The organism is Bradyrhizobium sp. Y36 (genome assembly GCF_002531575.1).
Lineage (GTDB): Bacteria > Pseudomonadota > Alphaproteobacteria > Rhizobiales > Xanthobacteraceae > Bradyrhizobium.
Genome location: NZ_NWTI01000017.1, coordinates 57,672 through 169,727, shown reverse-complemented (window position 1 = coordinate 169,727; position 112,056 = coordinate 57,672). Strand labels below are relative to the sequence as shown.

The 112,056-nt window shown below is 62.5% G+C and carries 110 protein-coding genes, 3 tRNA genes and 1 pseudogene (2 of these 114 running past the window's edge); 59 read left to right on the top strand and 55 right to left on the bottom strand.

Features of this window, described 5'->3' with window-relative positions:
* Together CO669_RS25540 and efp are read right to left on the bottom strand one after the other, a co-directional pair.
* Positions 1–519: the 5' portion of a peptidase M23 gene (locus CO669_RS25540; RefSeq protein ID WP_097662693.1), read on the bottom strand. 1,104 nt of this gene lie to the left of the window's left edge; 519 of the gene's 1,623 nt are visible here — the first part of the coding sequence; the start codon lies at positions 517–519; its stop codon lies off the left edge, out of view.
* Positions 520–543: 24 nt separating this feature from the next.
* Positions 544–1,110: an elongation factor P gene (gene efp / locus CO669_RS25535; RefSeq protein WP_097662692.1), complete on the bottom strand. Its 567-nt coding sequence runs from the start codon at positions 1,108–1,110 to the stop codon at positions 544–546.
* 162 nt (positions 1,111–1,272) lie between these two features.
* Here efp and epmA point away from each other — a divergent pair, with 162 nt between their 5' ends.
* The 3 genes from epmA to CO669_RS25520 are packed head-to-tail and all read left to right on the top strand — an operon-like array spanning position 1,273 to position 3,706.
* Positions 1,273–2,325, top strand: coding sequence for an EF-P lysine aminoacylase EpmA (gene epmA, locus CO669_RS25530; RefSeq protein ID WP_097662691.1), 1,053 nt, complete (start codon positions 1,273–1,275; stop codon positions 2,323–2,325).
* Positions 2,322–3,416: a lysine-2,3-aminomutase-like protein gene (locus tag CO669_RS25525; protein WP_097662690.1), complete on the top strand. Its 1,095-nt coding sequence runs from the start codon at positions 2,322–2,324 to the stop codon at positions 3,414–3,416. The genes epmA and CO669_RS25525 overlap by 4 nt, the downstream gene beginning before the upstream one ends.
* A gap of 38 nt (positions 3,417–3,454) precedes the next feature.
* On the top strand, positions 3,455–3,706 hold the full coding sequence (locus CO669_RS25520; protein ID WP_097662689.1) for a hypothetical protein: 252 nt from the start codon (positions 3,455–3,457) through the stop codon (positions 3,704–3,706).
* A gap of 54 nt (positions 3,707–3,760) precedes the next feature.
* On the opposite strand, the gene CO669_RS25515 is transcribed toward CO669_RS25520, so the two are convergent.
* The 8 genes from CO669_RS25515 to CO669_RS25480 form a co-directional block, all read right to left on the bottom strand.
* A complete protein-coding gene (locus CO669_RS25515; protein WP_097662688.1) occupies positions 3,761–4,846 on the bottom strand; it encodes a 3-deoxy-7-phosphoheptulonate synthase in 1,086 nt (361 codons plus the stop codon).
* Positions 4,847–5,079: 233 nt separating this feature from the next.
* A complete protein-coding gene (locus CO669_RS25510; protein ID WP_097662687.1) occupies positions 5,080–5,658 on the bottom strand; it encodes an HdeD family acid-resistance protein in 579 nt (192 codons plus the stop codon).
* Between the two features lie 70 nt (positions 5,659–5,728).
* On the bottom strand, positions 5,729–6,769 hold the full coding sequence (locus CO669_RS25505; protein ID WP_097662686.1) for a PrsW family glutamic-type intramembrane protease: 1,041 nt from the start codon (positions 6,767–6,769) through the stop codon (positions 5,729–5,731).
* Between the two features lie 515 nt (positions 6,770–7,284).
* Positions 7,285–7,518, bottom strand: coding sequence for a hypothetical protein (locus CO669_RS25500; protein WP_097662685.1), 234 nt, complete (start codon positions 7,516–7,518; stop codon positions 7,285–7,287).
* Positions 7,519–7,654: 136 nt separating this feature from the next.
* Complete coding sequence (locus CO669_RS25495; RefSeq protein ID WP_097662684.1) at positions 7,655–8,662, bottom strand: acyl-CoA desaturase; 1,008 nt, start codon at positions 8,660–8,662, stop codon at positions 7,655–7,657.
* A gap of 120 nt (positions 8,663–8,782) precedes the next feature.
* Positions 8,783–9,409, bottom strand: coding sequence for a pilus assembly protein PilZ (locus tag CO669_RS25490; protein WP_097662683.1), 627 nt, complete (start codon positions 9,407–9,409; stop codon positions 8,783–8,785).
* A gap of 214 nt (positions 9,410–9,623) precedes the next feature.
* Positions 9,624–10,121, bottom strand: coding sequence for a hypothetical protein (locus tag CO669_RS25485; protein WP_245444480.1), 498 nt, complete (start codon positions 10,119–10,121; stop codon positions 9,624–9,626).
* 299 nt (positions 10,122–10,420) lie between these two features.
* A tRNA-Glu gene (locus tag CO669_RS25480) sits at positions 10,421–10,495 on the bottom strand.
* Between the two features lie 219 nt (positions 10,496–10,714).
* Here CO669_RS25480 and CO669_RS25475 point away from each other — a divergent pair.
* From CO669_RS25475 to CO669_RS25465, 3 genes are read left to right on the top strand one after another with little or no spacing between them, the layout of a single operon-like run.
* Positions 10,715–10,969: a PilZ domain-containing protein gene (locus CO669_RS25475; protein ID WP_097662681.1), complete on the top strand. Its 255-nt coding sequence runs from the start codon at positions 10,715–10,717 to the stop codon at positions 10,967–10,969.
* Positions 10,970–11,027: 58 nt separating this feature from the next.
* Positions 11,028–11,279 (top strand): hypothetical protein, encoded by a 252-nt coding sequence (locus CO669_RS25470; protein WP_097662680.1) that lies wholly within the window; start codon positions 11,028–11,030, stop codon positions 11,277–11,279.
* On the top strand, positions 11,279–11,446 hold the full coding sequence (locus CO669_RS25465; protein WP_097662679.1) for a hypothetical protein: 168 nt from the start codon (positions 11,279–11,281) through the stop codon (positions 11,444–11,446). Before CO669_RS25470 ends, CO669_RS25465 begins: the two co-directional genes overlap by 1 nt.
* Positions 11,447–11,572: 126 nt before the next feature.
* Here CO669_RS25465 and CO669_RS25460 read toward each other — a convergent pair whose 3' ends face one another.
* The 7 genes and pseudogenes from CO669_RS25460 to CO669_RS36660 all read right to left on the bottom strand — a co-directional run.
* On the bottom strand, positions 11,573–12,211 hold the full coding sequence (locus tag CO669_RS25460) for a glutathione S-transferase family protein (RefSeq protein ID WP_097662678.1): 639 nt from the start codon (positions 12,209–12,211) through the stop codon (positions 11,573–11,575).
* Positions 12,212–12,502: 291 nt separating this feature from the next.
* Positions 12,503–12,955 (bottom strand): VOC family protein, encoded by a 453-nt coding sequence (locus tag CO669_RS25455; protein ID WP_097662677.1) that lies wholly within the window; start codon positions 12,953–12,955, stop codon positions 12,503–12,505.
* Between the two features lie 219 nt (positions 12,956–13,174).
* The gene (locus CO669_RS25450) at positions 13,175–13,786 is read right to left on the bottom strand and encodes a hypothetical protein (protein WP_097662676.1); all 612 of its coding nucleotides are present in this window, start codon (positions 13,784–13,786) and stop codon (positions 13,175–13,177) included.
* A 128-nt stretch (positions 13,787–13,914) separates the two neighbouring features.
* Positions 13,915–14,823 carry an AbiTii domain-containing protein gene (locus CO669_RS25445; protein WP_097662675.1) on the bottom strand — a complete coding sequence of 303 codons (909 nt, stop codon included), beginning with the start codon at positions 14,821–14,823 and terminating at the stop codon, positions 13,915–13,917.
* 749 nt (positions 14,824–15,572) lie between these two features.
* A complete protein-coding gene (locus CO669_RS35430; protein WP_143278733.1) occupies positions 15,573–16,235 on the bottom strand; it encodes a hypothetical protein in 663 nt (220 codons plus the stop codon).
* Between the two features lie 106 nt (positions 16,236–16,341).
* Entirely contained in the window at positions 16,342–16,800 is a 459-nt protein-coding gene (locus CO669_RS36665) for a tannase/feruloyl esterase family alpha/beta hydrolase (RefSeq protein ID WP_502694514.1), read from the bottom strand.
* Positions 16,801–16,887: 87 nt separating this feature from the next.
* Positions 16,888–17,772: pseudogene (locus tag CO669_RS36660) on the bottom strand (tannase/feruloyl esterase family alpha/beta hydrolase); the annotation flags it as partial.
* A gap of 710 nt (positions 17,773–18,482) precedes the next feature.
* On the opposite strand from CO669_RS36660, the gene CO669_RS25430 reads away from it, so the two are divergent.
* The 4 genes from CO669_RS25430 to CO669_RS25420 all read left to right on the top strand — a co-directional run bounded on the left by CO669_RS25430 (position 18,483) and on the right by CO669_RS25420 (position 20,202).
* Entirely contained in the window at positions 18,483–18,683 is a 201-nt protein-coding gene (locus CO669_RS25430; RefSeq protein WP_097662672.1) for a hypothetical protein, read from the top strand.
* Positions 18,684–18,923: 240 nt separating this feature from the next.
* A complete protein-coding gene (locus tag CO669_RS36610; RefSeq protein WP_349627020.1) occupies positions 18,924–19,256 on the top strand; it encodes a Fic family protein in 333 nt (110 codons plus the stop codon).
* 390 nt (positions 19,257–19,646) lie between these two features.
* On the top strand, positions 19,647–19,814 hold the full coding sequence (locus tag CO669_RS35750) for a hypothetical protein (RefSeq protein ID WP_158228797.1): 168 nt from the start codon (positions 19,647–19,649) through the stop codon (positions 19,812–19,814).
* Positions 19,815–19,824: 10 nt separating this feature from the next.
* The gene (locus CO669_RS25420) at positions 19,825–20,202 is read left to right on the top strand and encodes a hypothetical protein (RefSeq protein WP_097662671.1); all 378 of its coding nucleotides are present in this window, start codon (positions 19,825–19,827) and stop codon (positions 20,200–20,202) included.
* Positions 20,203–20,260: 58 nt separating this feature from the next.
* Here CO669_RS25420 and CO669_RS25415 read toward each other — a convergent pair whose 3' ends face one another.
* Positions 20,261–20,563, bottom strand: coding sequence for a hypothetical protein (locus CO669_RS25415; protein WP_097662670.1), 303 nt, complete (start codon positions 20,561–20,563; stop codon positions 20,261–20,263).
* A 213-nt stretch (positions 20,564–20,776) separates the two neighbouring features.
* Positions 20,777–21,268 (bottom strand): hypothetical protein, encoded by a 492-nt coding sequence (locus CO669_RS25410; RefSeq protein ID WP_097662669.1) that lies wholly within the window; start codon positions 21,266–21,268, stop codon positions 20,777–20,779.
* Between the two features lie 351 nt (positions 21,269–21,619).
* Between CO669_RS25410 and CO669_RS25405 the strand changes: the two genes are divergently transcribed.
* Entirely contained in the window at positions 21,620–21,916 is a 297-nt protein-coding gene (locus CO669_RS25405) for an HU family DNA-binding protein (RefSeq protein WP_018323108.1), read from the top strand.
* 50 nt (positions 21,917–21,966) lie between these two features.
* On the opposite strand, the gene CO669_RS35745 is transcribed toward CO669_RS25405, so the two are convergent.
* Complete coding sequence (locus CO669_RS35745) at positions 21,967–22,143, bottom strand: hypothetical protein (protein WP_158228796.1); 177 nt, start codon at positions 22,141–22,143, stop codon at positions 21,967–21,969.
* Between the two features lie 460 nt (positions 22,144–22,603).
* Here CO669_RS35745 and CO669_RS36155 point away from each other — a divergent pair, with 460 nt between their 5' ends.
* The 3 genes from CO669_RS36155 (at position 22,604) to CO669_RS25395 (ending at position 23,987) form a co-directional block, all read left to right on the top strand.
* Complete coding sequence (locus CO669_RS36155; RefSeq protein WP_198964258.1) at positions 22,604–22,741, top strand: hypothetical protein; 138 nt, start codon at positions 22,604–22,606, stop codon at positions 22,739–22,741.
* Positions 22,742–23,320: 579 nt separating this feature from the next.
* On the top strand, positions 23,321–23,461 hold the full coding sequence (locus CO669_RS36150; protein WP_198964257.1) for a hypothetical protein: 141 nt from the start codon (positions 23,321–23,323) through the stop codon (positions 23,459–23,461).
* A gap of 328 nt (positions 23,462–23,789) precedes the next feature.
* The gene (locus CO669_RS25395; RefSeq protein WP_097662667.1) at positions 23,790–23,987 is read left to right on the top strand and encodes a hypothetical protein; all 198 of its coding nucleotides are present in this window, start codon (positions 23,790–23,792) and stop codon (positions 23,985–23,987) included.
* A gap of 117 nt (positions 23,988–24,104) precedes the next feature.
* Here CO669_RS25395 and CO669_RS36555 read toward each other — a convergent pair whose 3' ends face one another.
* Both CO669_RS36555 and CO669_RS25385 read right to left on the bottom strand, forming a co-directional pair.
* On the bottom strand, positions 24,105–24,227 hold the full coding sequence (locus tag CO669_RS36555) for a hypothetical protein (RefSeq protein ID WP_283806814.1): 123 nt from the start codon (positions 24,225–24,227) through the stop codon (positions 24,105–24,107).
* Positions 24,228–24,305: 78 nt separating this feature from the next.
* A complete protein-coding gene (locus CO669_RS25385; RefSeq protein WP_245444479.1) occupies positions 24,306–24,500 on the bottom strand; it encodes a hypothetical protein in 195 nt (64 codons plus the stop codon).
* A 321-nt stretch (positions 24,501–24,821) separates the two neighbouring features.
* Between CO669_RS25385 and CO669_RS25380 the strand changes: the two genes are divergently transcribed.
* Complete coding sequence (locus tag CO669_RS25380) at positions 24,822–25,109, top strand: hypothetical protein (RefSeq protein WP_097662720.1); 288 nt, start codon at positions 24,822–24,824, stop codon at positions 25,107–25,109.
* A gap of 67 nt (positions 25,110–25,176) precedes the next feature.
* On the opposite strand, the gene CO669_RS36145 is transcribed toward CO669_RS25380, so the two are convergent.
* The gene (locus tag CO669_RS36145) at positions 25,177–25,341 is read right to left on the bottom strand and encodes a hypothetical protein (RefSeq protein ID WP_162832225.1); all 165 of its coding nucleotides are present in this window, start codon (positions 25,339–25,341) and stop codon (positions 25,177–25,179) included.
* Positions 25,342–25,584: 243 nt separating this feature from the next.
* On the opposite strand from CO669_RS36145, the gene CO669_RS25375 reads away from it, so the two are divergent.
* The 4 genes from CO669_RS25375 (at position 25,585) to CO669_RS25360 (ending at position 27,992) form a co-directional block, all read left to right on the top strand.
* Positions 25,585–26,346, top strand: a complete 762-nt coding sequence (locus CO669_RS25375; protein ID WP_198964256.1) for an SIR2 family NAD-dependent protein deacylase — start codon at positions 25,585–25,587, stop codon at positions 26,344–26,346.
* Positions 26,347–26,543: 197 nt separating this feature from the next.
* Positions 26,544–27,206, top strand: a complete 663-nt coding sequence (locus CO669_RS25370) for a cold-shock protein (RefSeq protein ID WP_198964255.1) — start codon at positions 26,544–26,546, stop codon at positions 27,204–27,206.
* 149 nt (positions 27,207–27,355) lie between these two features.
* Positions 27,356–27,841, top strand: a complete 486-nt coding sequence (locus CO669_RS25365) for a DUF192 domain-containing protein (protein ID WP_097662664.1) — start codon at positions 27,356–27,358, stop codon at positions 27,839–27,841.
* 74 nt (positions 27,842–27,915) lie between these two features.
* Positions 27,916–27,992 (top strand) — tRNA-Pro (locus tag CO669_RS25360).
* Between the two features lie 143 nt (positions 27,993–28,135).
* Here the strand turns inward: CO669_RS25360 and CO669_RS25355 are convergent.
* The 4 genes from CO669_RS25355 to CO669_RS25340 all read right to left on the bottom strand — a co-directional run bounded on the left by CO669_RS25355 (position 28,136) and on the right by CO669_RS25340 (position 32,149).
* Positions 28,136–28,426: a hypothetical protein gene (locus CO669_RS25355; RefSeq protein WP_143278731.1), complete on the bottom strand. Its 291-nt coding sequence runs from the start codon at positions 28,424–28,426 to the stop codon at positions 28,136–28,138.
* 612 nt (positions 28,427–29,038) lie between these two features.
* Entirely contained in the window at positions 29,039–31,219 is a 2,181-nt protein-coding gene (locus CO669_RS25350; RefSeq protein WP_097662662.1) for a KAP family P-loop NTPase fold protein, read from the bottom strand.
* Positions 31,220–31,226: 7 nt separating this feature from the next.
* Positions 31,227–31,421: a DUF2158 domain-containing protein gene (locus CO669_RS36655; protein WP_097662661.1), complete on the bottom strand. Its 195-nt coding sequence runs from the start codon at positions 31,419–31,421 to the stop codon at positions 31,227–31,229.
* Positions 31,421–32,149, bottom strand: coding sequence for a hypothetical protein (locus CO669_RS25340; protein WP_097662660.1), 729 nt, complete (start codon positions 32,147–32,149; stop codon positions 31,421–31,423). The genes CO669_RS36655 and CO669_RS25340 overlap by 1 nt, the downstream gene beginning before the upstream one ends.
* Between CO669_RS25340 and CO669_RS35740 the strand changes: the two genes are divergently transcribed.
* Genes CO669_RS35740 through CO669_RS25320 form a run of 3 tightly spaced genes read left to right on the top strand, consistent with a single transcriptional unit; the run spans position 32,148 to position 37,675 of the window.
* Positions 32,148–34,019, top strand: coding sequence for a hypothetical protein (locus tag CO669_RS35740; protein ID WP_158228795.1), 1,872 nt, complete (start codon positions 32,148–32,150; stop codon positions 34,017–34,019). The genes CO669_RS25340 and CO669_RS35740 overlap by 2 nt on opposite strands.
* A gap of 7 nt (positions 34,020–34,026) precedes the next feature.
* Positions 34,027–37,203: a hypothetical protein gene (locus CO669_RS25325; protein ID WP_097662657.1), complete on the top strand. Its 3,177-nt coding sequence runs from the start codon at positions 34,027–34,029 to the stop codon at positions 37,201–37,203.
* Between the two features lie 10 nt (positions 37,204–37,213).
* Positions 37,214–37,675, top strand: a complete 462-nt coding sequence (locus CO669_RS25320) for a DUF1192 family protein (RefSeq protein WP_097662656.1) — start codon at positions 37,214–37,216, stop codon at positions 37,673–37,675.
* Positions 37,676–38,153: 478 nt separating this feature from the next.
* Here CO669_RS25320 and CO669_RS25315 read toward each other — a convergent pair whose 3' ends face one another.
* Complete coding sequence (locus tag CO669_RS25315; protein WP_097662655.1) at positions 38,154–38,390, bottom strand: hypothetical protein; 237 nt, start codon at positions 38,388–38,390, stop codon at positions 38,154–38,156.
* A gap of 212 nt (positions 38,391–38,602) precedes the next feature.
* Positions 38,603–39,076 carry a type II secretion system major pseudopilin GspG gene (gspG, locus tag CO669_RS25310; RefSeq protein ID WP_097662654.1) on the bottom strand — a complete coding sequence of 158 codons (474 nt, stop codon included), beginning with the start codon at positions 39,074–39,076 and terminating at the stop codon, positions 38,603–38,605.
* A gap of 287 nt (positions 39,077–39,363) precedes the next feature.
* Between gspG and gspD the strand changes: the two genes are divergently transcribed.
* From gspD to CO669_RS25280, 6 genes are read left to right on the top strand one after another with little or no spacing between them, the layout of a single operon-like run.
* On the top strand, positions 39,364–41,610 hold the full coding sequence (gene gspD / locus CO669_RS25305) for a type II secretion system secretin GspD (RefSeq protein WP_245444477.1): 2,247 nt from the start codon (positions 39,364–39,366) through the stop codon (positions 41,608–41,610).
* 6 nt (positions 41,611–41,616) lie between these two features.
* Entirely contained in the window at positions 41,617–42,837 is a 1,221-nt protein-coding gene (locus CO669_RS25300) for a type II secretion system F family protein (protein ID WP_097662653.1), read from the top strand.
* A complete protein-coding gene (locus CO669_RS25295; protein WP_097662652.1) occupies positions 42,837–43,289 on the top strand; it encodes a GspH/FimT family pseudopilin in 453 nt (150 codons plus the stop codon). Before CO669_RS25300 ends, CO669_RS25295 begins: the two co-directional genes overlap by 1 nt.
* Positions 43,276–43,701 (top strand): type IV pilus modification PilV family protein, encoded by a 426-nt coding sequence (locus CO669_RS25290; RefSeq protein ID WP_097662651.1) that lies wholly within the window; start codon positions 43,276–43,278, stop codon positions 43,699–43,701. The genes CO669_RS25295 and CO669_RS25290 overlap by 14 nt, the downstream gene beginning before the upstream one ends.
* Positions 43,698–44,357 carry a prepilin-type N-terminal cleavage/methylation domain-containing protein gene (locus tag CO669_RS25285; RefSeq protein WP_097662650.1) on the top strand — a complete coding sequence of 220 codons (660 nt, stop codon included), beginning with the start codon at positions 43,698–43,700 and terminating at the stop codon, positions 44,355–44,357. The genes CO669_RS25290 and CO669_RS25285 overlap by 4 nt, the downstream gene beginning before the upstream one ends.
* A gap of 16 nt (positions 44,358–44,373) precedes the next feature.
* Positions 44,374–45,165, top strand: a complete 792-nt coding sequence (locus CO669_RS25280) for a type II secretion system protein GspK (RefSeq protein ID WP_097662649.1) — start codon at positions 44,374–44,376, stop codon at positions 45,163–45,165.
* A 26-nt stretch (positions 45,166–45,191) separates the two neighbouring features.
* On the opposite strand, the gene CO669_RS25275 is transcribed toward CO669_RS25280, so the two are convergent.
* Genes CO669_RS25275 through CO669_RS25255 form a run of 5 tightly spaced genes read right to left on the bottom strand, consistent with a single transcriptional unit; the run spans position 45,192 to position 49,683 of the window.
* Positions 45,192–45,692 carry a hypothetical protein gene (locus CO669_RS25275; RefSeq protein WP_097662648.1) on the bottom strand — a complete coding sequence of 167 codons (501 nt, stop codon included), beginning with the start codon at positions 45,690–45,692 and terminating at the stop codon, positions 45,192–45,194.
* On the bottom strand, positions 45,689–46,264 hold the full coding sequence (gspM, locus tag CO669_RS25270) for a type II secretion system protein GspM (protein WP_097662647.1): 576 nt from the start codon (positions 46,262–46,264) through the stop codon (positions 45,689–45,691). Before gspM ends, CO669_RS25275 begins: the two co-directional genes overlap by 4 nt.
* Entirely contained in the window at positions 46,264–47,424 is a 1,161-nt protein-coding gene (locus CO669_RS25265) for a PilN domain-containing protein (RefSeq protein ID WP_143278729.1), read from the bottom strand. Before CO669_RS25265 ends, gspM begins: the two co-directional genes overlap by 1 nt.
* Before the next feature lie 13 nt (positions 47,425–47,437).
* The gene (locus tag CO669_RS25260; RefSeq protein WP_097662645.1) at positions 47,438–49,201 is read right to left on the bottom strand and encodes a GspE/PulE family protein; all 1,764 of its coding nucleotides are present in this window, start codon (positions 49,199–49,201) and stop codon (positions 47,438–47,440) included.
* Between the two features lie 2 nt (positions 49,202–49,203).
* A complete protein-coding gene (locus CO669_RS25255; protein ID WP_097662644.1) occupies positions 49,204–49,683 on the bottom strand; it encodes a prepilin peptidase in 480 nt (159 codons plus the stop codon).
* A gap of 590 nt (positions 49,684–50,273) precedes the next feature.
* Between CO669_RS25255 and CO669_RS25250 the strand changes: the two genes are divergently transcribed.
* The 5 genes from CO669_RS25250 (at position 50,274) to CO669_RS35735 (ending at position 59,997) form a co-directional block, all read left to right on the top strand.
* Positions 50,274–53,153 carry an FG-GAP-like repeat-containing protein gene (locus tag CO669_RS25250; protein WP_245444475.1) on the top strand — a complete coding sequence of 960 codons (2,880 nt, stop codon included), beginning with the start codon at positions 50,274–50,276 and terminating at the stop codon, positions 53,151–53,153.
* Positions 53,154–53,266: 113 nt separating this feature from the next.
* Positions 53,267–57,838, top strand: a complete 4,572-nt coding sequence (locus CO669_RS25245) for an RHS repeat-associated core domain-containing protein (protein ID WP_097662642.1) — start codon at positions 53,267–53,269, stop codon at positions 57,836–57,838.
* Positions 57,839–58,022: 184 nt separating this feature from the next.
* Entirely contained in the window at positions 58,023–58,505 is a 483-nt protein-coding gene (locus tag CO669_RS25240; RefSeq protein ID WP_158228793.1) for a DUF4265 domain-containing protein, read from the top strand.
* Between the two features lie 406 nt (positions 58,506–58,911).
* Positions 58,912–59,256: a hypothetical protein gene (locus tag CO669_RS25235; protein ID WP_143278728.1), complete on the top strand. Its 345-nt coding sequence runs from the start codon at positions 58,912–58,914 to the stop codon at positions 59,254–59,256.
* 588 nt (positions 59,257–59,844) lie between these two features.
* Entirely contained in the window at positions 59,845–59,997 is a 153-nt protein-coding gene (locus tag CO669_RS35735; RefSeq protein WP_158228792.1) for a hypothetical protein, read from the top strand.
* Here the strand turns inward: CO669_RS35735 and CO669_RS25230 are convergent.
* Both CO669_RS25230 and CO669_RS25225 read right to left on the bottom strand, forming a co-directional pair.
* Positions 59,994–60,560 carry a potassium channel family protein gene (locus tag CO669_RS25230; RefSeq protein WP_198964254.1) on the bottom strand — a complete coding sequence of 189 codons (567 nt, stop codon included), beginning with the start codon at positions 60,558–60,560 and terminating at the stop codon, positions 59,994–59,996. The two genes, CO669_RS35735 and CO669_RS25230, sit on opposite strands and share 4 nt — an antisense overlap.
* 140 nt (positions 60,561–60,700) lie before the next feature.
* Positions 60,701–61,261: a hypothetical protein gene (locus CO669_RS25225; RefSeq protein ID WP_143278727.1), complete on the bottom strand. Its 561-nt coding sequence runs from the start codon at positions 61,259–61,261 to the stop codon at positions 60,701–60,703.
* A gap of 599 nt (positions 61,262–61,860) precedes the next feature.
* Here CO669_RS25225 and CO669_RS35415 point away from each other — a divergent pair.
* Positions 61,861–62,883, top strand: a complete 1,023-nt coding sequence (locus CO669_RS35415) for a hypothetical protein (RefSeq protein ID WP_143278726.1) — start codon at positions 61,861–61,863, stop codon at positions 62,881–62,883.
* A 372-nt stretch (positions 62,884–63,255) separates the two neighbouring features.
* Here CO669_RS35415 and CO669_RS25210 read toward each other — a convergent pair whose 3' ends face one another.
* From CO669_RS25210 to CO669_RS25180, 7 genes are all read right to left on the bottom strand, one after another.
* Positions 63,256–63,936: a hypothetical protein gene (locus CO669_RS25210; RefSeq protein ID WP_097662636.1), complete on the bottom strand. Its 681-nt coding sequence runs from the start codon at positions 63,934–63,936 to the stop codon at positions 63,256–63,258.
* Positions 63,933–64,379, bottom strand: a complete 447-nt coding sequence (locus CO669_RS25205) for a hypothetical protein (protein WP_097662635.1) — start codon at positions 64,377–64,379, stop codon at positions 63,933–63,935. The genes CO669_RS25210 and CO669_RS25205 overlap by 4 nt, the downstream gene beginning before the upstream one ends.
* Positions 64,380–64,766: 387 nt before the next feature.
* Positions 64,767–65,213, bottom strand: a complete 447-nt coding sequence (locus CO669_RS25200) for a hypothetical protein (protein ID WP_097662634.1) — start codon at positions 65,211–65,213, stop codon at positions 64,767–64,769.
* Between the two features lie 76 nt (positions 65,214–65,289).
* Positions 65,290–65,673 carry a hypothetical protein gene (locus tag CO669_RS25195; protein ID WP_097662633.1) on the bottom strand — a complete coding sequence of 128 codons (384 nt, stop codon included), beginning with the start codon at positions 65,671–65,673 and terminating at the stop codon, positions 65,290–65,292.
* A 367-nt stretch (positions 65,674–66,040) separates the two neighbouring features.
* Positions 66,041–68,485 (bottom strand): DUF3987 domain-containing protein, encoded by a 2,445-nt coding sequence (locus tag CO669_RS25190; protein ID WP_158228791.1) that lies wholly within the window; start codon positions 68,483–68,485, stop codon positions 66,041–66,043.
* 135 nt (positions 68,486–68,620) lie between these two features.
* A complete protein-coding gene (locus CO669_RS25185; RefSeq protein ID WP_245444474.1) occupies positions 68,621–68,821 on the bottom strand; it encodes a helix-turn-helix domain-containing protein in 201 nt (66 codons plus the stop codon).
* Positions 68,822–69,036: 215 nt separating this feature from the next.
* Positions 69,037–70,413, bottom strand: a complete 1,377-nt coding sequence (locus tag CO669_RS25180) for a tyrosine-type recombinase/integrase (protein ID WP_158228790.1) — start codon at positions 70,411–70,413, stop codon at positions 69,037–69,039.
* 350 nt (positions 70,414–70,763) lie between these two features.
* Between CO669_RS25180 and CO669_RS25175 the strand changes: the two genes are divergently transcribed.
* Together CO669_RS25175 and CO669_RS25170 are read left to right on the top strand one after the other, a co-directional pair.
* Positions 70,764–71,147: a hypothetical protein gene (locus CO669_RS25175; RefSeq protein WP_097662629.1), complete on the top strand. Its 384-nt coding sequence runs from the start codon at positions 70,764–70,766 to the stop codon at positions 71,145–71,147.
* Between the two features lie 675 nt (positions 71,148–71,822).
* A complete protein-coding gene (locus CO669_RS25170) occupies positions 71,823–72,017 on the top strand; it encodes a hypothetical protein (RefSeq protein WP_097662628.1) in 195 nt (64 codons plus the stop codon).
* A 9-nt stretch (positions 72,018–72,026) separates the two neighbouring features.
* Here CO669_RS25170 and CO669_RS25165 read toward each other — a convergent pair whose 3' ends face one another.
* Complete coding sequence (locus CO669_RS25165; protein ID WP_245444472.1) at positions 72,027–72,404, bottom strand: translational machinery protein; 378 nt, start codon at positions 72,402–72,404, stop codon at positions 72,027–72,029.
* 186 nt (positions 72,405–72,590) lie between these two features.
* Positions 72,591–73,766: an OpgC domain-containing protein gene (locus tag CO669_RS25160; RefSeq protein ID WP_097662626.1), complete on the bottom strand. Its 1,176-nt coding sequence runs from the start codon at positions 73,764–73,766 to the stop codon at positions 72,591–72,593.
* A 260-nt stretch (positions 73,767–74,026) separates the two neighbouring features.
* Between CO669_RS25160 and CO669_RS25155 the strand changes: the two genes are divergently transcribed.
* The 3 genes from CO669_RS25155 (at position 74,027) to CO669_RS25145 (ending at position 75,670) form a co-directional block, all read left to right on the top strand.
* A complete protein-coding gene (locus CO669_RS25155; RefSeq protein WP_097662625.1) occupies positions 74,027–74,332 on the top strand; it encodes an ETC complex I subunit in 306 nt (101 codons plus the stop codon).
* 284 nt (positions 74,333–74,616) lie between these two features.
* Positions 74,617–75,108, top strand: coding sequence for an Lrp/AsnC family transcriptional regulator (locus CO669_RS25150; protein ID WP_097662624.1), 492 nt, complete (start codon positions 74,617–74,619; stop codon positions 75,106–75,108).
* Between the two features lie 265 nt (positions 75,109–75,373).
* Positions 75,374–75,670 (top strand): DUF3551 domain-containing protein, encoded by a 297-nt coding sequence (locus CO669_RS25145; protein ID WP_097662623.1) that lies wholly within the window; start codon positions 75,374–75,376, stop codon positions 75,668–75,670.
* 107 nt (positions 75,671–75,777) lie between these two features.
* Here the strand turns inward: CO669_RS25145 and CO669_RS25140 are convergent, their stop codons facing one another.
* Positions 75,778–76,806 carry an AraC family transcriptional regulator gene (locus CO669_RS25140; protein ID WP_097662622.1) on the bottom strand — a complete coding sequence of 343 codons (1,029 nt, stop codon included), beginning with the start codon at positions 76,804–76,806 and terminating at the stop codon, positions 75,778–75,780.
* Positions 76,807–76,929: 123 nt separating this feature from the next.
* On the opposite strand from CO669_RS25140, the gene CO669_RS25135 reads away from it, so the two are divergent.
* From CO669_RS25135 to CO669_RS25120, 4 genes are read left to right on the top strand one after another with little or no spacing between them, the layout of a single operon-like run.
* A complete protein-coding gene (locus CO669_RS25135; protein ID WP_198964253.1) occupies positions 76,930–78,102 on the top strand; it encodes an isovaleryl-CoA dehydrogenase in 1,173 nt (390 codons plus the stop codon).
* 23 nt (positions 78,103–78,125) lie between these two features.
* Positions 78,126–79,730, top strand: a complete 1,605-nt coding sequence (locus CO669_RS25130) for a carboxyl transferase domain-containing protein (protein ID WP_097662621.1) — start codon at positions 78,126–78,128, stop codon at positions 79,728–79,730.
* A 4-nt stretch (positions 79,731–79,734) separates the two neighbouring features.
* Positions 79,735–81,738, top strand: coding sequence for an acetyl/propionyl/methylcrotonyl-CoA carboxylase subunit alpha (locus CO669_RS25125; RefSeq protein WP_198964252.1), 2,004 nt, complete (start codon positions 79,735–79,737; stop codon positions 81,736–81,738).
* Between the two features lies 1 nt (position 81,739).
* On the top strand, positions 81,740–82,651 hold the full coding sequence (locus tag CO669_RS25120) for a hydroxymethylglutaryl-CoA lyase (RefSeq protein ID WP_097662619.1): 912 nt from the start codon (positions 81,740–81,742) through the stop codon (positions 82,649–82,651).
* A gap of 139 nt (positions 82,652–82,790) precedes the next feature.
* Here CO669_RS25120 and CO669_RS25115 read toward each other — a convergent pair whose 3' ends face one another.
* The 3 genes from CO669_RS25115 to CO669_RS25105 are packed head-to-tail and all read right to left on the bottom strand — an operon-like array spanning position 82,791 to position 85,719.
* On the bottom strand, positions 82,791–84,149 hold the full coding sequence (locus CO669_RS25115) for a TRAP transporter large permease (RefSeq protein WP_097662618.1): 1,359 nt from the start codon (positions 84,147–84,149) through the stop codon (positions 82,791–82,793).
* On the bottom strand, positions 84,146–84,700 hold the full coding sequence (locus CO669_RS25110; RefSeq protein ID WP_097662617.1) for a TRAP transporter small permease: 555 nt from the start codon (positions 84,698–84,700) through the stop codon (positions 84,146–84,148). Before CO669_RS25110 ends, CO669_RS25115 begins: the two co-directional genes overlap by 4 nt.
* The gene (locus CO669_RS25105; protein WP_097662616.1) at positions 84,697–85,719 is read right to left on the bottom strand and encodes a TRAP transporter substrate-binding protein; all 1,023 of its coding nucleotides are present in this window, start codon (positions 85,717–85,719) and stop codon (positions 84,697–84,699) included. The genes CO669_RS25110 and CO669_RS25105 overlap by 4 nt, the downstream gene beginning before the upstream one ends.
* A gap of 330 nt (positions 85,720–86,049) precedes the next feature.
* Here CO669_RS25105 and CO669_RS25100 point away from each other — a divergent pair, with 330 nt between their 5' ends.
* The gene (locus CO669_RS25100) at positions 86,050–86,295 is read left to right on the top strand and encodes a pentapeptide MXKDX repeat protein (protein WP_097662615.1); all 246 of its coding nucleotides are present in this window, start codon (positions 86,050–86,052) and stop codon (positions 86,293–86,295) included.
* A gap of 141 nt (positions 86,296–86,436) precedes the next feature.
* Here the strand turns inward: CO669_RS25100 and CO669_RS25095 are convergent, their stop codons facing one another.
* Positions 86,437–86,784, bottom strand: coding sequence for a DUF6481 family protein (locus CO669_RS25095; RefSeq protein WP_097662614.1), 348 nt, complete (start codon positions 86,782–86,784; stop codon positions 86,437–86,439).
* Between the two features lie 262 nt (positions 86,785–87,046).
* Here CO669_RS25095 and CO669_RS25090 point away from each other — a divergent pair, with 262 nt between their 5' ends.
* The 3 genes from CO669_RS25090 to CO669_RS25080 all read left to right on the top strand — a co-directional run bounded on the left by CO669_RS25090 (position 87,047) and on the right by CO669_RS25080 (position 88,555).
* Positions 87,047–87,283, top strand: a complete 237-nt coding sequence (locus tag CO669_RS25090; protein ID WP_097662613.1) for a hypothetical protein — start codon at positions 87,047–87,049, stop codon at positions 87,281–87,283.
* 89 nt (positions 87,284–87,372) lie between these two features.
* Positions 87,373–87,591, top strand: coding sequence for a hypothetical protein (locus CO669_RS25085; protein WP_097662612.1), 219 nt, complete (start codon positions 87,373–87,375; stop codon positions 87,589–87,591).
* 187 nt (positions 87,592–87,778) lie between these two features.
* The gene (locus tag CO669_RS25080) at positions 87,779–88,555 is read left to right on the top strand and encodes a hypothetical protein (protein ID WP_097662611.1); all 777 of its coding nucleotides are present in this window, start codon (positions 87,779–87,781) and stop codon (positions 88,553–88,555) included.
* A 356-nt stretch (positions 88,556–88,911) separates the two neighbouring features.
* Here the strand turns inward: CO669_RS25080 and CO669_RS36140 are convergent, their stop codons facing one another.
* Complete coding sequence (locus tag CO669_RS36140; protein ID WP_097662610.1) at positions 88,912–89,085, bottom strand: hypothetical protein; 174 nt, start codon at positions 89,083–89,085, stop codon at positions 88,912–88,914.
* Between the two features lie 658 nt (positions 89,086–89,743).
* On the opposite strand from CO669_RS36140, the gene CO669_RS25070 reads away from it, so the two are divergent.
* A complete protein-coding gene (locus CO669_RS25070; protein ID WP_097662609.1) occupies positions 89,744–89,962 on the top strand; it encodes a hypothetical protein in 219 nt (72 codons plus the stop codon).
* Between the two features lie 157 nt (positions 89,963–90,119).
* On the opposite strand, the gene CO669_RS25065 is transcribed toward CO669_RS25070, so the two are convergent.
* On the bottom strand, positions 90,120–90,338 hold the full coding sequence (locus tag CO669_RS25065; protein ID WP_245444470.1) for a hypothetical protein: 219 nt from the start codon (positions 90,336–90,338) through the stop codon (positions 90,120–90,122).
* 140 nt (positions 90,339–90,478) lie between these two features.
* Positions 90,479–90,555: transfer RNA gene (locus CO669_RS25060), tRNA-Arg, on the bottom strand.
* A 401-nt stretch (positions 90,556–90,956) separates the two neighbouring features.
* On the opposite strand from CO669_RS25060, the gene CO669_RS25055 reads away from it, so the two are divergent.
* From CO669_RS25055 to CO669_RS25030, 6 genes are all read left to right on the top strand, one after another.
* Positions 90,957–96,161 carry an alpha-2-macroglobulin family protein gene (locus CO669_RS25055; protein WP_097662607.1) on the top strand — a complete coding sequence of 1,735 codons (5,205 nt, stop codon included), beginning with the start codon at positions 90,957–90,959 and terminating at the stop codon, positions 96,159–96,161.
* 5 nt (positions 96,162–96,166) lie between these two features.
* On the top strand, positions 96,167–98,359 hold the full coding sequence (gene pbpC, locus CO669_RS25050; protein ID WP_097662606.1) for a penicillin-binding protein 1C: 2,193 nt from the start codon (positions 96,167–96,169) through the stop codon (positions 98,357–98,359).
* 51 nt (positions 98,360–98,410) lie between these two features.
* Positions 98,411–100,153 (top strand): ArnT family glycosyltransferase, encoded by a 1,743-nt coding sequence (locus tag CO669_RS25045; RefSeq protein ID WP_097662605.1) that lies wholly within the window; start codon positions 98,411–98,413, stop codon positions 100,151–100,153.
* Between the two features lies 1 nt (position 100,154).
* Positions 100,155–101,000, top strand: a complete 846-nt coding sequence (locus CO669_RS25040; RefSeq protein ID WP_097662604.1) for a phosphatase PAP2 family protein — start codon at positions 100,155–100,157, stop codon at positions 100,998–101,000.
* A 66-nt stretch (positions 101,001–101,066) separates the two neighbouring features.
* Positions 101,067–101,804 carry a glycosyltransferase family 2 protein gene (locus CO669_RS25035; RefSeq protein WP_245444468.1) on the top strand — a complete coding sequence of 246 codons (738 nt, stop codon included), beginning with the start codon at positions 101,067–101,069 and terminating at the stop codon, positions 101,802–101,804.
* Positions 101,801–102,139 carry a lipid-A-disaccharide synthase N-terminal domain-containing protein gene (locus CO669_RS25030; RefSeq protein ID WP_097662602.1) on the top strand — a complete coding sequence of 113 codons (339 nt, stop codon included), beginning with the start codon at positions 101,801–101,803 and terminating at the stop codon, positions 102,137–102,139. Before CO669_RS25035 ends, CO669_RS25030 begins: the two co-directional genes overlap by 4 nt.
* A 7-nt stretch (positions 102,140–102,146) precedes the next feature.
* On the opposite strand, the gene CO669_RS25025 is transcribed toward CO669_RS25030, so the two are convergent.
* Both CO669_RS25025 and metC read right to left on the bottom strand, forming a co-directional pair.
* The gene (locus CO669_RS25025) at positions 102,147–103,838 is read right to left on the bottom strand and encodes a Na/Pi cotransporter family protein (protein ID WP_097662601.1); all 1,692 of its coding nucleotides are present in this window, start codon (positions 103,836–103,838) and stop codon (positions 102,147–102,149) included.
* 154 nt (positions 103,839–103,992) lie between these two features.
* A complete protein-coding gene (metC, locus tag CO669_RS25020; RefSeq protein WP_097662600.1) occupies positions 103,993–105,177 on the bottom strand; it encodes a cystathionine beta-lyase in 1,185 nt (394 codons plus the stop codon).
* 393 nt (positions 105,178–105,570) lie between these two features.
* On the opposite strand from metC, the gene CO669_RS25015 reads away from it, so the two are divergent.
* From CO669_RS25015 to CO669_RS24995, 5 genes are all read left to right on the top strand, one after another.
* Positions 105,571–106,587, top strand: coding sequence for an amino acid ABC transporter substrate-binding protein (locus CO669_RS25015; protein WP_097662599.1), 1,017 nt, complete (start codon positions 105,571–105,573; stop codon positions 106,585–106,587).
* A gap of 24 nt (positions 106,588–106,611) precedes the next feature.
* Positions 106,612–107,817, top strand: coding sequence for an amino acid ABC transporter permease (locus tag CO669_RS25010; RefSeq protein WP_097662598.1), 1,206 nt, complete (start codon positions 106,612–106,614; stop codon positions 107,815–107,817).
* Positions 107,814–109,334: an amino acid ABC transporter permease gene (locus CO669_RS25005; protein ID WP_097662597.1), complete on the top strand. Its 1,521-nt coding sequence runs from the start codon at positions 107,814–107,816 to the stop codon at positions 109,332–109,334. The genes CO669_RS25010 and CO669_RS25005 overlap by 4 nt, the downstream gene beginning before the upstream one ends.
* A gap of 11 nt (positions 109,335–109,345) precedes the next feature.
* Positions 109,346–110,083, top strand: coding sequence for an amino acid ABC transporter ATP-binding protein (locus CO669_RS25000; RefSeq protein ID WP_097662596.1), 738 nt, complete (start codon positions 109,346–109,348; stop codon positions 110,081–110,083).
* 100 nt (positions 110,084–110,183) lie between these two features.
* A protein-coding gene (locus CO669_RS24995) for an O-linked N-acetylglucosamine transferase, SPINDLY family protein (protein WP_198964251.1) crosses the window boundary here: on the top strand, positions 110,184–112,056 show its 5' portion. 368 nt of this gene lie beyond the right edge of the window; only the first 1,873 of its 2,241 coding nucleotides appear in the window; its start codon is at positions 110,184–110,186; the stop codon falls past the right edge of the window.

Below are 112,056 nucleotides of genomic sequence, written 5' to 3'. Positions count from 1 at the left end.
CCTTGCGAACACCCGGGCCGGCATGCCGTCGCCGGCGCCGGGCTCGAGCGAGAAGGTCGCGCTGTAGCCGGCGGGACCGGCATCGAACATGTCGACGGGATTGAAATCCGCCTGGTAGCGCGACAGCGCGAGCATCGCCGGCGCACCGCTGCGCTGCGTATCGAGGTAGGCGGCGGCGTCGAACGGCAACAGCACAGGCACCGGACTGCGGGTGATGCCCGTGAAGAAACGCGAGGAGACCGCGTTGAGCTGCACCAGTGCGGGCGTCGCGCGCGGATCGTAGCGCGGTACCGAGCGGCGAGGGACGAAGGTGAAATCCTCCGCGACCCGGGGGCGGCTGCCGATCTCGGTGCGGAGCTGGTCGAGCGCTGCGCGCCAGTCGACGCGCAGGGCCGTGAGCGAGGGGCTGCGGAATTCATCCGCGGCGAGCGGAGAGCCAAGAAGGAGCGAAAGCGACGCCAGAACTTGCGAGACGAAGCGGAAACCTTTCCCAACCACTGTCTCGCCCCCCGGCGCCACCTGTTGCGACCGCTCTGTTCCCCGTCAGTCCTTGGCGCGCTCGGAGTAGGAGCCGTCTTCGGTCATCACCACGATGCGGGTGCCGACCGAGATGTGCGGCGGCACGGCGGTGCGGATGCCGTTGGAGAGCACCGCGGGCTTGTAGGAGGAGGAGGCGGTCTGGCCCTTGGTCACCGGCTCGGTCTCGACCACTTCCAGCGTCACGCGCTGGGGCAGCGCGAGCGAGACCACGTTGACGTCGTGGACCGACAGCTTGACGATCATCTCTGGCTGAAGGTAGGCGGCCGCGTCGCCGACCACGTCCTTGGAAACCTGGACCTGGTCATAGGTCTCCGGGTTCATGAAGTGGAAGCCGTCGCCATCTTCATACAGGAAGGTGTAGTTGCGCTCTTCGATCGTGGCCTTTTCGACCTGGTCGGTGGTCTTGTAGCGTTCGGAGATCTTTACCCCGTCCGAGATTCGGCGCATTTCGATCTGGCTGACCGGGGTACCCTTGCCGGGATGGATGTTTTCGGCGCTGACGACGACATAGAGCTTGCCGTCTTGCTCGATCACGTTGCCCTTGCGAATAGAACTGGCGATGACTCTCAAAGCTATATTTCCTGCTTGCTTGGCCCGGCACCGGCCAGGACGTGGTCAAATCGATGGGGGACTTGGGGCCTCAAATCGGACCTCGGCGCCCGTTTCGGGCCGCAACATACTGATTTTGCCGTTGGATGCCAGCGTTTTGCTTGGGGTGGGGGCGGTGGGTTGATGACTGGGGACAAGCCCATTTCACCGTTCTGGTCGCCCGACCGACACCTCGACCGGCGGCCTTTCCTGAGGGCGCGGGGGGCCATTACCGGAGCGATACGGGGCTTTTTCGCCGAGCAGGGCTTCGTTGAGGTCGAAACCTCCGTTCTCCAGGTCTCCCCGGGCAACGAAACCCATCTGCACGCCCCCCGAACCGAGCTGATGCGGCCGGACGGCAGCCGGGTCAGCCGCTATTTGCGGACCTCGCCGGAATTCGCCTGCAAGAAGCTGCTGGCGGCCGGCGAAACGCGCATTTTCGAGTTCGCCCGGGTGTTCCGCGACCGCGAGCGCGGCGACCTGCATCTGCCAGAATTCACCATGCTGGAATGGTACCGGGCCGGCGCGCCTTATGATGCCATCATGGCCGACACCGTGGTGGTCATCGCCAGCGCAGCGCAGGCCACCGGCATCGGAACCTTCGCCTTTCGCGGCCGGACCGCCGATCCCTTCGCCGAGCCCGAGCTGCTGACGGTCGCGGGCGCCTTCGACCGGTTCGCCGGCATCGACCTGCTGTCGACAATCTCGGGCAGCGAGGGTAATCGTGCCGCGCTCGCCGAGGCTGCCGGCGGCAAGGTCCGCGTGGCCGAGGACGACACCTGGTCCGACATCTTCAGCAAGGTCCTGGTCGAGCATGTCGAGCCGCAGCTGGGGCAGGGACGTTTGACCATCCTGTTCGAATACCCATCTCCAGAGGCGGCGCTGGCACGGGTGAAGATGGACGATCCCAGGGTGGCCGAGCGCTTCGAGGTCTATGCGTGCGGCGTTGAGCTTGCGAACGGCTTTGGGGAGCTGACCGATGCCGGGGAGCAGCGAAAGCGCTTCACGGAATCGATGACCGAGAAGCAGCGCCGCTACGGCGAAGCCTATCCGCTCGACGAGGACTTTCTGGCCGCTGTGGCCGCCATGCCGGAGGCAAGCGGCGTCGCGCTCGGCTTCGACCGGCTGGTGATGCTGGCGAGCGGCGCAGCGCGAATTGATCAGGTGGTGTGGACACCGCCTGCAGGTGAGAAATGACGAAAACTGGTCTTGCACGGACATTGCGCGAGCCGGCCGAGCTCGTGGCCGAAGGTCTGGCGCCGGCGGCTACGCTGCCCGCGCTCGAACGCGTTGCCGCGCGCTATGCGGTGGCCATCACGCCGGCGCTGGCCGAACTGATCGATCCGTCTGATCCCGACGATCCCATCGCCCGGCAGTTCGTTCCGACCGCCGCGGAGCTGGAGATGCAGCCGGGCGAGAACGCCGATCCAATCGGCGATCACCCGCACTCGCCCGTATCCGGCATCGTGCACCGCTATCCCGATCGCGTCCTGTTCAAGCTCGTTCACGTCTGCGCGGTCTATTGCCGCTTCTGTTTCCGCCGCGAGATGGTGGGGCCGGGCAAGGAGAACGCGCTGTCGGATAGCGCCTATCGCGCTGCGATCGATTACATCCGATCGCATCAAGAGATCTGGGAAGTGATCCTGACCGGCGGTGATCCCTTGATGCTGTCGCCGCGACGAATGGGCGAGATCATGACCGATCTCGCTTCCATCGATCACGTCAAGATCATCCGCCTGCACAGCCGCGTGCCCGTGGCCGATCCCGCGCGCATCAGCGACGAAATGGTCGCGGCGCTCAATGTCGAGGGGGCGACCACCTGGGTGGCCGTGCATGCCAACCATGCGCGCGAACTGACTGGGCTGGCGCGCGCCGCCTGCGCGCGGCTCGTCGATGCCGGAATTCCGCTGGTGAGCCAGTCCGTGTTGTTGCGCGGGGTCAATGACAACATCGCCGCGCTGTCGGATTTGATGCGAGCTTTCGTCGAATGCCGCATCAAGCCCTATTATCTGCATCACGGCGATCTCGCGCCGGGTACCGCGCATTTGCGGACGACGCTGGCGGAGGGGCAGGACCTGATGCGGCAGTTGCGCGGGCGGGTGTCAGGGCTGTGTCAGCCGGACTATGTCATCGATATCCCCGGTGGTGCCGGCAAGTCGCCGGTCGGGCCCAGCTATGTGTTGGCGGAGCAAAATACCGCAGCCGATGGACGTGAAGCGGACGCGAAAACGAGCTATCGTATCGTCGACTATTGCGGCGACGTTCATCTCTATCCGCCTGAGACGTGAGCGGTGAGAAACGCCGGTTTGAGAATGGAGGATCGGACATGAAGAAGATCATGCTGGCAGCATCGCTCGTGGTCTTGCTCGGTGGCATGGCGATTGCGCAGACCGGCACCAAGGGATCGACGTCGGGTGGTGCAAGCTCCGGATCCCTACCGCAGGCTCCCGTTGGCCATCGCCAGCCGCGCGTCTCGGACGTGCCGAACGAGAAGAGCCTGACCGATCCGAACGATCCGCTCAGCAAGGAAAACCAGGCGCTCGACAAGAAGATCAAGAGCATCTGCCGCGGTTGCTGATCATGTTGATTGCGGGCAGGGCGCCACGACTCGCCCCGCCCGCGTTTGCTTCGGTTATGCTGTTCGCTCGTGCAGGCCCGCCCGCCTTGTGTTGCGGCGGACCTCGACCGCGTCGGCGAGCTGCGCGAGCACGCTCTCCGTGCTCGACCAGTCGATGCAGCCATCGGTGATGCTCTGGCCGTAGGTGAGCGGCTTGCCCGGCACGACGTCCTGGCGGCCGGCAACGAGATTGCTCTCGATCATCACCCCCATGATCCGGTTCTCGCCGCTGGAGATCTGGCCGGCGATGTCGGCCATGACCAGCGGCTGGTTCTCCGGCTTCTTGCTCGAATTGGCGTGGCTCGCATCGACCATCACCAGCGGCGCGACGCCTGATTTGGTCAGCTCGTTGCAGGCGGCCGCGACGCTTGCCGCGTCGTAGTTTGGCTTGCTGCCGCCGCGCAGGATGATGTGGCAGTCCTCGTTGCCCGCGGTCGAGGCGATCGCCGAGCGGCCGAGTTTCGTGACGGCCATGAAATGATGCGGGTGCGAGGCCGACTTCACCGCGTCCGCCGCAATCCGCACGTTGCCGTCGGTGCCGTTCTTGAAGCCGACCGGGCACGACAGCCCGGAAGCCAGCTCGCGATGGATCTGGCTCTCGGTCGTGCGCGCGCCGATCGCGGCCCAGGACACGAGATCGGCGATGTATTGCGGGGTCGTCATGTCGAGGAATTCGGTGCCGGCGGGCAGGCCGAGATTGTTCACCGCCGACAGCACGTTGCGCGCCAGCCGCAGACCCTTGTTGATGTCGAAGCTGCCGTCGAGATCGGGATCGTTGATCAGGCCCTTCCAGCCGACCGTGGTGCGCGGCTTCTCGAAATAGACCCGCATCACGATCTCGAGCTGGTCGGCGAGATCCTCGCGCAAGCGTGCGAGGCGCTCGGCGTAGTCGATCGCGGCCTTGGGATCGTGCACCGAGCAGGGCCCGACGACGACCAGAAGACGGTCGTCCTGGTTGCTCAGGATGGCATGGATGGCGTTGCGTGCGGCCATCACGACGCGCGTGGCGGTGAGCGTGCGCGGGACCTCCCGCATCACCTCTTCCGGGGTGCTCAGTTCTTTCAGTTCACGGATGCGAAGATCGTCGGTCGTGCTCAGCACGGCGGGCTCCTGTCATTTTGAGAACCTGCCGGCCAATAAAAAAGCCGCCAGGTCTGGCGGCTTGTTCGGACGTTTGCTTCAATATTCAGATTGAGCGCGATCCTCCTGCCGCCAGCGAGCTGTCGTAGCTAAAGTACCAAAAATAGCTGGTGGCGACGGTGATCATGGTAGGCGATATAGCGCGCCAATGGCGGTTTGTCACCCCCCATCGGCGCGACAGCCGACGAGGCGCCTCAGGTGTTGCTGTTGCGCGCCGCCAGCGCCATGCCGATCAGGCTGGCGCCGCCGAACAGCAGGTTGATACCGACCAGGATGCCGATGGCCCATTCCGCCGAGCTCGGCAGCCCCGTGATCACCATGAACGAGATCGCGATGTCGACGAGGCCCGAGATCAGCAGCCACGACCAGCGGCTGCTCAACTCGCGGCGGTGCTCCAGTGCGTACATGATCGTGGCGACGCCCTCGGCAAGGAAGTAGGCGCCAAGCACGATGGTCAGCGTCAGCACGGCCTGCATCGGCCGGGCCAGCAGCAGCAGGCCGGCGAGCACGGCGAGCGCAGCCGAGATCAGCGACCACCAGAAGCCCGGCGTGCTGCGCGCCCAATAGGTCACGATCAGCCCGCCGATGCCGCTGACCAGGAACATCCAGCCGAGGAAGATCGCGATCGCAAGGCTCGCGAGCGGCGGCAGGATCAGCGCGGCGATGCCGAGGACGGCGAGCAGGATGCCTTCGAACAGGAAGGCCTTCCAGTGCGTCTTGACCGTCCGGCTCATGACGGATTGCAGCCGTGAAAAATCATCGGGCGAGGTCATGGGCAGGCTCCAGATCGAAAGATCGACACTCAATTTAGTATGCGGGCGGCGCACTTGCCATCCCGCAGGCCTACCCGCCGCCGGGCGCCGAAGAAAAGCCTTCCGCGCTGGTGCGGATCCGGTTGCGGCCGAGAATGTAGATCGCGGTCGTGACAACCAGAAGCGCAAGACCGAGCAGGATCGAGACGAAGCCGATCGGGATCAGGGCCAGCGTCAGATTGCGCTCGGGATTGATGAGCCAGTGATGGATCGAGGTCAGCACGAAGGCGAGCCCGAGAAAGCCGACGCCCCCGCCGGCCAGCAGCAGCGCCCACATCCGGCGGAGCTGGCTGAGCCGCTCCCGCGCAATTTCGGTCCGGGGGGCATGGTGGCGGGCGACGCGCCGGACCAGGCGGATCGCGAAAGCGATCGAGCTGAAGCCGATCAAGAGGCTTGCGCCGCCCAACCACATCCGCAACGTCGGATCGAGATCGGGCATTCTTTGCAAGGTCAGCAGCGGAAAGTCGAAGGCCGAATGCAGCGCGAGGGGGCCGGCGAGCATCAGGAGGCGGCTGGAGAGGCGGGCCCAATCGCGGTGGTGGCGGTTGGCGCCGAGCGCCGTGCCGGCGCGCGCGATCGTGAGGTAGGCGCCTGCGATGATGCCGAGCGCGCCGTGGAACGGCACGGTCAGCACGCTGCGCAAGGCGGCCAGCGAGCGCCACATCTCGGCGTGCTGAACCAGATAGGCGAGGTTCTCATAAGCGGCGAAGCCGAGGCCAACCGCGGCGCCGTAGACCACGGTATCCATCGGGTTGGCAAAGGTCCGCCGCTTGGTCGAGGAGATCACCACGATGGCGATCACCTTGACGGCCTCCTCGGGCAAGGCGACGCCGAAGATCGAATGCATGGCCAACGCCGCCCAGGGATTGTCGGGGGCGGCGACCATCTTGGCGAAGGGGGCGCGGGCGAGGCCCAGCAACGAGATGCTCGCGGCGCCAAGCAGGAAGGCGGTCCAGACCTGGGCGGGCGGGCCGGGGCGCTCTTCAGCGGCGATGACAAGCCACAGCATCAGCAGCGCCGGGGCGATGGCGGCAGTTCCGATGACGGTGGGCAACGCTTCAATCAGGTACATCGGCGCCGAAAATAGGTTCCCTTGGTCCGCTTATCCACATTCACCGATGCGACCATGTGTCATGCGGTCGCTGTCGGCTCGCTTAACGCCCGCGACAGATTCCGTTCATCCGCCATCGCCCGCGAAGGCGTAGAATACAAGCGCAATCAATTGCATGACAGAACTCGTTCGTCATCCACGACAACGATCGGGCGACATCCGTTCGGGCGCGATTGGCAAGTCAGATCAAGGAAATGCCGAGGTTTCTTCGATCTGCCGCGCAGGTGTCTCTTCGAGGCTGCCTACGCCGGATAGGCCGGCTAACGCCGGTTCGTTGGGCGTCCACGGGGCGGCGAGGCGATCCGGCGCATCCGCGCTTGCTCCAGCTCCCAGAAGGCGCGTACCAAGCACGTGCCAAGGCAGAACACGATGAGGAGCAGCAGGAAGGCCTGGTCGACGGCGGGGATGTGCATCATGGGATTTATAAAGCAACGCCCGTGCCATGCGTTCCCGAAAAACGCCGCCGCTTTCCGTCGTCAGTGCGTGGTGAATGGCGGCGGCGCGACGTCGAAGGCGCCGAGATGGAATTCCTCGCCAAGGGATGGATCCGGCTCGCCCGGTTGCGCCAGCAGCGTGAAGGCGGCCTGGGGGTAGAGCTTCCAGATCTCGAGATCGCCGGCGGTGATGGTGAGCCAGCCGAACGTGTACATGTAGCGCCCGGGCTCGGAGACCCGGCCGACCCTGTCCCAGGTGATCTTGTTGACTGCCATCCGGTCCCCCGATCGCAAGTCCGCAAATGACGTCCGGCGTGAGGCACGGACGTGCAAAAGCTGATCCCGCAATGGGGCCGCGATAGGGCGGCGATGCGGAGGCAAGACGGCCGGGCCGCGGCCGCCGCCTGCCGGCTTAGCGCGCCGTCGTCGCCGCCTCCGCTTCGGCCGCCAGCTCCAGCTGGCGGTGCGAGGCGTGGAAGACGTCGTGGACGAGGCCGATCTTTTCCATGCCCAGGATGATCAGGCCGTTGAGGTCGATCTCCCACCAGGCGTGCGAGAGATAGGCATCCCGCGGGAAGCGGTGATGGTTGTTGTGCAGCCCCTCGCCGAAGGTGAGGATCGTGGTCACGAACTCGTTGGTGGAGGCATCGTCGACCTCGAAGCGGCGATAGCCATAGGCGTGACAGACCGAGCCGGTGAGCTGGCTGGTGAGGATCAGCAGATAAGCGCGCAGCAGGCCTGAGAACAGCACGCAGCCGATCATGGTGTGGACGCCGCCGAAGATGTAGCCGATCACGCCGGGAATGAAGATTGCCGACATCCCGTACCAGACCCAGCGCGTGCGCACGAAGAACATCGCGATCGGATCGGCGAGGATGTCCTTGGCGTAGTATTCGTTGTCGGTGGTCGCCTGGTCGAACACCCAGCTGCCCTGGGCGTGCAGGAAGCCCTTGAGCGCGCTGACATAGCGATTGCCGAAGCCGTCGAATTGCGGGCTGTGGGGATCGCCGACGTCGTCGGCATAGAGATGGTGGCGACGATGGTTGGCGACCCATTTGGCGATCGAGCCTTGCACCGCCATCTGGGCGATGGCGCAGAAGAAGACCCGCATGATCGGGCCGGTGCGGAAGCTGCGATGGACGAACAGGCGGTGCATGCCGGCGCCGATGCCGAAGGTCGTCAGCGCGAACATCCAGGCGAAGGTGAACAGCTCGACCTTGCCGACGCCTTGCGTGACGGCCCAAACGATGCCCGCGACGGCGCCGACATAGAGGATGCCGAGCAGGAGATAGCTCTCGCGCAGCTTGGCCTGCACCAACGGTCCTTCGGTGACGACTCCGGGGGGAAGCTGCGGCTTGGCCGCGATTGATGCGGTCTGAAGGGTCTGTGCCGGGGTGAACTCGGCGTCAGCGATGGACATTCCAGGACTTCCGATACACGGGCCCGCAATGATTGCGGACGGACTGGACCACACCCTAGCGCGCGAGGGACCCCACCTCCAGTATTTAGTTAAGAAAGAGTTAAGGGCGGCCGACCCGGCTCAGGCCGACTGCTGCAGCGGCGAGCGTACAACGAGGCGGACGAGGTCGTCCCGAGACTGCTTTTCGGCGAATTTGACGGCAAAGCCATTGTCGAATTTGCGGATGACGCGTCCGACACAGGCGCCGACGGCAAGCGCGGTTCCCACCGGCGGGTCGTACTCGCAGGATATGGCGACGCCGGCCGTGGAGACGTCGATGATGAAGCAGGGGTGGATGCTGCCGTCGGCGAGCGTCAGGAAGGTGTGCGAGACCTGGGGAACGAAACGGGCGTCGCGTCGCAGTTCCTGGATGCTGTCATCCTTCTGCTTCTTCTCGAGCCAGGTGAGCTTTTCCGACATCCAGGCGCGCCGCGCCCGCGTCATGTCGAGCTCCATCAGGAAGCCGGATTTCAGCGTCGCGCTGATGGTGCACTGGAATTCGCCGAAATCCTGGAAGTAGGAGGTCAGGCGCTCGCCGACCTTGCCGACGACAGGGACGTCCACGATCATGCGGAAGGGCGAGACGCGCTTGGTGCGACAGGCGAAGCTGCGTAGCTTGCCCTCACAATCGTACCAGCGCGGCAGCGAATAGCTGCCGTTCACGCTGACGTCCACTGCACGCTGCCTGAGGAACTCTGCGACGGACATGAGGTGCCAATGATGTTGGGGATCGCTTCCGTAATTCCACGGTAGCCGTCAAATTCTAAGCAAATGATACCGGGGCTTAAAAGCGGGGGTAAATTTCCGGTAAATGCGCGCCTCGGCCGCGTAGGAAAAAGCGCGGCATTTGGACCCTTTTTGCTGGAGGACTGCTCACAACCTCGTCATCGAGGGACGATGAAGCGACCGCGCAGGGCAACGTCTAGGGGAGGCCGGCCAGCACCAGCAAAGCGAGCGCGCCAACGGCCATGGCGAACTGGATCGTCGTCCATATCAGGCCGTTCGGGCTGATCTCCACGCCCAGCGGTGGCAAGGCGCGTCGCATTCCGAGCGCCATGATTGCTTCGACGACGGCGAGCAGTAGGCCAATGCCGGCAAGGGACGACCAAGACTCCGCCGGAGGCATCCACGGTGCAAGCCATGCGGGGACGGCGCTCTTCAACGAGCCGAGCAACGCGAACCATCCGAACCAGAATGCGGAACGCTTGACGATGTCTGCGCCGATCGTTTCGGACTCGAGCCGGATACCGATCATTGCGAGGACGCGTTCAATGCGCTCGCCGTCGGTCAGGAAGACGAACGCGCCGAGATACAGAGGAATACGCGACTGGAAGATCAAGGCGACGACACCGAGCAGGATGATGTGGCCGACGACATCGCCGAGAAGGTCCGTGGCGCTCTTGGCTGACGTCACAGCCATGGTTGGCGCAAGATCCGCCCGATGCTGGGGACCTGATCTGGCGCGCGCCATATGCTCCAGCATTTTGGCGCGCCGGTCCGATGAAGGTTGACGAGGATGGCCGAGCCACGGTGGAAGGCTAGGCGCCATTGCGGGCGCGCCGGACGAACCTTCAGTTTCGGGGTGACGATGCGCCATGGGCCTGAACCGGGTTCCACCAACAGGCATTGGTCGGCGGCGAGTATCGCCGAGGTTCAAAGGGAGCGGCGAGATTGCTGCCGGGCTGTCGTGGCGAGTCATGGCTGCGCTTACGGGCGCGCTGGCGCTCCCTAGCGGAATCGAACCGCTCTCTCCACCGTGAAAGGGTGGCGTCCTAACCGATAGACGAAGGGAGCAAACGCAGGGCCCCGCCGTTCTCCAGCACGGCCACTGGCCGGCCGAGTCGGGCCCGGCGGCTTGCAGCGGGCGAACGTATAGTGGCCTTTCCGGCTTCGGGCAAGCCGTTCGGGGCGGTCTTTTGGGGCCGGTGGACAGTGTTGCCCCCGGGGCGATCTGGGGGCGATTTCAACGGTTTCTTAGGGTTCCATGAGTAGCGCTGGATAAGGAGATTTCCAATGCCACCGCCGAAAAAGCGCGCAGCCCGCAAGCTGCTGTCGCAGCACGCCTGGATCACGCTCGACGGCGGCTTCGCCGCGCGGCATTGCCTGGTCCAGGACATTTCGGATTCGGGCGCCAAGATCACGCTGGACGAGGATGCCGGTCAGCTCCCGGGCGTGATCCGGCTCGCCTTCGCACGCGATGCGCGCACCGGGCGGAGCTGCCAGGTGGTATGGCGCCGCGGCAAATCGGCCGGCATCAAGTTCATCTGATCGCGTCCCCGGCGGGGCTCCATGGCGCGCGGTGCCGGTCCGGGCTAGAAACGCCGGCATGCGCATGCCGCTTCTCATCCTGATCCCGTTGCTCGCCGGATCCGCTGCCCCGGCCGCGGCCGAGGCCCTGCGTCTGCCGCCTGCCGAGCGGCCCAAGCCGGGCACGACCGTGCCGCTGAAGGGGGAGGCCGGCAAGGCCCGCGCCGGCTCCTGCGCCTCCTATGGCCCGCGCTTCGTCATGGTCGAGGGCACCGGCACCTGCGTCAAGGTCGGCGGGTCGATCAGCATCGACACCACCGTGAGGCGCTGATGCCGGCGGATCTGCTACGCCTTGACCTCATTGTCCCCGTCCTGATGTACTGCGCGCTGCTGTGGTGGGTCGGCCGCGGCCTCAGCTGGACGGCGCGGCTGGCGACCGCCGCGGTGACACTCGTGCTGATCGTCTGCGTCCTGCTGGTCGAGCGCGGCTGGCGCTAGGCCGGCAGCAAAAACGCGAAAACAACCCCATGCACAGTAGCCGTCAAGCGCCGACGTGACGCAACCGGCTTGCGCAGATACACGGATTCACCGCGCTCGCAGCACAGCTTACGCCGCGCCGCCGCTTCACGACATCGGCGGCGCGACATGTTGCGCAAACCCCGGCCGCTTGCCGAGCTCGGCGAGCCAGCGGGTCAGATGCGGCTGTGCCGGGCGGGAGATACCCTCGACGCCGAGCCAGCGCCGCGCATAGGAGCCGAGCGCGATGTCGGCGAGCGTGAACGCATCGCCCTCCATGAAGCGGCGCGAGGAGAGCAGGCGGTCAGCGATGGCCCAGATCTCGGCGGCGGCGTCGGCATCGCGCTGTACCTGGATCATGTCGCGCTCGGCGGGCGTCGTGCGCACGATGCCCCAGAACACCGGGCGGTCGACCGGCTGCACCGTCGACAGCGTCCAGTCGAGCCAGCGGTCGACCGAGGCGCGCTGCTTCGGTGCCGCCGGATAGATCGGCGTGCCGCGTCCATGGGCGAGGCAGAGATAACGCATGATCGAATTGGATTCCCACAGCACGAAGTCGCCCTCGACCAGGGTCGGGATCCGCGCATTCGGGTTCATCGCGAGATACTCGGCCTCGCGCGTCCTGCCGTAACTCATGCCGGCGTCGATGCGCTCGTAAGCGAGGCCAAGCTCGGTCAGGCACCACAGCACCTTCTGCACGTTGACCGAATTGGCACGGCCCCAGATCGTCAGCTTGGTGTCAGGCATGAAGTGTCTCCCGCGGCCTTGGCGCTTGCCGCGGGTGATAGCGGAATTCGCACGTCGGAGCGATGCGCGATTGTCGCGCGCCCCTCATGCAAAAAGCTCCGCCCGGGGGCGGAGCTTTCATTGCAACGTCGAGTCTGTCGCTCAGCGGCCGAAGAACAGCCACAACAGAATGATCACCGGGATCGGCACGCCCAGCAGCCACAGCAGAATTCCGCGTCCCATGGTTTCCTCCTCCAATCGCATTGTCCAGGAGTGAACGCGGGTGGCGAAGGCTTGTTCCAGAGGCGGGGCCTACCAGTGGCCGGTGTTGGGCATCGACAACCACGGCTCCTGCGGCGGCTTCGGGTCACCTTTCTGCAAGAGCTCGATCGAGTGCAGGTCCGGCGAGCGGACGAACGCCATGTTGCCGTCGCGCGGTGGTCGGTTGATGGTGACGCCGGCCTTCTGCAGCTTCTCGCAGGTGGCGTAGATGTCGTCGACCTCATAGGCGAGATGGCCGAAGAAGCGATCCTCGCCATACTTCTCTTCATCCCAATTCCAGGTGAGCTCGACCAGCGGCGCGCCGCGCGTCTGCGGCTGCTTCTTCAGCGCCTCGAGATCGTCCGCCGAGCACAGGAACACCAGCGTGAATCGCCCCTTGTCGTTCTCGATCCGCCGCACCTCCTTCAAGCCAAAAGCATCGACATAGAATTTCAGCGCGACATCGAGATTGCGCACGCGCAGCATGGTGTGGAGGTATCGCATGGGTGGGGCTCCCTTGAACGGGTGGGGTTTTGTCGTGGGCCGGGACGGGGGGGAGAGATAGCAGGAAACGGGGAGGAGGGGCAGGGGCTGCGCTATCTTCACGCGCTGCTCCGCGCACTTTATGTTCTCGATTGCGTGAGCGCTTAATGACCCCGGGAGCCCTCGATGCAGATCGATTGCCCTTTAATCAAAGAGCACGCCGACCCCCGCGATCTCGCGCTACTTTGTGTTCCTAACGACTGCAAAGGACAGGCCCTGTGGGGTCCGGAGAGCAGCGAGTTGAGCTCTCATCCCATCGGCGCGAGAAAGCGTTAAGTCACGTCCTATCCCTACGTCGCCCGCGGAGCAGCGCAATCCGTTCACAATCATCTCGCCAACCGTAAGGGAACGGAACGGTACGTGGTTCTGCATTAAGTCGCTAGCTTTGGCGCATTGAATCTCTGTCGGGCCGTAGAACCAGACGTAGGCGTCCTCCGATCTGGCCATCATTTCCTGCATCTGGCTACCGAGCTTTCGGTCATTCGCCGTAATGTCCCACTTCGCTTGCATCAGCATTCCCTTGCTTACGGGCGGTCTGCGGTCGCGGCGTGCGAGGGAGATGTAGAGGTCTGCGCCGACACGCTTCTCCAAGGCACCCGGACCGCGATCGCCTAGATCTTGAGTGGCTACTTCGAGCCGAAGTCCAGCCTTGTTGATCGGGTGGCGGCGCAGTTCGCTCTCGATCTCCTGCGCAAGGCGCGACGTAAAAGCAGGTTCTTGTGCCACGTTGTAGTGATCCGCCGCGATCATGGCCGCGATGCCATTGATGCGCTCTTCGAGATCTCCGAACATTCTCTCTAGAGGATCGGGTGGCATAGGCCGGTTCTCACTCAGGCGGCGAGCCATGGAATTTCTCGGGGGTCTTACGTAACCTGCGATGGCAAACAAATCTCTCACCGAAACAATATGGGATTCCTTAGCTAGAAGTGGATGCCATAGCGTTGACTGATCCACTTGATTGCGGTTTGCTTAGCTAGCTCGAACCCGACCTTTAAGCCCTCCTTGCCTGCATACTTGGTTATGTCAACGAGCCATTCCTTGGTTTTGTCCCCGAGTGTCTTGGTTTGCTCTACCTTGTCGTGAGATAGCGCCTTTTGAAGTTCTGACAGACCTTCTGATGTGATACCCAGTTCTTCGAGAGCACTGTTGAGGGATATGTCGTCGCCAAGTGCGACGTTCTGATGAACGACTTGAACCGTGTTTAGGGCCTGAGACGCAATGATGATGTTGCCGCCGTAGATATGATTGACAACCGACTTGTCTACTTGCTCTGCCGGGACAATTGCCACGCTGGCCGCCTCCTCCGGCAAGCTCTCTTTAAGGTCGAGTGCAAATCTCAAAACGCGATTTCGAACTTGCTCCAGCAAGGCGATCAGGACCGAACCCGGTATCTCCTGCCACGCGCGCATCAGCGCGGGCTCGCCGTCCTGATAGATCTTAGTTTGGTATTTGGCGACCAAATAGGGATTCCACGGCAACGCGGCATCGCTGTCTTGTCCGGGGCGCGCTTCGTACGAGGCGGCAGGTTGATGAAGGTATACTTTCTCTAACAGCTTGCGGTCCCGTTCTGTCATCACGTGGAGCGAAATCGGCTGACCGGTCATCCTGACGGTGATGCCGTGGAAATCACCCTTGTTAATGCAACTGAATACTCGATAGCTGGGGAGGTCTTCATTTCCCGAACCATAGCCATCTAATTCAAGGTCGAGCCACGCGCGAAACTTCTCGTTCTTGAGCTGCCGTTCAAGAACCAGGCATTTTCGGAGAAGGTTGCCGATGGGTTCCTTGTTGTCTGCAGCTAGCTCAACAATGTCATCTAAAAGCTTCATCGCGCACTCCGCGAGCTGGGGGGCCTTGGATGTCGTTAGCCCGTAGGATGGATGGAGCTCTTGCGAAACTCATCGCTCTTGTTGCGTGCTGGCGGTGCGGAAGCTGACATTACTGACGCGTCACGCCGGGTTTACGGAGAGCGGCGATCGAGAAGAGATGGATTTCGCGAAGGCTCAATCCATCCTACGACCCCGGTTCATTTCTTCGTTGCCTTCGACATACATGCGCTTAGGCCAGCCATCCGCTGGTCTGGCGGCAACGTACCTCTGGCATTTTTTGCAAAAGATGCGTTGCAGCATTTCTTGCCTTGGGCGCCGGGGAAGGTGGCGTAGCACTCTGGCGTCCCTTGAGCGTTGGCGATGTTCAGGGAGGAGAACAAAGCCAGTCGTGAGTATGGTTCGCATAATCATTTTTCAATTCCTGATGTGATCAATGACGGAATAATGGTTTTGCTGAAAGCTGCTGTCCAGCCCATAAGATGGGGTGAACTCTTGCGATTCCCATCGCTGTCGTTGCGAGCCAACGCCACGCCGCGACAGCGCGTAGGATGGGTTGAGCCCATGCGAAACCCATCGCTGCCGTTGCGTGTGAACGTGGCGCCATCAACTGGACCGTCGCAACTTCGCTCCGGGTAGAGGCTTCTTCACCGTCAATCCGGCAATGACGTTGCTGACGGGGTTATGTCGGCTTACGGAGAGGAGCGATCGAGAAGAGATGGGTTTCGCAAGGGCTCAACCCATCCTACGAGCTACATCTCATGTGTAGCGACTTTGAACAGGCTTCGGGTGGGTGTGGCTTCGTGCGCGTGCTTTTGAAGCTCAAGAATCTCCTTTAGTTCGTTTGGCAGGTCACCAGCATCCGGCGTAACCACGTACTTTCCATCCACGGAAAGAACCGAGTAGGATTTTTGCTGCGCCAACTGAAGTCCAATTATCGGCAAATGGTATCTCACATCCATAGTAAGTACAGCTGATCCAGAACCGGTCAAACCCAGGATTTGGAACTGACACCCTCTCGATACCTGTTCATTTCGCCCCAGAGAGGAGACTGGGCTCATGTGAATAGAAGGATCGTGATTCGTTATTTTCATACCCCAGGCTGCGCAGGCGAATGTCACATTGTGGGCAGGTATAGAGCCTCGGTTGGTGATGATAAAAAGCGACCTCAATGGCTGTCCGGGATCCGGATTGGTTCCCAACTCGATCTCCACAGATGGCAGAAGGCGAATTGCGGCAAGAGAAACTGTTGCTGCTGGACCTGCAAATGCCCAAAACCATTTCCACGCCATCCACAACCGCGAAGAAGGTGCGATGGAACGAGCACGTTGCGACTGATCCTGTTTGGATTCTGATGATTGATAATTTCTTTGTGCCAACGCGATGTGTTTCCGTTTGACGCGATGCTTCTTCATGGAAGTGCAGCCTCTTAATCCGGCATCTTCAGGAATTGCGGTGACAGTGCACTTCTCTCCAGGCGGCACGAGTCGTCGAGTGCACTGCCACCGTAATTTATTTCCCCTACTTGCACTCAAAACTCGCCGCGCTCTCCGGATCGCCTTGGCCCTTGTACTGCGCATGTTGCGGATAGGCGCACAGTGGCCGAGTACGGCCGGGAAAGGCTGGTCCCGTCGCGACCACCGCATCGGGTGCCTTGCCGTCTTCCACCCAGTTCACCACCGCACTGAGGAGATCGAAACGATCGAGCGTTGCGCCGCTCGAGCAGTGACCCATGCCGGGGACCAGGAAGGCCCGGCTCGATTTCTCCCGCACCAATTCAATGCCGCCGGAATCCGCCGCCATGCGCTCGTAGTAATTCACCGTGTCGTGCGCCGAGAACCAGGGATCGCTGACGCCGTGGTAAAACAGCAGCTTGCCGCCATGGCCGAAGAAGCTCGACAGGTTGGTCCAGTAGGCGGTGTTGGTGAGGCGATCCATCCCGCTCGCGTTGACCCGGTCTTCGAGCTGATCGACGTCGATGCTTTCCCAGACCGGCGGTCCGACCGGACTGCGCGCGCCTGTTGTCAGGATGCCTGGAATGGCAACGCCTTCGGCGGCTACGCCGCTGTCCCACGGGAACGGCGGGTAGACCTGCGTGCCGCGTGAATTCTTCGGTCCGGCAAAAGCTTTCCTGAGGGCGTCGACCTGCGGCGGCGCCAGGCAGGAATCGGTCTTGTCGCCGTTGCAAGTGAGGACCGCGGGATCGAATTGACAGGCCTTGCCGTCGAAGATCAGGCCATCCTTGACGCCGTCCTTGGCGTCGCAGGCATCGAGGATCGCGTTCGTGATCAGCTTGCGCTCGTCAGCAGAAAAAGTTTTGGCGGGCTCCGGCTTGCCGGACGGATCTTTCGGCGCGATCTGGCTGAAGGCCGCGTTGGCCCAGGCGAGACCGATGTTGGAATTGCCGGTGCGCATCGCAGGCGCGCCGGCGACGATGCCGTCGAATTGTTCGGGATAGCGCGCCGACGCCAGCATGCCTTCGCGGCCCCCGGTCGAGCACCCCGTGAAATAGGAACGCTTGGCCGGCTGGCCATAGTAGTGCGCGACGATCGCCTTGGCGGCCATCGTCACCTTGCCGACGGATGCATTGGCGAAGTTGAGCGCGGCTTCCTGGTCCTTCAGGAACGAGGCATCGAACACCGCGCCCTGATGACCGCTATCGGTCGTAACAACGGCAAAGCCGCGCGCCAGCGCCGGCACCTCGCCGGCCGCCTGGTAACCCAGCGGCGGCCGGATCGAGCCGTTCAAGCCGCCGCCGCCCTGAAACAGAAATCGTCCATTCCAGCGATCGGGCAGGGCAACGGCAAAGCCGATCGCATAGGACTTGCCCTCGACGCCCACGCGCTGATCGATCACGCCATCCGCGCGGCAGTTCGGCGGCAGCGCCACAGAGACGGTGGCCGGTGCTGGCGGCGCCGGCTGCACGGTCCCCGGCGCTGCCTCCGGCACCATTTCGGCCTTGGTGACTGTTGCCGTCGATCCCGGCATCTTCCAGCCGGTCAGGTCAGCGCATTTGAGCGCGGGCGGTATGTTGGCTGAATCGTCGGCGCTCGCCGGCGCGATCGCCATGACCATGATGGCCGCGACCAGACCCAGGCCAGCCATCGCATGATCAAGCGCCACGTTTCTGTTTCGCTGCATCGTTCCTCCCTGCCGCTTTCTGGTTTTTATTGCGGCGCACTTAACTCACGCTGGCCGCCGTCCGATCTGCTGCACTGACCTGAACTATCTTGTGTTATTCGAAAGGTGCAGTCCAGCGGCGCAGGCTTTCATCTTTGCCCTTGCCGATGAAGTCGATCAAATAGGAGGGCGGAATGCTACGCCGCTTGCAGACGTCGGTTACAGAAGGACGCCGCAATTTTTCCAGCTGATAGGATCAGGAGAGCACTTGCGAAACCCGTCATGTTTCGTCTCGCAACAAGGCTCGATGGGTTTCGCTTCGCTCGACCCTACGTGCTCGAGGCTGCCTGGTGGAAGATTGACATCAGAAAAAATGCCGTGCCAGTGCACTCAATTGACGCTGTCCCTGAAGGTTGGAGCGAAGGCGAGAGCCAGCAGGCCACTATGGAGACGGCTAGCAACGCCTGGAGTCTGGGAATCCCGGGTACGAAATTGGGGCAGGACGGCGTGGCAAAGCGATAAGAACGTGGTAGATTCGAATAATGCCAAAGGAAAAGCAACAGGCCGGAAGGACCGGCAAGGGTGGCTTCGTGGTTGGTCGCGCCGGCTTTGCGAAGATCAGCGCGGTCGAAGGCATTCGGCTGAAGCCGGCGATGACGAAAAGGGCCGCCGAAGCCACCGCCAAGGGCCTCTCCGCAGAAGAGTATCGCCGCACAATCTTGCGCAGCTACCGCAAGAGCTAAGCGCAATCGCATGTACGATGCGGTTGACGATCCCTACACCTACGAAAATTCCAATGTTCTCGTTAACAAGCTCGACCTGAGGGACCAGGGGCAGCTTGACGATTTCGAAGCCGAAATTACAAGCGCTCGATCGACCGAGCCGTTGCCCGAAGGAGCGTTGGTTTCGCTCACTACTGCGCGGTTCATCATCATCTTTTCCAGAACGTCTACGAACGGGCAGGGACACCGTGAACGGTTCGCATCTCCAAGCAAGGTAGCCCATTTTGCTTCCCTGAACATATCGGAGCCCAGGCGACCAAGCTTTTTGAAGAACTGAAGTCCAACCGGTTCTTCGAAGGCCTTCCCGTAACAGAATTCGCAGCGAAGAGTGCGCATTTCCTTTCTGAATTGAATGCCATCCACGCGTTCCGTGAAGGAAACGGGCGGTCTCAACTGTCGTTCTTTGCGATGTTGGCTGAGCATGCCGGCCATCCGCTCGATCTGGAAAGGCTCAACCCTGATGCCATGATTGCGAGTTTCGACGGGGATGAAACCGATTTGGCCCTGATCATAGCTGACCTCGTCACAGCCTAACGTGGGGTGACGGCGGAGGATCTAGACCGTCGCGATGGACGAGCCGTGGTCGAGCTGGCGCGGCGCGTTGCCTCAGACGACCGTGATGGCGGTCACGGCGCCGGCACGCCGATATCGGCACGCTCCAGCGAACCGAGTGTGTCATGCGATATGCCGCGATCGCCTTGCTTGGTCTCGCCAGCCTTCAGGCTGTGCGCGGCGGATATCTCAGGGCTCCGCTCTTCGTTCTCCTGGCGGTGGGCGGTTGTGTCGGCACGATCGTGCTGAGGACGTCATGATGGATCTTTACGCCACGGCCGTCCTCGATATCGCGGTCCGAGGGGAGTAACCAGTCCTGTCATCTGCGAGGGGCGCGGTTGAACCCCAACTCCGCCGGCACGACCAATTCTCATGCTTCAAGCCCTGCTCAGCGCGATCGTGGACATTCTGCTGTCGGCCGCATGGAGCGCCGTGGTCAGGTTCTTCGGCCTGGAGAACGCCGTCGAGATCGCGACGGCCGTCCTCGGCCTTGGCTGCATCGTGATCGGCTCTGCGGTGTTGCTGCTGGGGCACGGATGAGGGACGCGCCGTGAAGACGATCACACTGCTTGCCGTGGCGGCCATGCTGCTGCTCGAGGTCCTCGGACCGACGTCGAGTGTCGGCGGCTCGATGAGCTTCATGCTGGTCTTCGTCGTCGTGACGCTGGCGGTTGCGATCTACGAGGCGTGGTCGAATAGGCGCGGGGCGCTCGGACGGATCGTCAATGTCTTTGCGTCAATCGTTGGCGGCCTGACAACGGTTGCCCTGGTCGGAATGGGCATGGAGACGATCCTGCCGTACCTCCACCTCGAAGGTTCGCTCGCTTCCTCGCAGCAGCCGCTGAAATACGTCGTGGTCGCCGTGATCGCGGTCCTGATGGTGGCGGGATCGTGGATCCCGCTGCAGATCGTCAACCGGCTCCGCTGAGCAGACACCCGGCAGTCAAGCGGGAGACAGCCGAGGCCGACACCTCGGCCGCCTGCGGCTACGCCGCGATGCGTTGCTCGACCGGCGCGGTCAGCAGCTTGAGCGCTTGCGCATGTTGCAGGTCGGGGACGGCGATGGCCGTATGGCTGTAGACCGCATGCGTCCTGGAGTTTGCAATCGTGTCCAGGATCTGTTTGCCCTTGATGACATGGAGGCCCATGCCCTCGTCACTGGGGAAGATCGCCAGCACCACGTCATAGGCGGCAATGACCGCCCTGAGCGCTTCGGCCTTGTCTTCGGCGAGCTCGACAAAAACACGCACATCGGCTGCGAGTTCACGCAGCTCGTCAAAATCCAGCACTGTGGGGGTACTCCAACGCAACGAGACTGGTTGGAGCTTGGCGGCGTTGGGTTACTGAAGTGTCAACAAGAGGTGCCGAGCCACAAGTTTCACGACGAGGTGACCTCACGCTCCAAAGCGCAATGAGATCTGGATGAATCGTCATAGCGCTTTAGGTTGTTGTTTGCGCATGATCTTTCCGGAAAACCGCTTGGCACTTTTCCGGATAATGCTCTAGCGTTTGGCCTCCGCCTTGCGAAGCCGGGTCTCGGCGGCCTCGTCCACGAGGGTCAAGCCGAGGCCGTCGTAGCTCAGCCTGAAGGCGCGGCCGACGATCCATGTCCATCCCTCGCGGCCCTTGATCGCTTGCGCGTTGAACTGCTCGGAGATCGACTTGACGGCCACTTCCTCAGGCCCCGGATTGCTCAACGTCGCATTGACGCGCCAGATCGGGCGCCTGGCATCGGTCTCGTCGCTGTCGACCGTGACCTTGGCGCCGTTGATGTCGCATTCGAGCGTGGACGCGCTTCGGCCCTGGCGGCACAGATAATGGCGTTGACTGACGAGCTTGCTGGTCTCGTCGAATGTCATCCCGGGCGAGAAGCCGAAGATGTCGGATTTCTTCACGAGGGCGAGGGAGGCAGGCTTCAGGAAGCTCGGCTGGATCGCGACGAGGGCTGCGAAGGCAACAACGATCAAGCCTGCGATGACGATGGCGACCTTCATGAGCACCCCACGAGAAACCTTCAGATCATTACAGGCCGCTGCCGCGTTGTGCCATGCCCCAAAAGCGAAAACCCCGCCTGGGGGAAGCGGGGCTTTCTGGTGGGGTGAAGCTTAGGGACTTCATTGATAAGACGCGCCAGCGGCAAAATGGTTCAAATGGAAAACGCGTGTGCCTGCGGCATCTTGCACAGGAAGTGGGGAACCCCGCAGAACCCCTGCTTGCGTTTTGAGCCTCGATAGGCTCTAAGCCCGGTCACTTCATGACCTCTGGCATGAATCAGAAGCGCGCCTCCGCGGTCCGGCCGCGTCACGGCAGAGTTGTTCGCGCGCACCCTTCAAAGGAATTCAGACATGGCGAAGATGACGAAGACCCAATTGATTGATGCAATTGCCGAGGGCACGCAGCTTTCGAAGAACGACGTGAAGTCGGTGATCGAATACATGGCCACCGTCGGCTACAAGGAGCTCAACGAGTCCGGCGAGTTCGTCATTCCCGGCTTCGTGAAGATGTCGGTCGTCAACAAGCCGGCGACCGAGGCCCGCATGGGCGTCAATCCCTTCACCAAGGAGCCGATGCAGTTTGCGGCCAAGCCCGCGAGCAAGTCGGTGAAGGCCTCGCCGCTGAAGGTTGCCAAGGACGCTGTCTGAGGCACGGGCGGCATCGTTGCGGCGGGCTCGTCCGCAAGACGGCGCCGCGATCAAGTTTTGAAGAAGAGGTGGTGCTCGGCGACGGCGATGCCGAACACCACGACCACGATCAGCAGGAACCACAGCGCGCGCCGGTCGGTCTGTCCAGGCGCGCTCTGCGGTTTCCCGCAAGCCGGGCAGACTGAAAGCCCGATCGGGATGGCGGTCTCACAGAATTCGCAGGCCATCGGCGCCTCGTACGTGCAGGGCGCGGTGCGGGTCTTGACCGGCTTATGCGCCGCACCGATTCATTCCCCCTGATAAACGCGGCAGTGGGAACACCCGTTCCCGCAAATTGCGGCCGGCCGTGCCGTTGAGCCCACCAGGCCCATAAGAAAAACCCCGCACTTTCGCACGGGGCTCTTCTGGCTGACGGCGTTGGGATTTCAGCGCCTGGCCGTCAACCGTAGCTCTAACTTAAAGTTGAAAATCCAAAAGGCAACAGCGCCGCGGTGACGGAGCATGTTCGTCCACTGCGGCGCTGCTCCATATGACTGGGCGCTGAAATCCCCAGCTTCGATGGGGCGGCACCGCGCCGAAAAGGTTCAAAGCGACATTACCAGGGAAAATCGCGCACCAAGGCTGGACATGTTGTTCTCATTTTGTTCTAATGAGTTGGCACTGATTGGTCCACTTGAGAGGTGACTCATGACTGTCGAGAAACAGCGCGAAGTGATCAGGCTCTGGAACGAGCTGAGGAAGCTGGAGGGTCCGGCCGCAGAGGAGCTCCGAATCCAGATCCTGGAGTGCTTCTCGGAGAAGAGCAAAGCCAAGCGGGCGGCCTGATCTGCGCCGACGGACATCAATGACATCACCGGCCGAGCGTGGCCTGCGACGAGCGACGCGCTTGGTCGAGCGGCTTCGCGGTGGTGCGGGAGATCGCACGATCCCTCTGAACCGGGCCCGGCGGATGCCCCAATCTGCCGATGAACAGTTGCGGTTTGATTGCCGAGCATCGATATGCTGGAACGAACATTTGCTGTCAGCGTTCGGCCTGCATGACATGCCCGCGATGCGCCAAGCCGATGACCGCGATCTCTGCCAACAGCTTTCGATGCGAACCTTGCCGCGAGATCGTCATCGTGTTTGCGGTCGTGTCGAAATTCCTGTCGCCCAGGATCGTGCCGTCGACGCGCCCGGCCGCTGACGACGTCAGGTCGCACGCTTTCATCGATCGTTAGGAATCGCTTCGCGCTGATTTTTCCGACTCCGATTCGTTCCTCGAGAACGAAATGGAGTCGGATGCAGAACAAGTTGCGGCTGCCAGCGAGAGCGCAGCCCTCGCGTGTCAGAACGAGACAGCGTGAGGCTTCGCACAGTCGGTCCTGCGTCTCTTCCGTAAGGAGGGAGGCGAAGGAGAGCGACATGGATGAGTGCTGGTTTCTCGCCGAGATCGCAAAAGTGTTCTGGTACGATCGTCACCCGCGCTTGCGCAAAGCCAAGCCGTCGGTGCCGCAAGTGCCGCCCCCGAAGCCGCCTGATCCATCGTCTTCCGATGCGACCTGACGGGGTCGTCGCCCCGCGCGATCAGTATGATTTGTTAAGACCTGCTCCGCGTCGATTTCTTGGATTCCGATTCGTTCTTCGAGAACGAAATGGTGTCGAAGCTGGAACAAAGCCGGTTGGCGGAGCGCGCCAATCTCCGCTTTGCGCAAGCAAACATCGCCGCTCGCCGCGGTCGGATGGCCCCGTCAATTCCTAACGAGAGTTTGCGCGGAAGCCGATAACCCTATTCGGTTAGGTTAAAAGCCCAATCGCGTTGCGCTTGCCGCTACTTGGGATAGGTGTCTGGCAACGACAAGCAAGAACGACTTTGCCAAGAAGCCATTTTGTCATGACACCTTTTTCACAGCCGTCTTTCTACCAGGGCGACCGGCACACCTATCGCCGCGTTGCCATCGTCGGCACGCTGTTCTGTCTCGCTTTCGTGGTGATCAGCTTTTCGCTGCGGCCGCAGCTCGAAGACACGCGCATTGCGGTCAAGGCCGACCGGTTGGTACGGACGGCGGGCCAGGCGCCGCACGCCAATTAGAGCGTTTTCGAACGAAGTGGCTACCGGTTCGCGTCGGGAAATCGCGTCAAGACAAGAATCTAGCGCCAGGTTCCGATTCCATCGCAACGTGAAAGGCTCTGGCGTGCCGCACGCCCCTCAGCGCTCGCCGCAGATGTGATCGTCAGCCGGCGTCTGCGGGCTCGCGGTCCCGCGCGAGGCGAGCGCCACGAAGCCGGCATAGCCGGACAAATTCACCAGGACTTCGAGCCACGCGGGCATGTCGACCTCTTCCGATCTGCGTGAAGGAGGGTTCAACGTCCGCGCGCAATCCTGGTTCCTTGCTCCTGCAAAGAAAACTCAAACCGGAGAGGAGGGGTCGAGCCGGCGCCCGAGGGTCGCAATGGATTCGCTCGACGGCTGCTCTTTCAGGAACTCGGCGATGGCTCGCGCCAGCTCGCGGTCGCTCATCGGCGTCGGCGGCGGGTGCAGGGTGCCGACCCCGAAGCTGCGGACGATCTCGTCGTAATGCTGATCGTCGGATCTGGGAACCATCCTGCGGATACGGGCCAGCAAAGCGGATAAGGGCAAGTCTTCCTCCTCCTCGATCTTCCGCCCCGCTGGCAGCCGGCGGCTTCTGCTGCCATGCGCTCCCGTGCAATTGAAAACCCCGCCAGCATCGCGGAGATGCTGACGGGGTCTTCGTGCTGTTGCCTCAACCCGGATGGCGAAGGCTCCCGCACTTGGCAGGTCAATATGCACGCGGCGACTTCGTTCCGCCGGTTACAAACTTTTTTCCAGGGGCCGGTTCCGCATCATGCGCGCAACCATCGCAGGCGCTCGTGGTTATCTCCACGAGACGTGAAGGAGGAGATCATGAAGAAGACACTGGCAGTTCTGGCCACCGTCGCGGCCGTCGGCGTGACCGCGGTTGCGGCTCCTGCGCCTGCCGAGGCCCGCGGACGCGGCATCGGCCCGGGTCTCGCATTCGGCCTCGCCGCCGGCGCGATCACCGCCGGCGCGGTCGCAGCATCGCATCCTTATGGCTACGGGCCGGGCTACGGCTATTATGACGGCCCCAGCTATTATTACGGGCCTGGCCCCTACGCCTACTACGGCGGCGGACCGTATTACCGGCACCATCACCACTGGCGCCATTGGTAACGACCAGCAAGTGAAAAGCCCGGAGCGATGCTCCGGGCTTTTTTCATGCGCGTTGATCAGAGATGTCTTACGGCCAAAGCGAGGGCCGTTCGACCTTGCGGGCGTTCTCGAGCGTCGACACGAAATATTCTTCGCGCTCGCGCTTGAATTTTTCCTGCGTGGCACGGAAGGCGGCGACACGGGCGGCGATTTCGTCGCGCTCACGGGCTTTGCGTTCTTCGTCTTCTGTCATAGCCATCCCCTCGGGTTTACTTAACTGACCTCAAGCACTGCCGCCGCATCATCTTGAGTCGCATTCACACATCCATTGGTGCTCCTGAATGGGGCGTCAATGGGGAGGAGGCATTGCAGGATTGTGATATGCGAAGGGCGGAAAAAATTGCCGAGCGCAACGCGTTAGCGCTTGATAACAGCGTCAACAATCTTGCCGCTTGCGCATGCTGCTGTCAGGCAAAACGAATCGGGAGATCGCAAATTGATCGCATCGGATCTGCAGAGCGGCGTCGAACGGCTCGGTGAGATGATCGCCGAGGCCAGGGTCATCGTGCCGTTCACCGGCGCCGGCATCTCGACCGAATGCGGCATTCCCGACTTCCGCTCGCCGGGCGGAATTTGGACGCGCAACCGTCCGATCGAGTTCGGCGAATTCGTTGCGCACCAGGAGGCGCGGGATGAATCCTGGCGTCGCCGCTTTGCGATGGAGGAGGTGTTTGCGGCGGCAAAGCCCGGTCGCGGCCATCGCGCGCTGGCCTCCCTCTATCGCGCCGGCAAGGTTCCCGCCGTCATCACCCAGAACATCGACAATCTGCACCAGGCCTCCGGCTTTGCCGGCGAGCACGTGATTGAACTTCACGGCAATACCACTTATGCGCGCTGTATCGGTTGCGGGCAGGCCTATCCGCTCGACTGGGTGAAGCGTCGCTTCGACGAGGAGGGCGCCGCGCCCAACTGCACGGCCTGCGACGAGCCGGTGAAGACAGCCACGATCTCTTTCGGTCAGATGATGCCCGATGAGGAAATGCAGCGTGCAACCGCGCTGTCGCAAGCCTGCGACCTCTTCATTGCGATCGGTTCCTCGCTCGTGGTCTGGCCGGCGGCGGGCTTTCCGATGATGGCGAAGGACGCGGGCGCACGTCTGGTGATCATCAATCGCGAGCCGACCGAACAGGACGACCTCGCCGACCTCGTCATCCATCACGACATCGGCGAAACGCTCGGCCCCTTTGTCGGCAATTGAGGCAGCAATTTGATTCGCGGCTGTGCAAGCTGTTCATAGGTTCCGGCGAATCTCTTTTTTGTCTATGCCTCGCAACCGGGAGTGTTATCTTTTGAGTCGAAAGATTCGCGTCGCGTCCAGTTGAGAAGGTTCTCGAAAGACGCGTGATTCGACACCGCTGCTGAGGCGGGTCGCATGACAGTGTGGGGTCCGGGGTTATGGGGTCGTCGGACGGATTTGAGTCCAAAAAGCTCGGGGTTCCCGGGCAGGGAGTATCGTCCGGGCGGATCACGCCGGGCGAACACGGCGGCGCCGGTCGCGACAGCGGGCTCAGTCCCTTCAGCGGACTCGGTGAGGCCAGCGCCAATCTCGTCGAGGTCCACGGCGTCATCAAATGGTTCGACGCCTCCAAAGGATACGGTTTCATCGTGCCCGACAACGGCTGGCCGGACGTGCTCCTGCACGTTACCGTGCTTAGGCGCGATGGCTTCCAGACCGCCTATGAAGGCGCCCGCATCGTCGTCGAGTGCATTCAGCGCGCCAAGGGTTACCAGGCATTCCGCGTCGTCTCGATGGACGAGTCGACCGCGATCCATCCGGCGCAGATGCTGCCGCCGCGCACCCATGTCACGGTCACCCCGACCAGCGGGCTGGAGCGGGCCCAGGTCAAATGGTTCAACCGGCTGCGCGGCTTCGGCTTCCTGACCTGCGGCGAGGGCACGCCCGACATCTTCGTGCACATGGAGACGCTGCGCCGCTTCGGCATGACCGAGCTCAGGCCCGGCCAGTACGTCCTGGTCCGCTTCGGGCCCGGCTCCAAGGGCATGATGGCGGCCGAGATCCATCCCGAGACCGGATCGCCGGGATTGCAGTCGCACTAAGTGCGATGAGGCGCGCGTCCCGATGAGGCTCGCGCTTCCAAATCCCGCAATCGTGAGCAGAGGCGCGCCGGCAGGCCGGCGCGCCTCTGGCTTTTCCGGCGACCGCCGCGTAAGGACTGGTTCTCGTCCCACGCCTCGAGTGTTCCCCCATGAATCCTGATCGAAAGGCTGTCTGGTCTGCTCTGAGGGGCTGGCTTGCCGCCATTCTCGTCGTCGCCGGTTGTGCCGCCGCCAGCGCGCCAGCCCGCGCCGCGAGCTTCCAGCCGCTGGAGATCGTCACCAAGAACGGCGTGCAGGTGTTCTCGGTCGAGATGGCGACGACCGAGGAGGAGAAGCAGACCGGCCTGATGTACCGCAAGGAGCTCGCGGACGGCAAAGGCATGCTGTTCGACTTCAGTCCCGAGCAGGAGGTGTCGATGTGGATGAAGAACACCTATGTGTCGCTCGACATGATCTTCATCGGCGCCAATGGCCGCATCCTGCGCATCGCCGAGAACACCGAGCCGATGTCGACCAAGATCATCTCGTCCCGTGGGCCCGCCAGGGCCGTGCTGGAGGTGGTGGCGGGAACGGCGCAGAAGTACGGCATCCGCCCCGGCGACCGCGTCGGCCACCCGCTGTTCGGCAGCAAATAGGGGCGCCCGGGGGAGGCGTTGCCAGCCTTGCTGGCGCCTTTGGAAGCGTGTATCGACGGGGCTCGCCGGACATTCGGGGTATAGCGCAGCCTGGTAGCGCGGCAGTTTTGGGTACTGCAGGTCGTTGGTTCGAATCCAGCTGCCCCGACCAGTCAACCCTTTGAAATTCCGACGACATTTATTCTCCTTTCTGCGCTAAAAACGCCCGTGCCAACCCCGGGGAAGCACCGGGGAAGCACGAACGCTGATTTTGGGCCTATCGGGCGGCATTGTCGCCGCCCGCCGGCGGCTATTTCAATGAAACGTGGCCTCCGTCGCTGCTTTGGCTTCCAGCATCCTCATTGCAACCGGCAGGGTAACGGCGGCATCGATTTCGACCAGGTTGCCCGGCAACACCCGGAATTGGCCGGCAGCCTCGCCCTCGAGGGGCACCAACATAGCGGCGGCGATCGCGGAGCTAACCTGACAACGGACTAGGGCGTTGCCATCTTCCACTGCCAGGATCAGATCGGTCCCGCGGCGAGCGAGTAGGGCGCCGAGATCGGTCGAGAGGGGCGAAGTGCGGAGGGCGGTCGAGTTGCGCATGATGTTTTGCCTTTCGAGCAAATGAGCAGTCCAGGGGCGAAATGACCGACATCAGACGGCCCCGCGCACCTTTGGGCGTGCGCCTTGGACATACGCGCGCGGCCCCTGGACAAGATTTGTGATCGCCGCTGACCGGATTGGCTATCGGCTGATGTTTGGGCTTTCGGCCCGGGATCAGGATGAGGCTTGCCGAGAATTCGGCAACGAATGTTTTGTCTGGAAAAGTCTAATACGTAAAACTCGACAGCTGAGCCCTTGATCAGTTTGCGCATTTGTTCGATTTGCGCGCTTTTGTCGGGTTTCGAAATCGCGCATTACCATACAAGAAACACCTGTCGCGGAGAGCCTTCTGCCCGCAAGGAATCGAGAAACTCCAAGGATTTAGCGATATAGAAGCCCTTGTGTTGCTGCGATTGTCATCGCGTCGAGACAAAGTCGCTGTCGCGGGGTGTGAGGGCTCGACCGCTGCGAATGACATTGTGGCACGACCTATGCCCCGCGGCCGACCCCAACCCCTGGGGGCGGGGTGGCGTGGTCACGTCGAAAGTCCGCAAAGCCGATCCGCTAATTTCGTAAATCTGAGAAGTTCAGGGTAGGGGCGTATTCAACACTTTAGTCACGGCGACGACCGGCATCGTGTTTTTTCCATGCGATGAGAAAGTCGGATACTGCTCTTGCAGCTTCATCGGTGCCACCCTTGGCCGCCACTTCTTCGACGCGTTTGCGAAACTGGTCTCGGTCGAGCACTTGGTTGAGCGACTCCACGTTCGCGTTGGTGTTTCGCTTAGCAACAGTATCGCCGAGCCCGGCCATCCCCATCCCTTGACTCCACGAATGGGACGTAAACGCCTTGGCAAAGGTTGCGATCATCGCGTCGACTTTCAGTTGCCTCTTCGTCCACCGCTTGACTTCCAGACCTCCATCGTCGGCAAGATCGCGCCAGCGAAACATGAGATAGCCAAGGCGCTTTGACGAAGTCAGCTCGTTTGACTTGCTTGCAGCGCGGATGCGCTTCAGCGTGAGCCGATGTAAAGCTGCAGCGTCTGACATCGTTACCAGGCAGTCCGCTTCTGCCGAGGGGGGCTCACCTTCTCGTGGGTGATAATCGCTATGAGCCGATCGTGCGAAATCGACTAACCATGACAAACTTGCTGTTTTGCACGCCCTCATGAACAGGCTTGATCGCGCGGCAAGATCGAATCGGTTGCGCGTCAGGCTTCGCAGAAGCCAATGAATACGGAGCTGATTGTCACCGATTGCGAAGCCACGCTCCTTGTCGGAATCAACGTCTAGTTCGTCAGCAATTTCAAAAAGCGCTTTTAAAAAGGGACCGACGTCCCGTAGTTCAAATCGCGCGGCATGAAGGTTCAATTCCTCCAGGATCAATTTCACCTTAGTGCTGCCGTCGCGCCTAGTCACACCTAGAGCGGCGCGCATGGACGTTTTCACAAACGCGTCATCTGAGGCCTTGGCGATGAGGTTGTCCAGCTCTGCTCGGGAAAGGACATCATCGCCGATCGAGAAGCGGAAATACGAATCAAAGTGATCTTCAGAGCATGCCAACCGGTCCCGGCTCCAAATTGCCGCAGAGTCCGCGCCATAGCTGAGGTTGTTCCAGACCGTCTCAAGCCGTGGAAAGAGCCGCATCAACGAACGCTTCACGCGCTGCTTGTCTTTTTCTGGCACCGCCCCGAGTAATAGCTCGCTCATTTCCGCGGCATTGTCGCGCTCGGAACGCCCATAACTACCCCCGGTCCCGCACAGCTGACTTTTACTACCGCGCAGGCTTCGATACAGCGATGGCCGAAAAAGACGAATGACCTCCAGGCCGACAAAATCGGCACGATCAACTTCCCCGCCTACGGCAGGCCATGTAACGGAAAGAGCGTTGGTGATCCGGATAAGGTCACGGGGCGTCGTGATTTCAGGCGCGATCACGTCATAGAAGACGTTCATGAAGCGCACTAACGCATCTTCACGAGGCGAGCCGCAAATATGTTCGATCTGTCGAAGCAACTCGCTGTTCAGGTCAACTTGACGAGGCTGAGGGACGTCGAACCCGGCCTGAATGATTTTCTCCAGGTAGTGCGGTCCTTCGGACGGGTACCGTTCCGAAACGATCGCCTCTGCTAGTTCGCGGTCGAATACCAGGAGGTACACGACGTTCGGAAGGCGCCCAACCGACTTGACGAGGCGAAAGATAAGCAGCGCTTCATCAGGCGAGAGCCTGTCGATATCGTCGATCACGATAAGAAACCGCTTATCATGTTCAGCGAGTGCCTTGTTGAGTTCCCCTTGCAGCTTCTCGACCGTGTCGTCCGTCTTAATAAAGTCGGCAGCCCAAGACATTGCATTTGACGCCAAGGTGCCTATACCAGCCGAAGCTCCGGCAAGATCTGCCCCGGCGCTGACGACCGACCCGGCCTTCAAAAGGCGCGCTCCAACCTTTGGAAGCGCTTTCTTGAATTTATCTCCGAGGGTGGGACCGATTCCGGCGTAGAGCTCCCGAAAGAAGGCAAGGGCGAGGGCTTCTTCGCCCCTGAACCACCAGCATGCAAAATTCATAACCGTTAACTCGCCCTTCTCGGTAGCGTCCGCGAGATGGTGAAGGACAAGATTTACCGCGCTGCTTTTGCCGGAACCCCATGGGCCATTGAGTGCGATAACGGTCCCTTCGGGTGAGCTAATTTTACGAATGCTTTTGGCCAGTGCCTGCGCGAACGGATCAATACCGAACCGATCTTCCGCCGGTTCGGTGATTGGCGTGTCATTGTTGGTGCGGCTCTGTTCCATTACGCGCTTAAGAGTCGATAAGCTTCAAGGAAGTTATGGGGAACGTGTCGTGTTCTTTCTTCCACGGGGCTTTGTCTTGGACAAACCAGTCGCACCAAGCGGTTAGAGTGCCCCAATGATCGGCCACCTGTTGAACCGTCATCAACGGCCCGCCGGATTTCAGCTGAACCACGCTTCCCGCTTTGATTTCTTGATCACCCATTAAATCACTACGCCTGCACCGTTCCAGATTTGCTCATAAGCGGCCACTTTCAACGTCGCGATATCGTCACCGCGGATGATCTCTGCGGGCGATCGCTTTGCGAGGTCTTTAAAGGACTGTGTTACGGTCCATGCGCTTTTCCCGTCCACCAAAATGGCACGATCGTGCAGAGTACGAGCGGGAGCTAACCGAACTTGGATTGAGCGGTGAGGATACTGTGCCTTCCATTTCGCCGCTGCGGCGCCTAGAGAACTTTTGGCCGACTGCTGATCGGAAAGCAGCCGAAACGAAGCGTGGTCGGGCACCGCTCCGGCAAAGTCCAATAGCATGGTGTCGTCCATATACGGATCAACGACGAGAATGTCCGAAGCGGCCGCAGCAAAGATCTTTGCTACTGCAGAATACGCATCGAAAGGGCTACCCACTGGGATAAACGCGCCTCGTGCGCCGGCAGGCGAAGCGAGCTCCGCTGCCGCAAGAACCCTATGGATAGCCATCATCATGGTCTGGTGACCCAATGCGCGCGACGACGGCAGCGCCAAGCTCATTTTAGCAGCGCCGAATTCGACCTTTGCTCCCATGTCGCCGGCGCGTTCAATGAGCGCTTCGGCTCGCGCAATCCATGTGAGTTGGTCGGTCGTGAGCGGAGCCACACCACCGAAGTGAGGTGCTTCCTCTATCAGCCGCCCCAGCCGACGATACAGGTCTTCAGGGGAAATCTCGGACATGTGTGAAATTGAGAATTCAAGAGCCAGCCACCCCCGCGAATCAGGGGAGCTTGACAATGACACAAGGCTTCCGCAGGTAGCGAAGAATATCGAATTTCGCCCCGATATTCACAACCGTTCGAAGCTGGGAGAAACGCCGGGTCATAACTTTTTGCCAACTTTATTACTCCACACTCATCTTCACGGACGCAACGCCGCTTCGCCGACGGCACCCACCCGCGCGATCCCGCGCACTTCCTCTCACCCCGTCGGCGAACAGATGTCCTATCCCACAAAATACACGCGCCAATACGATTACGTTAGCTACCAGAACGGCAACCCAAACCGACCGTTGCCGGCAGGACAGATCCACGCTGATTTGAATCAGGTGGCGCTGTCGACTAAGGAAATCGTCGACTTCCTGAATACATCGCTGCGCTCCGATGGAGCCGTAATGAACGGCGCCATCGGTTTCGATCAATTGGCTGCGAACCTCAGAGCGATTACCGGCGATCCCGCCGCGATCGACCAGCTTCTCAACGAAGCCGGCCAGAGCGCGGCGGACGCTGCGGCGAGTGCAAGTGCGTCGGCAGTTTCCGCGGCTGCCTCGGCTGCCAGCGCGACGTCGGCCTCCGGCGCGGCCACGAATTCGTCGAACAGCGCCACCGCTGCATCCGGTTCGGCGACGAACGCGTCCGCTTCAGCTGCCGCGGCCGGGACCAGCGCCACGGCTGCCGCTAGCAGCGCGACGGCTGCGGCCGCCAGCGCCACGGTTGTGGCCGGCAATCAGTATGCGTTCGACACTTCCACGTCCATGGCCGATCCGGGTACTGGGATACTTCGGTTCAACAACGCGACCTTGTCCTCGGTCACAGCGATTGCGATGAGCGCGCTGACGGCCGCGTCCGGCTACCCCAACATCCGTTCTTTCATCTCAACGTGGGGCGCGAGCAACGACCCCGTGAAGGGGCAGATCGCCATCCGCAAGATTGGCGCGCCCGCAACGTTTGCGCAGTTTAACGTGACCGCCGTCGTCACTGACAACACTACCTGGGAACAGGTCACCGTTGCTTATGTCGCCGGAAGTGGGACGTTCTCGGCTTCGGACAGTCTCTCGGTTCAGTTCACGCGCTCCGGCGACACCGGCATGGATGCGTCGCTGATCCCCAATCATCTGTCCGGCTTGACCTTGTCGACGGCGGGCAGCTCGGCGACGTTCTCCGTGGCGATGGGCGCTGCCAACGACAGCACGAACGTTGACTTTTTAAAGCTGGCATCTGCATACAGTAAGACCACTTCGGCGTGGGCCGTCGGCAGCGGCAATGGCGCGTTGGATACCGGCGCGATCGCGGCAAACACCTGGTATCACGCCTATCTGATCAAGCGCCCCGACACCGGCGTTGTCGACGTGCTGATCTCGTTGAGCGCGACATCGCCAACAATGCCGGCGAACTATACGCTGTTCCGACGTATCGGCTCGATGAAGACGAACGGGTCGTCGCAGTGGATCAAGTTCATTCAGGTCGGAGACGAGTTTATCCTCGACGCACCGGTCGCGGATCAAAGCGCGGTCGCGCTGAGCGCGTCGTCTCTGTACACGCTCGCAAGCGTGCCGACCGGCGTCAACGTGCGCGCAAACTTTATCTCGAACTATCAGTCGAATACGGCCGGCTCGTACATGCTGGTGCAGTCGCCGTTGGTGACATCGCAAACCATCAACTCGCCCTCGGGGAATTTGACCAACTACGTCCCGGTGGTGAGCACGCCTTCTGTTTTGAAGGAAAGCATCCTTACAAATACGAGCGGACAGGTCCGAGCCGTTAGCAATGGTGTCGGAACCATCACTTGGACTGTGGTGACAACCGGCTGGATTGACAGCCGGGGGAAGTAAGAAGCCGATGCCACAGATCATCGAATTCGAAGGCCAGCGCCATGAATTTCCAGACGACTTCACCCAGGCGGACATCCAGCGCGCGTTGAGCTCTCGCCCCCGAGCGCCGCAACTTGCCGACGTGACGACCACCGATCGCCGCTTTCCAATGACCGGAGGCGGTGAGGCGGCCGCCGCGCCGCAGCCGCATCCTCCGCTCCCGCCTGGCTACAAGCTCGATCCACCGGCAGCGGCGACCGCTATGCCGCCGCTTCCCCCGGGCTTCACGCTCGATCGCAAGCCCACGCTAGTGCCGGTCGATCACGATCCTTGGGCCGCTTTCCCCGACGCCAAGCCGCCCGCACAGGCCGCGCCACAGCCGAAACTCGTGCCCGTGGATCACGATCCCTTTGCCGCGCCCGCGGCGCCGGTTACGACACCGTCCGGCCGCATCTACGTCTCGCCGGCGTCCGCCACGCCTCCGCAGCCGATCGAGCGCCCGGCGTCGATCCTGCCGAGCAGCGTCGGCGGCGCCCTGCGCGACTTCACCGTCGGCGCGCAGGGCGTCGGCAAGGGCCTCACCGACATCGTCACCGGCCCGTTCGACCTCGTGGCCGGTGCGCAGAATCTCGTCACCGGCGGCATCAACAAGCTGCTCGGCACCGAGATCCCGCCAGCGATCCCGGCGTCCAAGCTGGTCGAGAAGGCCACCTCGGTCCTCCCCGGCATCGACCCGGCGACCATGTCGCGGAGCGAGAAGCTCGCCTACGACGTCAACCGGTTCGGCACTCAGGCGATCGGCACCGGCGCCATGCTGGCGCAACGCGCCCCGCAGGTGGCCGCTGCGACAACGCGTGCGGATACTTCTGTCGGGCGCGTCTTGGACCACCTCTCCCGGCCCTACACCGAGGCGCCGGCGCGAACTCTTGTCGGCGACACGCTCGGCGGAATGGGCTCCGGCGTCGCGGTGAACGCAGCGGACGACTTCGTTCCCGAGCACGCTGTTGTCGGAGACACGATACCGAAGCAAGTGGCGAATATAGTCGCGCCCCTGGCCGGGGCTGTGGGCGCCAACTCGATCCAGGGCACCGCGGAAGGCATCGCCGGCGCAATCAAGAACATTGCGGCGCGGTCTTTCGGCTCCGCGCCGGCGCCAATTCCGCTCAACCCCACGACCAAGGCGCCTTATACCACTGCCGATGTCGAACAGGCGGCGGCGAAGATTCAGGGCGCCGCGTCCGGATCCCCGCGGGCGTTGGCGCAAGACATCCGCGAGAACGCCGCGGCCTTGTCGCGACCTCCAGAAGAAGGCGCCATACCTTTGCAGAGCTCGGCTATGCCTACTTCCGGCCTGCTGTCGGGTGATCCCGGCCTGATTGCAGCCGAGCAGGGCGCGCGCCTCAGGTCCTCCCCCGACTTCATCAAGCGGGACCAAAATTTGAAGAGCGCTGCCGCCGAGCGCGTCGAAGCCGTGCGCGACCCGGAGGCAGACCTAGGTGCGGTCATGCGCCGCGCCGCGCAAGCGCGAGAGGAACGGCTGGGCGCTGCCGACAACAATCTCCTCCAGCGAGAGGAAGCGGACCGGTCTGTCGATCGCATCCGGGCTGATCAGGGGCAACCGTTCGGCGCATTGGCCAACAGCGATGTCAAGGCCAACGCTTCGCGTCGACTGGACGAAGCGCTCGTTGATCGGACCTACATTCCGGCGCGCGCCGAAAAGAACCGGTTGTTCGACGGTGCACCGGGCCGCAACGACGAGCTGCCCGCAGACGACATTTTTGGCGCGATTGACCGGATTCGGACCGGTGCGAATGGCCTCGCACCCGGCACGCTGCCGAACGACTTCATGCAGCGCCTCGACGCGCTGCGGCCGCAGATGATCGAGCATCCGCCAGGAAGCGGCCAGACGGTCAATGTGGGCGGCCCCGGCACGGCGATTGGTGGCGACCTGGCGGACCTCCGGAAATTTATCGGCCCTGCGCAGGAACGCGCGCAGGCATCCGGCAACTTTGACCTGGCCGACAACCTCGGCCGATTGCGGAGCGCGATCAATCGAACCCTCGAGGAGGCGCCCGGCTACTCGGAAGCCAATGCGAACTATCGGCGCTTCGCTGAGCGTTTCCGCCCCGAGCGAAACGACGAGATGGCGCGTTTCACCCGCGAACTGGATCGCGGCGGCCAGAACGCCGACGGCGAGCTCAACCGGGGCGGCACGCCCCCGAGCGCGACCGCGGGCCGCTTCTTGGCCGAGCAGGAGAAGGCGGCTAGCTTGACGCGTACGCTGGAGGGGATGCCGGCGGCGCCCGATGCTCATGCAGCGCTTCGCGATTATCTGCGCTCCGACTTCGCCAAATCCGCTCTGAATGGAGACGGGACAGTGAACTCGATCCGCGCGAACGCGTGGGCGAGAAACAATGCTGACGTCTTGGCGCAATTTCCAGCGGTGCGGGGCGAGTTTGACGACATTGTTGCCACCGCGCGTCGAGGAGAGCAACTGTCGGCACAAGCGAAGGCAGACCTCGACGCCACGCGCGCAAACCGTCAGTCAACCGAAGCCGAGATCGATCGGTCTGCGGTTGGGACGTTATTCCGGGAAGATCCTCGTGACGTCGCGCAGAAGCTGCTAGGTGGTAAGTACGACGCCGGGGCCAAGCTCGACGAGATCAACGCGCTGATCAGGAGCGATCCTCAGGCGGCGCGTGGCTGGAAGGCCGCCGTGTCCGAGGTTCTGGCCGATAAAGTCCAGGGAACGCGACAGGTTGGCGATACGCTCGAGGTGCACTTCGCGCGGCTGGCGCGCGAATTCAAGGATAACGAGCAGATTCTCGCCAAGGTCTATTCGCCCGAAGAGATGAACAATCTTCGCCAGGCCCATAAAATCCTGTCGTACTTCAAGGAGGCCGAGAAGCGTTCGACTGTCGGGTCCGATACGGCCGAGAAGCTCAATATCCCGGGATGGGCTCAACTGGCCGTACGCCACTTCAAAGGCGACCTGGCCGGCGGCGGCCTGATCAAGAGGTTTAAGCTGCTCCTAGAGATGCTGCCATCGAACAGGCAAAGCGCGGACGAGATCGTTCACATGGCTTGGTTCGATCCCAACGTGGCGGCATACCTGTTGGAACGGCCGGTAAAGAACCCGAACGTGCAGTACAATATCGACCTGCGCCGGCTCATCGCGGCCGCAAACGCATCGCGCGAGAATTGAGGAAGACCCAATGCCTTCGATCGCCGCTTATGATCTTACCGAACAGCAGCGGGTGTTGGTTCGCCTCATCGTGAACGAGGGGAGGCGACCGGAGGAGGCCGCGGAACTCGCCGGCTACCATCCGAAATCGGTCTACAAAACAATGCGGCTGCCGGCCGTCGCGGCGGCAATCTCGGAGTCCATTCAGCTCGATCTTGCAGTTGTCGGCGCACCCTTGGCTTATCGGGTCGCGAAGTCGCTGCTTCAGGACGCAAGTGTGAGTGCGCGTGTCCGTGCTGATCTTTCGATCAAGGTCTTGGACAGGGCGGGGCACATCGTGCCGACCCGTAAGGATAGTACCTCTCAGCAGAAATCGCTTTCAGAGATGTCTCGCGATGAACTTGCCGACTTCATCGCCAGCAACCAAGCTGAGATCGACAGGATCGAGGCCGAGTTGGCTTCGCGGGCGAAAGACATTTCGTATTTGGCCTGAAGCGGACCCATACGTTGGAATGAAACTCGTCGCGTCGGCTCCCCTACGATTGCTGCGAGTCACTTTAAGCACCGCGACGATCAATCTATCGACGCCAACCCAAAGCAGAAGAGCGCAGCGCTTAGGATCACCAATGCGCTCAGGGGAACCCAGAGTAGCCACCAATCGAGGAGTGCCTGCACCAAACCCGCCAATGAGATGCAGACCGAAATCGTGTTTTGCATGATGCAGGAGGGCCCCGGAAGAGAAATATCAAATCCCTTCCGGAGTTTGGAGTAAGGTCGTTCGCTGCAATCAGGGGCAGCGAGCCGACGATCAAAGCAGTCCGGGTCTCGCGTACTTCGCCTCCGGTCGCCGAGCCCTAGGGGCCGTTCTTGGGGAATGGCAGGGCCAGCGACCTTCGGGCGGACTAGGGTCACGCAAGGCAATGCTAATGGGCCGACGCTGTAAGTCAAACGGCGGAACGCTCAATCCCCAATCAGGGGAGCCGGGTGATCCCTTGGGGGGAGAGAACGGCGAGAACGCCGTCAGCGAACGCCTGACATTCGGCGTGGGTTTTGAACGTGCCCTTGTACTTGCCAAACAAGAAAACGGTCCGGCCGTGTCCCTTGCCGAAAAAATATTGACCGACATGCTGGCCGGTCGCGTCCTTCAAATCAATGCTGGCGAGGCTCTGGGTAGATTTGAGGTCCGTTTCGGGTAGCTTAAACTGCACTGATTATGCTCCGCGACAGAGCCGGCGCCGAAGCATAAAATAGATGTCGCGACTAAGCTAGAGTCCGGCACTCCTCCGGTTTCCATCAAACTCAAGATGCTTACGCGGGGTGGGTGGAAAAGGATTCGGAGGTGACTCGCAGTTGTTGAGTGTGGCTTCCAGCCGAGCTCACTCCTGCGAAGGGAGTATCGGGAGTAGGCAGGTCAGGAAATCTATTTTTGCCAATTTGCGACGTCTAGCGCGGAGTCCGTGCCGCCCTCTCGTCCGTCAGCTCCGAACGACACCAGATCAAAGGGCATGCCGTGTGTTCCCGGAAAGGCGTAGGCATAAGGTTTACCCCAAGGATCATTAGGAATGGCATTGCCTTTCAGATATGGGCCATTCCATCGTTCCGTATCATTGGGCTTTTGAACAAGAGCTGCGAGGCCGACGTTGGTCGCAGGATAAGAGCCGTTGTCGAGATAGTAGAGATCAAGAGCTTGGCTGAAGCCTTCAATCTGGATCCTGGCCGCCTTGGTCTTTGAGTCCGAGAGATGGTTGAGCACGCGTGGCCCGACGAGGCCTACGACAAGTCCTATGATCGCGATCACGACCAGCATTTCGACAAGCGTGAAGCCCTCCTGCTGCAAAAGAAGGCGACGACGAAGGTGTTTTGGACGATTCAGACAGTTTTGACGCTTGTGCATCGCTCAACCTGACATTGCCTTCCATTTGGTATCTTCAAATCGAAGAATGACCAAGATGAAGTCCTGTGCAATTTGGGCGATAGTTGTGGAAAAAGCTCGGCCCAACCACGCGATGTGACACCGCTCGGCTATAGTTCTGTTGGACCAAACCCAAGCGCGTCGTTGCCTCTGGTTTGTGTGGGCGGGATTGTTATCACGAGCCGATCGTCACGAACGTTCGGTGCCCCTGCACGTAACTGAGGACTGATTGCGAAGCCGCTGGCGTTTTTGTGTCAGCGGAGTTGTCGGTGTCAGCATTCTGTCACAAGCGCCTTGCTAAAGTGACCTCGCTCAGCCTCCTGCTCGGCCTCGCCGCGTGTCAGACTGCATCGATTGAAGATGCCTCCGACAACGTGAGAGAGGCTTGGAATGGCCCTCCGCCTGCGACGCGAACCGCGGCCATCAGCAGTTATAGCAATCAAGCGATGCCATCTCCTCTTGGGCCGAAAGCGGCCGGTGAGCCTGCGTTCTTCAATGGCTCCGGGCGTTTTCTTGGTAGCAAGCCTACCGGGGCTATGGGAGGGGTAGCCGAAGAGACCGGTGACGGCGTCACCCTTAACCTGCTGAATGCATCTGTACCTCAGGCTGCCAAGACTGTTCTCGGTGACCTGCTGGCGGCAAAATATACGATTGATCCGGGTATCGACGGGAAGGTTACCCTCCAAACGCCGGGGCCGGTCCCGCGTTCGACCGCTCTGAACCTTTTCCAGACCGCGCTCCGTTCGAACAATGCGGCTCTGATCTATGCGAGCGGTGCGTATAAGATCGTGGCGCTAGATCAGGCGGCTGTGGGCGCGAACCTCCAAATTGAGGGCGATCTGGACAGCACCGGCGCCATCGCCTCGAGTTTACGCGTCGTGCAACTGAGATACGTCGCTGCGTCGGAAATTCGGCGTGTCGTGGAACCAATATCCCCGCGCGGCACAATCGTCCGGACAGACGATGCGCGGAACACGATCACGCTGTCTGGCAACGACAAGGATATCAGCGGTGTTCTCGACGCAATCAGTGTCTTCGACGTCGATGTGATGAAAGGCATGTCGTTCGGCATTGTGCCTGTAAAGGCGAGCGACCCCGCAGCCATTACCGACGAACTTCGCAAGGTTTTTGATTCCGATCGAGAAGGCCCGATGGCAGGCATGGTTCGTTTTCTGCCCAACAAGCGGATGGGGGCGGTCTTGGTCATCACGCCACAACCGCAATATTTGTCGCGAGCAACGACTTGGATCCGTCGTTTGGACAATCGCGGGGAGGGAAACGAGAAGCAGTTCTATACTTACGTCGTGCAAAACCGCCGCGCCGCCGAGCTCGTCGGGGTGCTCCAATCAATGTTTAGCCAGGGTAAAGATGGAGGAAGCGACGGCAGCAGCGCTCGGAACGTTGCCCCTCAATATACAGAGGTCAGCGCGCAAACCTCGGGGATAAAGCAACAGTCGGGCATGTCTATGCAATCTGGCGGTATAGGAGGTTCCCAACCCACCACGCCTCCAGCCACAAAGGCGGTAGATGCGGGACCCGACACGACATCTTCCCTTCAGATTGGCAAGGACGAGGGCACAGGCGGTCCGCGCATCAAGGTCGTTGCTGACGAGACCAAGAACACGGTCCTGATTGAGGCGTCCGCTGCTGACTATCGACGCGTGGCCCGGGTAATCGGCACGCTCGATGTCATTCCGAACCAGGTTATGATCGAGGCAATGATAGCCGAGGTGACGCTGAAGGATGAGTTGCGCTTTGGTTTGCGTTGGTTTTTAAACAATGGCAATCAGTCCGCCACGTTTACAGACGATCTATCAGGTTCGATCGGCTCAGTATTCCCTGGTTTCTCTTATGCGCTACGGGCTTCCAACATCGCGGCGACGCTGACAGCGCTGAACAAGATCACCGACGTCAATGTAATCTCGTCGCCATCCCTCACCGTTGCTGACAACAGAACTGCCGCTCTTCAGGTTGGCGATCAGGTCCCGATCACCACGCAATCAGCCATCAGCGTGTTGACACCTGGGGCGCCGGTCGTGAACTCGGTTGCCTACAAGGACACCGGCGTCATTCTCTCGATCACGCCGCGGATTAGCGAAAGTGGTCGCGTCACGCTCGACATTGAGCAAGAAGTATCGACCGTTTCCGAAACGACTACATCGTCGATCAACTCGCCGACGATCAGTCAGCGGCGCGTGAGAACTACAGTGGTGGTCAACGACGGCGAAGCTTTCGCTCTTGGTGGACTTATCCAAGACAAGAGAACTAAGACGCGTACGCAAATTCCTGTGCTTGGCGACATTCCGATTCTTGGGAATGCAGTTCGGATGAAAGATGACCTGATTGGCAAGACTGAGCTCGTCATCATGATCGCACCTCACGTAATCCGGAACTTGAATGAGGCCAGGCAGATGACCGATGAATTCCGGCGCGAGCTGGCGATCATCATGCCGTATGGGCGCCGGCCGGTACCGCCCCGAACTCCCGAGCAGAAGCTGCGTCGGACCGTGGAGTGAGGCTCGATGCCCTCGTTTCTGTACCAAGCCTATGGCAGCGGAGGAGAACTCGCCGAGGGGCAGCTTCAGGCACTATCCGCCGAAGCCGCCGATGCCCTTCTTGGCCGGCGTGGGCTGACGGCATTCAAACTGACAGAGGTGTCACAGAACGCGCAGCCTTGGTGGCAGCGGGATTTGTTGTCGAAGGCCGGTCCGAAGCCGGCTTACCTCGCAACCTTCGCGCGCGAATTTGCTGATCTTTACAAATCGGGTGTGGCGCTGGACGACTGCTTGCGAATCCTTGCCGAGCAATCGACCGCTCGCCAACTTCGACAGGCTTGCGACGGCCTCCTGGACGACATTTTGAATGGGGCCACGCTGGCCGGTGCGATGGCGGAACGTCCGTCGACCTATCCCGGCGAGTTCGTCAATATCATCCGGGCAGGCGAAGCTAGCGGAACCTTGGGGGCGGCGTCCGAGGAGTTGGCCCGGCTGCTCGAAAGACGGCAAGAGCTGAACGCCAAAATTAAGTCCGCCTTGACGTATCCGGCAATCCTGCTTGTGCTGGCGCTGGTCTCGATCGTCATCGTCGTCGGAGCCTTGGTGCCAAGTATTGCGCCCATCTTTCAGGAAGGGGGCAAGCCTATGCCCGGAGCACTTAGAATGCTCGTCTTTCTGGCCGACAATTGGGGAGGCGTTGTGGTGGGCACACTCGGTCTTGCTGGGGTAGGGGCCGTCTGCTGGATCAGCATCCGACGCTCGCCTGCACGACGTTTGGCCTGCGATAAGTATCTATTGGAGCTGCCAGTTGTTGGCATGATCGCTCTAAGCCAGGATACCGCCAACTTTCAGCGCACGCTCGGAACTCTATTGCGGGCAGGAGTATCTTTATTAGAAGCGTCCATGTCCGCGCAGGCTGTGATCCGCAACAGCCTGCTGGCAACCAAGGTCGAAAGAGCCGTTGGTTTCATCCGCGAAGGTAGGGCGTTGGCGGTCGCTTTGCGTGACGAAGGCGTGTTTCCACCCGCGGCCATCCGCATGATGGCGATCGGTGAGGAGACCGGAAAACTCCATCAGATGCTGCTTCGGTCAGCGGCCGTGTTCGAGGACCGGGCGCTCAAGGGCATCGACCGTGCGATGGCGCTTCTGACGCCAGCGCTTACCCTGAGCGTTGCCGTCGTAGTTGGCGGTCTGGTGCTGACCGTGATGATGGCGATTCTCAGCATCAACGACGTGGTAGGCCGCTGATGCGGTCGTGGTCGCATCAGCATGATGGCTTCACTATTTTGGAGCTGCTTGTTGTACTGGCTATAATGGCCCTGGGTCTAGCGCTCGCCCCACCACTCATCGGCAGGACAGCTGATCGGCTCCGGTTGGAATCCGCCCAGGCCGCGCTTCTCAACGCACTCAAAGCCACGCGCGCAGCAGCCATCATGAGAAGCACTGAAGCTTCGCTAGTCATCGATCTCAAAGAGCGAACGTTCCGATCACCCGTGCTCCCCGTGACAACGCTTCCGGCAAAGGTCGAGCTCGCGCTGAAGGTGGCCGATTTCGAAGCCACCGACAAGTCTCATGCAGAGATCCGCTTCTATCCGGATGGCTCCTCGACCGGCGGCGACTTGACGCTCAAGCTCGAAGATCGGATTGCGCGTCTCTGTGTCAACTGGCTCACGGGGCTACCGCGTGATGATTGTAATTAAATCCTGGGCTGCGTGGCCGAGGCGATCCCGGACAAACGAGGGTTTCACCCTGCTTGAAGTCGTCGTGTCGCTCGCAATCCTGTCTCTCTCGCTTGGCGTGCTCTATCACGTCCTGGCCAATGCGCTCGGAAACGAAAGCTATGCCGAGACCCTCAACCGGGCTCGGCTGGTCGCTCAAGGGTTGGTCGCAAGGGTAGGAGTCGACATTCCCGCGAACGTTGGCGAAACGTCAGGAGACGACGGTCATGGCCTACGCTGGCGCATAAGCCGCAAGGCTTTTGATCCGGGCAGCGGACGCGCGGCCATCTCGGCGATTGAGGTCTCAGCCGAGATCTTCTGGGGCGATGGGACAGCGGAGAAGTCGATCCGTCTCACGACACTTCGTCTCGCGGACGGCATGCGCCCGCGATGACCGCCACCAACAGACAGAATGCAGCCGATGCCGGGTTCACGCTGCTTGAGATGCTGGTGGGCCTTGTCCTGACCAGCCTGCTCGCAGTCATGCTGGTCGGTGCAATCCGTTACGGACTGACAATTCGGGAGCGAACTGCGCTCCGGGCCACAGCCTTCGACAGAATGGTCGCAGTTCAGGATTTCCTGCGTAACAGTCTCACGTTGGCCTATCCTCGAGTCATTGGTGACGCCAATGGAACGGGCCGCCTGGAGTTCGAGGGGACACGGACTTCGATCCGCTTTGCGGCGCCCGCGATGCAATCCGGCGGACTTGGCGGCCGCTCCAATTTCACAATCACAATTAACTCGTCCAGTCCACCGGCCTTGGTAGTCGATATCGATGATCCCCGCGCCGCCGCTAATGGCCGCAAAGATGTGCTGCTCGCAAACGTTGCTAGCATCGCGTTCTCTTATCTGCCGAGGGTCGCGCTCGATGAGACGCGCTGGGCTGATCATTGGGAACCGGGGACGAGCTTGCCTGCGGCCATTCGGGTCAACGTGAAGTTTCCGCCGGGTGATCAGCGGGTGTGGCCAGAATTGCTAATCGTGCCGCGTATCGACGTAGACGTGAGCTGCGTGCTCGATGATCTCACCAAGCGCTGCCGCGGTCGCTAGCGAGGAAAGATGAGCCATGCCGCTGCTCTCGGTCCTGTGGGGTATCGCGCTTCTCGCCGTCATTGCTACGACTGCGATGGATGCAACCGGAACGTCGCGAAAACTGGCTGACAACGGCCTTTACGCGGCCGAAGCCGACGCGATAGCGGAGGCGGCAATTGTACGGGCGGCCATCGGCCTGTCCGACCCCACACCGGGAACGGGTTGGCGTGCCGATGGCCGGCCACGGCAATTCGAGCTTCGGAGATGGCGCGCAGTGGTCCGGATCCAGGACGAGCTCGGTCGCATTGACCTCAATTTTGCAGATCAGGATCTGCTGTTCGGACTGCTTCGGTCTGCCGGCATCGAGCCGCAGAAGGCCACCGTGCTAGCGCTGGCTATCCTGGAGTGGCGGATGACGCCGGTCCCCGGCGTGAGCGCCAGTGGCCAGCCGCAGCGGCGCCTGTTTCAGTCCGTCAACGAAGTGCTGCTCGTTCCCGGTATGTCGCCGGATCTGTTCGCCAGGATAGAGCCGGCCCTTACGGTTTATTCGCAACGCCCGACATTCGACCCGCAACTCGCACCGGCGGAAGCTCTACTCGCATTACCTGGCGCGTCCCGCGATCAGGTCGCCCAAACTCTGGCCCATCGCGCGCAAGTTGCGCTCAGGGCGGATGCTGCGCCGTCCCTGAAAGGCCGTGCCTACTCGCTTGCGATCGAGGCCACCGATGGCAGTCATAAAAGGGTATATCGCGCAACCATCCGCTTTACCGATGATCCGGCCAAGCCCTATTGGCTGCTGGATTTTCAGGTCGCGTCGAGGAGTTGAAGAGGAAACGGACAGAAGACGTTACGTTAGGGTGACGGATACATCCTGACGTCCATTTTCGAGCTGTTCTGCCGCAAGGTCACACCAGCTGCCGTAATTGCTTCGACCTTCCAGCCCATTACTTGGTCGCCTTCGCTGAGCCAGGTCCCATTGTTGTCGGCAGGGCTGAGGACCAGCGCCTTCTTGATCCGCTTGTCCATGACGATGCCGGCAACAGTCACCGCGGGCGGCGGCGCGACGGGCGCGACCGCCACGACCGAAACGGCCGCGGGTGCGGGCGGCACGTAGGGGGAACGCGACTTGAAGAAGGCTGGCGTCGCCAAGGTTCGACCGAGAGCTGCAATCTGTTTCCCGGGGACTTCCGGAACCTTTTTCTCGCCTGCGCCGCCGAGGGCACTGGTCGTCATTTCGGATGTTTCGGTCGGCTGGAAGCTGGACTTGACGATCGCGCTCAATAGACCCGCGTCGAGCAGGCCGAAGACTGCTAGGCAGATTGCGGCCAGGGGCGGGGGCCGGCGCAGTTTCATGGCTGGCCACCATTCTTCGGCAGCGTCCCAGTGATATCGAGATTCGCCTCGAGAGTCGGCTCGATGGAAGTCCCGTTACCCGCCGTCGGCTTGAGGCTTGCACCTCGGATGAAGAGATAGGGCTTGTCGACTTCTATTTCGTAGATGGTCCTTTGAAGCTGTTGATGTGTTCCAACGAGCGCGACCTTTGCACCGATATAGCGCAATACGTCGTCCGCCGGGAGTGTGAGACCCTGCATGGTTAGGACGCGCGCGCCATTGCGCTCGGCAACACTCTTGAGACGAATCTGGAGCTCGGCTGCAATGACACCCTCGTTAGCGCCTTTCAGGAAGTCGCCTTCGGTCATTTGGGTCTTGATGCGCTCGCCGGCCGCACGCACGTCGCCTTCGCGGGCGAGGATCGCGTCCAGACGGTCCAGCACCTGCCGCTTTTGTGCGATATCGTCGTCTAGACCCTGGACATAGTCGGCCAACGCTGCGCCCAGCCCGATGACAAAGAGCAGAGCCAGCATGTTTACGCCTATGAACAGCATGCGGCCGCTGCTGGGAGAGAGCCGGAGAAATCTTTTCATTATGGTACCCTCTTCGGAGAGGGGTAAGGTCTCACCTTCATCTGCAAGGCAAAGCGCTCACGCTTTTCGGTCGGATCGACGCTGACAGGAGCCGTCAACGCCGCTTCGGCGAAACTGCCAGCGTTCTCGAACAAAGTGACGAGCTCTGCCGCCGATGGTGAGAACCCGGTGAGCCGCAAAATCTGCCCATCGCTCCCAGTGCCGGACTGCGTCAATTGGAGCTCAGTCAGCCAGGACTGAGTGGGCAAGGTCGCCGTGACCTTTTCCCAGATCTGCGAGAGATCGGGCCTTGATACCTTGTCGCCGCGCACGCGCATCATCGCGCTTTGGCGCTTGTCTAGATCGTCCATTTGAGTTCGGATCGACTGCGCCTTGGCGCGGCTTGCATCGATCCTGTCGGCAAGCTCGGTTAGTGTCGCCTGCTTGCGCCAAGCCGCAACGCCGAATGCGGCGAAGCCGAGCACCAGTGCTCCGAGCGCCATGGCGCGCACGGCAGTCCAGTACCAGGGACTCCGGCCGGCCTCCGCCGAATTGAGGACGAGGCGCGGCTGAAAAGCCGGGCCAAATCCTTCGATCCGCGAGACGTCCCCCAGACCGAGGTGAAGGTCCGTGAGCGCCTGAGCAATGAAGGATCGGCGAATGATCCAATGATGGACCGTAATTTTGCCCGCGTCCGGTCCTCGCTCGACCTCGTAACTGTCGTCAATGTCGTCCGGCTTGAACGTGGTCTTTCGCGCGAGGTCCTTGGCGACGATCTGGTCCAAGTCGGACAGCGTCTGCTCAGGCAGGCGCAAGGTGCGGACGAAGAACCTGTCTGTAGGGACTACCACGACGAGGTCGACATCCTGTCGCGTAAGACCCTTTCCCTGCAGAAATCGATCCAATGTCTCAGCGGAATGACTGGAAAATCGCTCCGTCGTCTCTGGCTCGCTTCCATCACCGGTCATGCGAAATTCAACCGCATCGGCACCATCGTGCTTAAGGTAGAGCGTCTGTCGCCGCGGGCCGAGAAGCCGCCGCCCGAATGGAGTTTCCAACAGGCTGAAGAATTCGCGTTTCCACCAAGCCCAGAACGAGTCGAATGATCGCGAGGCCGTCCGCAAGGCCTGGGATATGCGTCCCCCGCCGAGAAGGCTTTTGGTCCGGGTGGTCGCAGCCAAGAAGGACATCTTGCTAATGGCTCCGGGTTGCGCGCACGACTTCTTCCAAGGTCGTCTGGCCCCGCCACACCTTCTCGAGCCCGTCCTCGTACATGGTGGTCATGCCGGCTTCCCGCGCAGCGGCTTCGATCTCCGTTTCGGGTGCCGTTGCCAGGACCAGGCGCTGAATTGTCGGGTCAAGGAACAGAAATTCCGAGATGGTCGAGCGTCCCTGGAAACCCGTGCCGCCACATTGATCGCAACCGTGCTTCTGGCGAATGTCGGGAATGTCTGCCGGCGACAAGTTCTTCAGGTTGCTTCGGATGTCATCAGCAAGATAAGCGGCGTTGGGATGGGGGACCGAGCAGTGCGGACAGAGACGCCGGGTCAGGCGTTGCGCAGTTACCGCTTTCACCGTCGATACCAGGAGGTAGTTTTCGATTCCCATGTCCGTCAATCGCGTCATGGTCGAAACGGCGCTGTTGGTATGCAGGGTCGAGAACACAAGATGTCCGGTGAGGGACGCCTGGACGGCAATACGTGCCGTCTCAAGATCGCGGATTTCACCGATCATGATGATGTCGGGGTCTTGCCGTAGGATCGAACGTAAAGCCGCCGGAAAGGTAAGCCCGATGCTGGGCTGCACCTGCACCTGGTTGATGCCCTTGAGCTGATATTCGATCGGGTCCTCGACGGTGAAGAGCTTGCGCTCGGCGGTGTTGAGCGATTGAAGGGCCGTATAAAGGGTGGTCGTCTTGCCACTGCCGGTCGGCCCCGTGACGAGAATGATCCCGTCGGGCTGCTTGAGCAGATCGTTAAAGTACTCGATGTGCGTCCGGTCGAAGCCGAGCTCGGTGAAGTTTAGCCGGATGCGCGAACGGTCGAGAATGCGCATGACCACGCTTTCACCGAATGCTGTCGGTATCGTGGAGACGCGGAAGTCGATGTCGACGCCGCGCACAGCGACCTTGGTGCGTCCGTCCTGCGGAAGGCGGCGCTCGGCAATGTCGAGCCGCGACATGATTTTGATGCGGGAAGTCGCCGCGGCCCGCGTCTCTACACCCAGACTCTTCACCAGTCGCAGAACACCGTCGATTCTATAGCGGACCAGAATGGCATCAGCCGTCGGCTCAATGTGAATGTCGCTGGCTCGCTGTTCCACCGCCTCTGTGATGATCTGATTGACGAGGCGGATCGTCGGCGCCTCACTGGCGAGATCTCGTAGCCGTTGCAGATCGTGTTCACTCGCATCGGTGCTTCCCACGTCGGCGCGACCGTTGGATTTGGCCCCGCCATAGACCGTGTCCACCGCCCGGTCGAAGTCGGCCGGTAGGAACAATTGTACTGAGACGGCTAGATCCGTGGCGTAGGCGAGGGCGCGGAGCGGCTCGTCGGAGAGGGGGTCGGTCGTTCCGACCTCGAGACGGCTGCCGTCGATCCTGAGTGGAAGAACCCTGTTGAAGCGCACGAAATCCGCATCGATCATCTCGGGCAGGACTGGCGCTGCTGGGATCGAGGTGAGATTGGCGATGGGAATTTTCAGGAACGCCGCGAGCGAAAGAGCGAGCTCGGTATCGGGCAGCAGGCCGAGCTTGCCGAGGACTCGGTCGATCCGATCTCCGGTCGATAGCGCTGCGCGGCGGGCTCGCTCAAGCGCCTGGCTGTCGAGTTTATTGCCTTCCACCAGAAAGGCGCCAAAGGAATCGAGAAAGCTGGCAGCCGCAGCCTGTTCAATCCGATCTCCGGAGCCTGCTTGCGGCGGAATGGAATATGCTTTGGTGGCTGCAGCGGCTTGCATGATCAAAAAAGATGCCCTGATGCCCAGCTTGCCAGAATGCCTGCACTTAGAAACGGTCCAAAAGCCGTTCTCTCAAATCTTTCAAGACGCCGTCGCCACACGGCCCGCGCCAGAATAAAGACCAGGGCGAGCATCGAGGCGATCAGCAGCATCCAGGGGGCCGGTTCCCAGCCGAGCCAGAGACCCGCAGCCGCACCAAGCTTGATGTCGCCGAAGCCGAGGCCGTCGATGCCACGTCGCCGACGGAAAAATATCGCGAGGCTGAGCAGTAGAGCGCTACAGCTGAGAGAGCCAATTAGGGCGTCGATGGGCGCGGGTCGCCCGGTGATCACCGATTGCAGCACGCCGCAGACGCCGAGCAGTAGGGTCAGGCTGTTGGGCAGAACGCCCCGGCGAAAATCGACGATGGAAAGCGCGAGCAGAATCGTCGCAAGAACCATGCCGCAAAGAAAATCTGCAATCGCATTTTGCGCGATGGGCATTCTCGTGACCTCGCCGAGTTAGAACGAGATCAATGCGCTCTCGCGATTGGACTTGCAAGGCTAGGGTCAACGCAAGATTGCTCGATTGTGGACAATCGCCTCGAACTCTGGATGTTTCATGCCATCTTCACGCTCGCGTCACGCAAAATTCTAAGCGTTACAAGTCACAACTTCAAAAGCGATCGAGCCGAGCGGAGGATGAATTCTGCTGAGCTTCATTCCGTGCAGCTGAGCTGCTTGCTGACGAGGTTGTGGAGAAGTAGCACGGCGTATTGACGTTGAGACAACCAAAAGTTTTATTTGACGATGCTGGGACTGGGAATTCGGGGGCAATTGCATGGCGGGCTCACAGAGATCATCCGAAACCGGAGTCTCCTTCGTCTTTTTTGCGGGACGCCAGGGCCGTGCCGACAGCTCCTAAGTGTTGACTTGCAGCTGACCTGCGGACGCGTTCTGGTGATCGACTCGGTCACCGAGCTCCTCGAGATCAAAACTTCATCCTGACAAACGCCGACTGCGAAAAAGCAGCAGGTGCGAACGTCTTCGCGTTTGTTGCTCTATGAAAATGTGTTCCCGGAAGGAAAAGAGATATGTTGCAAGAAGGACCGAAATACCGGGCCGCGCGAGCCAGGCGGCCTAGCCCGCGGCGCTTTTTGACAACCTTTGTTGCGGCAAGCATCTTTCTTGGGAGCTCTGTGCCGGGCTCGTCCGGCACGATGTCGCTTTCAAGTAGCTTCAACGTTAGCCCAACGGGGGCGGCGACCTATTCTATTCCCATCGCATTGCCGCCGGGGACGGCCGGCATGGTCCCATCCCTATCAATCGAATACAGCAGCCAAAGCGGAAATGGCTTGTTGGGACTTGGATGGTCGCTCTCCGGATTACCATCGATATCGCGCTGCGGTCGAACGTTGGCACAAGATGGTGTGTCGAGTGGTGTCGGCTTTGGGATCGACGACAAATTCTGTATGGACGGACAGCGATTGGTTGCCGTGAATGGCGCGTATGGAGCCGACGGTACCGAGTATCGGACAGAAGTCGAGACCTTCTCAAAAATCATCGCGCATGGGTCGGGCAGCGGGCCCGACTGGTTTGAGGTTCACACGAAATCTGGCCAAGTCTTGGAGTTTGGCCACTCTGTGGACTCTTCTATCAAACCGGCGGGGCGCGCGGGGTCCTTGATTTGGGCACTGAGCAAGACGAGCGATACGAAGGGAAACTACTTTACGGTCAGCTACAACGTCGACACCACCAACGGACAATACTGGCCGACCAGAATTGATTACACCGGCAATAGTGCCGCCTCGGTGGCTCCCTATAATTCGGTTCAGTTTGTTTATGCCACCAGGCCCGACTCCGTGCTGACGTATCAGCAGGGCGGGCAGAACAAGACGACTGTTCGTATGACCAACGTGAAGACTTATTCCGGGTCGACGCTGGTGACCGATTATCGATTGGCATATCAACAGAGCCCATCTAGTAGTCGATCTGAATTAATTTCTGTTACGGCTTGCGGCGCCGACGGCGCCTGTTTGCCGGCTAACACGTTTCAGTGGGCGAGTGGAGGGGGCGCGCCATCCTGGGTGCATGGCGGTGGCGCCAATCCAAACGGTTGGAATTTTGGCGCGCCTGGACCTGCAAACGGATACTTCACAGTTTCAGGCGACTTCAATGGTGACGGAAAGGCGGACTTTGTCGAGGTCGCTTCAGGTACCCATTACGTGCTGCTAAGCAATGGCAACGGCACGTTCACAGGAAGTGGGCCGTTTCAAAATCCAAACGGGTGGGTCTTCAGTGATCCGCCGAATAAGCAATATTCGATCCTCTCTGGCGATTTCAACGGCGATGGTAAGACCGACTTCGCGCTCTTGTGCGATCTCTACTATTACGTTTTCCAGAGCAATGGTAACGGCACTTTCCTCGGCCTCGGTGGCTTCAGATACTCCGGCGCATCAAACTTTGGTAACCCGCCACATGCTCTCTACACGCCTTTCTCTGGTGACTTCAACGGCGACGGCAGGACCGACATAGCATTCGTAAACGGTACAAATTACTGGACCTTCTTGAGCAACGGGGATGGAACGTTTGCCGAGAGCGGTGCTGCAAATCCGAACGGATGGAATTTCGGAAGTAGCGTGCCGGTTCAGGTGACGAGCAATGGTGTAAATATGAACGCCACGTCAACGACGTCGAGCTATGCCACGTTTTCAGGCGATTTCGATGGAGACGGCAAGACCGATCTCGCGCTGATTTGCGACAAGTACTACTACGTGATGCTGAGCAACGGGGATGGCACATTCCGCGGAGTAAGCGGTACCTATGCGGGCGGATCTAACTTTGAGAACCCGCCGAGTGCAAAGTATGCGATTTTTGTTGGTGATCTGAATGGAGACGGCAAAACAGATTTCACACTGGTTGGCGGGGCCAATTACTGGTCTTTCTTGAGCAAAGGCGACGGTACGTTCACGGAAAACGGCACTACGAATCCCAACGGATGGGTCTTTAATTTACCCCCGGCTCTAGCTACGGTGACGTTCACCGGAGATTTTAACGGCGACGGCCGCACTGACTTAGCTTTCGCTGGAAACACTCATTATTACTTCTTTATGAGCAACGGTGACGGCACCTTCAGCGGGGCCGCAGGAGGCCTTTACACTGGCGGCGCTGCTTTTGGTGATCCGCCTACCGTTTCCTACTTGCCGATCCCTGGGGACTTCAACGGGGACGGCATAACCGATCTTGCAATGCAGGGGGGGACGTGGACCTGGGTCGAGACGGCTACCGGATCTCTTGCAGACGTTGTCACGTCGGTAACTGGTGGCCTCGGCGCAACTATCGCGATTACCTACGAACCGCTGACGCATTCGTCGGTGTACACCAGGGGAAGTAATGCCTCGTATCCCGAGCAGGACTTGCAGGGGCCGATGTATGTTGTTTCGCGCGTTGATACCGCAAATGGCATCGGCGGATCTTACAGCTCCACTTATAATTACAGCTCGGCCAAGATGAACATGCGCGGCCGAGGGTTTCTCGGCTTTATGCAAACCCAAGTCAAAGACTTGCAGACCGGCATCGTTGATACAACTAACTACGCTAAGGATTTTCCCTATATTGGCTTGGTAAGCTCTACTGCGCGTACGCTCGGCTCGCAGACGCTGGGTCAGTCGACTAACACTTACCAGTTTCGCAACGCAAGCGGTGTGGCTGTTGTGAACGCAACGAGCGTGACATCTGCGCCATACAAGGTGTCGCTGGCGCAGAACGTCTCCAGCGGTGCGGACCTCGACGGCTCGGCGCTGCCCGCCGTGACGACGTCGAACCAATATGACGCCTATCTCAATGCAACGCAGGTCGTAGTGTCGACGCCTGACGGCTTCAGCAAGACGACCAACAACACCTACGTCAACGATCCGAGCCTCTGGTATCTCGGCCGATTGACGCGGGCGACAGTGACGAACGTCGCGCCATAGCGCGGCGTGAGGTGGCGACGAAGATCTGTCGTTCGCGGGATTTGTGTCGGCGGTTGCGTGAGTGCGTGTTCGGTCGATTGGCTGATTGGCACTTTGGGCTTGGGGAATAAGCAATGTTGAAGATCGTGAAGTCGTCGGTTGCGGCTGCCGTTGTCATGCAGTCCAACCTGGGGCAGGACGTGAGTAACCGCGGCCCTGTACATCGTTGGTCGCGCACTCTGGCTCAAGCTTTGGGCCTAGCCGTACTGCTCGGTGCGGCGTCACCAACGGCATCCACCGCAGCGCAAATCATTATTACGACGTCCACCAGCTGGACCGTCCCGAGCGACTGGAATAACGCCGATAATATGATCGAGGTGATCGGCGGCGGTGGCGGTGGAGGGGGCACCGTTGGTGGGGTATATGGCGCGACGGGCGGCGGTGGCGGCGAGTACCGTGGCGCAATCAACGTCACCCTGACGCCAGGTGCGTCGATACCTGTCGTAATCGGATCTGGCGGACAGGGCGGGACGACGGCGCCCACCAACGGCTCAGCAGGAACGGCAACGACCTTCAACGGTTCGATGCTCATCGCAAATCCGGGGCAAGGCGGGGTAGCCTCTGGCACAAGCACCGCAGGTGCTGCCGCCGGTGGCGCTGGCGGTGTCGGCGGATCCGTGCACTTTAATGGAGGTGCGGGAGGTGCTCGTCTTACATTAACGGCGGGTGCGGGTGCGGGCGGCGGAGGAGCTGCAGGCCGTAATGGTCCTGGTGCGGCAGGCGGCAGTCAGAACGGCGGACTTGGTCCTGGTGGCGCTGGCGGCGGAGCAGCAAATGGCGGGGCGGCAGGCGCCAACTTGCCCTCGATCAACTCGGGAGCCTCAGGCGGCGGCACATCCTCTGGGGCTGCCGGCGGTATCGGCGGCGCAGCAGGAGTGGCCGGCGCAGCTGGTTCAAACGGAGCCGGTGGAGGCGGCGGCGGCGGTGCGCCGAATTCGCCTATCGGAGCGGGCGGCGCGGGAGGCGCCGGGCTCAGCGATTGGGGCAGTGCGGGCGCGGGTGGAGGCGGCGGCGGCGGTGCTGCGGCCGGAGCTAGCACTTCCGGCGCTGGCGGAGCTGCGGGCTCCTATGGCGGCGGCGGCGGCGGTGCAGGGTCATCCTCCGCCGGCGGAAACGTTGGTGGTGCGGGCGCCAAGGGAATTTTGGTTATCACCTACACGCCTACGGCCACGTCGGCCTCTCCTGGTGGCGGAGGCAGCTCAAGCACCATCACGCGAACCTCGTCTTTCGGTTACGACGCGCAAGGTGTGCTGAACCAAGAGGTAGTCGAGCCCGATACGCCGGCACTGCGACTCCAAACCGATTACGGTTACGACAGTTTTGGCAACAAGACCTCGATCACGGTCAGCGGTGCGGACATCGCGGCGCGGTCGTCGACGAGCGTGTTCACCGCGAACGGCCAGTTCAACAGCACTAACACCAACGCATTGAGCCAGAGCGAGAGCGTCCAGTACGACGCCCGGTTCGGGAAGCCGAGCAGCCACACCGGCCCAAATGGCCTGACTACCACCTTTAGTTACGACAGCTTCGGCCGCAAGGTCCAAGAGATCCGCGCCGATGGCACCCAAACCAAGTGGTTCTATCGCTTCTGCAACGGTGATCTCGTCGGGGCCGCTTGCCCTTCGAGCGCCACCTATGAGGTGGCGGAGGTTCCCCAGGATAACAGCGGCACCAACATTATTGGTCCTGTCGTAGTGGTCTATTTCGACCAACTTGATCGCGAGGTGGGACGCGACACACAGGGCTTCAACGGCAGTTGGGTGCGCGCGACGCGCACCTATGATGCGCTGGGTCGAATAACTCAAGCCAGCCGGCCTTACTTCCTGAGTGGAGGTACGCCGCAATACACCACCTATACCTACGACACGCTCGGCCGCGTGCTGACCGAAACCAAACCCGACGGCAGCGTTTCGGCAACGGCCTATCACGGCCTCGTGGTTACTGAAACAAATGCGCTCAATCAGACCCGCTCGGTGACGAAGAACAGCCATGGCAAGGTGGTCTCGATCACCGACGCCCAGAACGGCGTCATGACCTATGCCTATGACGCGGTCGGCAATCTGCTCTCGACCACGGATGCTGCGGGCAACGTCGTGGCCGCGATCTACGATCTGCGTGGCCGAAAGATCGCCAGCAACGACCCCGATCTCGGTCACTGGACCTATAGCTACAACACGCTCGGCCAGCTTGTCAGCCAGACCGACGCGAAGAGCCAGGTCACCACGCTCACTTACGACAAGCTAGATCGTCTGGTGCAGAGGGTGGAGGCGGACGTCACGAGCGTCTGGACCTACGACACCGCAGCGCATGGCATCGGCAAGCTGGCGTCGTCCGGCATCACGGCGGGCCTCGGCAACGGCTTTGGCCGCAGCGTCACCTATGACGCGCTCGGCCGGCCTTCGCAGGTCTCAACTACCGTCGATGGTGCCACTTATGTGATGGGCGCGATCTATGACGCCCAAAGCCGCATCAGTAAGGTGAACTATCCCTCCGGCTTCACCGCGCGCTACGGTTACAACGCGCTCGGCTTTGCCAACGGCCTTGCCGACGATGCGACGAACTTTAGCTATTGGACCGCGAACGCGATGGATGCCGAAGGGCATCTGACTCAGCTTACCTCGGGCAACGGCCTCGTCACCAACCGTGCCTTCGAGGCGACCACCGGCAGGCTCAGCGGCCTCACCACCGGCAGTGGCGCCGGCACCGCGGTGCAGAACCTCGGCTATACATATGACCGGCTCGGCAACCCGCTGTCGCGCACCGACGGCAATACCAATCTCAACGAGACCTTTACCTACGACACGCTGAACCGGCTGACCTCCTCGACGGTCAATCTGACACCGACGCCGCTGGCCAAGACGTTCACCTACAGCGCCATCGGCAACATGCTGACGAAGTCCGACGTGGGCACCTACAATTATCCCGCGGCCGGTCAGGCGCTGCCCCATGCGGTCTCCAGCATTACCAACGGTCTGATCTCGACCACCTTCACCTACGACCTCAATGGCAATCAGACCTCGGGTCTCAATCGCACGATTGCCTGGACGTCGTACAACAAGCCTGCGAGCATCACACAGGGCACGCGCACCATCAGCTTCGTCGATGACACGGAGCACCAGCGCTTCAAGCAGGTGACGCCGGAGGGCACGACGCTCTACATCGCCGGCTTCGGCGTACTGGCCGAGGTCACAAATCCGGGCACGGCCTCACAGAAGTGGACCGACTATCTCGCCGTCGGCAATGCCAAGGTCGGCATGCGCACGCTCCAGACTGCGTCCGAGACGCTGACCACGCGCTACTTCCACGTCGACCATCTCGGCTCGATCTCTGTCATCACCGACGAGAATGCGATGGTGGTGGAGCGTCTCAGCTACGACGCCTGGGGTAAGCGGCGGAATCCGAACGGCACTGACGACACGACCGGCAGCATCACCAGCCAGTCCACGCGGGGCTTCACTGGTGAGGAGCAGCTCTCAATCGGCGGCCTCGTGCATCTAAACGGGCGCGTCTACGATCCATTGCTTGCAAGGTTCACATCGGCCGATCCAACGGTCACTGACCCCATGAACATGCAGGGATGGAACCGCTACTCTTATGTCGGCAACGATCCGCTCGCGTTCACCGATCCCAATGGGTTCAACTGGTTCTCGAACGCCTTCGGTTGGATCGGCAAGGCGTTCACTGCGATCGGCAATTTCTTCAAGCAGAACTTCATGGCGATCCTCCAAATAACTCTCAATGTAGTGCTGAATGCGGCGACCGGATTCGCGTGTGTTGCCTGCGTCGCTGCGGTGAGTTCCGCCATAGTGACCGGCATATCTGGGGGCAATCTCGGGCAAATACTAAAGAGTGCGGCGATAGCAGCCGCAACTGCCTTCGCCTTCCAGCAGATCGGACCGACACCTTCGTTTGCTGCGAACCCCGGCGGGTATATCGCATCCGTTGGCGCCAACGCAGCCGTTGGGTGTGCTTCGTCAGTCGCGTCAGGTGGATCTTGTGCCTCCGGCGCACTGTCGGCTGGAGTGGGGGCTGCACTCTCTCCCGTTACACGGTCCGTCTTCCAAAATCCCTTGCAGAATACGGGCGACCTCATCGGCGGCACCATTGTGCAGGCAACGGCTGGCGGCATTGCTTCAGTAGCTGGTGGGGGAAAGTTCGCCAACGGAGCAGTAACCGCGGGCTTTCAGTACCTTGCAAGTATCGGCGCGGACGCCGCTAGCGATCAATGGGAGAAAGCGCGACTAGAGTGGCAGCGCTCCAATCCCGAATTGATGGAGGCCAACGCGCAATGGCTAACCGTCTTCGCTCGTCCTCCCGTTGTCTTTAGAGGAGGCATGCCGAGGGAGTTGACTCCCCTGGAGGAATTGCCGCCGGGGTCTGCCGGTGGCCCGGGATCAGGAAAGCCATTTCCGCGATCATTCAATGACAATCAATCAGAGGGCGTCCCCTGCACATATTGTGGCACCGAAACCACACGAGGATCGGGTCCCGATCGGCTTAATGGTGATCACATCATTCCTAAGTCTCAGGGGGGCAACAACAGCGAATGGAATTACGCCCCATCTTGCCAGACGTGCAATACTTCGAAAGGGCCACGTTCGCCTCAGGAGTGGTACAATTGGCTGCAGCAGGGGCAGCGTTCCTGATCGATCGCGAATGCCTTTAGCTTGTCGAATGAAGGCCGGTCTTCTATGCTGACGGTACGCCCTCTGGTCGAGGTGATCATGCCGATCTCCGTAGCGTTGGATCACATCGAGTGCTGGAGCTCTGGCAATCGCTGCTGGATCAAAGCACTTACCGGGGGTGATTTATTATTGGGAGTCGGTCCCTGTGAAAGTTCGGTTCCAGCTCGATCCGTCTGATTGGCACGGTCACGGTAGTGAAACTTTGTGGGCAGAACCAATAACCCAAGGCAACGCCTCTGTTTTCGTTATTCACAACTCTCCTTTCTTCGCGAGAAGCATCAACAATTGCGATGTGGTTAGCGTCTCACGAACAGTAGATGGCACGGTATTTGATTTTGTGCAGGTGGTGGAGCGTGGAGGACATTCGACGTACATGTTGCTAGTAGCACCCACCGAAACGCGATTCCGCTCATATTGGGATTTGCTCCAGAGCATGGGTTGTTCTTATGAAAGCATGCATATCAAATTGAGTCTCGGAACTCGATTGCTCTATTCGGTCGACGTTCCGCCTTCAGCAAACATTTATGACGTGTATGACATTCTTGAGAGAGGAGAGGCCGCCGGCGTGTGGAAATTCCAAGAGGGCTACGCTCATGTTCCCGGACGCCAAACTGGGAGCAACGCGTAGTTTTGGTGCTGGCGATCGGTGGCGCTTATGGCGCCGATAGCGCCAACTACCGCGCGCCCGTGTAGCGACCGTATCCAACCCGAGAGGCGCTGTATGCGTTGGCGCCGGCCGCGACCCTGTGAGCAGAGCGGCTGCAACCTGTAGGTTTTTTTTCCTCCTGAACCAGCATCTCGTAGGCGACGATCTTCATCTCGAAGTCTGAGCCGGCGGCGTGCTGGACTGCCTCCACTTGCCAACCCGAAACTCGACAGGCTGGCGGCTCAGGTTGCCCACTACGAACACGGGCCGGCCGTTCGCTTGGAGCTGACGCACAGTGGGTCGGACGAGGACCACCGAGTTTCTCTGTCGAGAGACGAGGGCAGGTTGCCCATCCCGCATGAGGGCTTGCTGCTGCGGATTGGAGGCCTTGAATGAGACCGTCTCGCCGGCTGTCGTGCAGCCGGCGAGGGCGGCGCAGGCAGCCGCCACCTACGGTGGAATTGGCGGCAACGGCGGCGTCGCCAATGACACCTATCAGGCGCGATATGGAACGGCCACCGCCCCCACGAATGGAGCTGCAGCGACCGGCACAGCGCTCGGCTCGCAAGTCGTTCAGGTGATCTCGACGGCTTCGTCCTTCACCACGTTGGCCGCCGGCGGGCTTATCACCGGCCTGACACCGGGAACGCAATACTGGTTCGATATCGCCTTGGCTTCAGGAAGCGGAACGGCCAGCCTGCAGAACGTCACCTGCTCGGCCAAGGAGTTTTGAGCTCTATCGCAGGGTACGACGATTTCGGAATTTTGACGCGTCGAGGACCGTGATTCTCGTTCAGATTGTGTCGCAGCGGTCGAGAACAGATCGTGAGCAAGGGCAATATTGTTTTAAAATCAAACAATTACGACGCGGTTCCGCCTCTTGAAATAGCGCTTGCGCACTCCCACCTTCTTGGGCGAGAATTCGACGCACTTCACGACAGGCGGTGAGCATCGCCAGCGCCGGAACGGGCACCCGCTTGACCCATATGGGGTCGCAAAAGCGGGCTCCAACCTCGGCGAATGCAGCTCAAACGCTGTCGATCATAGCAAGGCAAACATGCCCGACTAATCGCTCCCAAGGCTATTTCGGAGCGAGACCTGGAGACAGATCGAGTGCTGGAACAGCGGAACGCTGGCAGCACCCGAGCGTTTCGTTGGCATGACTTGGTGCGGCACCCGGTTTGCGGGCGATCGCGGACCTGTGTTGTTTCGTGATGAAGATCAAGGAACTTTTAATGGTTTTGTTTAAAAGATTAGGACCTAATTTCCGAAAGAGCGAATCGGATAGAAGCTGGAAGTGTGCAAGCAAAGGAGGACTGGCATGACTGCACTTATCGCTACCGGTTCTCGTCTGGTGTTGGACGGCTGGCGTTTGCTCACCGACATCGAGCACCCGGAAAAGCTCGCCGTGCGAGCATTCGCGCTGACCACGGCGCTTGTGACGTTGGCAGTTACGATCCGCGTTATTTTTTAGCTATCGAACTGCGAGCGACCCAAGCCTGATACGGCTTGGGTCGCCAGCCCAACGATTAGGCCGAAGAACACGTATCCTGTCAGCGCCTCGATACCTGCAATAAGTCGCATCTCTGGTAGCGCGGTAAAGTCTCCGTACCCCAACGTCGTCCATGTGACGATCGAAAAGTAGAGCGCGTCTCTGCCTGGTGCATCCACCCGAAGCGATCCGTCCGCCAGTGGCGGCGGCGCTGCTCCGCCGTACATCAGACCATATCCCCGGTACATCGCAGCAAATACGAAAATCAAAGCGATTTGTTGAGCGAGTAAAATCCAGAACGACCTTCCTGGCCGCATCTCAAGTACAAAAAATCCCAAAATCAAGGCGAGCGATGTAAGCAGGCAGAGGATCATGATCCACCAGCAGTAGGTAAGCTGGTTTGTGAAGTCGTCCCACCTCAGGAAGAACAAAATGAGGCCCAGTGCGAGGGTCGAGAACATCGGAAAGAGGATGAAGAGCAGCGCCTCTGTGTAGTGATCAACAAGTGCAAGGAAACGAATAAAAAGCTGGCCTAACCTGCGCAACGCGAATCCCCCGACGAGGCAATGTGCTAAGTATCCCCCACAAGTGAACCGCAACCGCTGGGCGAGCGCAAGAGCTGTCAGTCAGAATTTTGTTGGCTTGAACGCGCAGGGTGTAGAGCTACAACCTTCGTTGCACCGGGTCAGCTTTGGTCGCTCATGAACAGCATAATGAAATCGCGATTGAGCGCCGATATTTCGACGGCAATCTTGCGGGTCTCGCTGAACGTCAAGCGCCAATGTATCGTTGCGCTCGCATCATCGCTCTTGGCCTTGTACTTGTCGCGATGCTGTCGAAGTAGTGCTGCATCCGTTTCGGGATAGTCTTCAGGGTTGTTCCACGAATCGCCGCTGGGCATGCCGCCGCCCCACATGCGGTGTAAAATCTCATTGCGCTTCGAACTCAGATTGCGGATACGGCCAACAAAGCTTGATGCGCGTGATCGAAGCGGCTCCTGCGAGGTTTCCTGAATACGGTTCTCGAAAAAATCGAGCCGTTCGCGAAGGCTACGAAGCGCCTTGTGTTTCTCGATCAGTTCAGAATTGGCGCCTGCGAGCTTTCTAATTTCCGCCTCCAACAACCATTCGGTCATAGACCATTGGGTGGCGACCATGCCAATCGCCCAAAGTTGCCGGTCGGGGATAGCGGGGTTGTAGGCAAATCGGTTTCGTGACGGAAACCACAGCGGTTCTTTGTCCAGCATTGGCCGGCGCCCGATTGCTCAAATAGATTGTGATGGATCACCATTCCGCAATCGGATGGTAAGTGAAAGGCCTCAATGCGTGAGGCCCCAAATGATGCCTGCGATCAGCAGCACGAGCATGCAATACGCGGTGCGGCGGCCGATGCGGTACATTTTACTACCGCCTCTTGGCCCGAGCCTCTAGTACAGCCAGCGTTGCCTCGCCCACTGCGTGGATCTCGTAAGCAGTAAGCTGGCTGCCCATAAGGTTTGAGTTTCGCTCCACCATTTTAGCAAGCAAGCCGCCGCACAGCACAGCCGCATCGCGCGCGATCAGGTCGGCCGCGTCCGGTCCTGTCGAAAGTCTGAGCGCCTCCTCGGTCACGCATCGATTGTAAGTAACAATCGCCGGATCAGCGGCGAATGCTGGCGTCGAAGCCGCGCATAACATCGTGGCGGCCCATATCATAGAACGCATAGCCCCTCCGAAAGGCCATACAACTGCAACCGTTGGGCGAGCGCAAGTGGGATAGCGGGGATTGGGACCAACTGTCCTTTGACGCGCTGCGAAATTCGGAGCCGGCTCGGCGAGCGCAATCACGCGCTCGATGGAGCTGTGCATGCCTGCCTCAGTGATGACGAACTGCGCCGCCTGTCCACATCTGTCCGATTGTCAGAGGATCGGCTCTTGCCTCGACGAGATCAACGCTGCGCAGTTGCTGAACAGAAGGAGAGGATCCCCGCATCCGACCTTAATGACGCCCGCACAGGCAGACGAGTGCATGGCTGCACTTCAACGTGGGCTGACACTTCGGCGGATCACCGGGGGTGGCAAAGCTGGCAAGACGATCGTGTCGCTGACAAAGTTTAGAGCTCACTGCGCTGCGTATCCAGAATGGGGCGCTGAGGCGATGCGGCTGGCGAAAGCGAATGGGCAAGCTGCGGCTCATGTCCGATCTACCGTAACCTGGAGACTCGCAATTCAACGATCGGCCCAAAAGCGCCGGACGGCGGAGAGATACAGGAACGGCCACATCCGGACACTGGAAAATACCTTCTATGCGCAGCACGTTGTGAACCAAAAGACCTATCTCGTCAGGCGCCGTAAGGATTGCAACAAAGGCGCCCGCGAATCTCGCATGCCGAGCGTTGAGCAAGTACGAGCTTCCGTCGCCGTGCTCCATGAAGGTGGGACACTAAGCTCGAACGCGTCGACCTATGAGCAGACCATCATGCGCAACTTCATAAGGGCGAATCCAAAGATCGGCAGCCGACTGCGAGCTTTTTCCGAAAAGAACGCCAGCACAATCCGAAGTGCTGCCCAGCGATCAAGGTTCTTGTTGGCAGCCTCATCTTTAACGCGAAACGGCGGTGAAGACGCCTTCGAAGCAGTGCGGCAAGCGACAGCTCTCGTGGCGGAGCATGAGCGCGACGACGTCATGTCTCGGATGTTCGTTGCGATAGCTGAAAGGCGCCTGAAGCTGCGAGACGTACGATCCCGAGTCGGGGAGTTCGTGGCCGATCAGCGGCGTCGGCCGCGGGTGTACGGGGACGCCCGGCTCAGCCTGGACAATCCAATTGGCGACGACAGCGGCATGACCTGGCTCGACACGAAAACCGACGCCGACCGGCTTTGGGGATAGGCGCGCCGAGGCGCCGATCTGCAAGAGTCACGCGAACCGGAAGGAAAAACGACCGCTTGACGGTCACCCCACGGCGGAGTCTGATCGGCGGCATGCGGCAGCATCAGCATATCATCGACGAGCTCAAGCGGTTCGAACGGCTATGCCTGGAACTCGCCGACGACTGCACCATGCCGGAGGAGCGCGCCGGCCTGCTCGAGATGGCCGCCAACTATCGGGCCGAGGCAGATCGGCCGTTCTGGCACGTCCCATGTGCTTCCCAAGCCCAGAAACTGGGAAGCAAAAGCATCCTAGGTCGTTGCTATTCCCACGTAAAATCTCTTCTTGACCGATCTCCGGCTATCATGTGCCGTCTCTTGTGTTGCCCACCAGCTATGGTTTTGGCGGCCGCTTCTTCGGATCCTTGTGGTTGAAATGGCCGCGGGTCGGCAGCGGTATGCCGTGCCGCTTGCAGAGCTGCCGGAGCGCGAATTCGGAGATGCCAAGGTCCGCGGCCGCGCGGATCATGGTCTTGCTCCAGACGAGATTGCGGAGCTTTGCCCGGCCTATCCTGACACGGGTGCGGCGGATTTGGACATCGACATCCCGGCTCCTGTGGACGCGCTCCCGTTTGATCCCATGCTTGCGCTCGAAGGCTTTGGTAGCTTTGTCTTCGAGCCTCGACCGCCGGCGCGTCAGGCGGTCGGGATAGGGGTATGGGCCCGGGGCGGAGGCCCAGCGGAGCTTATAGTATCGTCGTGTCCAGGATTGCTGCTCCTTGTCGTCGAAGGGATAGAAGGGCAGGTCGACCGAGGGGGCCCATGGCGCGCCGGGGGGCATGTAGGCCGGCTGTTGGAGCTCGAAATCCCACCAGAGGGCATCCGAGAGCCTGGTGCGCTGCTCCCGAGCTGCCAGGTGGTCAATCGTCTCAGCGCTGTACCGCGGCTCGCCGTTCGGCCCGCCGGCGACCGGCGCGACGATGCCGATGTTGAGGAGCTCCTCGAGCTCTTCGCCACTCAGCTGAAGTCGCTCGAGGACCTCGATAGCTTCGTACAGTCGGGGAGCGGGGATCATCTCGCGGGGGCTCCGACGTCCACGCGGGTCCACCGGATAGAGCGCTGCGCGAAGCTGGTGTTGAAATAGCCCTTCGGCGGGACAGGTATTTCGAAGAGCGCGCAGATGCGCCTGAGCACATGCTTCTTTAGGCCAATGCGATCTGCGACCTCGGCCAGCGGCGCGTTCCACACCCGGAGCCCGAGTTCGGTCCGAGATATGCCGGTGTACTTAAGGACCTCTTCATTTTGAAGCGAGGCCAGTCGATCGATCATCTGTTCGGCATAGGCCGCAGCCAGCATCGCCTTCTTGATATCGGGCGAGACATCGTGCGGTACGTCGGGACGGGTGGGCGCCGGATGTTGAAGGGGTTGGTCGGGCGGGTCGGCGCGTGGACGCGGCGAGAACTTGCGACCGTCGGCGAGGGGACCCGCGGTGTCGAGGCTTTCCGTTTCGTAGCGCATGCTTGGCTCTCCATGAGCCCCCGCATGCGTTGGGATCACTGAGGGGAAGCGTCGTCAACCGTGAGAGTTTGTCGACTTTGTCGACGCTGCGCGGATGCCGGCAACTGAAGGTGCTGCGGCGTAGGTGTCTGGCTTTGCGTGATCGAAAGCTTCGCAAAACTCGGCGCGCTAGCGCGGGGCACTCCGAATCAAACGATCAGGGTTGTCGATTTTGTGCGTTTTTGCGGTTATAGAGGAGCGACTTCGTCGGCTGAGGCTGGCTATCCGTCCCGAACATGTGCGGTCCGGGCTACATCTTCCGTTCTTGCGGCGACGAGATGACTTTTGCGGCGTTAGGCTACCGGTGCCGGCGCCAGTGAACGTGCGCGGTAGCGCCCATCTGCCTGATCAAGCCGGTGGACGAATTCGAACACCTGCGGCCGCGGAGGCATGCAGCATCTTCTCACGGCCGAAGAGATTGAACGGTTTACCTTCGCTCTCCTCGATTATGGATTGCGCCTGCAGTCTCATGAACTCGTCGGCGTATTCGCGGCCCTGTGTCTGTTCAATCGCCGTGTATTGTTCGTTCAGTCTCGCAATCAGCCGATCGCCGGACCAGCGAACGATTGTCTGTTGGATTCGAACAACCCAATAAGCGATGAACAGAGCGGCACCGGCGACGATAAGCGAGAGGTAAAGCGGCGAAAGCCAATTCACTTGGCCATCGAACGTCCTCGCAACCCACCAATACGGCTCGTGCCAAAAGAGCAGTGCGGCGCTCACGCTGACGCCCAGCAGCGCGATCGCTGCGGCAAATCCCAGCGTGAAGACGGTGTAGAATTGGCCGCGGGGCATCCGGAAACCTCCGTTCTGGAGCTCAACGCCAGATTGCCGCAGATGGGCGCCTCCTGCAAGGCCGCCAGAAGGCCCCTCAGTCGAGATAGGAGGGGCGCTGGACGCGCTGCATGGCGAGGATAGCCCTCTCGAGCGCGCGCTCCCGGCGCGCCGCCAGACGGGCCGCGGCCGTCGGCTTCTTCACATGGGCTTTAGGCCGCTTCTTGCGAGCCTTTTTGACGGGGATCGGTATACCGGGTGCGTGATGGAGTTCGCAGCGCTTGTTGAGCTGGCCTTTGCGGATCCTGCTCTTGGTCGTGAGAGCCCTGAAGGTCCGCCCGCAGCAAGTCTCGGCACAGGTCGACTGATAACGGATCATCTCAACGTAGCGGCCGTCTCGGGTCCAGTGGTCTTTGGTCCCGAGGATCTGGTACTGCCGACCTCGAGACTTGAAGATGCGGCCAGGGGTGAAGCGGTTCAATGTTGTCTCCCCGTATTGTGGGCGAATGCCGGCGGCGTGGATGGACGCAAAAGCAGGAGCGGGCACCTCGACAGCGGTGGAGCGGCCAGCGGCGGGGGTGTCAGCGGTGTCAGCGGATTCCGCCCAAACGGGTTCGGGGGAAAATAGAGGGAGGAGGGGGAAAAAAGCCTTGGTGTATCCGCGCGCGCAAGTGACACCGCTGACAGCCCCGCCGCTGGCGAGGGCGTCAAAGCGTCATTCCCGTCAGCGCTGTCAGCGCTTGTCAGCGTGTCGACGCCTCCGCCGCTCGCGTTGTGGATTCTGGAATCGGTCATCAAAAACGCTGACAGCGTTGACACCCGCTGACAGCGCTGCCGGGGCCGTAACATCATGCTGCGCCTCCATCTGGCGCCCGCCGACCTGCTGCAGCGACCGCGATTTCGCCGCGTATGGCCTCGCGGCGCTCGACCTCGACCCTCCGGATGTCTTCGAAACGTCCGTCGTGGACGGCGGGATTGATCCGCCAACTAGCCGGATCGGAAGTCGCCAAACGGACCCATCCATCGGCTTCGAGGCGGCCCATTACCGCTAAAAGCTGCTTTGGGTTCCTGCCAAGACTGCGGGGGCGAGCCCTTTTGACCTCCCTGGCCGAAATTCGGAGCGGTGGAGTAGGGCGGCTTAGGATGTACCCCGCGATCCATCGCGCCTCGTGGTCGTGGCCGGCGCCATCGAGCACGGTGGTGTGGATGAAGAGGGCGTGAGCGTAGAGAAACTCCTCGACGTAGCGCCGAGCCCTCCTGGCCGTTGCGGCCGAGATCAACTCGTCCGGGGGCAGCTCGATCGCTTCAGCGACAATGGCCCATTCGATCAGGTGGAAGGCGAGGGCATATCGCCCGAACTCGGCGTCGGTCTTGGCCAGCCACGTCTTTAGCCCCGACGGGATATCTGGCCGAGCCATTTCTCTCATTTTGAAGGCTTTGATGGCCCACAGCTCTTCCGCGGCCTCCGGGGCGAAGCGGTAGGTTGCCTCGCCGAGGCTTGTGAGTGCCAATGCAACGCGCGGGATCGCAGCTTCGATGGCCGGATCTTCAGCGTTATCTTCGCCAAGCCCCAGTTGCCGAATGGCGATTAAAGCGAACCTCTGCAGGAGCCCGTCTGTTTCGAGGTCGGCAGCAAGCCGTGCGATCAGATCGTCTTGAATGCCTCCGATGATCGAAACAGCCAAATTTGGAGCTTCGACCGATCCGCGGCCTTGACGATCGACGCGGTAGGGGGCGCCTTCTTTCGCCTCAAGCCAAAGCGCTCGATCTTTGGAGCCCTTCGCCCGATACGCGTCCATGCCTCCGAGCCAACCGGAGAGCTCATCGGAATATTGGATCAACGGTGCAATTTCTGGCGTTTCGGCCAAGCGCGTTATGATGGCTTCGGTTGTGCTGTCGTTCGAGATTTTTGAGCGCGACTTGGGCGGTGTCGGCTTCACCATGACGTCTGCCGGATGCCCATCGGGCTCTGCCTGCTCGTCGGCCCTCTTCTTCTTTGAGGTCCGAGCCGAAAAGGCGAGCTCCGCCTGATCGTAGTCGGCCATTTGCTTTGCGAAAGAGGCTGACCAGGCCTTGTTTACGGGATTTGCAAAGGCAAGAGCCGCTTTCACCGCGGCGGACTTGGCAGAGCCTGGGTCGCCGACTAGCGCGGTCCAAAGCACACAGAGCACAGACCAGGAGCTCCGGTTTTGATACATTTGCAGTCGGTTCGTGGCGGGAATGAGCGACCCCACGACAGCTACCGCGGCGGCGGTGATCGCGTCCGAGTTCACGCCAAGGGACCGAGCTCGGTCCCTTCCAAACGCGTGTAGGAATGGGGGAACGATGCCGTGCAGCATGTCCTGGGGCGGCTTTTCCTGTTTCCAAAGGTCGGCTGGTTCATCCCAAACGTTGGCCGGCGAGGGCCTACAAGCCGTTTCAACGGCGTCGAACTCCACTTCTGGGCACCAGATGCCTGCGGGATCCTGCGCGTAGTTGTAGGCGTTGCGAACGCGCGTCTCGATGTGGTCGTAAGCTTTCTCGGCGGCGCGGGGCCAATGCTCAACGATCAGCTCCAGACACTTTTCCTGGCTGACACCAAGGCCGCGGACGTGGCAGGCCGTCACGTACGTGCTGCGCGCTGCTGCACTGCCGGCCAGGAAAACTATCGCGCGTTCGATGCTTGCCGGTTGGTCCAGCTCGACCAGGGGAACGGCGTCATCAAGCGCTACGCGCTCGCGAGGCCGGCCGCAAGCAATGGCCCACGCCTCGGGAAGAGCGGCGAATTCTTCACCGCCGATCAGGCCATATTCTTTACCGTCGACAGTGCTGCCGCCTCCCACAACGTAGCCGCCGACGCCGCGAACATCGATTCCGGGGCCGAGCTTTGAATTGCTGTTGCCCAGGGGCCACGGCGCTACAAAATAGCGATGTTCACCGCCAGAGGCCGTGCGGAATGTCATTGTCGGAGGGAGCTTGCCCAAGTGCTCCTCGAGTTCTGCGAGCGATTCCTTCCCCGGCTTTGCGTCCTTGATGTCGATATCGATTACAGCAAGGAAACCGTTCAAGAAGGGAAGGCCCGTTCGCAGGCCGACGTTGCAAACTCGATAGCCGCCCGCCCACAGCTTCCTCACGCGATCGGTATCGTGGGTCGCGATATCTTTCCAATTGTCCTCGAAGACCGGAGTTTTCCGATTGGGTGACAGCGGAAACACGTCAAAGCCAAGCTCGGCAAGACCGACCGCGATGTCGATTTTCGGCTGCAGCTTAGCGAGGGGAGTTCGTTGTTTCGTAACGGTGCTTGTGATATCCATCTCTTGGTTTCGATTTTTGGCCCCGTTCGACCTGGCAGTCGGCGGGGCCATTCTTTTTGGCGCCCGCGGGGGCATGGCGGTATTGGCCCTAGTGTCTGGTCTTTGGGAATGCTTGGCCGGCGAAAAATGAAGCGCTTAAGCCGCTTGGCTTTCCGACGTTGACTTGCGACGCCGACTCCACATCCAAGCGTCTAGGTCCGTCACGTCGTAGAGCACGCGACCAGGGATCGGGTTGATATAGACGGGACCGCCGCCTTTCACGCGCAACCGCTCAAGCGTCGCCGTCGAAAGGCGGACGTGCCGAGCTGCTTCTTTTGTGTCGAGAAATTGCTGCATCTGCTCATCCATTAGGTTCGAAGGGCGTTCCGAACGTGCAAGACCGAATGGAATGAGCGATCTGAAAACTACGCGCTGCCCGATGCGCGGGACTAAGCTTGCACCATCTGATGCTATCAAAGATCGGCTGAAAGGCAAGACAGCCGGCTGTGGCCTTCTCCCCTTGTAAATAGGAATTGAGGCGCAGCACACAAATTGCGCCGCGTCTCTTTGTTTCAGCCGGCTACAGCTATCTGTTCAGCGATCGCAACAACGTTGTCGCGATCAAAGGCAAGTTCAGGTTTGCAAAAATTCGGCTTCGTGCCGACAATCTTACGGAGCTCGGCCTCAAGGATCGCCGCAACCCGCCGCTTCTCTGGCAGCATGTCGTACTTGTCGTACGTCGCGGTGACATCGCCCTCGAGATGATCAAGCAGCGCTTTGACATCCTCGCGCTTCGCGCCGCCGCGGCGCGCGATTGTTGCGGCGGTGCGCCTCAGATCGTGTGGTGTGAAGTGCGCAATGCCGAGATGCTCCCGGATGCCCTTGCGCGCCGGCCGGTTGCCTTTGGCAGGCCGGCCGTTCAATGCCGCGGACAGAGCGTCCCGGGTGATTGGCAGAAACCGATCGGCGTCCGAATCGCCGTCCGGCGCCGCATTTAGCGGACTTGGTGCGGGCGCCGCCGACCACGAACAGAAAACGGCGCCTTGATCGTCGCGCTTGATTGCCTCCCGAACACTGGCAAGAGCTAAAGCATTCAGCGGGACAATCACTTCGCGACGCTTCTTCACCCGATGTTTTGGGATGTGGTACTGCGGATCCTCCCCAGTGAACCCGATCAACTCAGGGATGAGCAGGCCAGCGGACTGGCCAGGCCGAACCATGGTGGCCAAGATGAAACGGAGGGCAAGGGCGACAGAGCGTCCGGCGGGCAATTCCGGATCGTCCAAGCCCCACCACAAGGTCCGGATCTCCTCATCATTGAGGACGCGCTCCCGGGCCGTTTCTTGGTAGCGCCGGCGCATGTCCGCCACCGGGTTGATCGGCACGTGCTTACGCCCAGGCTCCTTGGCCCACGAAAAGAGGGTGTGAAGGACAGATTGTGTCCGGTTGGCCCCGACCGGCGCCGTGGCGCCGATCTCCTCGAGGAGCTCTGCCACATCGTCATCGGTGATATCGGCAGCGATTCGCCGCTTCCATTTCGCCCGGGGCTTCTTCAGATAACCCTCATCGTTCTTCCAGGACGATTTCCTTACCTTCGCGTATTGGTCCAGGTAGAGCTGGGCGAGCTCGTCGAAAGTCAACCGGTCGCGCTTGGGCCGATTCGCACGCTTCTCGGCGGCCGGGTCGGCTCCGTTGGCAATGTTCCCCAGCAGGATTTTCGCTTGGGTGCGGGCTGCCTCTGGCGCCAGCTTGCCGACGGCGGCCACGGTGTAACGCCGCACCGGGGCTGTACGGCCGGTTCCCGCCCGATATACGATAATGAATGACTTGGCCCCGGTGGATCGGACGCGCACCCCGAACCCGGGAAGCTTCGCGTCCCAGACTGTGTATTCCGAGGCCTTCTTTTCCAAGCCGTCGACAAGGCTTTTCGTGATGGTTTGACCGCTCATTTGCCCTCCGGGAAGCACGGGGGAAGCACCGCGGCGCCAATCACAGCAGACGGAGGATGACACCAGATAAGGACGGCCGAGACTTTCCGTCGGGTGATCCGGCGCTTGAGGGCCAGTGAGGGCAGGTGAGGGAATAGCTGATATGTTTTGGGTACTGCAGGTCGTTGGTTCGAATCCAGCTGCCCCGACCAGTCCCGGCATTGAATCCCTTTCATTTTCCTCGTGATTCCGACCTGTCCGGCGTTCCGGGCGAGGGCGCAGATACTGCGCCTGCTTCGCCCGCGCGCTGCGTTGAAGGAGAGGGCGCGCAACCGGCGCTATGCCCCCTATTTCCTTCAGGCGAGGTCTTCATGTCGATCAGTGCGATTGCTTCAGCCAGTGCGACCGCGACGGCGTCCCCGTCGGCCGCCACGACGTCGGCATCCTCGACGTCGGCCGCTTCGTCGACGTCAGCGGCGTCGGCGACATCGGAGACGTCGTCCTCGCAATCGGCGGGCGGCAGCGCGGGATCGGGCGGCGGCAGTTCGGCCAAGACCATCGTCAGCGAGGTCTCCATCACCATCGACGGTGTCACCACCACCACGATTACCTATTCCGACGGCACCACCGAGGTGCAGACCTCGGCGAGCGCGCAAGGCAGCCAAGGTAGCCAAGGCAGCCAGGCGGGACAGACCTACAACGCGCAAGGCGCGCTTCAAGCCAATGGCGAGGCCGCGTCCAGCGCCGGGGTCTGAGCGAACCTGGTGAATGATCGAAGCGTCATCGAACCTTTGGCTGTCGCCATAGACATATGTGTGTTGGGGATTTCAGCGCCCAATGTCTAAACGGACGCCGCCAAGCGATGATATTCCGCTTGCGCGGCGTTGCGCTTTTCCGGCGTCATTTTGGCAAGGATCCGGCCGATTAGCCCGATGCGTGCCAGCCCGGCGGAAACGGGACGAACGGCCAGACCAGCTGGTTGTCGTTCGCGGCTTGCGGCAGCTCTTGCGCCGGCGTCCTTGCGACCGACGCAGGCGACATCGATCGCAGCGCCAGGCGCAGACGTGCACATTCCAAATTCATTATGGTCGCCCTGACGAGTCGTCTCGAAAATTCAATCGCAAAATCAGGCGTCAGCTCAATCAATATTCCCGCGCCAAGCCGGCGCGGGCACTCTCAAATCATGCGCGTACTCTAGATTGATCGGCGCCGGCTTTCAACCGCCCTGCGGACATTGGCCTGGGGAAGTAAGGTTGACCGGTTAGGTTAAGGACGAGCGGTCGTTGCGGCCGCTCTGGCGATCGGTATCAGATTAGTCCCGGCTCCCGACGGGGCCTGCAATCCGTGCTCACACTAGAACACAATTCATCGCGGCCTTCGCGCCGGTTGGGTTCTGCGCAAGTGAGTTCTGCGTCAGTGAGTTCTACGCCATGTCCTTCGATCGCAATCTCCGACCCGCCGGTCCGCAATCGACCTGGAGCGAGGTCTGGCACCTCTGGACCGTGATCGTTCCGCGCCGCTCGATCAACGGTCAGCTCGTGTACGGCAAGGTCTGGCGCCGCCACGACGGCCGCGACTGGATCTACAAGAAGTTCACCGAGTTCGACGGTGAGGAAGCGGCCTGACGCCGCGGCCTATCCCGGTGCCTGCACGCGCGGCAGCGGCAGTTTGAAGTGACGTTTCGCATAGGCGATGATTTCGGCGTCGGAAGGATGGTCGGCGGCCTCCACCGCGGCAATCCGCTTGGCAATGTCGGGGGCGTGCGCACGAAGGTGGTTGGCTAGCTCCGTCTTCGCGCTCGCCGGACCGATGATGAGGATCTCACCGGCATCGGCGAGGGCTTTGCTCACTTCGGCGTGGAACGCCTTGTCGGGGGCGGCATGGCCGCTGCCGACCGCGTTGGCCTTGTGATGAAGGTGACGCGTTGCCAGTTGCGGATGCAACGTGACTTCGTCGGAGCCGGTCAGGCCGAGATGGAAGATCCTGGCCTGCGAATGGTCGATCCATACCACGGCGTGAAAATGAGAGGGCATGTGCTTGGGCCTTGTCCGAGGGGAGGCCGCCGACATCTGTGAGGCGGCGCGTGTCGTGACGACATTAGGCCGGCCGGCGCCACGCCTGGTTGACCCAAGTCAATCGATCATCGCCCAGCCGCCAAGACGATCGCCCGGCGCGCTCCGAAGGTCGTCTCTCTCGGCTCAGGCTGCCTTCGCCGCGCTTGCCGCAGGCTTGGGCGGCGGGGGCTTCAGCGGCTTGTCCTGCTTCTTCGACCACGAGATGTAATAGGCCACCGTCGTCATGATCGCGATGCCGGCGACGCTGACGAAGATCTGCGCGAGCAGCGAGCCCGAGCTCATCGACAGCTCGAAATGGCCGACAAAGGACAGGAACACGCCGACGCAGAACACGGCGAGCGACTGCTGGCCGCAGACGATCAGGGGATCGAACACCTTCCATTCGAGCCCAGGCCATTCCTTCGGCACGAAGCGGATCACCAGGATCACGATCACGACGAAGTGGATGAAACGGTAGGGCGCGAGGTTGGTCTTGTCGTTCGGGTTGAAAGCCGAGAACAGCCACTCCGGGAACATGCCGCCGAGCGCGGGGAAGCGGCCGGCCATGGTCATGACCAGCGCGAACAGGAGGTAGCCGAGACAGAGATAGAGCGTGATCGGCGCGTTGATCAGCGTCATCGAGCGGCGCGCGCCGCCCATCGCGCACCAGGCGCCGAACACGAACAGCACCTGCCAGCAATACGGGTTGAAGTACCACTGGCCGGCCGGATAGGCGTTCAGATTCCAGCCGAAATGGCGCGCTGCCAGCCACAGCACGATCGCCAGCACCATGGTCACGTCGGGCTTGCGCAGCATGAACCACAGCACCGGCGGGAACAGCCCCATCAGCACGATGTAGAGCGGCAGCACGTCGAGATTGAGCGGCTTGAAGCGCAGGAACAGGCCCTGGCGCAGCGTCTCGGTGGCGTTGTCGACGAGGCCGGCGACGTTGAACTCGTTGATCATCTCGCTATCGCCGAAGCGCAGCGCCAGATAGCTGATCGAGGCAATGTAGATCACGAACAGGATGATGTGGGCGACGTAGAGCTGCCAGACCCGCTTGGTCAGCCGGGTGGCGCCGACGATGAAGCCGCGGTCCAGCATCATGCGCGCATAGACGAACGAGGCGGTGTAGCCGGAGATGAAGACGAACAAATCGGCGGCGTCGGAAAAGCCGTAATTGCGCGTCGTGATCCAGTTCACGACGTTGTCGGGGATGTGGTCGAGGAAGATTGCCCAGTTCGCGACGCCGCGAAACAGATCGAGCCGGAGGTCACGGCCTTTTTCGGGGAGCGTGGCGTTGATGTTCAGGAAGGCCATGCGAGGTGAGCTCTCGAAGGGGGCGGGCAGGCTGAAGTCGGGGAGGCAGTGCCACCGGGCGAGATCCCGGCGCGGAAGGCGGGTACGCAATTGTCACGGTGCAGCATAATGACTATACCGTCGCAGAGGCTACCGGGGAGGCGGAATCACCAATCAGTTCCCGATCGGTGTCTCTATACTATCCCTGAGCTTTCCACCAACTGCCACCCTGACGCATCGAAATCGAACGAAAAGTCGAAAAACGAGGCCCGGACCACCCCATGACCGCACGCATTTTCAAGCCCGCCAAGAACGCGATGCAATCCGGCCGGTCCAAGACGAAGGAATGGCAGCTGGATTACGAGCCGGAGCAGCCGCGCGCGGTCGAGCCGCTGATGGGCTGGACCTCGTCGGGCGACATGAAGCAGCAGATCACGCTGCGCTTCCACAGCAAGGACGAGGCGATCGCCTATTGCGAGCGCAAGGGTATCGCCTACCAGGTCATCGAGCCCCAGGATTCGATCCGCCGCCCGGTCGCCTATGCCGACAATTTCTCGTTCCGCCGCGGCGAGCCCTGGACGCACTGATCCCCGGCAAACTCTATCGGGACGTCATGCCCGGGCTTGTCCCGCCTGCGCGGCCGAAGCCGCTTCGGCGAGGCGAAGGACCGGGCGTCCACGTTTAGGGGCCGGAAGAGCGCGCGGAAAGCGATGCCGTCCTTCGGACGGCTATGCCCGGCATGAGGGCGGAGAGGCATCCTGCGCGTCGGCGACAACGCGGTGGGCCGTGTCTGCCCCTTGGGTGCCTCTTGGCACCCCTTCCGCCCCGTGCTTCGGTACCCCGCATGACACGACCATAACGAGGGCAGGGTATGGCCGGGCGTGACCAGCTCGACAGCGTCGATCTGAAGATTCTCTCCGAACTGCAGCAGGACGGACGGGTGCGCAACAACGAGCTGGCGCTGCGCGTCGGCGTGTCCGCGCCGAACTGCCTGCGGCGGCTGAAATCGCTGTTCAGCCGCGGCGTGATCCGGGCGGTGCGGGCCGTCATCGACGAGCGGCGGCTCGGCTATGAAGTCGTGTCGTTCGTCTCGATCCAGCTCGGCAGCCAGGCTCAACCGGTGCTGGAAGCGTTCGAGAGCTCGATCGCCGCGATCCCGCGCATCCAGCAGTGCTGGCGGATTTCCGGCGACACCGACTATCTCCTGAAATGCGTGGCGCCGAGCGTCGAGAGCATGCGCCAGCAGCTGTTGCACTTCGCCGCGATGCCCGACGTGAAGAACGTGCGCAGCTTCCCCGTGCTGGGTGTTGCAAAGGATGTCCCGCTGCCGCTGCAGGACATCGCGACTGCGTCCGTCGGTTAGCAGGTCACGCCGCCGGCGGCCTGTATTTGAATCAATTGCGATCGAGTTGGAGGAAATCGTCGCGCCAGACGCCGCGCAAGCATGTCTCGTCGGCACTATAATGCTGATTAAATCACCTAACTGAGAAATGTGATTATGACATCCCTGCAATGCGCTGAACCGTGATTGATGGTTCCGGTGGTTGGCTTACATGCGGGGTATGAGCTTCAGCGCGCATCGCACGTCGAGGGCTCATATGTGGGACTTCTCAAGTAGGAAAAGACAAATGACCTCGGTTACGAAGACGTTCGCAGTTTCCGCCGCGACGCTGTTCGCGTCCGCGTTTCTGGTGCTGACGGCACCGACTGCGAAAGCGGAAGATTACTGCATCACCAACGGCGCGCAGGCCGCTCATGGCTGCGGCTATCCGACGATGGAAGCCTGCCGCGCTGCTGCCGGCGGTATCGGCGGAACGTGCGCGCAGAGCGGTGGGAAGAGCGCGAGCGATTCCCTCGCCTATCAGCCGAAGCACTCGCAGCCGCGCGCCAAGCTTCGCTCGGGCGGCCAGACCAACTCGAATTGATCGGGGTCAAGTCTGGTGGTTTCGACCTTTACGGCCTTCGGGAGTGATCCCGGAGGCCGTAAATGTTTGAGAGCCGCGGCGCTTCATGGCGCTCGCTCCATGCCGTCCTAGCGATAGCGCCCTCGAAACTCGCGGGGGCTCGCGCCCGTCCAGCTGCGGAAGGCGCGGGAAAAACTCTTGTCGTTGCGGAAGCCGGCGATCTCGGCGATCCGCTTGATCGGCATGCGGCCGCGCATCAGCTCCTGTTTTGCCAATTCGAATTTTGCCTCTTCCTTGAGGTCGCGCAGCGAGGTGGCCTCCTCGCGCAGACGCCGGTGCATGGTGCGGGTTGAAAGCGCCAGCTCGCTTGCGACATCCTCGGCGCCGAGACTGCGCCCGCGCGCATTGCGCAGCACGCGGCGGACCCGCTCGACCAGCAACCTGTCGCGCCGATAGGGCAGCACGGTCAGCCTGAGCGCGCCCTTGAGCATGTTGTCGAGATCGACGGGACTGCGCGTGAGCGGCAGCGAGAGATAGTGCTTGTCGAAGACGATGGCCGCGTGGTCGGCCTCGAAGCGGATGGTGCGCGAGAAGATGGTCGGATAGACCGAGACGTGGCTGGGCTCGGGGAATGGAAATTCGGCGAAGCGGAGCGCGATCCTGGAATCCACCGCCCAACAGGAGAAGCCGAGCACGTAGCGGAGCAGGGTGACCAGGCAGAATTCGCGGAAAGCGCCGAGGTCGCGCAGCTCGCGAATGGTCACCGTCGCGGTCTCCTCGCCGACCTCGAGATCGAGCCGCACGTCCTCGGTGAGCAGGCGGTGGTGCCGGCACCAGCGTTTGAGCGCGACCTCCAGCGTCGGCGCGGTGATCGAGGCGCGGCACAGCATGCCGTAGGTTCCGAAGGGCAGGCGCCGCGAGAACCAGCCGAGCGCCTCGTCGTCGAGCTCGCGCATCGCGTGGTCGGCCAGCGCCTCGAACTGGGCGGCCGTGACCCGCCCGTCCGGAGAATTGACAAGGTCCGGCGCTATCTGCCCCCGCTGCAGCGCTTCAGTCGGGTCCAGTCCGTAGCGCGCATAGGCGCCGACCACGCCGCGGACGAACGCGGCAGGGGTCACGGCACGGCGCGGGATCGCGGTTGCGACTTGAAAAGGCATGGCGAACCCCAGGGAACTCCTTCCGGAAAATCCTCGCCAAGTTTGGCGGAAAATGCAACCTTTTCGACCGCAAGAGGGCCCTGAGCCCGCTAGGTTCGGTCGCCAAAATAGGGAGGAATCGCCTTGAATATCCCGAGCATCGATTTCGATCTGGGCGAAGACATCGGTATGCTGCGCGACACGCTCCGCTCCTTCGTGGAGGCGGAGATCACCCCGCGCGCCGCCGAGATCGAAAAGGCCAATTTGTTCCCGGCCGACCTCTGGAAGCGCTTTGGCGACCTCGGCCTGCTCGGCATGACCGCGCCGGAGCAATATGGCGGCTCCAGCATGGGCTATCTTGCCCATATCGTCGCGATGGAGGAGATCTCGCGCGGCTCGGCTGCCGTCGGCCTGTCCTACGGCGCCCATTCCAACCTCTGCGTCAACCAGATCCGCCGCAACGGCAACGACGCACAGCGCCAGCGCTATCTGCCGAAACTGATCTCCGGCGAATATGTCGGCGCGCTCGCGATGTCCGAGCCGGGCGCCGGGTCCGATGTGGTGTCGATGAAGCTGCGCGCCGACAAGCGCGGCGACCGCTACGTGCTGAACGGCTCGAAGATGTGGATCACCAATGGCGGCGATGCCGACGTGCTGGTGGTCTACGCCAAGACCGATCCCGAGGCCGGCCCGCGCGGCATGACCGCCTTCCTGGTCGAGAAGGGGTTCAAGGGCTTCACCCATGGCCAGCATCTCGACAAGCTCGGCATGCGCGGCTCCAACACCTATCCCTTGTTCTTCGACGAGTGCGAGGTGCCGGAGGAGAACGTGATGGGCAGGGTGGGCGAGGGCGTCAAGGTGCTGATGTCCGGCCTCGACTACGAGCGTGCGGTGCTCTCGGGCGGCCCGCTCGGGATCATGGCGGCGTGCATGGACGCTGTCGTGCCCTACATGCACGAGCGCAAGCAATTCGGCCAGCCGATCGGTGATTTCCAGCTGATGCAGGGCAAGCTCGCCGACATGTATGCGACCTGGCAGGCCACGCGCGCCTATGTCTATGCAGTCGGGCGAGCCTGCGACCGCGCCGATCACGCGCGGACGCTGCGCAAGGATGCGGCGGCCGCGATCCTCTATTCCGCGGAGAAGGCGACGTGGATGGCCGGCGAGGCGATTCAGGCGCTCGGCGGCGTCGGCTACACCTCCGAATTCCCGGTGGGGCGGCTCTGGCGTGACGCCAAGCTGTACGAGATCGGCGCGGGGACGTCCGAAGTCCGCCGCATGCTGATCGGCCGCGAGCTGATGGCCGAGACGGCTTAAACGTTCACCTCATTGGAAACATCATGCCGCTCCATTCCAGCATCGATCCGTCCTCGTCAGATTTCGCGCGCAACTCCGAGGCCATGCGCGGCCTCGTCGCGGATTTGCGCGAAAAGCTCAGCCAGGTCGCCGGCGGCGGCGGCGAAGTCTCCCGCAACCGCCACACCGCGCGCGGCAAGATGCTGGCGCGCGAGCGCGTCGACCTCCTGGTCGATCCCGGCACCTCGTTCCTGGAGCTGTCACCGCTCGCGGCTTACGGCCTCTATGGCGGCGACGTGCATTCGGCCAGCGTCGTCACCGGCGTGGGGCGCATCTCGGGCCGCGAATGCGTCATCGTCGCCAACGACGCCACCATCAAGGGTGGCACCTACTACCCCATGACCGTGAAGAAGCATCTGCGTGCGCAGGACATCGCGCGGCAGAACAATCTGCCTTGCGTCTACATGGTCGATTCCGGCGGCGCCTTCCTGCCGCTGCAGGACGAGATCTTTCCGGACGAGCGGCATTTCGGCCGCATCTTCTACAACCAGGCGCAGATGTCCTCAGCTGGGATCCCGCAGATCGCGATCGTGATGGGCTCCTGCACCGCCGGCGGCGCCTATGTCCCCGCCATGTCGGACGAGAGCATCATCGTCCGAAACCAGGGCACCATCTTCCTCGGCGGACCGCCGCTGGTGAAGGCCGCGACTGGCGAGGTCGTGAGCGCTGAAGAGCTCGGCGGTGCCGACGTGCATTCGCGCCAGTCGGGCGTGACCGATCATTATGCCCAGAACGATGCGCATGCGATCGGGATTGCCCGGCGCATCGTCGGCACGCTGAAGCCGAAGGTCACGCCGAACCTCAACATGCACACGCCGCGCGAGCCGCTGTTCGCGGCGGAGGAGATCTACGGCGTGGTGCCGGTCGACGGCCGCAAGCCGTTCGACGTGCGCGACATCATCGCCCGCGTCGTCGATGGCTCCGAGTTCGACGAGTTCAAGAAGCTCTATGGCACGACGCTGGTGTGCGGCTTCGCCCATATCTGGGGCTATCCGGTCGGCATCATCGCCAACAACGGCATCCTGTTCAGCGAGAGCTCGTTGAAGGGCGCGCATTTCATCGAGCTGTGCTGCCAGCGCGGCATTCCCCTGGTGTTCCTGCAGAACATCACCGGCTTCATGGTCGGCAAGAAATACGAGGCCGGCGGCATTGCGCGCGACGGCGCCAAGCTGGTGACGGCAGTGGCGACCGCCTCTGTGCCGAAGTTCACCGTCGTGATCGGCGGCTCCTATGGCGCCGGCAATTACGGCATGTGCGGCCGCGCCTACTCGCCGCGCTTCCTGTGGATGTGGCCGAACGCGCGCATCTCGGTGATGGGCGGCGAGCAGGCCTCGATGGTGCTGAGCCAGGTCCGCCGCGACAATATCGAGGCCAAGGGCGATAGCTGGTCGAAGGACGAGGAAGACAAATTCCGCGAGCCCATTCGCGCGCAATATGAAAGCCAGGGGCACCCTTATTACGCGACCGCGCGCCTCTGGGACGATGGCGTGATCGATCCCGCCGACACGCGCCTCGTGCTCGGCCTCGGCCTCTCGGCGGCGTCGAATGCGCCGATCGAGCCGACGAAATTCGGCCTGTTCAGGATGTGATGCGATGGACCGCTCAAAGCTCTACCGCCGTTTTCGCACGCTCCTGATCGCCAATCGCGGCGAGATCGCCTGCCGGGTCATCCGCAGCGCGCGCGCCATGGGCCTGCGCACGGTTGCGGTCTATTCCGAGGCCGACCGCGACGCGATGCATGTCGCGCTGGCGGACGAAGCCGTGCTGCTCGGGCCGGCACGCGCCCGCGACAGCTATCTCAATGTCGAGCGCCTGATCGAGGCCGCCAGGAAGACCGGCGCCGAGGCCGTGCATCCCGGCTACGGCTTCCTGTCGGAGAATGCCGAGTTCGCGCAGGCCTGTTACGACGCCGGCCTCGTCTTCGTCGGCCCGACCGCCGAGATGATGAATGCGATGGGCTCGAAGTCGGGCTCGAAGGCGCTGATGGAAAAGGCAGGCGTGCCGCTGGTGCCCGGCTATCACGGCGAGGCCCAGGACGATGCGACCCTGGCGAAGGCCGCCGAGAAGGTCGGGTTCCCGATCCTGGTGAAGGCCTCCGCCGGCGGCGGCGGCCGCGGCATGCGCATCGTGCGCTCGGCCGACGAGCTTGCGCCCGCCATCGTCAGCGCCAAGCGCGAGGCCAAGGCCGCGTTCGGCGACGACCGTATGCTGATCGAGAAATATGTCGACAATCCCCGGCATATTGAAGTGCAGATCATCGGCGACAGCCACGGCAATCTGCTGTCGCTGTTCGAGCGCGAATGCACGCTGCAGCGCCGGCACCAGAAGGTCATCGAGGAGGCGCCGTCGCCGACGCTGAACGACGTCCAGCGCGAGACCGTCTGCGCCGCCGCGCGGAAAGCGGCGGGCGCGGTGAACTATGTCGGCGCGGGCACCATCGAGTTCGTCTCCGACGGCAAGGAGGTGTTCTTCATCGAGATGAACACGCGCCTGCAGGTCGAGCATCCCGTGACCGAATTGATCACCGGCGTCGACCTCGTCGAGTGGCAGCTCCGCGTCGCCTTCGGCGAGGCGCTGCCGATGAAGCAGGACGAGATCAAGCTCAACGGCCATGCCGTCGAGGCGCGCGTCTATGCCGAGAATCCGACCAAGAATTTCATGCCGTCGGTCGGCAGGATCTCGACCTGGCGCCTGCCGTCGGAAACCGGCGGCCTGCGCATCGATGCCGGCTATCGCGAGGGCGACAGCGTCTCGCCCTATTACGACGCCATGCTCGCCAAGATGATCGCATGGGCACCGACGCGGGATGTCGCGATCGAGCGGCTGAACCGCGGGCTGGAGGAGTCCGACGTCCGCGGCATCGTCACCAACATCCCGTTCCTGTCGGCGCTGATGACGCACCCGAAGGTGCGGAGCAATGCGATCGACACCGGCTTCATCGAGCGCGAGCTGGCGGTGCTGACGCAGGCGGGGGCGGCACCCGGAGAGCTCGAGCTTTGCGCTGCGGTGGCCGCGATCGTCGGCGGTGAACGGCAGACGGCGCAAGGCGGGGCGCATTCGCCCTGGCAGACCTTCGGCTGGCAGCCGGTCGGCCGCCGCCAGCGCAGCTTCGCCTTCCGCGTCGGCCATGGGCCGGAGCAGAAAGTCACGCTGAACTATGGCAGCGGGCCGTCCACGCTGGTGATCGGCGAGCGCGAACTGGCGTTCGCGATCGCGGCGAAGCCCGGCGGATTCGATCTGACGCTCGACGGCGTCAAATCGTCGGTCGCCGCCGTGATCGACGGTCATGAGTTGTACCTGCGCACCCGCAACGGCCGCTTCGACCTGCATTGGGTCGATCCGTTCGGGGGCGAGACCGAGGAACAGACCGGCGCGGACAAGATCGCGGCGCCCTTGCCGGGCACGGTCGTCGCCGTGCTGGCCGAGGAGGGCGCCAAGCTGGAGAAAGGTGCGCCGATCCTCACGCTCGAAGTCATGAAGATGGAGCAGACGCTGCGGGCGCCCTATGCCGGGGTGCTGAGATCCATCAAGTGCAAGGTCGGCGACATCGTGCAGGAGGGCGTCGAACTCGCCGTGGTCGAGCCTTCAGGGGAGTGACATGAGCGATCAGGTCCGCATCATCGAAATGGGGCCGCGCGACGGGCTCCAGAACGAGAAGACCCTCGTCAGTGTCGAGGCCCGCGTCGCCTTCATCGAGGCGCTGGTCGGGGCCGGCCTCGATACGGTGGAGGTCGGCGCCTTCGTTTCGCCCAAGGCGATCCCGCAGATGGCGAGTTCGGACGCCGTGCTGCGCGGCGTCGCCCATGTGAAGAATGCGGAATTCCACGTGCTGGTGCCGAACGAGAAGGGCTATGACGCGGCCCGGGCTGCCGGCGCCAAGGTGGTCTCCGTTTTCGCTGCGGCCTCCGAGGGCTTTTCGCGGGCCAACATCAACTGCACGGTTGCGGAATCCATCGAGCGCTTCAAGCCGGTGCTGGCGCGCGCCAAGGCTGATGGTGTGCCGGTGCGCGGCTATATCTCCTGCGTGCTGGGCTGTCCGTTCGACGGCGAGATCAAGCCGAAGGCGGTCGCCGATCTTGCGAGCACGCTGTGGGATCTCGGCTGCTACGAGATCTCGCTCGGCGACACCATCGGCGTCGGCACGCCTGACAAGGCCAAGGACATGCTGCGCGCGGTTGCCGCCAACATCCCGCCGGGAAAGCTGGCCATGCACTTCCACGACACTTACGGGCAGGCGCTTGCCAATCTCTATGCCGGAATGGAGGAGGGCGTCCGCGTCATCGACGCCGCCGCTGGCGGGCTTGGCGGATGCCCCTATGCGCCAGGCGCGACCGGCAATGTCGCGACCGAGGACGTCGTCTACATGCTCGAGGGCATGGGCGTGAAGACGGGCGTGGATATGGCGAAGCTGCTCGCGGCCACCAACGCGATGAGCGCCGTGCTCGGCAAGCCGCCGGTCAGCCGCGTGGCGTCTGCGTTGAATGCGAAGAAGAAGCGGGCTGCTTCCTAGCGCCTGGTGCCGTAAGGTGGGGAAAGCGCAGCGTGCCCACCATTCAGCAGTGGTGGGCACGGCGCTACGATATGACGCCATTCAAGGACGCCCCCCCCTTGACCAAGGGTAGGAGGTCCTACGGCAGCGGAGATTGCCGTCACCTGCTCCCGTCAGGGCCCATCACCAGGTCGGGCAGCCCGGTCGAGATTCCCGGCACCAGGCACAGCAGCAGCACTGCGAGCATCATCAGCAGCACGAAGGGCAGGGTGCCCCAGATCACCTCGCGCAAGGGAATATCAGGCGCGACGTTGCGGATGACGAAGATGTTGAGGCCGACCGGTGGGTGGATCAGCCCCATCTCCATCACGATGGTCATGACCACGCCGAACCAGATGATGTCGAAGTTGGCGGCACGGAGCGGCGGCAGGATGATCGGCGCCGTCATCAGGATGATCGAGACCGGCGGCAGGAAGAAGCCGAGCACGACGACCATGACCAGGATCGCGAACAGCAGCTCCCAGCGCGGCAGGTGCATTGCGACGATGGATTCGGCGACCGACTGCGAGATGTGCAGATAGCTCATCACGTAGGAATAGAGCAGCGACATGCCGATGATCATCATCAGCATGGTCGATTCCCGGATCGTCGATTTCATGATCGGCGCAAGGTCGCTCGGCCGCCACACGCTGTAGATCGCCGCGATCAGCGCCAGCGCCAACAGGCCGCCGAGGCCGGCGGTCTCCGACGGCGTGGCGTAGCCGCCATAGAGCGCGATCATGACGCCGGTGAGCAGCAGCACGAACGGGATCACGCGTGGCAGCACGCTGAAGCGTTCGGCGAGCGTGTATTCGTCGCGTGCGAGGATCGCCGCTTCCGGGCCGCCGTTCTTGTAGATCGCCTCGGCTGCGGCATATTCCCGGCGGAAGCGGATCACGGCGTAGGCGCCGAACAGCGAGACCAGCAGCAGGCCGGGGCCGATGCCGGCGAGAAAGAGCCGGCCGAGCGACTTTTCGGCTGCGACCGCGAACAGGATCATGGTGATCGAGGGCGGCAGCAGGATGCCGAGCGTGCCGCCGGCGGCGATGATACCCGCGGCAAAGCCGCCGGAATAGCCGCGCTTGCGCATCTCGGGGATGCCGGCCGAGCCGATCGCCGAGCAGGTTGCGGGCGAGGAGCCCGCCATGGCCGCGAACAGAGCGCAGGCGAACACGTTGGCAACGCCAAGGCCGCCGGGCACGCGATGCAGCCAGGCATGCAGCGCCGAATAGAGATCCTGGCCGGCTCGCGACTTGCCGATCGCGGCACCCTTCAGGATGAAGAGCGGGATCGACAGCAGCGTGATCGAGGCCATTTCCTCGTAGACGTTTTGCGTCACCGTATCGAGCGAGGCCGTGGGCATGTAGATGCCCATGAAGACGACTGCGACTGCGCCGAGCGCGAACGCAATGGGCATCCCTGAGAACATCACGAGCAGCGTCGCAACGCCATAGGCAACGCCGATACCGAACACGCTCATGAACGCTTGGCTCCGGTGAAGGGCAGCACAAGCTGCACGAGGATCTGGATGCAGAGCAGGCTCATCCCCAGCGCCATCAGCGAATAGGGGATGGCGAGCGGCGGCGACCACATCGAGTTCGAGACCTGGCCGTCGACATAGGCTTCATGCGCCAGTGTCCAGGATTTCCAGGTGAAGAAGGCGCAGAACAGGAAGGTGGCAGCGTCGACCAGCCAGAGCCGGATCTTGTTGGCGAGCGGCGAGAGCAGGCCGACAAAGGCCTCGATGCCGATATGGCCGCGGTTCTGCTGCACATAGGCGGCCGTCATGAAGGTGGCGCCGACCAGGAGGAACACGGCGGCCTCGTCCTGCCAGTAATTGGCGGCCTTGAACAGGGCGCGGCTGAGCACGCTGTAGCTCAGGATGGCGCAGGCCGCGACCAGCGCGATTGCGGCGAACACGACGATGATGCTGTTGAGGACGGCAAGACCGCGATCGATCGCCGCCGCGGGGCCAGTGCCCGCGGCAGCGGTAGCGTGGTCGTCACGATCCGGAAGCGGACCGTGGCTCATGCCGCGACGTCGGTGGCGAGCTTGAGCAGGTTGGCGGCGGTCGCGGTCTTGGCGCCGTAATCCTTCCACGCGGTGTCGCGGGCGATGTCGCGCCACTTGCCGACGGTCGCGGCATCGAGCGCCGAGACCTTGGCGCCGGCCTTCTCGTAGACCTTGGCAACCTCGACGTCGTCGTCCTGCGCGCCCTTGCGGCCGAAGGTCTCGAGCTCGGTGCCGACCGCGAGCAGGATGTCCTGGTGGTTCTTCGGCAGCTTGTCGAAGATCGCCTTCGACATCATCAGCGGCTCGAGCATGAACCAGTAGGAGGCGCCCGCGCCTGAGGTCAGCGACTTCGCAACCTCTTCCAGACGGAACGAGATCAGGCTGGTCGAGGAGGTGATGCCGGCATCGCAGGCACCGGTCTGCATCGCCGCGTAGATTTCGTTCGACGGCACCGACAGCACCGAGGCGCCGGCGGTCTGCAGCACCATGTCCATCTCGCGCGAACCGCCACGCACCTTCAGGCCCTTGGCGTCTTCCGGCGCGACGATCGGCTTGGAGCGGCTGGCAACGCCGCCGGCCTGCCACACCCAGGTGAGCAGGATGATGCCCTTGTCGGCGAGGAAGTCGGTCAGCGCCTTGCCGACCGGCTCCTTCTTCCAGCGCATGCCCTGGTCGTAGGTGGTGACGAGGCCGGGCATCAGGCCGATATTGGTCTCGGGCAGCTCGCCGCCCGCATAGGGCATCGGATAGAGCGAGATGTCGAGCGCGCCCTTGCGCATCGCGGAGAACTGCGCGTTGGTCTTGATCAGCGAAGAGTTCGGATAGATCTCGGCCGCAATGTCGCCATTGCTGCGCTTGGCAATCTCAGCGGCGAACATGCGGCAAAGCCGGTCGCGGAAATCGCCCTTGTCGACGGTGCCGCCCGGGAACTGATGCGAGATCTTCAGTGTGGTGGCGGCCTGCGCGGTGCCGGTGCCGAAGCGGAGGATGGCGGGTGCGGCGACGGCGGTCGCAATCAAATGGCGGCGCGTGAGCATGATGTGGTCCCCTTGGACGGTTCTTCGGACGGTTCTTGTTTGGCGTGATTGGCGGGTCGTGTGACCAGTGCGTAGGCCCATCCTAGCCGGTCTTTCACCCGATGTTCTCTCATCTGATAGTTCGAGACCGAATGCCGCGGCAAGTGTCGGACGTGCTGCGCTGCACACACGTCCGATGGCCACCGCCGGCCCTGGGCTCCCCAGAACAACGGATCGCAACGCGCTCGCTAGAATTTGTCGGCGGCGGCGTAACAAGGCGGTCCGTCCATCCGTCGAGCTTGGATAGCGGCGTCCGTCGCTGACAAACAGATCTCGAAGGGAAGTTGATCCATGACCATTCGCACCCGCATCGTGCTCGGCGTCTCGGCTGCCGCTCTCTCGCTTGGCCTTGCGCTGTCGCCGGCCGCCTTTGCCCAGGACAAGATGGGCAAGGACGACGGCATGATGAAAAAGGACACGATGTCCAAGGACGGCATGATGAAGAAGGACACCATGTCCAAGGACGACGGCATGAAGAAGGATCACATGTCGAAGGACGGCATGAAGAAAGACGACGGGATGATGAAGAAGAACTGATCTTCGCCCGCTCGCGATCCCAGGCGTCTGGCAAGACGCAAACGCACGCGCGAATGTTTGGGGGCGGTCGCCCGGACCGCCCCCAAATAACATCTCCATTCAATTTGAATTGAACGTGACCGGCGAAGGTCACGCGTCAATCTATTTTCGCTTGGCCTTGCGGGCCGCGTAGCGCGCGTCGCGCTTTGCCTTCTGCTCGGCCTCCATCGCTGCCTGTCGTTCGGCGGCTTCCTGGGCCTCGCGCGCGATCCGCTCAGCTTCGGCGGCCTTGGCTTCTTGCTCGATACGCTTCTGCTCGGCCTTTTCGGCCTCGCGTGCCGCCTTGGCCTCGGCACGCTTGACCGCGAGCGCCTCGCGCTCGGCGCGACGCGCCGCAACCGCCGGATCGTCCGGACCCGGCTGCGACTTGAATTTGTTCAAAAGATTCTTGCGCGCTTCTTGCGCAGCCTTTTGCCGGTCTGTGAAGCCGGGTTCCCTGAATCCACTCATCGACGAGCCTTGTCTTCCTCGCTTTCGATCCTACATCACTGCAAGTTGGTACGTCGGCTGGGCATAGCAGGCGCCGCGCGACGAACAAGCGTGTACATCGCTGAGCGTCGCGAAGCCACCCATAATCGCAGCCGATCAGGTCAACGAAAATCGCCACCCCCCAGACGATCTCTCGTAGCCCGGAAAAACTGCCGAATTGTGATGTCCCTCATAAGGGACCACGAGGGCGACGCCTAGCGTCCGCCCGACACGGAGCACGGGCATGACGATCTCAAGATTGAGCCTCAGGGCGCTCGCAATTGCCGTCGCCGTGATGGCCGTAGCCGGTGCCATGCTGCTGCTCGCCCGTCCGCAGCCCATCGACAGTGCCGTCCTGGGGGCGGACTGGGAGTGCACCCAGACCGCGTTCGTGCTCACAACCTGCGCACCGCGGGCCCAGCAGGCGATCCCGGCGGTCGAAACCTCGCGCAAGGACGCGCTCCGGGCGACCCGAGGCTGAGTCCGCGAAATTGGACCGAAGCGGCCGGTCGGGATGTGACGGGACGTCGCAGAGGTGATAAGCCGGCCTGCCCGAGCGATCAGGTAGCCATGTCCACGTCCCAGCCTCAACCGGGCGAGAAGCCGAAACCCAGGCCGAAGCCGCCATCCGGCGACAACCGCCGCGGCGCGGTTGCCGGCCTGATCATCGCGATCGTGATCCTCGGTGTCGGCTGGTGGCTGGCCCGGGACCTTACCGCGGCCAGCAAGATGCAGGATTGCCTGATGTCCGGCCGCAGCAATTGCAACGTGATCGAGCCGGCCCGCTAGAAGCCGGTCCAGCAGGGCCGCTTGGGCCGAAAATTGCCGCGATCTTAATCATTTGTAACGGGACTTCGCTGACCAAAGCAGGTCAGCTATGTCAGCTGGCATCAAGCCCAGCGCGGGACGAATCGTCTATCGCGCCAGGCACCACGGCAATCGCGAGAGCGATCGAAAGAGTAGGGGGCAAGCACGCATGAGTGCGTCCAACCACATGAAGATCATCATTCCCTTGGTTTCGGCCATGTCGCTGCTGGCGTTGTCGGCGCAGGCCCAGGACGCGAGGCCCCCGAGAGATGCCGGGCAGCCTCCTGCCGGCCCCGCCGCCGGGGCGCCGCCTCCGAACAATCAGAACATGCGCAAGGGCCCGCCGCCGCAGCAGGCGGCCCGACCCGCGCCGCAGCCCGGTGGCCAGCCCCATGCGGCTCCCGGTCCGCGGACTGCCGGTGGCCCGCCTCCGGGACGGTATGTTGCGAACGGTCCCGCTCCGACGCGCGACTGGGGCGGACACGTCTATCGTGGCAATCGCGCCTGGGATGGCGGGCGATGGCGCCACGAAGTGCACAACGGCCGCTCCGGCTGGTGGTGGGACGTTGGCGGCGTCTGGTATTATTATCCGCAGCGAATGGCCGGCCCGCCCGCCTACATCTCTGAGGAGTACTACGACGACGTGCCGGTGGCCTATGCTCCGCCGCCGCCTCCCGTCGCCTATGCGCCGCCACCTCCGCCTCCGCCGCCGGCCGATCCCGGTGCGAGTGCGCTCGGCGGCGCCATTGTCGGCGGCGTGCTCGGCGGCCTGATCTCGGGCAATGCCACCGGGGCAGCAGCCGGCGCGGTGCTCGGCGGCGCGACCGGAGCCATCGCGGGCGCCACTGCCGCCTCCCAGCCCGGTTACTACTGGGCGCAGGGCAATTGCTACTATCGGTACCCGGACGGGCAATACGTGGCGACCGATCCGCGGGCGTGCCGCTAGGACGCTGGTCGTATCCTGATGTGAGAGAGGTGGGCGAAAGGCCCGCCTCTTTTGTTTATCCGGATGGCTGTGCCGGCGCCGCGTTCGGCGTCGCACAACAACTGCCGCAAAATAGCACTTGGCTCCCGGTGCCTCTTCACGCGATTCTCAAAAGAAAAAATTGGGATGGGAATTGATTCGCGGGGACGTGAGACATGCTGGAAGCCATCCAGATCAGCTTGGCGCTTTGGGCGATGATTGTTTGCGGGGGGATCAAGCTGGGGCAGGTGATGCACTGCCTGCTTTAGCTCGCGATCCCCGGCAGCAAGCCTTGCTCGGGAAAGCGCCTTGCTCGTGAAGAAGCCGGTCGCCTTGCGTCAAGCCACGAGCCAGTTGAAGAACGCCATCGCGCCCCAGACCAGGCCGGCAATCCAGGCCAGCATCACGATGCCGATGGTCCCGAGATAGGCAATTCCCAGCAGATCGATTCTCAGACCAATCCTTGGCCGTCGGGTCGGGGCGTTTGCTGAGGCTGCTGCTTGTTGTGCCATGACGGAAAACCACCATCGATGCCGTCGCGCTCCCTGACGCGTCGAGACATGGTTTAACCGAGATGCCAGGCCAAGACTGTGACGCCATTCACAGATTGGCTGAATGCGGCCAGCCTCACGGGCTCGTCATCGTCGTATGCATGTGGTGAGCGGTGGTGCCGCGGGGGCGAGCCTCACCCCGCAATCATACGGACGAAATTGCCATTCCCTTGTCCAGATGGCGAGCTAGGGTCCGTCGCATGTGTCCCAAGTACGACCCACAGCGTGAGGCCGAGGCCGCAATGAAGCGGGCCGCAGCATCGGAAGGTGCCGACCGGCAACGCCTGATCCAGCTGGCTTTGGCCTGGCACGAGCTTGCCCGCGACCGCCGCGGCGAGCGGGCGGACTGAAAACCTTCTCGAAGAAATTTGGCGGCACGGCCTGGCCTGCATGAGAAAGCCCCGTGCTCGGGGGGACAAGCACGGGGCCTTTCAAAGCCGATCGGGGCTGGCTGATCGGCACCACTCGATTTCATGCCAACAACGTACCGGTCGCGATCTCGTTCCGCGCGGGCTTCTTTTTATCGTGCCATGGTCGGATGCGCGGGCGTTGCGCTGGGCTGCGCGCTTCCATCGCGCTCACATAGGAACCTCGGTTCTCTGCCGGACGTTGGTCGGCCATGACCGACCCCGAGTTACGCGCACAGTCTTTCGATATCGCCTGGATGTATCTCGACCGCTCGGGTCTGCTTACAGGCGAGCGCAGGGAGTCAGCCCGCTTCATCCTGAACAGGATCGACCGCATGATGCTGCGAGGAGAGCGGCGCAGGCTGCTGCTGTCGAACGCTGCGATCGACGCGTACCGGCTGCGGCCGGTGATCGTGACGGTCAGCGCCTGAACAAACTGGATGGATGAAACGCGACATTAAGAAAAGCGCAGCGCAGATTTCTCCGGTTGCGATTCGTGCTTTGCGAACGAAGCGGAGTCGGACCGTGAACAAACGAAAGGCCCCCGAAGGGGCCTCGCTTGTCAGATAGCCCGGAAGGACGACTTGATCAGTCGACCGCCAAGCAATGCTCCACAACGGGCTTCTCGTGGCCGCGACGCGCCCACTCCTGAACGGCGAAGGCAATGTGATTCTGGCCCATGGCCGCACCGACGATGGAGGCCTGAGCCACCTTGATCGGCCTCGTGACCACGCTGGTGTTCACCACGCCCGCGTCGATTGCCAGATACGACATCGCACCGATCGCCACCACGGAGGCGATCGCCATTCTCGTCAATTCGGATTGCTGCATCAAAAAACCTGTCGGGCGCAATTCGCCCGGCGCATAGATAGGGCTGATCGGCGCCGATCAAAGGCCGGCGTATGGTTACCCACGCGTTCGTGAAGGTGGTTGATCGGCAGCGTGACTGGCGATCCCGGCAGGATTCGAACCTGCAACCCTCAGAGTAGAAATCTGATGCTCTATCCAGTTGAGCTACGGGACCGTCTGGAGCCTTGGTTTGAGGCTGGGCAGTCCATCTACCATGCCATTATGAAAAATATCGTGTTTCGCCAAGTCTGAACCGAACCGTTTTCCTCAGTGCCGCGACAAAGCGAGACGGTGGCATGTCAGGGTGCCGGGTCGAGCGGCAGCGGACTGGACGATGGATCACATCGCCGGGAACGCTGGCCAGCTTCCGGGATGTGGCCGCCGGTCGACGGGTCGGGTATTGCTGCGCCATCAGGACGGCGTGTGCGGCGGTATCTTGATCGGTCTCCTCTGGGCTTGCCTTTGCATGGCGAATGCGACGATTTGCGCCTTTGGTTCCATCGCCTTGAGTCTGTCACCTTTCCGCGCATTTCATGCTGCCTGCAGGCGGCTGTCCGCGATTTCCGGGAGTCCATCATGATCGGTCTTGTTCGCGCCGTCACACTCTGCGCCACGCTGGCGCTCGGCCTCAGCGTAGCTCAGGCCGCCGACAAAGCCTTCAAGCGCGACGATCTCGCCGATTCCGCGATCAAGCTGGAAGCGCAGATCAAGAGCGAGGCGGGGCCCGTCGCCAAGACCAATGCGACGCTCAAGACGGACGCCGACACCGCGTTCCGGCGCAATGATTTCCGCACCGGCCTGTCGGTGCTCGGCCAGATCGCGGCCACCACGCCGGAGGATACCGGCAATTGGCTGCGGCTCGCCAAGGTCATCTTCCAGATCTCGCCGAAGAGCTCGAGCGAGCAGACCTTCCTGCTGGAGCGCGCCTCGACCGCGGCCTACATCGCCTACCAGCGTGCCGGCAATCCGGGCGAGGAGGCCGACGCGCTTGCCGTGCTCGGCAAGGCGCTGGCCGAACGCAAGCTGTGGCGGCCGGCGCTGGATGTGCTTCGGCTGTCGCTCGACATGCGCGAGGTCGCCGACGTCCGCGGCCAATATGAGAAGATGCGCGACGAGCACGGCTTCCGGCTGCTCGACTACACCGTGGATTCGGATTCGGCGAGCCCGCGGGCCTGCTTCCAGTTCTCCGAGGAATTGGCCAAGCGCACTGACTTCGCACCGTTCCTGGCGCTGGCGGGACAGGACAAGCCCGCGCTCTCGGCCGAGGGCAAGCAGGTCTGCGTCGACGGCCTCAAGCACGGCGAGCGCTACAACATCAACCTGCGCGCCGGCCTGCCGTCCACCGTGAAGGAAGGCCTGCCGAAATCAGCCGAGTTCAACGTCTATGTGCGCGACCGCAAGCCGTTCGTGCGCTTCACCAGCCGCGCCTATGTGCTGCCCCGGACCGGCCAGCGCGGCATTCCCGTGGTCAGCGTCAACACGCCCGCGGTCAACATCAACGTCTTCCGGATCGGCGACCGCAACCTGATCAACACGGTGGTCGACAGCGATTTCCAGAAGACCCTGTCCAAGTACCAGCTCAGCGATCTCGGGGACGAGCGCGGCGTCAAGGTCTGGTCCGGCGAGCTTGCGACCGCGATGACCCTGAACCAGGACGTCACCACGGCATTCCCGGTCGATCAGGCGCTCGGCGAGCTCCAGCCGGGTGTGTACGTGATGACGGCTGCCGCCAAGGGCCCGGGCTCGGACGACGAGTACCAGCTCGCCACGCAATGGTTCATCGTCTCCGATCTCGGCGTCGCAGCCTATTCCGGCAATGACGGCATCCACGTGTTCGTCAATTCGCTGGCCTCGACGGATCCGGTCGGCAAGGCCGAGGTGCGGCTGGTTGCCCGCAACAACGAGATCCTGGCCACCCGCAAGACCGACGATTCGGGCCACGTGCTGTTCGAGGCCGGTCTTGCGCGCGGCGAGGGCGGCCTGTCGCCGGCGATGCTGACGGTCACCGGCGAGAAGGCCGATTATGCCTTCCTCAGCCTGAAGACCTCCGCCTTCGACCTGTCCGACCGCGGAGTCTCCGGGCGCGCAGTGCCTGCAGGCGCCGATGCCTTCGTCTACGCCGAGCGCGGAGTCTATCGCTCCAGCGAAACGGTCTATCTGACTGCGCTGCTGCGCGACGGGCAGGGCAACGCCGTGACCGGCGGGCCGATGACCCTGGTGATCGAGCGCCCCGACGGCGTCGAATTCCGCCGCGCCGTGCTATCGGACCAGGGTGCCGGCGGCCGCTCGCTGGCCGTGCCGCTCAATTCCGCCGTGCCGACCGGCACGTGGCGGGTGCGCGCCTTCACCGACCCGAAGGGCTCTTCGGTCGGAGAGACCACCTTCATGGTCGAGGACTATGTCCCCGACAGGATCGAATTCGACTTGTCTGCCAAGGACAAGCTGATCAAAGCTAACACTCCTGTGGAGCTTAAGGCGGACGGCCATTTTCTCTATGGCGCGCCGGCCTCGGGTCTTGCACTCGAAGGCGACATGCTGATCGCGCCCGCGAGCGAGCGTCCGGGCTTTGCCGGCTACCAGTTCGGCGTCGCCGACGAGGAGACCAATTCGAACGAGCGCACGCCGCTGGAGAACCTGCCCGAGGCCGACGCCAATGGCGTTGCGACCTTCCCGGTGACGCTGGACAAGCAGCCGACCTCGACCCGTCCGCAGGAGGCGCAGATCTTCGTGCGCATGGTCGAGACCGGCGGCCGCGCCGTCGAACGCAAGATCGTGCTGCCGATCGCGCCCACCGTGGCGCAGATCGGCATCAAGCCGCTGTTCGGCGACAAGAACGTCGCCGAGGGCGACAAGGCCGAGTTCGACGTCGTGTTCGTCTCGCCCGAGGGCGAGAAGCTGCGCCGCGACGGCCTGCGCTACGAGCTGCTGAAGATGGAGTCGCGGTACCAATGGTATCGCCAGAACAACTACTGGGAATACGAGCCGGTCAAGTCGACCTCGCGCGTCGCCGACGGTGACGTGACGGTTGCCGCCGACAAGCCGGCGCGGATTTCGCTGAGCCCGCAGCCCGGCCGCTACCGGCTCGATGTGAAGTCGAACGACGCCGATGGCCCCGTGACCTCGGTGCAGTTCGACGTCGGCTGGTATTCCGACGGCAGCGCCGACACGCCGGACCTGCTGGAGACCTCGATCGACAAGCCGCAATACGCTTCAGGGGACACCATGACGGTGTCGGTCAATATCCGCAGCGCCGGCAAGCTCACCGTCAACGTGCTCGGGGACCGGCTGCTGACGACGCAGACCATCGACGTCAAGGAAGGCACCGCCCAGGTGAAGCTCCCGGTCGGCAAGGACTGGGGCACGGGTGCCTATGTGGTCGCGACGCTGCGCCGTCCGCTCGATGCCGCGGCCCAGCGCATGCCCGGTCGCGCGATCGGCCTGAAATGGTTCGGCATCGACAAGCAGACCCGTACCTTGCAGGTCAAGCTGTCGCCGCCGGCGCTGGTCCGGCCGAATTCGACGCTGAAGATCCCCGTCAAGCTCGACGGGCTCAATCCGGGCGAAGACGCCAAGATCGTGATCGCCGCGGTCGACGTCGGCATCCTCAACCTCACCAATTACAAGCCACCAGCGCCGGACGATTATTATCTCGGCCAGCGCCGCCTGAGCGCGGAGATCCGCGATCTCTACGGGCAATTGATCGACGGCATGTCCGGCACGCGCGGCCAGATCAAGTCCGGCGGCGACGCCGGGGCCGCCGAGCTGCAGGGCTCGCCGCCCACGCAAAAACCGCTCGCGCTCTATTCCGGCATCGTGACGGTGGGTGCCGACGGCACCGCCGAGGTGAGCTTCGACCTGCCGGAGTTCGCCGGCACGGCGCGCGTCATGGCAGTGGCATGGACCGCGACCAAGCTCGGCCGCGCCAACACCGATGTCGTGATCCGCGACCCCGTGGTGCTGACCACGACCCTGCCGCGCTTTCTGCTCAATGGTGACCACGGCACGGTCAATCTCGAGATCGACAATGTCGAGGGTCAGGCCGGCGATTACGTCATCAACGTGAAGACCGGAGGTCCGGTGAAGATGACCGGCAATCCGGCGACCACGGTCAAGCTCGCCGCCAAGCAGCGCAACTCGTTCTCGCTTGCGGTCGACGCGACCGCGGCGGGGCAGGCGACGCTCGATGTCGACATCAAGGGCCCGAACGGCCTCGCGCTGGCGCGGCACTATGCGTTCGATGTCAAGGCGGCAACGCAGGTGCTGGCGCGGCGCTCGATCCGCACCCTGGCGAAGGGCGAGAGCCTGACGCTGACCTCGGACATGTTCTCCGACCTCGTGCCGGGCACCGGCAGCGTTTCGGTGTCGGCGAGCCTGTCTACCGCACTCGACGCGGCGACCATCCTCAAGGCGCTCGATCGCTATCCCTACGGCTGCTCGGAGCAGATCACGAGCCGTGCCATGCCGCTGCTCTATGTCAACGAGCTCGCGGCCGGCGCGCATCTGGCCATGGACACCGAGGTCGACCAGCGCATTCGCGACGCCATTGAACGCCTCCTGGCACGCCAGGGCTCGAACGGCTCGTTCGGCCTGTGGTCCGCCGGTGGCGACGATGCCTGGCTCGATGCGTATGTGACGGACTTCCTCACCCGCGCCCGCGAAAAGGGCTTTGTGGTGCCGGACGTGCTGTTCAAGAACGCACTCGACCGGGTCAGAAACTCCGTCGTCAACGGCAACGAGCCGGAGAAGGACGGCGGGCGTGATCTCGCCTACGGCCTCTACGTGCTCGCCCGCAACGGCGCAGCACCGATCGGCGACCTCCGCTATCTCGCCGACACCAAGCTCGCCAACCTCGCAACGCCGATCGCGAAGTCGCAGCTCGCAGCGGCGCTCGCTCTGGTCGGCGACCGCAACCGCGCGGAGCGGGTCTATGGCGCCGCGCTCGACAGCCTTGCGCCAAAGCCGGTGCTCGAGTTCGGCCGCACCGACTACGGCTCGCAGCTGCGCGATGCCGCAGCCCTGGTCTCGCTTGCCAGCGAAGGCAACGCGCCGAAGGCGACGCTCACGCAGGCGGTGTCACGGGTCGAGACCGCGCGGGGGCTCACGCCCTACACCTCCACGCAGGAGAATGCGTGGCTGGTGCTGGCGGCGCGGGCGCTCGCCAAGGAGAACCTGTCCATGGAAGTGGACGGCCAACCGGTCAAGACCGCGCTCTATCGCAGCTACAAGGCCGCGACGCTGGATGGCAAGCCGCTGAAGATCACCAACACCGGCGATGCGCCGGTGCAGGCGGTGGTCTCGGTGTCGGGCTCGCCGGTGACGCCGGAGCCGGCGGCATCGAACGGCTTCAAGATCGAGCGCAATTACTTCACGCTCGACGGCAAGCCCGCCGACATCAGCAAGGTCAAGCAGAACCAGCGCTTTGCGGTGGTGCTGAAGATCACCGAGGCAAAGCCGGAGTACGGCCACATCATGGTGTCCGACTATCTGCCGGCGGGCCTCGAGATCGACAACCCGAAGCTGGTGTCCTCCGGCGACAGCGGCACGCTGGACTGGATCGAGGACGGCGAGGAGCCTGAAAACACCGAGTTCCGCGACGACCGCTTCACCGCGGCCGTGGACCGGGCCGCGGATTCCAAGGCGGTCTTCACCGTCGCCTATGTCGTGCGCGTGGTCTCGCCCGGCAAGTACGTGCTGCCGCAGGCCTATGTCGAGGACATGTACAATCCCTGGCGGTACGGGCGGACGGGCACGGGAACGGTCGAGGTGCGGGCGGCGAAGTGAGTGAGATGAGCGAGATCGCGCCCCAATCTCCGTCGTCATGCCCGCGCTCGTCCCGGGCATCCACGGACTTTGCTGCCGCGACGAAGAATGTCGATGGCCGGGACGAGCCCGGCCGTGACGGAGCAGGGGGTGGGGGCCTTCGCGTCCTCTCCGTCGCCGCCTTCATCCTCATCCTCGCCATCATCGGCTTCGTCGGCTGGGTCTATTCCCTCGGTCCGCTTCCGCTCGATGAAGCCCGCCAGGTCTCCACCACCATCGTTGACCGCAACGGCAAGCTGCTGCGGGCCTACGCCATGGCCGATGGACGCTGGCGGCTGCCGGTCGACGCCAAAGCCAACGTCGATCCGACCTATCTGAAGCTGCTGCTCGCCTATGAGGACCAGCGCTTCTACGTCCATGACGGCATCGATCCGCTGGCGCTGGGGCGCGCCGCCTTGCAGCTCGGCACGCGCGGCCACATCGTCTCGGGCGGCTCGACCATCAGCATGCAGCTCGCGCGGCTGATGGAGCCGCGGCGGCAGCGCTCGCTCTACGCCAAACTGCGGCAGATGGTGCGCGCCATCGAGATCGAGCGGACGCTGAGCAAGGAGCAGATTCTCGATCTCTATCTCGCGCTGGCGCCTTATGGCGGCAATCTCGAAGGCATCCGCGCCGCCTCGATCGGCTATCTCGGCAAGGAACCGAAGCGCCTGTCGCTGGCCGAAGCCGCGCTGCTTGTGGCGCTGCCGCAATCGCCGGAGACGCGCCGGCTCGACCGCCATCCCGAGGCCGCGCGCAAGGCGCGCGACCGCGTGCTCGACCGCATGGTCGAGGAGCACGTGGTCAGCGCGGACGACGCAAACCTGGCCAAGGCCGTGCCCGTGCCAAAGCTGCGCAAGCCGATGCCGATCCTGGCGCCGCATGCGTCCGACACCGCGCTGTCGACGGTGAAGGATAAGCCGGTCATCAAGCTCACGCTCGATGCGAACTTGCAGAAGGTGCTGGAGCCGCTGGCGCGCGACCGCGCCATCGCGCTCGGACCCAACATTTCGGTCGGCATCATCGTGGTCGACAATGAGAGCGGGGATGTGCTCGCCCGCGTCGGTTCGGCCGATTATTTCGACGAGAGCCGGGCAGGGCAGGTCGACATGACCCGCGCGATCCGCTCGCCGGGCTCGACGCTGAAGCCCTTCATCTACGGGCTCGCCTTCGAGGACGGCTTCGTCCATCCGGAGAGCCTGATCGACGATCGTCCCGTCCGCTTCGGCTCCTACGCGCCGGAAAATTTCGACATGACCTTCCAGGGCACGGTGCCCGTGAGGAAGGCGCTGCAATTGTCGCTGAACGTCCCGGCGATCGTGCTGCTCGACCGCGTCGGTTCGAGCCGGCTGGCCTCGCGGCTGCGCCAGGCCGGCGGCAATCTGGTTCTGCCCAAGGACGAAGCGCCGGGGCTCGCCATGGGTCTCGGCGGCGTCGGCGTGACGCTGCAGGATCTCGCCCAGCTCTATGCGGGCTTCGCCCGTCTCGGCACCACCAAGCCGCTGCGCGAGGTCATGGCCGACAAGGACGACCGCGAGCCGCTCCGGCTGCTGGATCCCGTCGCGGCATGGCAGGTCGGCAACGTGCTGTTGGGAACACCTCCGCCGGAGAACGCCGCTCACAACCGCATCGCCTTCAAGACCGGCACTTCTTACGGCTATCGCGATGCCTGGTCGGTCGGGTTCGACGGCCGAATGACCATTGGCGTCTGGGTCGGCCGGCCCGACGGCGCGCCGGTTCCGGGCCTGATCGGGCGCGTCGCCGCCGCGCCGATCCTGTTCGATGCCTTCGCCCGCACCGGCAAGACGCTGGCTCCCTTGCCGAAGCCGCCGAAGGGAACCCTGGTCGCGGGCAATGCCAAGCTGCCGTTGCCGCTGAAGCGGTTCCGCCCCGTGGGAGAGCTGGTGCGGACCGGTCGCGAGCAGGCGCTGCACATCCAGTTTCCGTTGAACGGCTCGCGGATCGATGTCGATCGCTCCGCAGGCCAGGAGAGTGCAGCGATGCCGGTCAAGGTCGCCGGCGGCGTGCTGCCCATGACCGTCATGGTTAACGGTACGGCGCTTGGCGAAATCGATGGTCGCCGCCAGCGCCTGATCGATCCTCCCGGTCCGGGCTTTGCGCGGCTCACCGTGATCGACGCTACGGGCGCCGCGGACACAGTCGTCATTCGAATTCAGTGACCTTGGCCTTAACCGGTTGTCGGAATGGCGGTTTCAGCGTAAGCGGAACCAATGGCCGAGACCTATCCCAGCCCCCGTTTTGGAGCGCCCCGCGAGCCGAAATCGCCCGTCGATCCGGGCAGCCGACTCGTAGGCATGCTCGACATCGCCACGGCCAGCCATGCCCGTGCCGTCGCCTTCCTGCTGCTGTGCGCGCTGCTGTTGTTCCTGCCGGGCTTCTTCACGATCCCGCCTGTTGATCGCGACGAGGCGCGGTTCGCCCAGGCCACCAAGCAGATGGTCGAGAGCGGCGACTATGTCGATATCCGCTTCCAGGAGGACGTCCGCTACAAGAAGCCGGTCGGCATCTACTGGTTGCAATCGGTTGCGGTTGAAGCGGCCTCGGCATTGAAGCTGCCGAAGGCCGAATTGCGCATCTGGGTCTACCGGCTGCCATCGCTGTTCGGGGCGATCGGCGCGGTGCTGATGACCTATTGGGCCGCGCTCGGCTTCGTCACGCGGCGCGCCGCGGTGCTGGCGGCGCTCCTGATGTGCGCCTCCGTGCTGCTCGGCGTCGAGGCGCGGCTCGCCAAGACCGACGCCATGCTGCTGTTGTGCGTGACCGCCGCCATGGGCGCGACGGCCCGGGCTTACCTGTCCTGGCAGCGCGCCGAGGACGAGACGCATCCGCCCTGGAGCTGGCCCGCGATCTTCTGGACGGCGCTTGCGGTCGGCATCCTGATCAAGGGGCCGCTGATCCTGATGTTCGCGGGGCTGACCATCGTCGCGCTCGCGATCCAGGACCGCGATGCCGCCTGGCTGTGGAAGCTGCGCCCGGTCTGGGGCCTGATGTGGATGCTGGTACTGGTGCTGCCCTGGTTCGTCGCGATCTTCTGGCGCGCGGGCGATGCCTTCTTTGCGGACTCCGTCGGCGGCGACATGCTGAGCAAGTTGGGCGCCCAGGAATCCCACGGCGCCCCGCCCGGCATGTATCTGGCGCTGTTCTGGATCACGTTCTGGCCGGGCGCGCCGCTGGCGGCGATGGCGGCGCCCGCGGTGTGGCGGGCGCGGCGCGAGCCGGGCGCACAGTTCCTGCTGGCCTGGCTGATCCCGTCATGGATCGTGTTCGAGGCGGTGCTGACCAAGCTCCCGCATTACGTGCTGCCGCTCTATCCGGCGATCGCCATCCTGACCGCCGGCGCGGTGGAGCGGAACGTGCTGTCGCGCTCATGGCTGGCGCGCGGCTCGGCGTGGTGGTTCGCGATCCCCGTGGCGGCCTCGATCATCGCCGTGGTCGGCGCGGTGATGCTGACGCGGCAGCCAGCGTTCGTGGCCTGGCCGTTCATCGCGGCTTCCCTGATCTTCGGCCTGTTCGCATGGTGGCTGTTTGATTCCAATCGCGCCGAGCGCTCGCTGCTCAACGCGCTGGTCGCCGCGCTGATGCTCGCGGTGACGGTGTACGGCATCGTGCTGCCGTCGCTGACGCCGCTATTCCCGAGCATCGAGGTCGCACGCGCGCTTCGCAACGTCACCTGCGTCGGGCCGAAGGCGGCGGCCGCCGGCTATCACGAGCCGAGCCTCGTGTTCCTGACGGGCACCCAGACCCTGCTCACCGACGGCTCGGGCGCGGCAGATTTCCTGCGGCAGGGAAGCTGCCGCTTCGCGCTGATCGAGCAGCGCTCGGAGCGCAGCTTCGTGCAGCGTGCCGAAGCGATCGGGCTGCGCTACAAGGTCGGTACCCGCATCGACGGCTATAATTTCTCGCAAGGGCGCGCGATCTCGATTTCGATCTTCCGCTCGGAAGGCACCGAATAGGATGCCTGTCACGACCAGCCCCGCGCCGCGCCCGTTCTATCCCGCCCAATTGCTCGCCGTGTCGGGCCGAGCGCTGGCCCAGCTCGTGCGCACGCCGTCGCATTCGCGCCGCGCCGCGGCCGCCCGAAAGCTGGCGCGGCATTCGCTGTGGCTCAGCGCGGCGGGGGCGGCCCTCGTCATCGTGCTGATGGTCGCCTTCGACCAGACCGAGATCCAGCTGATGCCGGCGCGCGGCACGCCGGGCCTGTGGCCGATCCGCATCCTCACCGATTTCGGCAAGGACGAGTACCTGCTCATCGCGCTGGGCGCTGCGCTTGTGGTGCTGGCGCTCGTTGCGGCAGGGCTGCACGGCACACGGCGCGCGCTGCTGCTCGGGCTCGGCACGCGCGTGCAATTCCTGTTTCTGTCGATTGCCGTGTCGGCGCTCGCCGCGGAGATCCTGAAATACATCATCGGGCGCGGACGTCCGTTTGTCGGCGGCAAGGCCAACCCCTTCAACTTCGTGCCGTTCGAGGGGAGCGGCGCCTATGCCAGCCTGCCGTCGGGCCACGCTGTGGCAGCGTTCGCGCTGGCGTTTGCGGTCTCGGCGCTGTGGCCGCGCCTGCGCGTGTTCATGTTCACTTACGCAATCGTGATCGTGTTGACCCGCCTGGTGCTGCTCGCGCATCACCCGAGCGACGTCGTGGCCGGCGCCCTGGTCGGCATGGTCGGCGCAATGGCGGTCCGCTATTGGTTCGCAGCCCGGCGGCTGGGTTTTGCCATCCGTGCCGACGGCACCATCGTGCCGCTTCCCGGGGCGGTCTCGGGGCGCCTCAAAAGGGTTGCCCACGGGGCATCCGCCCCATAAAAGCGGCTGCCTGCCGGGGACCCTTGGTTCCGCTGGGGCAGGCCAATGCCAACCACGAGCTTTGATTTGTCGACGTCCCAGCCTTCGGTTTCCATCGTCGTTCCCGTACGCAACGAAGCCGACAACATCGCGCCGCTGATCGCGGAGATCGGCGCGGCGCTCGATGGTCGCTGGGCCTACGAGATCATCTACGTCAACGACGGCTCGACCGATGCGACTGGCGAACGACTCGCGGCGCTCATGGCGCAACGGGGCAATTTGCGCCAGCTCCGCCATGCCAGATCGGGCGGCCAATCCGCGGCCGTGCGCAGCGGCGTGCGCGCGGCGCGCGGGGCGATCGTGGCAACCCTCGACGGCGACGGCCAGAACAATCCGGCCTTTCTGCCCGACCTGATCGCCGCGGTCGAGAAGGGAGCAGGGCGCGTCGGCCTCGCTGCAGGGCAGCGCATCGGACGCAAGGATACCGGCTTCAAGAAATTCCAGTCGCGCGTGGCGAACGGCGTCCGCAATGCCATCCTGAAGGACGGCACGCGGGATACCGGCTGCGGGCTCAAGGCGTTCCGGCGCGAGGTTTTCCTGATGATGCCCTATTTCGACGGGCTGCATCGCTTCCTGCCGGCGCTGGTCCGCCGCGAAGGCTACGACATCGCCTATGTCGACGTGATCGACCGGCCGCGCCATTCCGGCGTGTCGAACTACGGCTTCTTCGACCGGCTGTGGATCGGAATCATGGATCTTGTTGGCGTGTGGTGGCTGATCCGTCGCAAGAAGCCGACACCAGAAGTGACTGAGGTGAACGCATGATCATCCAATACGGTCAGGCGTTGAGCAACTATCTCTACGACGTCTTCGTCGCCAAGTTCGATTTCTGGCTGGCATTCGGCCTCGTCGCGCAGCTGTTCTTCACTGCGCGCTTCCTGGTGCAGTGGATCGCGAGCGAGCGCGCCGGCAACAGCGTGGTGCCGATGGCGTTCTGGTTCTGCTCGATGGGCGGCGGGCTGATGACGCTGGTCTACGGCGTCGTCAAGCGCGAGCCGGTCATCATCCTCGGACAATCGCTGGCGACGGTGATCTATATCCGCAACATCATGCTGATCCTCAAGAACCGCGGCAAGGCGTCGAAGACGCTGGAGCGCTGAGCAGGCGCTAGCGCGGCACTGCCGGGGCCGCACCCGACGCGGGCAAGGCGGCCGTCTCCGTCTCGGTCCTGCGATAGGGCACGCCGGCCGCGTCCAGCACGGGATAGGCGACCGAGCAGATGTGCGAATGGATGCGCCTGAGGTCGCGCAGCACGTCGAGATGCAGTGACGTGGTTTCGATGGTTTCGGGTCGGCCCTCGCGCAGGCGGTCCAGATGCCGCTCGACCGCGGCGAGCTCGGTGTTGCGCAGCGCGGTCTTCTCCACCAGCAGCTTGCGCGCCTCGTTGGCATCGCCCGACATGAAGACGCCGAAGGCGATCCGCAGCGAGTCCATCGTGCGCTTGTGGAAGGCGGCGAGCTCGTCGGCCCCTTCCGCCGAGAACTGGAAGCGCCGCTTGATCTTCTTGGTGGCGAGCTCGCTCAGGCTCTTGTCGATGATGTCGCCGATGTGTTCGAGGTTGATGGCGAAGGAGATGATCTCCATCGCGCGCCGTCCTTCGCTCTCGTCGAGGCTGCCCCGCATCAGCTTGGTCACGTAGAGCTTGATGGCCTCGTCGAGACCGTCGACGAAATTGTCCATCTTGGAGACCTGGTCGACCAGCGCACGGTCGCCCGTCATCATCGCGGCCATCACCTTGCGCAGCATCACCTCGACGAGATCGCCCATGCGCAGCGTCTCGCGGGCGGCGTCGGCGAGCGCCAGCGACGGCGTCTCCAGCGCGGTCTCGTCCAGATAGCGCGGCCGGGCCGGGTCGGCCTCCTGCACGCGATCCGGCAGCAGGCGGGTGAGCAGGCGCGACATGACGTCGAGCAGGCCGATGAAGACGACGGCCGTGCCGACATTGAAGGCGATGTGGAAAGCCGCCGTCATCCTGGCGAGATCGGGCTGCCAGGCGTGCATGTGCTCGGCGATGGTGCCGAGGAAAGGCAGGACGAGCGCAATCCCGACCACGCGGTTGACGAGATTGCCGACCGGCAGGCGATAGCTTGCGGCATCGTCGCGCTTGGCACCCTCGAACACGGGATTGATGGCGCTGCCGAGATTGGCGCCAAGCACGAGGGCCAGGGCCGCGTAGGGCGTGATGAACTGCGAATAGGCAAGCGACATGATCAGGAGCACGCTGGCGACGCTCGAATGCACCGCCCAGGTGACGAGGGCGGCGATGACGATGCACAGGACAGGATCGCCGGTGATGGCCGACATCATGACGCGCACGCCTGGCGCGTTCTCGGCCGGTGCCAGCGTGTCGAGCAGGATGTGCAGCGAGAGCAGCATCAGGCCGAGGCCGATGCAGACGCGGCCGATGTCCTTGATCCGCGAGCGCGGGCCGGTGCGGAAGGCGACGAGGCCCAGCACGAACAGCACGGGGGCAACGGCTGCGATGTTGAACGACAGCACCTGCACGATCAGCGTGGTGCCGACATTGGCCCCGAGCATGATGGCGAGCGCCGCCGCTAGGCTGACGAGCCCCTCGGCCGCGAACGAGCTGGTGATCAAGGCGGTTGCCGTGCTGCTCTGGAGCAGGGCGGTGAGCCCGAGGCCGGCGGCGAAGGCGCTGACGCGGTTGCTCAGCGCCTTGCCGAGCAAGCGCCGCAGGTCGGGGCCGAAGGCGCGCAGAATGCCGCTGTGGACCATGTGCAGGCCCCACAGCAACAGCGCCACGCCGCCCATCAGATCGAGCAGTACCAACGTTCCCATGCTCCGTGTCCGGACTAGAGTCGATTGGTGAGGCTAGCGCCAAATGCTTGAGGATCAAACTTTTTGTTGGCGCGTCGGCGTTAACGTTTACAGGTGGCTCACGTTCCCCGGCGCACGTTGGCGCGTGCGCAGGCGCAATGCCCTGTGAGCAGGCTCACATTGCCGCTTTGAGGGCAGCAAAGCCGCGATCGAGATCGGCCTTGAGATCGTCGGTGTTCTCGAGCCCGATGTGCAGGCGCAGGGTCGGACCACCCGGCGACCACTTGGTCGCCGTGCGATAGGCGTCGCAGTCGAAGGGAATCGCAAGGCTTTCGAAGCCGCCCCAGGAGAAGCCCATGCCGAACAGCTTGAGCGTGTTGAGCATGGTGTCGACGGCCTGCTGCGGCGCCGGTTTCAGCACGATGCTGAACAGTCCGGATGCGCCGGTGAAGTCGCGCTTCCAGATGGCGTGACCGGGATCGCTCTCCAGGCCCGGATGCAACACGCGTGCGACCTCGGGCCGGCTCGCGAGCCAGCGCGCCATCTCGAGGCCGGACCGATGATGCTGCGCCAGCCGAACCGACAGTGTGCGCAGGCCGCGCAGCGCGAGAAAGACGTCGTCGGGGCCTGCGCAGACGCCGAGCAGGCGGATGCCTTCGGCAACCATCGGCCAGGTCTTGGCATTGGCCGAGATCGTGCCGAACATGATGTCGGAATGGCCGCCGATATATTTCGTGGCGGCCTGCATGCTGATGTCGACGCCCTGGTCGAGCGAGCGGTGAAAGAGCGGCGTCGCCCAGGTGTTGTCGTCGATCACGAGCGCGCCGCGCGCATGCGCGACCTCGGCGATGGCGCGAATGTCCGGCATCTCGAACGACTGCGAGCCCGGCGCCTCGACCAGCACCGCACGCGTGTTCGGCTTGAATAGCTTGTCGATGCCGGTGCCGATCAGCGGGTCGAAATAGGTGGTCTCGACGCCGAAGCGGGCGAGCATGCCGTTGCAGAAATTGCGCGAGGGCCGGTAGATGTTGTCGACGACCAGGATGTGGTCGCCGGTCTTCAACACCGAGAGCAAGGTGGTGGAGATCGCCGACAGCCCCGAGGGGACGATGCCGACGCCGACGCATTGCGGCCCCTCCAGCGCCATCAGCGTCTCCTGGAACGCCTTGGTGGTGGGGGAACCGTGGCGGCCATAGGTGAATTCACCGCGATGGGCGTGCAGATCTTCGGCGGTCGGATAGAGCACGGTCGAGCCGTGGAACACCGGCGGATTGACGAACCCCTTCTGCGCCTTGGTGTCGCGGCCGGAGGTGACCAGCCGGGTCTCGGGCTGCTGCTGGGAGGGGTGCGAGGAATCCATGCGTCTGCTTTCAAAACCGCGTTTCCGTGAGCGGATGTCGCGCCCGCGGGCCGGCCGAGAGGCCGCTGACGTTAATAACAGAACACAGAAGAGTCCCGTCAACCCCTTGACCCGGCAAGCCAGTCGTTCTGTGATGCGCGGGTGCTATTCAGTCGCCGCATGTTGAGGGGCCTGCCGCGACCTTCGATCCATCGTCTGACCGAACCTTGCGCCGCAGCCGGAAAAAAGGGCGGGCGCCAGCGGCGGGGATTAGGGTATGGCCTCTCAGGATGGGCGGGTGTTCGGCAAGGTTTTCCAGCATGACTCTTGCAGGGCCGGTGTTGATATGTCCGGTCCGGCAGGGACGATCCTGAGACAACGTTCCTTGAGACGACTTTGAAAGGCCCAAAGCCCATGAAACGCGTAACCCTGGCTCTCACCCTTGCTCTCGCCGCCGGCCTCTCCGCCCAAGCCGCCGATGCGCAAACGCTCAAGACCGTCAAGGACCGGGGCATGCTGTCCTGCGGCGTCAGCCAGGGCCTGCCGGGCTTCTCCTCGCCCGACGACAAGGGCAACTGGACCGGTATCGATGTCGACGTCTGCCGCGCCATCGCCGGGGCGATCTTCAACGATCCGAGCAAGGTCAAGTATGTGCCGCTGTCGGCCAAGGACCGCTTCACCGCGCTGCAATCCGGCGAGATCGACGTGCTCTCGCGCAACACCACCTGGACCATCTCGCGCGACACCTCGCTCGGTGCCAACTTCACCGGCGTGACCTATTATGACGGGCAGGGCTTCATGGTGAAGAAGTCGCTCAAGGTGAATTCGGCGCTCGAGCTCAACAGCGCCTCGGTCTGCGTGCAGACCGGCACGACCACCGAGCAGAATCTCGCCGACTACTTCAAGGCCAACAACATGAAGTACGAGGTGATCGCGTTCGCCACCAACGACGAGACCGTCAAGGCCTATGAAGCCGGGCGCTGCGACGTCTTCACCACCGACCAGTCCGGCCTCTATGCCAACCGGCTGAAGCTCGCCAATCCCAACGACCATATGGTGCTGCCCGAGATCATTTCGAAGGAGCCGCTCGGCCCGATGGTGCGCCACGGCGACGACCAGTGGTTCGACATCGTGAAATGGACGCTGTTCGCGATGGTCACCGCCGAAGAGCTCGGCGTGACCTCGAAGAACGTCGACGAGAAGGCGAAGCTGGAAAATCCCGAGCTGAAGCGCGTCCTCGGCACCGACGGCAATTTCGGCGAACAGCTCGGCCTGACCAAGGACTGGGTGGTGCGGATCGTGAAGGCGGTCGGCAATTACGGCGAAGTGTTCGATCGCAACGTCGGCGCGGGCTCGCCGCTCGCCATCAATCGTGGGCTCAACAATCTCTGGAACAAGGGCGGTCTTCAGTACGCGCCGCCGATCCGCTGATCGCTCTGATCCGCTGGCGGCGGCATGAGCACCGAGGCCCGAAAACCGCCGCCCCAGATCGCCCTGAAGATCAGGCGCATTCTGGGCGGCAAGGCAGGCTGGAACGGCGTCGCCGTCCAGTTTGCCTTCGCGGCGATCCTGGGCTGGATCGGCTATGAGATCGTCTCCAATGCCCGCGCCAACCTCGAGAACCAGCACATCGCCGCCGGCTTCGGCTTCCTCAGGAACAATGCCGGGTTCGACGTCAATCAGACCCTGATCCCCTATACCGGCTCGGACACGTTCCTGCGCGTCTTCGTGGTCGGGCTCCTCAACACGCTCGTGGTCTCGGTGGTGGGCATCTTCTTCGCCACTGTGATCGGCTTCGTCGTCGCGCTGTGCCGGCTGTCGCCGAACTGGCTGTTGTCGCGCGTCGGCGAGATCTATGTCGAGATCATCCGTAACCTGCCGCTGCTGTTCCAGATCCTGTTCTGGTACCTGGCGGTGCTTGCGGCCTTGCCCAATCCACGCCAGAGCATCTCGCTGCTCGGCATCGTCTTCCTCAGCAATCGCGGTCTCGTCGTTCCGAGCCCGATTGGCGGCAGCGGCTTGGAGCCATTCCTGGCGGTGCTGGCGTTCGGCGTCGTCGCGGCCCTGGCCTTGCGCTATCATGCCCGGCGCGCACTGTTTCAGCGGGGGCAGGTGATCCGGATCTGGCCCTATGTGCTGGGTCTTCTGATCGGCTTGCCGCTCGCCACCATGCTGCTGACCGGCTTGCCGTTCACCTTCGAGCTGCCGCAGCTCAAGGGGTTCAACTTCGCCGGCGGCTCGCGGATCATTCCGGAATTCGTGGCACTGACGCTGGCGCTGTCGACCTATACCGCTGCCTTCATCGCCGAAATCGTGCGCGCCGGCATCCTGTCGGTCCACAAGGGTCAGATGGAGGCGGGATCGTCACTGGGGCTCAGCCGCGGCAACACGCTGCGGCTGATCGTGGTGCCGCAGGCCATGCGCGTCATCGTGCCGCCGTTGACCAACCAGTACCTCAATCTCACCAAGAACTCGTCGCTGGCGGTCGCGATCGGCTATCCTGACCTCGTCTCGGTGTTCGCCGGCACGTCGCTGAGCCAGACCGGGCAGGCGATCGAGATCATCGCCATGACGATGGGCATCTACCTCCTGATCTCGCTGCTCACCAGCGCGATCATGAGCGTCTATGGTTGGCGCGTCAGCCGGAGTCTGGGCGCATGAGCGATATCGCCTCCAGCAGTTTCGTCCGCCAGGACCTGCTCACCGAGCGTCCCGCGCCGGTGAAGACCACGGGCTTCGTCGGCTTGGTGCGGACGCGCCTGTTCAACTCGCCGACCAACATCCTGCTCACCATCGTGGGCGCCTTGCTGCTGTGGTTCGCCGTCGTTCCCTCGGTCAAGTTCCTGGTGGCCGATGCGGTCTGGAGCGGCAAGGATCGCACGGCTTGCCTTGCGGAAAACGCCGGCTTCGTGGTCGGCGCCTGCTGGCCCTACATCCAGGCGAAGCTGCCGCAACTGATCTACGGCTTCTATCCCGAGGCCGAGCGCTGGCGGGTCAATCTCACCTTCATCCTTGCCGTGGCGCTGCTGGTGCCGCTGCTCGTGCCGCGTCTCCCGGCGAAGGGGCTCAACGCCAGCCTGTTCTTCGTCGCCTTTCCCGTGGTCGCGTTCTTCCTGCTGCACGGCGGCGGCATCAAGGGTTTTGGCCTCAGCTGGACGGCCGGGCTGCTGGAATTGTTCGACGACAGCATCATCGGTGCCGGGCAGGCCCTGCTCGGTCTCAGCAAAACGTCGGCGGTCGGACCGCTGTTGTGGGTGGTCGGGAGTTTCGTCGTGCTGCTCGGTACGGCGATCCATTGGCTGATCCTGCCGCTGACCTGGCTGCGCGATCAGATCCAGGGCGCCGGTCAATCGGTCTGGGCCGATTTCGCCGTCACGGCCGTGATCGTCTCCCTGATCGCCTTCGGCTTCGGCGGGGGCTTGCGTACAGGTTGGCGCGCTCTCGCCTCCAGCATCGTTGCCTTCCTCGCCATCGCCGTCGTGATCAAGCTGATGGGGCTCGACAGCGGCGGCCTGCCGGTCGTGACGACGAATTTGTGGGGCGGCCTGCTGGTGACGCTGGTGGTCTCCGTCACCGGCATCGTCACCTCGCTGCCGATCGGCATTGCGCTGGCGCTCGGCCGCCGGTCCACCATCCCCCTGATCCGGATCTTCTCGATCGCCTTCATCGAGTTCTGGCGCGGCGTGCCGCTGATCACCGTGCTGTTCTTCGCCACCTACATGCTGCCGCTGTTCCTGCCCGGCAATTTCACCGTCGACGGCCTCGTCCGCGCGCTGATCGGGATTGCGCTGTTCACGGGCGCCTACCAGGCCGAGAACGTCCGCGGCGGGCTTGCTGCGATCCAGCGCGGGCAGGGCGAGGCGGCCGCGGCGCTCGGGCTATCCTGGTGGAAGACGACCTCGCTGATCGTGCTGCCGCAGGCCCTGCGCCACGTCATTCCAAATCTCGTCAACAGCTTCATCTCGCTGTTCAAGGACACCTCGCTGGTCTCGATCGTGGCGCTGTTCGATCTCCTGGGGTCGCTACGCGCCTCGTTCTCGGACCCGAAATGGTCGACGCCCTCGACCGCGTTCACGGGCTTCGCCTTCGCCGGGATCATCTACTTCCTCTTCTGCTTTGGAATGTCGCGCTACTCGCTGTTCGTCGAGCATCGTCTCAACGCCCATCGTCGCAACTGATCGAGGTCCCCATGACAGACCCCATCGTCAAGATTTCCGGCCTCAACAAATGGTACGGCGACTTTCACGTGCTGCGCGACATCGACCTCGATGTCCGCAAGGGCGAGCGCATCGTGATCTGCGGGCCCTCCGGCTCAGGCAAGTCGACGCTGATCCGCTGCATCAATGCGCTCGAGGAATTCCAGGAAGGCGAGATCGTCGTCGACGGCATCGAGCTTGGGCCCAACCTCAAGCACGTCGACGCGGTCCGCCGCGAGGTCGGCATGGTGTTCCAGAGCTTCAATCTGTTCCCGCATCTCACGGTGCTCGACAATTGCACGCTGGCGCCGATCTGGGTGCGCAACATCCCGAAGAAGGACGCCGAGGCGACCGCGATGAAGTTCCTGGAGCGGGTCAAGATCCCGCATCAGGCCAACAAGTTTCCCGGCCAGATGTCCGGCGGACAGCAGCAGCGCGTCGCGATCGCGAGGGCCCTGACCATGAATCCGAAGGTCATGCTGTTCGACGAGCCGACCTCGGCACTCGACCCCGAAATGGTCAAGGAGGTGCTGGACACCATGGTGGACCTCGCCGGGGAGGGCATGACCATGCTGGTCGTCACCCACGAAATGGGCTTTGCCCGCGAGGTCGCCAACCGCGTGGTGTTCATGGACGCTGGCCAGATCATCGAGGCGAATACCCCGAACGAGTTCTTTGCCGCACCCCAGCATGCCCGCACCAAACTGTTCCTGAGCCAGATCCTGCGCTGAGCGCCTGCAGCCCGGCGACCGCGCCGGCCTGACTGACCCGCCAGCCTCGCACCAGCGAATCAGCTTTGCCTCTTTTCGGGCGATTCCCCGGAGAGAGACCTTGCAGAGCAGTGTCGGCGCGCGCGCGTACCAGAATGCGCGATTGCAGAAGAAGTTGAGGAAGCAGGCGGACGCCGTCATGTCCCTCGCCGTCGAGGCGCTCCGGCAGGGCCGATTTGCGGAGGCCGAGACGCTCTGCCGCGGAATTGTGGAGGAGGTGCCGGATCATTTCCACGCCACGCACCTGCTCGGCCTGCGCGCCTACGAGTGCGGGCGACTGGAAGAGGCGCAGCAGCTGCTCGCGCGCGCGGTTGAACTCGATCCGCGCTCGCCCGATGCACATGGCAATCTCGGCGCCGTGTATTTCGACCTGCAGAAGTTTCAGGACGCCCGCGCATGCCAGGAGAAGGCCATTGCGCTGAAGCCGAATTGTCCGATCACCCTGACCAATCTCGGTAACACGCTGCTCAACATCGGCCTTGGCGAGCAGGCGATCGGACTTCACGACCGCGCCATCCGGCTGCGGCCGGACTATGCCGACGCATTCTGCAACCGCGGCATGGCGGAGCTGATGATCGGTCGGCTCGAGCGTGCCAAGGAGAGTTTCGAACGCACCCTTTCGTTTCAGCCGCGACACGCCGAAGCGCTCGCGGGCAAGGGCATGGTGTGCATCGAGCTGCGGCACTACGAGGAGGCGGAGGCCGCCCTCGCGGCGGGGCTCGCGATCAAGCCGGGGGCGCCGCGGATCCTGGCGCAGCGCGGGCGGCTGAACTTCGATCTGTACCGGCTGGAGCAGGCCGCCGCGGACTTCGACGCGGCGCTGGCACAATCGCCGCGGCTCGAGCTCGCGCTGCGCGGCAAGGCGCAGGTCAATCTGCTCATGGGAAACACGACGCAGGCGATCGCGGCCGTCAAGACGCTGCTCGAGGACAATCCGCGGTCGGACTACGCAACCGTGCTCCTCGGTGCGTGCTATGCGAACCAGGGCGATGTCGCCACGGCCCTCAAATATCTCGACGCGGCGCTCGAAATCTCGCCAGACTATGCGGATGCCATCGCCCGCAAGATCTTTATCCTGGACTATCTGCCGGAGGCTGATTTCGCCATCCAGCAGGCGGCGCGAAAATCCTGGTGGGATGCGATCGGCAACCGGCTGCCGCAGCGGACGCTGCCGCCGCGGCAGCTCGATCCGGACCGGCGGATCGTCGTCGGCTATGTCGCCTCGGAATTCAGGAACCATTCGGCCGCATTTGGTCTGTTGCCGGTGCTGCGCCATCATGATCATTCGAGGTTCGAGATCGTCTGCTATTCCTGCTGGCCGTTGCAGGATGAGGTTACCGAGCGATTCAAGCCTCTGGCAGACGTCTGGGTGGAGGCCGCACAGCTTTCGGACGACGAGCTGGCCGATCGCATCCAGGCCGACAAGGTCGACATCCTGATCGACGTGTCCGGGCATACGGCCGGCAACCGGCTTGGCGTATTCGCCCGCAAGCCGGCCCCGATCCAGGTCACGGGCTTCGGACACGCCACGGGCACTGGCCTTCAGACCATGGACTACGTGCTCGCCGATCCCATCTTCATTCCGCCATCGGCGCGTCCTTTGCTGGCCGAGGAGGTCCATGACCTGCCGTGTCTGATCACGATCGATCCCATCCTGGACGTGCCGCCTTCGGAGCTCCCCATGCTCCGCAACGGCCATGTGACCTTCGGCGTGTTCAACCGCATCTACAAGATCTCGGATGAGGCGATCCGCGTGTGGTCGAAGGTGATGCGCGAGGTGAGGGGCTCGAAGATCATCATCAAGCACGGGCTGCTCGACGATCCCCTGCTGCGCGACGGCTTGATCGCACGGTTCGTGGCACAAGGCATTGCCGAAGAGAATATCACCTGCATGGGCTCGACCTCGCGCCATGACCATCTGCTCGCCTTTGCCA

Excerpts from the sequence above, each read along its gene's own strand:
- epmA (WP_097662691.1), top strand. The coding sequence starts at position 1,273 with ATGACTGGGGACAAGCCCATTTCACCGTTCTGGTCGCCCGACCGACAC.
- CO669_RS25525 (WP_097662690.1), top strand. The coding sequence starts at position 2,322 with ATGACGAAAACTGGTCTTGCACGGACATTGCGCGAGCCGGCCGAGCTC.
- CO669_RS25520 (WP_097662689.1), top strand. The coding sequence starts at position 3,455 with ATGAAGAAGATCATGCTGGCAGCATCGCTCGTGGTCTTGCTCGGTGGC.
- CO669_RS25510 (WP_097662687.1), bottom strand. The coding sequence starts at position 5,658 with ATGACCTCGCCCGATGATTTTTCACGGCTGCAATCCGTCATGAGCCGG.
- CO669_RS25505 (WP_097662686.1), bottom strand. The coding sequence starts at position 6,769 with ATGTACCTGATTGAAGCGTTGCCCACCGTCATCGGAACTGCCGCCATC.
- CO669_RS25500 (WP_097662685.1), bottom strand. The coding sequence starts at position 7,518 with ATGGCAGTCAACAAGATCACCTGGGACAGGGTCGGCCGGGTCTCCGAG.
- CO669_RS25495 (WP_097662684.1), bottom strand. The coding sequence starts at position 8,662 with ATGTCCATCGCTGACGCCGAGTTCACCCCGGCACAGACCCTTCAGACC.
- CO669_RS25490 (WP_097662683.1), bottom strand. The coding sequence starts at position 9,409 with ATGTCCGTCGCAGAGTTCCTCAGGCAGCGTGCAGTGGACGTCAGCGTG.
- CO669_RS25485 (WP_245444480.1), bottom strand. The coding sequence starts at position 10,121 with ATGGCTGTGACGTCAGCCAAGAGCGCCACGGACCTTCTCGGCGATGTC.
- CO669_RS25475 (WP_097662681.1), top strand. The coding sequence starts at position 10,715 with ATGCCACCGCCGAAAAAGCGCGCAGCCCGCAAGCTGCTGTCGCAGCAC.
- CO669_RS25470 (WP_097662680.1), top strand. The coding sequence starts at position 11,028 with ATGCGCATGCCGCTTCTCATCCTGATCCCGTTGCTCGCCGGATCCGCT.
- CO669_RS25465 (WP_097662679.1), top strand. The coding sequence starts at position 11,279 with ATGCCGGCGGATCTGCTACGCCTTGACCTCATTGTCCCCGTCCTGATG.
- CO669_RS25460 (WP_097662678.1), bottom strand. The coding sequence starts at position 12,211 with ATGCCTGACACCAAGCTGACGATCTGGGGCCGTGCCAATTCGGTCAAC.
- CO669_RS25455 (WP_097662677.1), bottom strand. The coding sequence starts at position 12,955 with ATGCGATACCTCCACACCATGCTGCGCGTGCGCAATCTCGATGTCGCG.
- CO669_RS25450 (WP_097662676.1), bottom strand. The coding sequence starts at position 13,786 with ATGTTCGGAGATCTCGAAGAGCGCATCAATGGCATCGCGGCCATGATC.
- CO669_RS25445 (WP_097662675.1), bottom strand. The coding sequence starts at position 14,823 with ATGAAGCTTTTAGATGACATTGTTGAGCTAGCTGCAGACAACAAGGAA.
- CO669_RS35430 (WP_143278733.1), bottom strand. The coding sequence starts at position 16,235 with ATGAAGAAGCATCGCGTCAAACGGAAACACATCGCGTTGGCACAAAGA.
- CO669_RS25430 (WP_097662672.1), top strand. The coding sequence starts at position 18,483 with ATGCCAAAGGAAAAGCAACAGGCCGGAAGGACCGGCAAGGGTGGCTTC.
- CO669_RS35750 (WP_158228797.1), top strand. The coding sequence starts at position 19,647 with ATGCTTCAAGCCCTGCTCAGCGCGATCGTGGACATTCTGCTGTCGGCC.
- CO669_RS25410 (WP_097662669.1), bottom strand. The coding sequence starts at position 21,268 with ATGAAGGTCGCCATCGTCATCGCAGGCTTGATCGTTGTTGCCTTCGCA.
- CO669_RS25405 (WP_018323108.1), top strand. The coding sequence starts at position 21,620 with ATGGCGAAGATGACGAAGACCCAATTGATTGATGCAATTGCCGAGGGC.
- CO669_RS35745 (WP_158228796.1), bottom strand. The coding sequence starts at position 22,143 with ATGGCCTGCGAATTCTGTGAGACCGCCATCCCGATCGGGCTTTCAGTC.
- CO669_RS36155 (WP_198964258.1), top strand. The coding sequence starts at position 22,604 with ATGACTGTCGAGAAACAGCGCGAAGTGATCAGGCTCTGGAACGAGCTG.
- CO669_RS36150 (WP_198964257.1), top strand. The coding sequence starts at position 23,321 with ATGGATGAGTGCTGGTTTCTCGCCGAGATCGCAAAAGTGTTCTGGTAC.
- CO669_RS25395 (WP_097662667.1), top strand. The coding sequence starts at position 23,790 with ATGACACCTTTTTCACAGCCGTCTTTCTACCAGGGCGACCGGCACACC.
- CO669_RS36555 (WP_283806814.1), bottom strand. The coding sequence starts at position 24,227 with ATGCCCGCGTGGCTCGAAGTCCTGGTGAATTTGTCCGGCTATGCCGGC.
- CO669_RS25385 (WP_245444479.1), bottom strand. The coding sequence starts at position 24,500 with ATGGTTCCCAGATCCGACGATCAGCATTACGACGAGATCGTCCGCAGC.
- CO669_RS25380 (WP_097662720.1), top strand. The coding sequence starts at position 24,822 with ATGAAGAAGACACTGGCAGTTCTGGCCACCGTCGCGGCCGTCGGCGTG.
- CO669_RS36145 (WP_162832225.1), bottom strand. The coding sequence starts at position 25,341 with ATGACAGAAGACGAAGAACGCAAAGCCCGTGAGCGCGACGAAATCGCC.
- CO669_RS25370 (WP_198964255.1), top strand. The coding sequence starts at position 26,544 with ATGGGGTCGTCGGACGGATTTGAGTCCAAAAAGCTCGGGGTTCCCGGG.
- CO669_RS25365 (WP_097662664.1), top strand. The coding sequence starts at position 27,356 with ATGAATCCTGATCGAAAGGCTGTCTGGTCTGCTCTGAGGGGCTGGCTT.
- CO669_RS25355 (WP_143278731.1), bottom strand. The coding sequence starts at position 28,426 with ATGCGCAACTCGACCGCCCTCCGCACTTCGCCCCTCTCGACCGATCTC.
- CO669_RS25350 (WP_097662662.1), bottom strand. The coding sequence starts at position 31,219 with ATGGAACAGAGCCGCACCAACAATGACACGCCAATCACCGAACCGGCG.
- CO669_RS36655 (WP_097662661.1), bottom strand. The coding sequence starts at position 31,421 with ATGGGTGATCAAGAAATCAAAGCGGGAAGCGTGGTTCAGCTGAAATCC.
- CO669_RS35740 (WP_158228795.1), top strand. The coding sequence starts at position 32,148 with ATGTGTGAAATTGAGAATTCAAGAGCCAGCCACCCCCGCGAATCAGGG.
- CO669_RS25340 (WP_097662660.1), bottom strand. The coding sequence starts at position 32,149 with ATGTCCGAGATTTCCCCTGAAGACCTGTATCGTCGGCTGGGGCGGCTG.
- CO669_RS25325 (WP_097662657.1), top strand. The coding sequence starts at position 34,027 with ATGCCACAGATCATCGAATTCGAAGGCCAGCGCCATGAATTTCCAGAC.
- CO669_RS25320 (WP_097662656.1), top strand. The coding sequence starts at position 37,214 with ATGCCTTCGATCGCCGCTTATGATCTTACCGAACAGCAGCGGGTGTTG.
- gspG (WP_097662654.1), bottom strand. The coding sequence starts at position 39,076 with ATGCACAAGCGTCAAAACTGTCTGAATCGTCCAAAACACCTTCGTCGT.
- CO669_RS25300 (WP_097662653.1), top strand. The coding sequence starts at position 41,617 with ATGCCCTCGTTTCTGTACCAAGCCTATGGCAGCGGAGGAGAACTCGCC.
- CO669_RS25295 (WP_097662652.1), top strand. The coding sequence starts at position 42,837 with ATGCGGTCGTGGTCGCATCAGCATGATGGCTTCACTATTTTGGAGCTG.
- CO669_RS25290 (WP_097662651.1), top strand. The coding sequence starts at position 43,276 with ATGATTGTAATTAAATCCTGGGCTGCGTGGCCGAGGCGATCCCGGACA.
- CO669_RS25285 (WP_097662650.1), top strand. The coding sequence starts at position 43,698 with ATGACCGCCACCAACAGACAGAATGCAGCCGATGCCGGGTTCACGCTG.
- CO669_RS25280 (WP_097662649.1), top strand. The coding sequence starts at position 44,374 with ATGCCGCTGCTCTCGGTCCTGTGGGGTATCGCGCTTCTCGCCGTCATT.
- CO669_RS25275 (WP_097662648.1), bottom strand. The coding sequence starts at position 45,692 with ATGAAACTGCGCCGGCCCCCGCCCCTGGCCGCAATCTGCCTAGCAGTC.
- gspM (WP_097662647.1), bottom strand. The coding sequence starts at position 46,264 with ATGAAAAGATTTCTCCGGCTCTCTCCCAGCAGCGGCCGCATGCTGTTC.
- CO669_RS25260 (WP_097662645.1), bottom strand. The coding sequence starts at position 49,201 with ATGCAAGCCGCTGCAGCCACCAAAGCATATTCCATTCCGCCGCAAGCA.
- CO669_RS25255 (WP_097662644.1), bottom strand. The coding sequence starts at position 49,683 with ATGCCCATCGCGCAAAATGCGATTGCAGATTTTCTTTGCGGCATGGTT.
- CO669_RS25250 (WP_245444475.1), top strand. The coding sequence starts at position 50,274 with ATGTTGCAAGAAGGACCGAAATACCGGGCCGCGCGAGCCAGGCGGCCT.
- CO669_RS25245 (WP_097662642.1), top strand. The coding sequence starts at position 53,267 with ATGTTGAAGATCGTGAAGTCGTCGGTTGCGGCTGCCGTTGTCATGCAG.
- CO669_RS35735 (WP_158228792.1), top strand. The coding sequence starts at position 59,845 with ATGACTGCACTTATCGCTACCGGTTCTCGTCTGGTGTTGGACGGCTGG.
- CO669_RS25225 (WP_143278727.1), bottom strand. The coding sequence starts at position 61,261 with ATGCTGGACAAAGAACCGCTGTGGTTTCCGTCACGAAACCGATTTGCC.
- CO669_RS35415 (WP_143278726.1), top strand. The coding sequence starts at position 61,861 with ATGCCTGCCTCAGTGATGACGAACTGCGCCGCCTGTCCACATCTGTCC.
- CO669_RS25210 (WP_097662636.1), bottom strand. The coding sequence starts at position 63,936 with ATGATCCCCGCTCCCCGACTGTACGAAGCTATCGAGGTCCTCGAGCGA.
- CO669_RS25205 (WP_097662635.1), bottom strand. The coding sequence starts at position 64,379 with ATGCGCTACGAAACGGAAAGCCTCGACACCGCGGGTCCCCTCGCCGAC.
- CO669_RS25200 (WP_097662634.1), bottom strand. The coding sequence starts at position 65,213 with ATGCCCCGCGGCCAATTCTACACCGTCTTCACGCTGGGATTTGCCGCA.
- CO669_RS25190 (WP_158228791.1), bottom strand. The coding sequence starts at position 68,485 with ATGGATATCACAAGCACCGTTACGAAACAACGAACTCCCCTCGCTAAG.
- CO669_RS25185 (WP_245444474.1), bottom strand. The coding sequence starts at position 68,821 with ATGCAGCAATTTCTCGACACAAAAGAAGCAGCTCGGCACGTCCGCCTT.
- CO669_RS25180 (WP_158228790.1), bottom strand. The coding sequence starts at position 70,413 with ATGAGCGGTCAAACCATCACGAAAAGCCTTGTCGACGGCTTGGAAAAG.
- CO669_RS25175 (WP_097662629.1), top strand. The coding sequence starts at position 70,764 with ATGTCGATCAGTGCGATTGCTTCAGCCAGTGCGACCGCGACGGCGTCC.
- CO669_RS25170 (WP_097662628.1), top strand. The coding sequence starts at position 71,823 with ATGTCCTTCGATCGCAATCTCCGACCCGCCGGTCCGCAATCGACCTGG.
- CO669_RS25160 (WP_097662626.1), bottom strand. The coding sequence starts at position 73,766 with ATGGCCTTCCTGAACATCAACGCCACGCTCCCCGAAAAAGGCCGTGAC.
- CO669_RS25155 (WP_097662625.1), top strand. The coding sequence starts at position 74,027 with ATGACCGCACGCATTTTCAAGCCCGCCAAGAACGCGATGCAATCCGGC.
- CO669_RS25150 (WP_097662624.1), top strand. The coding sequence starts at position 74,617 with ATGGCCGGGCGTGACCAGCTCGACAGCGTCGATCTGAAGATTCTCTCC.
- CO669_RS25145 (WP_097662623.1), top strand. The coding sequence starts at position 75,374 with ATGACCTCGGTTACGAAGACGTTCGCAGTTTCCGCCGCGACGCTGTTC.
- CO669_RS25140 (WP_097662622.1), bottom strand. The coding sequence starts at position 76,806 with ATGCCTTTTCAAGTCGCAACCGCGATCCCGCGCCGTGCCGTGACCCCT.
- CO669_RS25130 (WP_097662621.1), top strand. The coding sequence starts at position 78,126 with ATGCCGCTCCATTCCAGCATCGATCCGTCCTCGTCAGATTTCGCGCGC.
- CO669_RS25125 (WP_198964252.1), top strand. The coding sequence starts at position 79,735 with ATGGACCGCTCAAAGCTCTACCGCCGTTTTCGCACGCTCCTGATCGCC.
- CO669_RS25120 (WP_097662619.1), top strand. The coding sequence starts at position 81,740 with ATGAGCGATCAGGTCCGCATCATCGAAATGGGGCCGCGCGACGGGCTC.
- CO669_RS25115 (WP_097662618.1), bottom strand. The coding sequence starts at position 84,149 with ATGAGCGTGTTCGGTATCGGCGTTGCCTATGGCGTTGCGACGCTGCTC.
- CO669_RS25110 (WP_097662617.1), bottom strand. The coding sequence starts at position 84,700 with ATGAGCCACGGTCCGCTTCCGGATCGTGACGACCACGCTACCGCTGCC.
- CO669_RS25105 (WP_097662616.1), bottom strand. The coding sequence starts at position 85,719 with ATGCTCACGCGCCGCCATTTGATTGCGACCGCCGTCGCCGCACCCGCC.
- CO669_RS25100 (WP_097662615.1), top strand. The coding sequence starts at position 86,050 with ATGACCATTCGCACCCGCATCGTGCTCGGCGTCTCGGCTGCCGCTCTC.
- CO669_RS25095 (WP_097662614.1), bottom strand. The coding sequence starts at position 86,784 with ATGAGTGGATTCAGGGAACCCGGCTTCACAGACCGGCAAAAGGCTGCG.
- CO669_RS25090 (WP_097662613.1), top strand. The coding sequence starts at position 87,047 with ATGACGATCTCAAGATTGAGCCTCAGGGCGCTCGCAATTGCCGTCGCC.
- CO669_RS25085 (WP_097662612.1), top strand. The coding sequence starts at position 87,373 with ATGTCCACGTCCCAGCCTCAACCGGGCGAGAAGCCGAAACCCAGGCCG.
- CO669_RS25080 (WP_097662611.1), top strand. The coding sequence starts at position 87,779 with ATGAGTGCGTCCAACCACATGAAGATCATCATTCCCTTGGTTTCGGCC.
- CO669_RS36140 (WP_097662610.1), bottom strand. The coding sequence starts at position 89,085 with ATGGCACAACAAGCAGCAGCCTCAGCAAACGCCCCGACCCGACGGCCA.
- CO669_RS25070 (WP_097662609.1), top strand. The coding sequence starts at position 89,744 with ATGACCGACCCCGAGTTACGCGCACAGTCTTTCGATATCGCCTGGATG.
- CO669_RS25065 (WP_245444470.1), bottom strand. The coding sequence starts at position 90,338 with ATGGCGATCGCCTCCGTGGTGGCGATCGGTGCGATGTCGTATCTGGCA.
- CO669_RS25055 (WP_097662607.1), top strand. The coding sequence starts at position 90,957 with ATGATCGGTCTTGTTCGCGCCGTCACACTCTGCGCCACGCTGGCGCTC.
- pbpC (WP_097662606.1), top strand. The coding sequence starts at position 96,167 with ATGAGCGAGATCGCGCCCCAATCTCCGTCGTCATGCCCGCGCTCGTCC.
- CO669_RS25045 (WP_097662605.1), top strand. The coding sequence starts at position 98,411 with ATGGCCGAGACCTATCCCAGCCCCCGTTTTGGAGCGCCCCGCGAGCCG.
- CO669_RS25040 (WP_097662604.1), top strand. The coding sequence starts at position 100,155 with ATGCCTGTCACGACCAGCCCCGCGCCGCGCCCGTTCTATCCCGCCCAA.
- CO669_RS25030 (WP_097662602.1), top strand. The coding sequence starts at position 101,801 with ATGATCATCCAATACGGTCAGGCGTTGAGCAACTATCTCTACGACGTC.
- CO669_RS25025 (WP_097662601.1), bottom strand. The coding sequence starts at position 103,838 with ATGGGAACGTTGGTACTGCTCGATCTGATGGGCGGCGTGGCGCTGTTG.
- metC (WP_097662600.1), bottom strand. The coding sequence starts at position 105,177 with ATGGATTCCTCGCACCCCTCCCAGCAGCAGCCCGAGACCCGGCTGGTC.
- CO669_RS25015 (WP_097662599.1), top strand. The coding sequence starts at position 105,571 with ATGAAACGCGTAACCCTGGCTCTCACCCTTGCTCTCGCCGCCGGCCTC.
- CO669_RS25010 (WP_097662598.1), top strand. The coding sequence starts at position 106,612 with ATGAGCACCGAGGCCCGAAAACCGCCGCCCCAGATCGCCCTGAAGATC.
- CO669_RS25005 (WP_097662597.1), top strand. The coding sequence starts at position 107,814 with ATGAGCGATATCGCCTCCAGCAGTTTCGTCCGCCAGGACCTGCTCACC.
- CO669_RS25000 (WP_097662596.1), top strand. The coding sequence starts at position 109,346 with ATGACAGACCCCATCGTCAAGATTTCCGGCCTCAACAAATGGTACGGC.